This window comes from Proteus sp. MB838 (assembly GCF_054767435.1).
The window spans coordinates 1-115,343 of the sequence record NZ_BAABMO010000007.1; the positions used below are offsets into that span (position 1 = coordinate 1).

Annotated in this window: 99 protein-coding genes, 1 other RNA gene and 4 pseudogenes (1 of these 104 running past the window's edge); 71 read left to right on the forward strand and 33 right to left on the reverse strand. The window is 39.4% G+C overall.

All coding sequences use genetic code 11. From position 1 onward, the window contains the following. The first annotated feature begins 472 nt into the window (after positions 1-472). Positions 473-1,507: a hypothetical protein gene (locus ACYUCW_RS04515; RefSeq protein WP_460408238.1), complete on the forward strand. Its 1,035-nt coding sequence runs from the start codon at positions 473-475 to the stop codon at positions 1,505-1,507. Positions 1,508-1,711: 204 nt separating this feature from the next. Here ACYUCW_RS04515 and ACYUCW_RS04520 read toward each other — a convergent pair whose 3' ends face one another. Both ACYUCW_RS04520 and ACYUCW_RS04525 read right to left on the reverse strand, forming a co-directional pair. Then, the gene (locus ACYUCW_RS04520) at positions 1,712-2,407 is read right to left on the reverse strand and encodes a hypothetical protein (RefSeq protein ID WP_004250432.1); all 696 of its coding nucleotides are present in this window, start codon (positions 2,405-2,407) and stop codon (positions 1,712-1,714) included. A 612-nt stretch (positions 2,408-3,019) separates the two neighbouring features. Further along, positions 3,020-4,354, reverse strand: coding sequence for an aminotransferase-like domain-containing protein (locus tag ACYUCW_RS04525; protein ID WP_460408239.1), 1,335 nt, complete (start codon positions 4,352-4,354; stop codon positions 3,020-3,022). 104 nt (positions 4,355-4,458) lie between these two features. Here ACYUCW_RS04525 and ACYUCW_RS04530 point away from each other — a divergent pair. The 4 genes and pseudogenes from ACYUCW_RS04530 (at position 4,459) to ACYUCW_RS04545 (ending at position 6,759) form a co-directional block, all read left to right on the forward strand. After that, positions 4,459-5,351, forward strand: a pseudogene (locus ACYUCW_RS04530) (DMT family transporter). A gap of 342 nt (positions 5,352-5,693) precedes the next feature. Then, a complete protein-coding gene (locus ACYUCW_RS04535) occupies positions 5,694-6,002 on the forward strand; it encodes a nucleotidyltransferase domain-containing protein (RefSeq protein ID WP_226888986.1) in 309 nt (102 codons plus the stop codon). Between the two features lie 348 nt (positions 6,003-6,350). Continuing rightward, on the forward strand, positions 6,351-6,452 hold the full coding sequence (locus ACYUCW_RS04540) for a hypothetical protein (protein ID WP_323131668.1): 102 nt from the start codon (positions 6,351-6,353) through the stop codon (positions 6,450-6,452). Between the two features lie 184 nt (positions 6,453-6,636). Continuing rightward, positions 6,637-6,759: a bacteriocin immunity protein gene (locus tag ACYUCW_RS04545; protein ID WP_223304315.1), complete on the forward strand. Its 123-nt coding sequence runs from the start codon at positions 6,637-6,639 to the stop codon at positions 6,757-6,759. 209 nt (positions 6,760-6,968) lie between these two features. Here ACYUCW_RS04545 and ACYUCW_RS04550 read toward each other — a convergent pair whose 3' ends face one another. The 6 genes and pseudogenes from ACYUCW_RS04550 to ACYUCW_RS04575 form a co-directional block, all read right to left on the reverse strand. Beyond that, a complete protein-coding gene (locus tag ACYUCW_RS04550; RefSeq protein WP_460408251.1) occupies positions 6,969-7,682 on the reverse strand; it encodes a M48 family metallopeptidase in 714 nt (237 codons plus the stop codon). After that, positions 7,682-10,774, reverse strand: coding sequence for a type I restriction endonuclease subunit R (locus ACYUCW_RS04555; RefSeq protein ID WP_004250444.1), 3,093 nt, complete (start codon positions 10,772-10,774; stop codon positions 7,682-7,684). Before ACYUCW_RS04555 ends, ACYUCW_RS04550 begins: the two co-directional genes overlap by 1 nt. Continuing rightward, positions 10,767-12,806, reverse strand: coding sequence for a DUF262 domain-containing protein (locus ACYUCW_RS04560; protein ID WP_004250445.1), 2,040 nt, complete (start codon positions 12,804-12,806; stop codon positions 10,767-10,769). The genes ACYUCW_RS04555 and ACYUCW_RS04560 overlap by 8 nt, the downstream gene beginning before the upstream one ends. Then, positions 12,799-14,265, reverse strand: a complete 1,467-nt coding sequence (locus ACYUCW_RS04565) for a DUF262 domain-containing protein (RefSeq protein ID WP_004250447.1) — start codon at positions 14,263-14,265, stop codon at positions 12,799-12,801. The genes ACYUCW_RS04560 and ACYUCW_RS04565 overlap by 8 nt, the downstream gene beginning before the upstream one ends. Positions 14,266-14,277: 12 nt before the next feature. Next, a complete protein-coding gene (locus ACYUCW_RS04570) occupies positions 14,278-15,561 on the reverse strand; it encodes a restriction endonuclease subunit S (RefSeq protein ID WP_049203771.1) in 1,284 nt (427 codons plus the stop codon). Next, positions 15,558-17,980: pseudogene (locus ACYUCW_RS04575) on the reverse strand (type I restriction-modification system subunit M). The gene ACYUCW_RS04570 and the pseudogene ACYUCW_RS04575 overlap by 4 nt, the downstream one beginning before the upstream one ends. Before the next feature lie 543 nt (positions 17,981-18,523). On the opposite strand from ACYUCW_RS04575, the gene ACYUCW_RS04580 reads away from it, so the two are divergent. Further along, positions 18,524-18,673 (forward strand): colicin E3-like toxin immunity protein, encoded by a 150-nt coding sequence (locus tag ACYUCW_RS04580; RefSeq protein WP_228766821.1) that lies wholly within the window; start codon positions 18,524-18,526, stop codon positions 18,671-18,673. Positions 18,674-18,977: 304 nt separating this feature from the next. On the opposite strand, the gene ACYUCW_RS04585 is transcribed toward ACYUCW_RS04580, so the two are convergent. Beyond that, positions 18,978-20,390 (reverse strand): hypothetical protein, encoded by a 1,413-nt coding sequence (locus tag ACYUCW_RS04585; RefSeq protein ID WP_004250459.1) that lies wholly within the window; start codon positions 20,388-20,390, stop codon positions 18,978-18,980. 294 nt (positions 20,391-20,684) lie between these two features. Here ACYUCW_RS04585 and ACYUCW_RS04590 point away from each other — a divergent pair, with 294 nt between their 5' ends. After that, positions 20,685-21,137 carry an NUDIX hydrolase gene (locus ACYUCW_RS04590; protein WP_004248465.1) on the forward strand — a complete coding sequence of 151 codons (453 nt, stop codon included), beginning with the start codon at positions 20,685-20,687 and terminating at the stop codon, positions 21,135-21,137. 499 nt (positions 21,138-21,636) lie between these two features. Here ACYUCW_RS04590 and ACYUCW_RS04595 read toward each other — a convergent pair whose 3' ends face one another. From ACYUCW_RS04595 to smpB, 3 genes are all read right to left on the reverse strand, one after another. After that, positions 21,637-21,723: a P-loop nucleotide/nucleoside kinase family protein gene (locus ACYUCW_RS04595; RefSeq protein ID WP_306440717.1), complete on the reverse strand. Its 87-nt coding sequence runs from the start codon at positions 21,721-21,723 to the stop codon at positions 21,637-21,639. 539 nt (positions 21,724-22,262) lie between these two features. Then, positions 22,263-22,629: a transfer-messenger RNA gene (gene ssrA / locus ACYUCW_RS04600) on the reverse strand. Positions 22,630-22,688: 59 nt separating this feature from the next. Continuing rightward, complete coding sequence (gene smpB / locus ACYUCW_RS04605; protein WP_004243915.1) at positions 22,689-23,171, reverse strand: SsrA-binding protein SmpB; 483 nt, start codon at positions 23,169-23,171, stop codon at positions 22,689-22,691. 156 nt (positions 23,172-23,327) lie between these two features. On the opposite strand from smpB, the gene ACYUCW_RS04610 reads away from it, so the two are divergent. Together ACYUCW_RS04610 and ACYUCW_RS04615 are read left to right on the forward strand one after the other, a co-directional pair. Then, the gene (locus tag ACYUCW_RS04610; RefSeq protein WP_004243914.1) at positions 23,328-23,762 is read left to right on the forward strand and encodes a type II toxin-antitoxin system RatA family toxin; all 435 of its coding nucleotides are present in this window, start codon (positions 23,328-23,330) and stop codon (positions 23,760-23,762) included. Continuing rightward, positions 23,755-24,048, forward strand: coding sequence for an RnfH family protein (locus ACYUCW_RS04615; RefSeq protein ID WP_074561500.1), 294 nt, complete (start codon positions 23,755-23,757; stop codon positions 24,046-24,048). The genes ACYUCW_RS04610 and ACYUCW_RS04615 overlap by 8 nt, the downstream gene beginning before the upstream one ends. 132 nt (positions 24,049-24,180) lie before the next feature. On the opposite strand, the gene bamE is transcribed toward ACYUCW_RS04615, so the two are convergent. The 3 genes from bamE to nadK form a co-directional block, all read right to left on the reverse strand. Next, positions 24,181-24,543, reverse strand: coding sequence for an outer membrane protein assembly factor BamE (bamE, locus tag ACYUCW_RS04620; protein WP_004243912.1), 363 nt, complete (start codon positions 24,541-24,543; stop codon positions 24,181-24,183). A gap of 113 nt (positions 24,544-24,656) precedes the next feature. Further along, a complete protein-coding gene (gene recN, locus ACYUCW_RS04625; protein ID WP_004248462.1) occupies positions 24,657-26,318 on the reverse strand; it encodes a DNA repair protein RecN in 1,662 nt (553 codons plus the stop codon). A gap of 85 nt (positions 26,319-26,403) precedes the next feature. Further along, on the reverse strand, positions 26,404-27,303 hold the full coding sequence (nadK, locus tag ACYUCW_RS04630; RefSeq protein WP_004243910.1) for an NAD(+) kinase: 900 nt from the start codon (positions 27,301-27,303) through the stop codon (positions 26,404-26,406). Between the two features lie 101 nt (positions 27,304-27,404). Between nadK and grpE the strand changes: the two genes are divergently transcribed. After that, positions 27,405-28,016 carry a nucleotide exchange factor GrpE gene (gene grpE / locus ACYUCW_RS04635; protein WP_004243909.1) on the forward strand — a complete coding sequence of 204 codons (612 nt, stop codon included), beginning with the start codon at positions 27,405-27,407 and terminating at the stop codon, positions 28,014-28,016. A 91-nt stretch (positions 28,017-28,107) separates the two neighbouring features. On the opposite strand, the gene ung is transcribed toward grpE, so the two are convergent. Next, positions 28,108-28,788, reverse strand: coding sequence for a uracil-DNA glycosylase (ung, locus tag ACYUCW_RS04640; protein WP_004248460.1), 681 nt, complete (start codon positions 28,786-28,788; stop codon positions 28,108-28,110). Positions 28,789-29,122: 334 nt separating this feature from the next. On the opposite strand from ung, the gene grcA reads away from it, so the two are divergent. Next, entirely contained in the window at positions 29,123-29,506 is a 384-nt protein-coding gene (gene grcA / locus ACYUCW_RS04645; RefSeq protein ID WP_004248459.1) for an autonomous glycyl radical cofactor GrcA, read from the forward strand. A 150-nt stretch (positions 29,507-29,656) separates the two neighbouring features. On the opposite strand, the gene srmB is transcribed toward grcA, so the two are convergent. Then, complete coding sequence (srmB, locus tag ACYUCW_RS04650; protein WP_460408241.1) at positions 29,657-31,012, reverse strand: ATP-dependent RNA helicase SrmB; 1,356 nt, start codon at positions 31,010-31,012, stop codon at positions 29,657-29,659. Between the two features lie 268 nt (positions 31,013-31,280). Here srmB and trmN point away from each other — a divergent pair, with 268 nt between their 5' ends. From trmN to acpS, 12 genes are all read left to right on the forward strand, one after another. Beyond that, on the forward strand, positions 31,281-32,039 hold the full coding sequence (gene trmN / locus ACYUCW_RS04655; protein ID WP_004243900.1) for a tRNA(1)(Val) (adenine(37)-N(6))-methyltransferase TrmN: 759 nt from the start codon (positions 31,281-31,283) through the stop codon (positions 32,037-32,039). 300 nt (positions 32,040-32,339) lie between these two features. Continuing rightward, entirely contained in the window at positions 32,340-32,918 is a 579-nt protein-coding gene (gene rpoE, locus ACYUCW_RS04660) for an RNA polymerase sigma factor RpoE (protein ID WP_004243899.1), read from the forward strand. Positions 32,919-32,955: 37 nt separating this feature from the next. After that, entirely contained in the window at positions 32,956-33,579 is a 624-nt protein-coding gene (gene rseA, locus ACYUCW_RS04665; protein ID WP_012368140.1) for an anti-sigma-E factor RseA, read from the forward strand. 48 nt (positions 33,580-33,627) lie between these two features. Beyond that, positions 33,628-34,599, forward strand: coding sequence for a sigma-E factor regulatory protein RseB (gene rseB / locus ACYUCW_RS04670; protein WP_004243896.1), 972 nt, complete (start codon positions 33,628-33,630; stop codon positions 34,597-34,599). Between the two features lie 12 nt (positions 34,600-34,611). Further along, positions 34,612-35,076, forward strand: a complete 465-nt coding sequence (rseC, locus tag ACYUCW_RS04675) for a SoxR-reducing system protein RseC (protein ID WP_004243895.1) — start codon at positions 34,612-34,614, stop codon at positions 35,074-35,076. Positions 35,077-35,396: 320 nt separating this feature from the next. Continuing rightward, complete coding sequence (lepA, locus tag ACYUCW_RS04680; RefSeq protein WP_004243894.1) at positions 35,397-37,193, forward strand: translation elongation factor 4; 1,797 nt, start codon at positions 35,397-35,399, stop codon at positions 37,191-37,193. Between the two features lie 14 nt (positions 37,194-37,207). Continuing rightward, complete coding sequence (lepB, locus tag ACYUCW_RS04685) at positions 37,208-38,179, forward strand: signal peptidase I (protein WP_004248458.1); 972 nt, start codon at positions 37,208-37,210, stop codon at positions 38,177-38,179. A gap of 195 nt (positions 38,180-38,374) precedes the next feature. Beyond that, positions 38,375-39,055: a ribonuclease III gene (rnc, locus tag ACYUCW_RS04690; RefSeq protein ID WP_004248457.1), complete on the forward strand. Its 681-nt coding sequence runs from the start codon at positions 38,375-38,377 to the stop codon at positions 39,053-39,055. Further along, a complete protein-coding gene (gene era / locus ACYUCW_RS04695; protein WP_004243892.1) occupies positions 39,052-39,960 on the forward strand; it encodes a GTPase Era in 909 nt (302 codons plus the stop codon). The genes rnc and era overlap by 4 nt, the downstream gene beginning before the upstream one ends. A gap of 12 nt (positions 39,961-39,972) precedes the next feature. After that, entirely contained in the window at positions 39,973-40,713 is a 741-nt protein-coding gene (recO, locus tag ACYUCW_RS04700) for a DNA repair protein RecO (protein ID WP_004248456.1), read from the forward strand. A gap of 69 nt (positions 40,714-40,782) precedes the next feature. After that, positions 40,783-41,514, forward strand: a complete 732-nt coding sequence (gene pdxJ, locus ACYUCW_RS04705; protein WP_004243888.1) for a pyridoxine 5'-phosphate synthase — start codon at positions 40,783-40,785, stop codon at positions 41,512-41,514. Continuing rightward, on the forward strand, positions 41,514-41,894 hold the full coding sequence (gene acpS, locus ACYUCW_RS04710; protein WP_004243887.1) for a holo-ACP synthase: 381 nt from the start codon (positions 41,514-41,516) through the stop codon (positions 41,892-41,894). The genes pdxJ and acpS overlap by 1 nt, the downstream gene beginning before the upstream one ends. Positions 41,895-41,923: 29 nt before the next feature. On the opposite strand, the gene ACYUCW_RS04715 is transcribed toward acpS, so the two are convergent. Then, positions 41,924-42,184 (reverse strand): YfhL family 4Fe-4S dicluster ferredoxin, encoded by a 261-nt coding sequence (locus ACYUCW_RS04715; protein ID WP_004243886.1) that lies wholly within the window; start codon positions 42,182-42,184, stop codon positions 41,924-41,926. 312 nt (positions 42,185-42,496) lie between these two features. Between ACYUCW_RS04715 and tadA the strand changes: the two genes are divergently transcribed. Beyond that, on the forward strand, positions 42,497-43,027 hold the full coding sequence (tadA, locus tag ACYUCW_RS04720) for a tRNA adenosine(34) deaminase TadA (RefSeq protein ID WP_004243882.1): 531 nt from the start codon (positions 42,497-42,499) through the stop codon (positions 43,025-43,027). 19 nt (positions 43,028-43,046) lie between these two features. Here tadA and ACYUCW_RS04725 read toward each other — a convergent pair whose 3' ends face one another. From ACYUCW_RS04725 to mltF, 6 genes and pseudogenes are all read right to left on the reverse strand, one after another. Continuing rightward, the gene (locus ACYUCW_RS04725; protein ID WP_004243880.1) at positions 43,047-43,595 is read right to left on the reverse strand and encodes a fimbrial protein; all 549 of its coding nucleotides are present in this window, start codon (positions 43,593-43,595) and stop codon (positions 43,047-43,049) included. Then, positions 43,595-44,668: a fimbrial protein gene (locus tag ACYUCW_RS04730; RefSeq protein WP_036905319.1), complete on the reverse strand. Its 1,074-nt coding sequence runs from the start codon at positions 44,666-44,668 to the stop codon at positions 43,595-43,597. Before ACYUCW_RS04730 ends, ACYUCW_RS04725 begins: the two co-directional genes overlap by 1 nt. 25 nt (positions 44,669-44,693) lie before the next feature. Then, positions 44,694-45,458: a fimbrial biogenesis chaperone gene (locus ACYUCW_RS04735; RefSeq protein ID WP_036970969.1), complete on the reverse strand. Its 765-nt coding sequence runs from the start codon at positions 45,456-45,458 to the stop codon at positions 44,694-44,696. A gap of 31 nt (positions 45,459-45,489) precedes the next feature. Then, positions 45,490-47,975, reverse strand: a pseudogene (locus ACYUCW_RS04740) (fimbria/pilus outer membrane usher protein). 174 nt (positions 47,976-48,149) lie between these two features. Beyond that, positions 48,150-48,704 carry a fimbrial protein gene (locus ACYUCW_RS04745; protein ID WP_004248449.1) on the reverse strand — a complete coding sequence of 185 codons (555 nt, stop codon included), beginning with the start codon at positions 48,702-48,704 and terminating at the stop codon, positions 48,150-48,152. An 832-nt stretch (positions 48,705-49,536) separates the two neighbouring features. Beyond that, a complete protein-coding gene (gene mltF / locus ACYUCW_RS04750; RefSeq protein ID WP_049207644.1) occupies positions 49,537-51,006 on the reverse strand; it encodes a membrane-bound lytic murein transglycosylase MltF in 1,470 nt (489 codons plus the stop codon). Positions 51,007-51,270: 264 nt separating this feature from the next. Between mltF and purL the strand changes: the two genes are divergently transcribed. The 8 genes from purL (at position 51,271) to ACYUCW_RS04790 (ending at position 62,726) form a co-directional block, all read left to right on the forward strand. Beyond that, positions 51,271-55,161 (forward strand): phosphoribosylformylglycinamidine synthase, encoded by a 3,891-nt coding sequence (gene purL, locus ACYUCW_RS04755; protein WP_163748148.1) that lies wholly within the window; start codon positions 51,271-51,273, stop codon positions 55,159-55,161. Positions 55,162-55,848: 687 nt separating this feature from the next. After that, positions 55,849-57,297, forward strand: coding sequence for a sensor histidine kinase (locus tag ACYUCW_RS04760; RefSeq protein WP_004248446.1), 1,449 nt, complete (start codon positions 55,849-55,851; stop codon positions 57,295-57,297). Positions 57,298-57,380: 83 nt separating this feature from the next. Beyond that, positions 57,381-58,307 (forward strand): two-component system QseEF-associated lipoprotein QseG, encoded by a 927-nt coding sequence (qseG, locus tag ACYUCW_RS04765; RefSeq protein WP_134940096.1) that lies wholly within the window; start codon positions 57,381-57,383, stop codon positions 58,305-58,307. A gap of 11 nt (positions 58,308-58,318) precedes the next feature. Next, positions 58,319-59,656, forward strand: a complete 1,338-nt coding sequence (gene glrR / locus ACYUCW_RS04770; RefSeq protein ID WP_004243867.1) for a two-component system response regulator GlrR — start codon at positions 58,319-58,321, stop codon at positions 59,654-59,656. 74 nt (positions 59,657-59,730) lie between these two features. Next, positions 59,731-61,347, forward strand: coding sequence for an NAD+ synthase (locus ACYUCW_RS04775; protein ID WP_004248444.1), 1,617 nt, complete (start codon positions 59,731-59,733; stop codon positions 61,345-61,347). Between the two features lie 15 nt (positions 61,348-61,362). Then, positions 61,363-61,701: a nitrogen regulatory protein P-II gene (gene glnB / locus ACYUCW_RS04780; protein WP_004243865.1), complete on the forward strand. Its 339-nt coding sequence runs from the start codon at positions 61,363-61,365 to the stop codon at positions 61,699-61,701. A 396-nt stretch (positions 61,702-62,097) separates the two neighbouring features. After that, the gene (locus ACYUCW_RS04785) at positions 62,098-62,472 is read left to right on the forward strand and encodes a hypothetical protein (protein WP_460408243.1); all 375 of its coding nucleotides are present in this window, start codon (positions 62,098-62,100) and stop codon (positions 62,470-62,472) included. A gap of 35 nt (positions 62,473-62,507) precedes the next feature. Continuing rightward, positions 62,508-62,726, forward strand: coding sequence for a hypothetical protein (locus tag ACYUCW_RS04790; protein WP_460408244.1), 219 nt, complete (start codon positions 62,508-62,510; stop codon positions 62,724-62,726). 91 nt (positions 62,727-62,817) lie between these two features. Here the strand turns inward: ACYUCW_RS04790 and hmpA are convergent, their stop codons facing one another. After that, complete coding sequence (gene hmpA / locus ACYUCW_RS04795) at positions 62,818-64,008, reverse strand: NO-inducible flavohemoprotein (protein WP_004248443.1); 1,191 nt, start codon at positions 64,006-64,008, stop codon at positions 62,818-62,820. A gap of 366 nt (positions 64,009-64,374) precedes the next feature. Between hmpA and glyA the strand changes: the two genes are divergently transcribed. From glyA to ACYUCW_RS04815, 4 genes are all read left to right on the forward strand, one after another. Continuing rightward, a complete protein-coding gene (gene glyA / locus ACYUCW_RS04800) occupies positions 64,375-65,628 on the forward strand; it encodes a serine hydroxymethyltransferase (protein WP_004243862.1) in 1,254 nt (417 codons plus the stop codon). A 71-nt stretch (positions 65,629-65,699) separates the two neighbouring features. After that, a complete protein-coding gene (locus ACYUCW_RS04805) occupies positions 65,700-66,875 on the forward strand; it encodes a 3-phenylpropionate MFS transporter (protein ID WP_017627964.1) in 1,176 nt (391 codons plus the stop codon). Positions 66,876-67,050: 175 nt separating this feature from the next. Beyond that, a complete protein-coding gene (locus tag ACYUCW_RS04810; RefSeq protein ID WP_163748146.1) occupies positions 67,051-68,319 on the forward strand; it encodes a M24 family metallopeptidase in 1,269 nt (422 codons plus the stop codon). A gap of 25 nt (positions 68,320-68,344) precedes the next feature. Beyond that, positions 68,345-69,019, forward strand: coding sequence for a CerR family C-terminal domain-containing protein (locus ACYUCW_RS04815; RefSeq protein WP_049207648.1), 675 nt, complete (start codon positions 68,345-68,347; stop codon positions 69,017-69,019). A 91-nt stretch (positions 69,020-69,110) separates the two neighbouring features. Here ACYUCW_RS04815 and suhB read toward each other — a convergent pair whose 3' ends face one another. After that, positions 69,111-69,914: an inositol-1-monophosphatase gene (gene suhB, locus ACYUCW_RS04820; protein WP_004243855.1), complete on the reverse strand. Its 804-nt coding sequence runs from the start codon at positions 69,912-69,914 to the stop codon at positions 69,111-69,113. A gap of 124 nt (positions 69,915-70,038) precedes the next feature. Here suhB and trmJ point away from each other — a divergent pair, with 124 nt between their 5' ends. From trmJ to ACYUCW_RS04935, 23 genes and pseudogenes are all read left to right on the forward strand, one after another. Beyond that, a complete protein-coding gene (trmJ, locus tag ACYUCW_RS04825; RefSeq protein WP_004243854.1) occupies positions 70,039-70,767 on the forward strand; it encodes a tRNA (cytosine(32)/uridine(32)-2'-O)-methyltransferase TrmJ in 729 nt (242 codons plus the stop codon). Positions 70,768-70,896: 129 nt separating this feature from the next. After that, complete coding sequence (gene iscR / locus ACYUCW_RS04830; protein WP_004248437.1) at positions 70,897-71,391, forward strand: Fe-S cluster assembly transcriptional regulator IscR; 495 nt, start codon at positions 70,897-70,899, stop codon at positions 71,389-71,391. Positions 71,392-71,458: 67 nt separating this feature from the next. Beyond that, positions 71,459-72,673: an IscS subfamily cysteine desulfurase gene (locus ACYUCW_RS04835; protein WP_004243849.1), complete on the forward strand. Its 1,215-nt coding sequence runs from the start codon at positions 71,459-71,461 to the stop codon at positions 72,671-72,673. A 24-nt stretch (positions 72,674-72,697) separates the two neighbouring features. Then, positions 72,698-73,084 carry a Fe-S cluster assembly scaffold IscU gene (gene iscU / locus ACYUCW_RS04840; protein ID WP_004243847.1) on the forward strand — a complete coding sequence of 129 codons (387 nt, stop codon included), beginning with the start codon at positions 72,698-72,700 and terminating at the stop codon, positions 73,082-73,084. 90 nt (positions 73,085-73,174) lie between these two features. Then, on the forward strand, positions 73,175-73,498 hold the full coding sequence (gene iscA / locus ACYUCW_RS04845) for an iron-sulfur cluster assembly protein IscA (RefSeq protein ID WP_004243846.1): 324 nt from the start codon (positions 73,175-73,177) through the stop codon (positions 73,496-73,498). A gap of 48 nt (positions 73,499-73,546) precedes the next feature. Then, entirely contained in the window at positions 73,547-74,068 is a 522-nt protein-coding gene (hscB, locus tag ACYUCW_RS04850) for a co-chaperone HscB (protein WP_036905329.1), read from the forward strand. Positions 74,069-74,079: 11 nt separating this feature from the next. Next, positions 74,080-75,930 (forward strand): Fe-S protein assembly chaperone HscA, encoded by a 1,851-nt coding sequence (hscA, locus tag ACYUCW_RS04855; protein WP_004243843.1) that lies wholly within the window; start codon positions 74,080-74,082, stop codon positions 75,928-75,930. 2 nt (positions 75,931-75,932) lie between these two features. Further along, complete coding sequence (gene fdx / locus ACYUCW_RS04860; protein ID WP_460408246.1) at positions 75,933-76,268, forward strand: ISC system 2Fe-2S type ferredoxin; 336 nt, start codon at positions 75,933-75,935, stop codon at positions 76,266-76,268. A gap of 15 nt (positions 76,269-76,283) precedes the next feature. Beyond that, complete coding sequence (gene iscX, locus ACYUCW_RS04865) at positions 76,284-76,478, forward strand: Fe-S cluster assembly protein IscX (RefSeq protein ID WP_004243841.1); 195 nt, start codon at positions 76,284-76,286, stop codon at positions 76,476-76,478. Positions 76,479-76,758: 280 nt separating this feature from the next. Continuing rightward, on the forward strand, positions 76,759-78,054 hold the full coding sequence (gene pepB / locus ACYUCW_RS04870) for an aminopeptidase PepB (RefSeq protein ID WP_004243837.1): 1,296 nt from the start codon (positions 76,759-76,761) through the stop codon (positions 78,052-78,054). Between the two features lie 27 nt (positions 78,055-78,081). Then, positions 78,082-78,507, forward strand: a complete 426-nt coding sequence (locus tag ACYUCW_RS04875; protein ID WP_004248435.1) for an enhanced serine sensitivity protein SseB C-terminal domain-containing protein — start codon at positions 78,082-78,084, stop codon at positions 78,505-78,507. 267 nt (positions 78,508-78,774) lie between these two features. Next, a pseudogene (locus ACYUCW_RS04880) lies at positions 78,775-83,859 on the forward strand (alpha-2-macroglobulin family protein). Between the two features lie 48 nt (positions 83,860-83,907). Next, positions 83,908-86,229, forward strand: a complete 2,322-nt coding sequence (pbpC, locus tag ACYUCW_RS04885; protein WP_017827096.1) for a peptidoglycan glycosyltransferase PbpC — start codon at positions 83,908-83,910, stop codon at positions 86,227-86,229. Between the two features lie 234 nt (positions 86,230-86,463). Beyond that, on the forward strand, positions 86,464-86,889 hold the full coding sequence (ndk, locus tag ACYUCW_RS04890; RefSeq protein ID WP_004243827.1) for a nucleoside-diphosphate kinase: 426 nt from the start codon (positions 86,464-86,466) through the stop codon (positions 86,887-86,889). Positions 86,890-87,030: 141 nt separating this feature from the next. Then, the gene (gene rlmN, locus ACYUCW_RS04895; protein ID WP_163748141.1) at positions 87,031-88,212 is read left to right on the forward strand and encodes a dual-specificity RNA methyltransferase RlmN; all 1,182 of its coding nucleotides are present in this window, start codon (positions 87,031-87,033) and stop codon (positions 88,210-88,212) included. Positions 88,213-88,297: 85 nt separating this feature from the next. Further along, positions 88,298-88,732, forward strand: coding sequence for a hypothetical protein (locus ACYUCW_RS04900; RefSeq protein ID WP_004243824.1), 435 nt, complete (start codon positions 88,298-88,300; stop codon positions 88,730-88,732). Positions 88,733-88,804: 72 nt separating this feature from the next. Continuing rightward, positions 88,805-89,767 carry a cytoskeleton protein RodZ gene (gene rodZ / locus ACYUCW_RS04905; protein WP_004243822.1) on the forward strand — a complete coding sequence of 321 codons (963 nt, stop codon included), beginning with the start codon at positions 88,805-88,807 and terminating at the stop codon, positions 89,765-89,767. 47 nt (positions 89,768-89,814) lie between these two features. After that, the gene (ispG, locus tag ACYUCW_RS04910; RefSeq protein WP_049197548.1) at positions 89,815-90,936 is read left to right on the forward strand and encodes a flavodoxin-dependent (E)-4-hydroxy-3-methylbut-2-enyl-diphosphate synthase; all 1,122 of its coding nucleotides are present in this window, start codon (positions 89,815-89,817) and stop codon (positions 90,934-90,936) included. 122 nt (positions 90,937-91,058) lie between these two features. After that, positions 91,059-92,342: a histidine--tRNA ligase gene (hisS, locus tag ACYUCW_RS04915; protein WP_004243819.1), complete on the forward strand. Its 1,284-nt coding sequence runs from the start codon at positions 91,059-91,061 to the stop codon at positions 92,340-92,342. A 10-nt stretch (positions 92,343-92,352) separates the two neighbouring features. After that, positions 92,353-92,973, forward strand: a complete 621-nt coding sequence (locus ACYUCW_RS04920) for a YfgM family protein (RefSeq protein ID WP_004243818.1) — start codon at positions 92,353-92,355, stop codon at positions 92,971-92,973. Between the two features lie 14 nt (positions 92,974-92,987). Further along, positions 92,988-94,160, forward strand: a complete 1,173-nt coding sequence (gene bamB / locus ACYUCW_RS04925) for an outer membrane protein assembly factor BamB (protein ID WP_004243816.1) — start codon at positions 92,988-92,990, stop codon at positions 94,158-94,160. A 119-nt stretch (positions 94,161-94,279) separates the two neighbouring features. Further along, on the forward strand, positions 94,280-95,770 hold the full coding sequence (der, locus tag ACYUCW_RS04930) for a ribosome biogenesis GTPase Der (protein WP_004248431.1): 1,491 nt from the start codon (positions 94,280-94,282) through the stop codon (positions 95,768-95,770). A 199-nt stretch (positions 95,771-95,969) separates the two neighbouring features. Beyond that, positions 95,970-96,329 carry a hypothetical protein gene (locus tag ACYUCW_RS04935; RefSeq protein WP_004248430.1) on the forward strand — a complete coding sequence of 120 codons (360 nt, stop codon included), beginning with the start codon at positions 95,970-95,972 and terminating at the stop codon, positions 96,327-96,329. A 79-nt stretch (positions 96,330-96,408) separates the two neighbouring features. Here ACYUCW_RS04935 and hemF read toward each other — a convergent pair whose 3' ends face one another. Continuing rightward, the gene (gene hemF, locus ACYUCW_RS04940) at positions 96,409-97,317 is read right to left on the reverse strand and encodes an oxygen-dependent coproporphyrinogen oxidase (protein ID WP_163748139.1); all 909 of its coding nucleotides are present in this window, start codon (positions 97,315-97,317) and stop codon (positions 96,409-96,411) included. 133 nt (positions 97,318-97,450) lie between these two features. On the opposite strand from hemF, the gene ACYUCW_RS04945 reads away from it, so the two are divergent. The 8 genes from ACYUCW_RS04945 to cysM all read left to right on the forward strand — a co-directional run bounded on the left by ACYUCW_RS04945 (position 97,451) and on the right by cysM (position 104,971). Then, on the forward strand, positions 97,451-97,888 hold the full coding sequence (locus tag ACYUCW_RS04945) for a GNAT family acetyltransferase (RefSeq protein ID WP_004243811.1): 438 nt from the start codon (positions 97,451-97,453) through the stop codon (positions 97,886-97,888). A gap of 293 nt (positions 97,889-98,181) precedes the next feature. After that, the gene (locus ACYUCW_RS04950) at positions 98,182-98,772 is read left to right on the forward strand and encodes an RpoE-regulated lipoprotein (protein WP_004248428.1); all 591 of its coding nucleotides are present in this window, start codon (positions 98,182-98,184) and stop codon (positions 98,770-98,772) included. 148 nt (positions 98,773-98,920) lie between these two features. Beyond that, positions 98,921-99,817: a Dyp-type peroxidase gene (locus tag ACYUCW_RS04955; protein ID WP_460408247.1), complete on the forward strand. Its 897-nt coding sequence runs from the start codon at positions 98,921-98,923 to the stop codon at positions 99,815-99,817. A gap of 251 nt (positions 99,818-100,068) precedes the next feature. Next, the gene (cysP, locus tag ACYUCW_RS04960) at positions 100,069-101,100 is read left to right on the forward strand and encodes a thiosulfate ABC transporter substrate-binding protein CysP (RefSeq protein ID WP_004248426.1); all 1,032 of its coding nucleotides are present in this window, start codon (positions 100,069-100,071) and stop codon (positions 101,098-101,100) included. After that, on the forward strand, positions 101,100-101,933 hold the full coding sequence (gene cysT / locus ACYUCW_RS04965; protein WP_460408248.1) for a sulfate/thiosulfate ABC transporter permease CysT: 834 nt from the start codon (positions 101,100-101,102) through the stop codon (positions 101,931-101,933). The genes cysP and cysT overlap by 1 nt, the downstream gene beginning before the upstream one ends. After that, complete coding sequence (gene cysW / locus ACYUCW_RS04970) at positions 101,933-102,775, forward strand: sulfate/thiosulfate ABC transporter permease CysW (RefSeq protein ID WP_004243804.1); 843 nt, start codon at positions 101,933-101,935, stop codon at positions 102,773-102,775. Before cysT ends, cysW begins: the two co-directional genes overlap by 1 nt. 19 nt (positions 102,776-102,794) lie before the next feature. Then, positions 102,795-103,883, forward strand: a complete 1,089-nt coding sequence (gene cysA / locus ACYUCW_RS04975) for a sulfate/thiosulfate ABC transporter ATP-binding protein CysA (protein ID WP_004248424.1) — start codon at positions 102,795-102,797, stop codon at positions 103,881-103,883. 206 nt (positions 103,884-104,089) lie between these two features. Continuing rightward, positions 104,090-104,971, forward strand: a complete 882-nt coding sequence (gene cysM, locus ACYUCW_RS04980; RefSeq protein WP_017827101.1) for a cysteine synthase CysM — start codon at positions 104,090-104,092, stop codon at positions 104,969-104,971. A gap of 90 nt (positions 104,972-105,061) precedes the next feature. Here cysM and crr read toward each other — a convergent pair whose 3' ends face one another. The 5 genes from crr to cysZ form a co-directional block, all read right to left on the reverse strand. Further along, a complete protein-coding gene (gene crr / locus ACYUCW_RS04985; protein WP_004243800.1) occupies positions 105,062-105,571 on the reverse strand; it encodes a PTS glucose transporter subunit IIA in 510 nt (169 codons plus the stop codon). A 49-nt stretch (positions 105,572-105,620) separates the two neighbouring features. After that, positions 105,621-107,348, reverse strand: coding sequence for a phosphoenolpyruvate-protein phosphotransferase PtsI (gene ptsI / locus ACYUCW_RS04990; protein WP_004243799.1), 1,728 nt, complete (start codon positions 107,346-107,348; stop codon positions 105,621-105,623). A 143-nt stretch (positions 107,349-107,491) separates the two neighbouring features. After that, entirely contained in the window at positions 107,492-107,749 is a 258-nt protein-coding gene (ptsH, locus tag ACYUCW_RS04995; protein ID WP_004243798.1) for a phosphocarrier protein Hpr, read from the reverse strand. Positions 107,750-108,079: 330 nt separating this feature from the next. After that, positions 108,080-109,033, reverse strand: coding sequence for a cysteine synthase A (gene cysK / locus ACYUCW_RS05000; protein WP_460408249.1), 954 nt, complete (start codon positions 109,031-109,033; stop codon positions 108,080-108,082). A gap of 148 nt (positions 109,034-109,181) precedes the next feature. Then, a complete protein-coding gene (gene cysZ / locus ACYUCW_RS05005; protein WP_460408250.1) occupies positions 109,182-109,952 on the reverse strand; it encodes a sulfate transporter CysZ in 771 nt (256 codons plus the stop codon). Between the two features lie 225 nt (positions 109,953-110,177). Here cysZ and zipA point away from each other — a divergent pair, with 225 nt between their 5' ends. The 4 genes from zipA to ACYUCW_RS05025 all read left to right on the forward strand — a co-directional run bounded on the left by zipA (position 110,178) and on the right by ACYUCW_RS05025 (position 115,230). Further along, positions 110,178-111,230 (forward strand): cell division protein ZipA, encoded by a 1,053-nt coding sequence (gene zipA, locus ACYUCW_RS05010; RefSeq protein WP_460408252.1) that lies wholly within the window; start codon positions 110,178-110,180, stop codon positions 111,228-111,230. A 174-nt stretch (positions 111,231-111,404) separates the two neighbouring features. Continuing rightward, positions 111,405-113,432 (forward strand): NAD-dependent DNA ligase LigA, encoded by a 2,028-nt coding sequence (ligA, locus tag ACYUCW_RS05015; RefSeq protein ID WP_004248419.1) that lies wholly within the window; start codon positions 111,405-111,407, stop codon positions 113,430-113,432. 228 nt (positions 113,433-113,660) lie between these two features. Then, positions 113,661-114,845, forward strand: coding sequence for a NupC/NupG family nucleoside CNT transporter (locus ACYUCW_RS05020; protein WP_004250649.1), 1,185 nt, complete (start codon positions 113,661-113,663; stop codon positions 114,843-114,845). A gap of 163 nt (positions 114,846-115,008) precedes the next feature. After that, positions 115,009-115,230, forward strand: a complete 222-nt coding sequence (locus ACYUCW_RS05025; RefSeq protein ID WP_004243788.1) for a DUF3820 family protein — start codon at positions 115,009-115,011, stop codon at positions 115,228-115,230. Here ACYUCW_RS05025 and ACYUCW_RS05030 read toward each other — a convergent pair. After that, positions 115,227-115,343 carry the 3' end of a MarR family winged helix-turn-helix transcriptional regulator gene (locus tag ACYUCW_RS05030; RefSeq protein ID WP_004248417.1) on the reverse strand. The gene runs 324 nt beyond the window's last position, so 117 of the gene's 441 nt are visible here — the last part of the coding sequence; its start codon lies off the right edge, out of view — the gene reads right to left on this strand; the stop codon is at positions 115,227-115,229. The genes ACYUCW_RS05025 and ACYUCW_RS05030 overlap by 4 nt on opposite strands.

The window sequence follows — 115,343 nt, forward strand, 5'->3', positions numbered from 1 at the left end:
GCAATATTATATAATACACCTTTTGTTTATTTATTTAATGATATCTGAATATATTTTTAATATATCTAATTTAGACTTTCTTAAACTGAGTTATTTTAATATCTAATATTATCTAAAAGAGATAATTAAAAATAGACCTTTTATATTGCTAATAGCTGCTTTATTTTTTGTTCTAAGCGCATTTGTGTACAAGTTTTTTCAGAGCAATCAATCTATAAGGTGAGAATGCGTGAAATGGAAGAAGCACAGAAAGTGAAAAAAGAACGTAGGATAAAAATCTTAAAATGATGTTTGTTAACAATTCTTAAGATATTATTTTGCTAAAAATAACGAGAGTGATTCTTTTTTGGAATGTTTTTCTTTACTTTATTTTTATTTTAATTCTTATGGTTAGAGATAAAAATCACTAATAGTCATATAATATATAGTATATATAGATGGTTCTATTTGTCATTATGGTCGGTGGTGAAAATTGAAAACGATAACTATTAAAATCAGTCTTTTTGTATTGTCACTGTTTTTCCCTCTCCTAACAAAAGCACTTGTTATTCCAGATAATGGAACGGGGTATATAGGTGAATTAACACCTCCTCAATCATATATGTCACTTAGTAGTAGTGGTAATACCTATGGAGCGGCTGTAGGTGTTAATAATGTTGTAGATTATTGTAGTAAAAACAGTGCACAATGGCAGAGTTTTTTATTCCCATTCCCAGGAAGTCAAGAGGGGGAGTACGGATTAAAATTATATAATAAAAATGCAAGTGAAGCGGAAAATAGGGAAAATTATTTAGTTGCAGCTATCAATGGAATAGTATCTATCGATGCGGTGTATTATCAGAATGGATTACCTTCCCCGACAAAAATTACTCTGCGTCGAGGAAAAGAGGTTTCTAGAACAGCTGAGTATGCGGATCAATTTGTCTATCGTCACCCAATGTGCTGGTATGGTTATATATCACGTGTAAACAATACTAGTTTGAGAATAAGCTCTTATTCTATTTATGCAGTAGGTCATGTTAAACCTGGTATTTACGATTTTGTAGCTCCGATATATTTTACTACAGCTCAAACTGCAACTGATGCTCCTCCAGATCTATCTTCAGTTCCTTTTTCATTTGGTAATGGTCCTATTCACGTCTTAAAAACATGTAATGTTTCTCCTGCTAGCTCAACAAACATACAATTTGCTATTCAACTAGCACAAAATTTTAAGTCAGCCAAGTTACTTGAGCAAAGTGTCGCTAGTATGCTTGTCTCTTGTTCTCATTCAGGAAATATGTATGTGACATTAAAACCCTATAATGAGCTAGTCAATGGGAGTAAAACTGGGATGACAATGTCTCCAAGTATCCCTTTGAAAAATAAAGAAGTTGCACCTTATATCACGGTATCTGATGCAACTAAAACAATAACTAATGCAGTATGTAATAACAATTCCTCCGAAGCTTTAGAGTTTTATGCAGGACAACCTTCAGGCAAATATAATGGGGGGATCTGTTTATAAGTCATTATCATTCAACCTTTGTGCCAATGGAAATATACCTACGAATACTTATAAAGGAAGTATTGATGTATCGTTCTTGATTGAATGATGTGCTAATTTGATATTCAGAACATTAATAGCGCGCCAAGCACTGTTAAACTTTTAACGTAAAGATAATCACAATATAAAAGTTAATGATATTGTGATTATCAGTTATTTTAAAAATTAGACACCAAAGTTAAAAGTGAGAACAGCTTCACCCATAAAATCTAAGCCATTAGATAAATCTATTCCTTTTTTATTTAATGCATCTTTGGATAAAAGAAAAGAAGGAATTTTATATACATCTTTAAAAACTGCTTGGAAAACTTCACCTGGAATTAGTGCCAGAGATTCTTTACTAACATTGCCTTTTTGTTGTTCTGATGTCCAACCATTGGTTGCGCCTTTGTATAGAACGTTATAGTAATTTGTTTCTGTGATAGTAACATCATTTGCTCGTGAAATGTACGCTGGTTTACTATCAACAGTCACATCCTCCCACAAAAAAGAGGCTGCTCCAACTGCGGTTTCAGGATTTTCTTTATCAACTAAATGAAACTGTGCTAGCGTATTATTAGCTAATTCCGCACTGTCATAAGTGTCAGATGCAACAAAGGTTAAATATGTTTTAGCATCACATTCAATCGTAACTGTATTTTGGACTATACCGTTAGGATATTCGTAGTTTTTCGATTGAGGGATAAGCGTTGGGCTTATGACTCCGTAATCAAAAATCATATCACTTTGTGTCGCCCCATTAATAGTACAAGTTGGTGGCTTAATATCACCATTGATTTTTAAGTTAGCTACAGGAGCTTTAGCCAATACCGGCGTTGATATTACACTCAGCATAGCAAGACTGAGTAATACTTTTTTCATATCATTATTCCTTTATTCTTTTTTAGAGGATAAATAATAAAGCAATATTATATATTACACCTTTTGTTTATTTATTTAATGATAATTGAATATATTTTTAATATATCTAATTTAGACTTTCTTAAACTGATTATATTTTAATATTAGATGTTATCTAAAAAAGATAATTTAAAATGGAGTTTTAATTTTAATTTTAATTTTAATTTTAATTTTAATTTTAATTTTTAATAGATATGTAATATTTATATTTAATGGTTGAAATTTATAATGTGATACTCTTATTTAGAGTGTTTTGTGTTTCAATATAAAAACGATAAGATAATAAACGCATTAAAACGCTTTAGTATTTAGGATACGTTTTATACTCTGGAATTAGGTTAGCTAAACCAAGCTTATTAGTCTTCAAAAAATTCTTTTTAATATTTTTAGTGACTCCATCATTCTTGTATTTGGAGTGAGGATACTCAGGCTGACAGCCGTATAGGGGATGGAGCAATCCACAGTAGGAGCTGTTGGTTTATAATTATCGTACCAAGTGTGAAGATCTCATTGCCGATTTTCGTACTGTCAGCCCAGAGCAAAAAACGCATATATCATTAAATGTATAACGGGTTAACGATACTGTTCATACTCCACAGCTTCTCGGACTTTTATCAACGCTTTTTGTAAGCTCTCTATTGTGACAGATCCAAGAGCAATTCTAAGAGCTTGTGGGACAACGAGTGAAGTACAGAAAGGTTCTGCTGTTGAAACGGAAATATTACAGTCCATCAGTTTCTTGGCGACTCGGTCGGCTCTTGTATCATCTGGTAAAGGGAACCAGGCAAAATAAGAGGTAGGATGCGTAATACAGGGCATATCCCCGAGTGTGGATCTTAATACCGCCTGTCGCTGGCGAGCGTCCCGCCGTTTCAGTGTTTCAAAACGGGCAACTGTGCCATCTTGTATCCAATTACATACCAGTGCTGTCATTACAGAGGGGGTATTCCAGGTGGTTGCTCTCACCGCCCTTTCTAGTGCAGGCCGGTATGATTCAGGGCAAACAACAGCCCCTACCCTCAAGCCAGTCGCCACGCTTTTTGAGAATCCAGTGATATAAATGGTACGTTCAGGTGCATAAAATGCAATAGGTGAGGGAGGTCTGTGGATCAGGTAGCTGTATGTGGTGTCTTCTATAACGAGAAGATCATAAGTTCTCGCAATTTCGGCTATTTTTTTTCGCTGACTGTGGCTGAGCACCCAGCCAAGGGGATTATGTAATGTTGGTATGGTATAGACAGCTTTGACATGTCTTTTCTGGCATAACTCTTCCAGCACAGATAAATCTGGGCCACTGGTTAAAGCGGGTATGGCGACGAGCTCCAGATGATATAGCTCTGCCAGTACTTTAAAACCCGAATAGGTGAATGCATCAACTGCCACTACATCTCCTGGGCGTAGCATACCCATCACAGTGATAGTTAGTCCGTGTTGTGCACCATTCACAATAACCACGTTTTCAGCGTCAGGTTGAAATCCCGGGGTCGCGATATGATCTGCAATAATCTTTCTCTCTGTCATCCTGCCTGCGTGTGGTTGGTAACGGAGGTGGGATTCTATATCCCCGGAGACCGCAATCTTTTGGAGGGCATCACGGAGTTGTTCCCCCTGACCAAGTAACGACGGATAGTTAAAATTCAGATCAAACACATCAGTGGCCACAGCATGTTGGTCAATTCCATGACCGTAGGGCAACGCTATTTCTCTGACAAATGTTCCTCTTCCGGTTTCACCACTGACCAGCCCCATAGCTTCTAGTTCGCTGTAAACCCGAGTTGCTGTAGCTAGAGAGATATGTTCCTGCGTGGAGAGTGCTCTGTGTGTTGGTAAACGTGTACCGGAAGGGATATCTCCGCTTCGGATCCTATTTGCGAACATATCCACGATGGATTTATAGCGTGCTTTCATCAAATGTATCCATGACAATAATTTGATTGTATTGAATTATTGAGTGTACCATCTGCCGTTCAAGTGCTCAAGCCTGCGGGCAACAATAGAAAGTGAGGTTGATAATGGTGAATACAGTGGTAAATAAAACAGATCCTAGAGCTGTTTCTGGATGGATCAACGGGCTGTTGGGGGTCATCATTTTTAGTGGTTCGCTACCTGCTACTCGCGTAGCCGTCCTTGATATGGATCCCTTTTTCCTGACATTTCTAAGGGCATCGATAGCGGGTGTGTTGGCCATTATGCTGATTTATGGTTTTCGTGAAAAATATCCGCAAGTTTCGCAGATAAAGTCACTCATAATTGTGTCACTGGGCGTCATTATCGGTTTTCCGTTGCTGACGGCTATGGCGTTACAACATGTGACCTCTGCTCATTCAATCGTTTTTCTTGGTTTTCTGCCGCTGACCACTGCGATTTTTGGCGTCCTACGTGGTGGCGAACGCCCCAGAATGGCCTTCTGGATTTTTTCTGTGCTTGGTAGTTTGCTCGTTATGGGGTTTGCTCTCTCACAAAGCACGATCGTCTCACCTACTGGTGATCTTCTCATGCTTGCAGCGGTGGTGGTTTGTGGTTTGGGTTATGCCGAAGGTGCAAAGTTAACCCGTATTCTGGGGGGATGGCAGGTCATCAGTTGGTCGTTGGTCCTCTCGTTACCATTCATGCTGATAGCGTCATTTATAACAATGCCAGCCTCATTTACCAGTATTGGATCATCTGTATGGATAGCACTAGGTTATGTCTCCCTATTTAGTATGCTAATTGGTTTTATTTTCTGGTATAAGGGGCTTGCAACGGGGGGGGGATTGCTGCTGTCGGTCAGTTGCAACTTCTTCAGCCTTTCTTCGGGCTGGGGTTGTCGGCTATACTGTTGCATGAGACCATAAGTCCTCTAATGGTATTCATTACGCTTGGCGTCGTCCTGTGCGTTATGGGCTCTCGTAAATTTTCTCGATAATTTTTCTGCCAGTCTACTACTAGCAATTGCGGTAACTTAAGCGGTGTAAATTAGAATTAATTTATGCGAAAGCTTACCATGTCAGGGACAATCCGTCGCAACTGTTAAACGTCACCAACCTTGAAGCGACTGTGGTTGACAAAACTTAGCCACAATTAGCCACTATATGTAAGGTTTCTAGAACCACTAAACTTCCACTTCTGGTACGAAGCTAGCCACCTAACGCGTAGGGGGCTACTGTAAGAGAGGAGTGGATATTAAGGCATAATAGTTTGGATACAACAATTTCAGGTTCAAAATGCCTGTTATCAGGAAAAATAACATTAGCAAACAAGAGAAAAGATGGCCGTCGATCATAATGATTTTATTTCCCAGCCAAGACGCGCGGAAATTCAACCTGAATTCTCACATATAATTGAATGTGTTGTGACAAATCTAACCCGTTGCTTTCCTAAGCTTATACACAGTCTATATGTATACGGAAGTGTAGCTGAAGGCAGGGCAGAAGTAGGTAAGTCTGATCTGGATATGACAGTTATTTTCAAATATGAACCTGATCAGACTATTAAAGAGCAATTTGCAACTGTTAGTCTGTTCTTGAAAAAAACAATCCCGTTATCAGTAAAATTGATTTTGATTGTGGTCTGTTAGAACAGGTTCTCGATCCAGATAATGTACTTAGTTGGGGATACTGGATTAAACATCACTGTCACTGCGTTTATGGCGAGGACTTAAGCCATCGCTTTCAAGCTTTCAAACCTTCAAAAGCTATTGCAGTGGCCGTGAATGGGCTATGGAATTTGCCCGCTGGCTTAGCTGCGAATTTAATAGCCAAAAAGTCTAACCAGATAGTCTTGTTAATAATTGTTCTTTGCAACTAAATCAAGCCACTTTTCTTAAGGAATTTTGTTCATATTCAATGGGGGGGGGCAGATCACCATTGGCAGTATGAAGCCTTTCTAAAAAGTTAGTTAAAGAAAACAAAGTAATAGAACTCGAATGCGAAATGGTTTGGCTCCTAGGGCTAGATATAAAGATAGTGTTGGAGGGAGACGTTCCTTTGAGTCTCACCATGATAAACCGCGGAGAGGTTTATTATAGATAATATTCGAGTTGTTACTCCGAAACGTCACATTGATATTCACAAAGGAAAATAATTATGAAACTGAAAAATAGCATTAATGATTATACAGAAGCTAAATTTAAACAATTTATTGAAGCTATAATTAATTATGAAAGTGACGAAAAAACACAAGATGATAATTTATAATATTTTATTAAAATCATTGATCATCCTGAAGGTTCAGATCTGATTTATTATCCAGAAGGTAATAATGATGGGAGCGCTACTGCTATTATTAAAGAAGTTAAAGAATGGCGGGCTAAAAACGGTAAGCCTGGATTTTAAAAAGGTTAATTATTACTCTTGTTTGACTAGCCTTGATATAAGTTGACAACTTTTCAGGTATAAAACGCTCGATGAACTTCATCGGGCGTTTTATAGTTTATCTTTAGTACCGCTCCAGTACTGTATCTACATGTTTTTTGTTTACCACCTATTTGCCACTAAAAAGTAGTTAAGATTGAGTTGAGCTCTCTATTCTATAAGGACAAAAGTTAGTATAACCAATGACTGTAAGCCAATGGTGCTTTATTCAGCAAGTCTTTGCGTTCTTGCCAATCAGGAAGTAGCTTATCCATGTGGGCTTTAAATCGTTCATTATGCTTACGTTCAAGTAGGTGAACTAACTCATGAACTAGGATGTATTCTAAACATTCTGGTGGCTTTTTGGCGAGTTCTAAGTTCAACCAAATGCGTTTTGCTTGCGTATTGCAACTGCCCCATTTGGTTTTCATTTTTCTTACGCCCCAAGCGTCGACAGTGACACCTATTTTGCTTTCCCAAATAGGCAATAAGTCAGCTATTCGCTGTTTAAGTGCTTCACGGTAGTATTCAGTGAGAACTAAAGCCTTTTGCTCAGCAGTTGCAGTATGGCTAACATACAAATGTAATCGTCCACGGCCTAATTTGGCTTCATGCTTTCCTACATGTGGCACAACATTGAGACGATAGCGTCGACCCCACAAGTAATGGCATTCGCCACTGACCATTTCTCGTTCTGATTGGCAGGGTTGTTTTATGAAATTATTCTGCTGCTGTTTAATCCAAGGGATACGACGGATCACCGCCATACGAATAGCCGTTTCCGTCATAGATACAGGCGCAGATACACGTACACGTCCATCAGGCGGCAACACGCTAATATGTAAGTTTTTGATGGCTTTACGATTCAATTGTATTGTCATTGAGCCAATTTCAATCATCGTCATCATTGATACTCTTTTTGAGCTTTAGCGAGTTCCATTACGTCCTGAATATCCACCTCATAGCCCGCCGTTTCTTCTCGTACTGCATTGGCAATTTCTCGTTCCTTAAAACGATCTCCTACCCAATCCGCTTTTTTGGTATAACGAATGGCACTATCAATTTTGGTGGCAAGCCATTCATCTTTGCCAAAGTTATCATAAAAAGCACGTTTGGGATTAGTATCCATTGATGCAGGGTAGCTAGATGATGTTCGCTCAGGACGTACGACTTTAGCAGCGAGTTCGCGGATTTTCTCGAGGTAATCTTGATATTCAATCGCCTTTTGTCGACGAAGTTCGATTAGTTCATTGAGTAACACTGACATCTGTTCATAGTATTTAGGGTTAACCGGATTTTCATCGACAATGATTTTGCGAACGTTATTTTCAATGGTCTCAGCCATTGCTCCCGGATTTTTACGGAGATCCTCGGGCAGGGTATCGATAGCACTGACGCCTTTTTCGACGATTAATTCAATCAAGCCAAGCTCTTCAAAGTCCATAAGGACTTCACTATCATCGGCACGAATATACATATCTAGCAGATGACGCATTGCAGGCTCAAAGCGCTTCATTTCGACGAGATCACCACTTGCAAGCTTCACTTCATCGCGAACTTTTTCATAGTGACAAACTTCAGATCTAATAGAGTTTATATCATGAGTAGAATAACCTGCATCTGGCATTTCGTTGGCGATATTTGCGAATGCTCGCAGTAACTTGGCAACACTCTGATATAAGGTTAAACGAAGTGCCTCTTTTTCGGTTAACTCATCTTGATTTAAGCCTGATTCGCCACAAAAATAATGGATATAATCCTCTGTATTTCGTGGTGCTTTTACTGGCTCACATAATGCTCGAACCATTTCCAGCGCACTATCTAAATTTAGTCTTGCTTGCTCTAATCGGTCTTTTAGTAAACCAACCACATCTTCCTTGTCATAACCTTCAAAAGCACCTTGAGTATAATCAGAAATTGCTTTATCTAATGAGCGGAATAAATCTTTATAGTCGATGATATAACCGTATTCTTTATCATCACCATCGAGACGGTTGACGCGACAAATTGCCTGAAACAGGCTGTGATCTGCCATTTGCTTATCAATATACAAATAAGTGGCAGAAGGCGCATCAAAGCCAGTTAACAATTTATCGACCACAATCAGCAGGCGCATTTGCCCAGGTTCATTAACGAAACGCTTTTTAACTTCCTTTTCAAAGTCCTCAACTTTATTAGCTGCTTTGTCTTCAGGTAGTTCAAAGTAGTCTGCTAACATTTTACGATAAATATCGTATTTAAAGAGTTTTTCCGTTAAACCTTCACCAGTCTCCTCACCTTTAATACTTGCAGGTGTTGGTTGAAAACTAGTAACTATAGCAACTTTACCTGCTAAATCGGTCTGACTAAACATTTCATAGGCTTTACAGGCCTGATAAACGCTGGAGCAGACTAACATCGCATTACCATGACCATCCATCAGACGTGGCCGAGTATCCATATCTAACAAGATATCATTCACAATCTGTTGCAAGCGTGATTTACTGGATAGCACCTTTTGCATGGTGCCCCATTTTAGTTTGAGCTGCGTTTTAGCTATTCGAGATAATCCGCGCGTTTTTGCCTCGAACCACTCATCAACTTTCTTTTGGGAGGTAATGTGTTGGTCTATATCTCTTGCTTCATAGCGTAAATCCAATACTACGCCATCAGCGACAGCCTCATCGAATTTATAGGTATGAATATAAGGACCAAAGACTTCAACTGATTTCTTTTTGTCTTTTTTCATTAGGGGAGTCCCTGTGAAACCGACAAACATGGCTTCAGGTAAAATGGTCTTCATTGCGTTGTGCAACTTACCAGATTGAGTACGATGGCACTCATCGACAAAGACAAACAATGTTCCTTTAGCTCTGAAATTCGATGACAGTGATTTTTTCAGTTCTTCAATAAATTCATCGGTTGCGGCATCATTTTCAGAATCAGACTGCCTTCCAAATTTATGCACTAATGAGCAGATCAACCAAGGGTTAGGCTGATTTAACGTGGCCACAAGATCTGCACCACTTTTGGTACGATAAATTTCTTCGTCAACACCTGTAAACACTTTTTCAATCTGTTCGTCAAGTTCAGTTCGGTCAGTCACTATCAGCACGCGAGCATCAGTAACATTTTCCCGTATCCATTTAGCTAGCCACACCATAGTTAAGCTTTTACCTGAACCTTGGGTATGCCAGATTATACCCCCCTCACGCTTTGTGATATGAGCCTTAGCCGCTTCAACACCGAAAAACTGGTTATGGCGACAGGTTTTCTTGGTTCCAGCATCAAAGACAATAAAATCATGGATGATTTGCAAAAAGCGAGACTTATTACATATACGGCTTAGGTGAAAATCGAGTTTATAGTCATAAGTATTTTCAAGCGGTTCCTTCCACTCAAGATAAAATTTTTCGGGTGTTTCAATTGTGCCGTAACGTAGTCCCTGAGTATCATTACCCGCCATCACCAATTGCATTGTGGTAAAGAAATTACGAATAAAATCTTTCTTTTGGTTATCCAGATTTTGGCGAATACCTTCAGAAACAGAGACAGATGAACGTTTAAGCTCTATCACACCCAGCGCAATACCGTTTACATACAACACGATGTCTGGGCGTTTTTTATTTTCACCTTTAATCGAGACTTCTTCTGCTATCGCAAAGTCATTGGCTTCGGGGTTATGCCAATCAATCAACCAAACGGTTTCATTTTGGTGGCCTGCACCTTCTTTATCTTTCACACCGTAACGTAGTAAGCGATAAACCTCTTTGTTAGCGTAATAGAGTTTTTTCCCTTCACCCAGCGCGGCTGCAGCATCTAGCTGGCGAATTGTACGATTGATCAGCGCTTCACTTACACCACGTTTTGTTAACCAATCAACAAGGATCTCAACTTCAATATTTTTATTATTGACGCGATCTTGCCAATCGCCTAAATAGCGATAGTCTAAGTCAGTTTGAAAAAACTGAACGATACGATTTTGGGTTATACGTTCGCGTTGACCGACATTACTCATAGCTAAAACCCTTATTCAAGTCCTTAGAAAACACCATTAACATGGCTTGTTCATGCGTAGCTATTTGAGTTTCTGTCCATTCTCCATCAGCATTCATCAACTTAATCATTTCATACAGTTTTAGGGTATCAATACTTTTATCTGCGATGGCCGCTTTAAAATGATCACGCTTAGCGGTGGGTTGTAAGTTACTTAATTTTGAATTTTTGCTATGGCTAATCAAGCACAAATTACCAAAGCGATGCAAATCAGCATCCGGCAGTACATAATGCCCATCAAGTGGGTGCTGCGGATAAAAGTGTTCAACAGAGCTTCGGAAGGTAAACTCAAACTGAGTAATCACATCATCCGTTTTGTTTAGTTTTCCCTCACACCACAACAAGTAATCGAGATAGTTAAACACTAAGTTATTTTCAATTACGCCATAACGCAGCTTTACTAATACTTGCTGATTATTTGGATCAAATGCTGAATATTCTTTGTTTTGAAAAATCATTTGGTAGTAATCAGCAGGAGATGCACTTAAAAAACGACCATATACAAATTGACGAGATAAATATTCAAGCTTCTGCAAATAAAGACGAGGCGTAATTTCATCCATAGCAAACAAATGGAACAATGCACCATTTAACCAGTGCTTATAAGCCAGTGTCGGTGTGGAAACATGCAAAGCACTTAACAGCATTAAAATCTGACGATTTATCCCTTCAAAGCCATCTTCATTATCCTGTTCTTCGCTGCCACCAAAAGTATTAATGTAGCTCTGACTCTTAGCGTTATAAAAATGCAGCTTTTTCAAGCTCCACCTATCTTTGCCATCACTAAATTCCCGCTTAATGATGTACTGGTCAAAAAGATATTTGCACTTGAGTAGCGCGAATACAAAGTCTTTAACTGCGTTAATTTTGTTACTGCCATTTTCTTTCAAGTAGGCGTCGAACTGCTCTAACAAACGCTTATCGTCCAACGCGATATCCTGTTTTGTTAACACTCGTAAAACATGCAGTAAGAAGTTAGAGAAATTAATGACGCTATTAAAGCGCTCTGGTGTAAACATTATATCAGCGCTAGAAGAGGACTGAGGTGGCTTTGCCAATATCTCATTGAGCGTCAGCGAAATGGTTTGAGTGTTTTCGCTCTTTTGAGTAGTTGCTTCGCAAATGCTTGTAGCTAAATCAGCGTAGCACGTTGGTTTAAATTGTCCCCAATCGTCTTTACCAAAAATATTATGCCTTTCATCGAGGTTAAAGCCGTATTGAACGTAACGTTCCATATTAGCTGTTGCGTCCCACACTTTTCCTAGCAGCTGTATACTCTGCTCACGCTCATAGGGGTCAGTGATTTCATTTAACACCGACATTAACCTTGCTTTAACGACTTCGTGCTTTTCTAGCTGCTCACCGCGATTATTCATTACCTCAAAATAATGATTTAAATCGGTATCTTTGGGCACAGATACTCGGGTTATTTCTACCTTTTCGTAAAGGTATTGGCAAAATCCTTCAAGCTTATCCCCCAAAGCTAATAAGCCCTTTTCTAGCAAAGAGAAACCATTCACCACATCGAGGTTGTAGTCATCGGTTTTTAAGTGTTCTAGTGCAACGCCTTGAATTAGGCAGGCAAAGGTATCCGATGATTTTTGGCGGCTTTCAAAATTGAGATTAGGAGTAGTGTACCAGCCCATATCGACAGTCACTTTGCCTGCAGCATATAAGCGTTTGAGAGCAAAGGTTAATAAGGTAAGTGTGGTAAAACGTTGTTGCCCATCAATCACTTCAAAGCTGCCATCGTTACGCTCAAACACGACCAACGTGCCAATGTAGTAGGTTTGATCTGGTTTACTATGTTGATAATCCAATACGTCTTGGATCAGTTGGTTGATTTCACCCTCACCCCACGCATAGTTCCGTTGATACATAGGGACGACATATTGGCTTGCATCACAAAGTAATTTTTTAACCTTAAAGCTGGCAATTGCTTTACCATCAGCCCCATCATTGTATTTCGTGTATGGCATCCGAACATTACTCATAGTACTTCATTTCCTTAAACAGCTCGGTAATTTCACTAAGATTGGTTCCCTTACAATCAGACTTTTTAAGTGTGGCTAACGGCCAATTTAAAACATCAGCTGGTTGCACCGCTTGCTTTATACGTTCAAAGACATTATGTGTCAGAGCGTGTTTATCCATGCGCTCTATACCGACGACTTGCATTTCTAATCGGCAGCTATATGCCCAAATAAACAGCTTCTCTATCGCTTGCGAAAGCTGATGTGCGCCAAACTTATCTAGATAAAAGATCACCGCACAATCAAACAGTGTGCGCACATAGCCATCCCCTGTGCGGGTTCGAGAGCGGTAGGTATTTATGGTATGTAAAATCTTACAAGCTAAGGGCTCTAGCTCATGGCCGAGTATGCGAATGCTCTGTTTTTCTTCACTAACCTTGGCCTTATCTTTTCCACTTCGTTCATCGCTTACGATCTCAGCTATTTTTTGTTGGTAATGGCTGGTCATTTCAAAAAAACGCCTACCATTTATGATCATCTGATCAAGGTGAAAAGGGAAACTCATGTGTTGGTGATCAATATGGCGCTGGTACTGGCCGTTATAGTCATCAACAAAATGGTGAGCGATTCGAAGCGGCTCCACATAAGGGTAAAGCCCTACCTGATCAAGATTGACTCCTTTAAATAAACCCACTTTTGATTTAGTAAAATACTGTGCCGATTTACCTTGTGCCCAGTTGCGAATACGAAACAAATAGTTGGAAAACAGTCGCGCCAACTGTTCACTTTCCAGGCTTTCCCAATGGCGCACCGAGTCAGCTTTAAGTTCAGTTTCACTTTCTGAAAACTCACGCAGATGAAACGCTTTTAACAAATCATGAGGATCTAAATCTCGGCCTCTGGCGTTTTGCGAGTCAAAAAACTGGAAAGCCTCTGACACATCATCAAGCACAAAGGTAACCACTTCACAGCGGTTTAGTAAAAAATCGATATCGGCCTCGGTAAAGTCACTGCGAGCAACAGCTCGTTTTGCCGCCATAAAGTTTTGATGCAAATTTCGGTGCGAAATATCACTATTAAAGGTTTGTCGATTTAAAAATGCATCAATCGGCACAGCAAGTGAGGCGAGTGTGTCTTTAACATCTTGCCGCTTTAGGTCATCCAAGCGCTCATCTAACAACGCCTTAACCAGAAGTACTAAGGTTAAAGTGCGCTGTTGTCCGTCAACAATATCGAGCGTTTTTAGTTTACTTTCTGAGTCTGAGTACCTATGAAACACCACAGAACCCAAGCGATAAGCCGATTTATCCCGATATACTTTTAAGTCGCTCAACAAGTCAACTAGATTTGCATGTGTCCATTTATAAGGCCGTTGATAGGCTGGAATAGAGATGTTCGGTAAAGAAACTAACGTCTTCACCTGTATTACTTGTTTATCCAGCGTATTTTTTTGTTTTAGTTGCTCCGCAACAAAGGCCATAGCAGCCACTCCTTATTCCTTGTCATAAGGCAGCCGAGTCTTGCCCGTCAGCAGCTCTTGCATCATGCCTTGTTTGATTTGGCGGGTTTTGCCAAGGCGTTGTTCCAGTGCCTGAATCTCGTCGTCCATATCAGAGAGAATGGTGGCGATGGCGGTTTGCTCTTCTTGAGAGTTGGATATAAGCAAGTTAAACCCTAATACATCATCAGTATTCACATAAATCTGAGTACCAGGCTTGGCCATCCCAACGATTCTCTTGTGCACCGAATCAGAATTGAGAAGAAAGTGTAAATATTTAGATTTCACACTACCTTTGGGTGCAAGCCTCATTGTTCGCTGATTCATGACATAAGTTTCATCCGCCTCAATTAGTAGTACTCTGCCGATAATCGTACCAATAGCAGTTTTATCGTTAAGAATCATTGCTAGATCGCCATGACTAAGTACAAATCGTCCAACCTCATTTTTAAATTTCTCGTCGATATAACTACCCGTGTCTATGTATCTACCGGATTCTGAATAATTACCTATTGAAACTACCTTGTAGCCGCCATTCGAATTGAAATACTGCTCTTGGGCCTTACCATTTTGGTAATTACACAGATCCCCTAGGGAATGAACCTCCCAATCCTCCGGTATTTCTCCCAACTCACTTGGCTTGGTGCCTTTTGGTGCGCCATCTTCACGCAATGCAAACTGCGGCAGGCGGGTGCGGCCTGTGAGGAGTTGTTGCATAGTGGCGGTTTTGATAGCTTGTTTTTTGGCGATCAGTTTTTCTAATTCACTAATCAGCGTATCAACATCAGATAGTGCATTGGCTATGGCGGTTTGTTCTTGCTGACTAGATGGGATTGCGATTTTGAAGCTATGAGCATCATTCCGATTTAAAGTTGGTACGCCTGAACCACTAGCAAATCGTTCAAAGTTAATATATGTAAAAATAAAATAAATAAACTTTGGATTTGTTTCATTAAATTTAGTTACCCACAACGATGTATTATGAGGCCAATAGTCAGCTTCAACATAATGCACTTTTCCCAAAGTACCGGATCTACCGGTTACAACTCCAGGGCCTTTAACTTTAAAATGACAATGAGTATTTACAATTCCGTTGGAATATACAACAGGATACTTGCCATTAACTCTGTTTGCTGATGGGAGATCGAATCCTCTTTGTAAAGGAGCAAAATCCCCAATATTCCGAATATCCCAATCCTCTGGGATCACCCCAACTTCCGTCTGCTTATAGCCAGCCGGAATAAGATTTAAACCCGTTTCTGTTACTTCAACGCTCATAGTGACCACTCCAAACCCATCGCTTTTAAATGGCCTGCGACTTTCTCACTCAGCTCTTCTACCGATTTAGTAATAGCCGGTAATGGCTCATTGTAGCGCTCTTCCAACTCTTTAACGCGATTAGCCAGCTGCTGAGTCACGCGCTCAATTTCTGCCTCGATATTACTTTGCAACGTCGCCAGCCATTTATCATCCACTATCAAATTTTTGATTTCGTCGATACTCAGTTTCGGGTATTGCTTAAACACCGCTAAATCGAGGGCATCTTGGGCTTTTTTCAGCGCTTTTTTAGCATTGGCTTCATTATCAAACAGCTTTTGGGCTTGTTTTAATGCCGATTTTTCATCGGGGTCAGTGGCAATTTTCAAACGTGCCGTGACTGTGGCTTTGGTGACTTTGTCTTTATCATTCAATGCCTCATTAAGTAGGCCGTCGTCACCGCTATTTTCCTCAAGATAGGTTTCTAACTCTTGACTGGCACTATCAAGTTTGCTTTGCAAGGTATCGATTTTGGTTTGTTCATCGGCAAAATAGCGTGCCACGATAAGAGCAGGGGGGATCAACTCAGCTTTATACTTTGTTTTACCAATCACTAAGTCAGGCGTTTCTCTCAGTTTTTCACCTTTTTTGACTTCTAACTCACGCAATACTTTACCTGTAGACCAACCATCTTGTACCAGTACGTACACATCGTCTTGCATCGTATCACTCCAGTAATCCATCAGGATCTGGTAGATATCGTATTTGCTCAGCAATGGTGTTTGTGAATAGCTTTGCAACAAACTTTCGCTGATTTCAGCGATTAACGCTTTAGGCTGATCACCTACACTGATCTCAGCTAAATTAGATGCGTGAGCCCAAACGTGATAATGCTGCAAGCTATTCGTCGCAAACTGTTTAAATTCATCATGGTTTAGAATGGTATTCTTCACTTCAGAGGCTTTAACTAAAGCTTCACTATAACCTTCACGTGCTGGTTTGAATAAGGCCGCACGAATACTCGGGAATATCTGCCAGTAGCGTTCTAAGGCATCGATATCACGATTGGGAATACCACCTTGTAGATGGGCACTGAGGTCGTGCAAGTCTTCTGGTTCACTGGAATCAATATAACGCGGTATATTTAGGTTGTAGTCATTAGCCACTATTTCGCTTAATGGCACCATTCGGCTAAAGTGAGGTTGTTCTAATTGCTTGGTAAATACCTCAACAATTTTATAAATATCCTGACTACGCAAACGGTTTTTATTGCCATCTTTGATAAAGCCTTTGCTGGCATCGACCATAAAAATACTTTCTCTCGCCTGCGCGTGTTCTTTGTCGATCACGATAATACAGGCAGGAATACCTGTGCCGTAGAACAGGTTGGCGGGTAAACCGATAATTCCTTTGATATAACCTTGTTTAATCAGGTTTTCACGAATACGCGCTTCAGCATTACCTCGGAATAATACACCGTGGGGGAGAATGATGGCACCTTTACCCGTGCTTTTTAAACTTTTGATAATATGCAACAAGAAGGTGTAGTCACCATTTTTTTCGGGGGGGAATACCCCAGCGAAAACGATCAAATTCATCTTCTTTAGGATTAATGCCGTTAGTCCAGTTTTTATTGGAGAAGGGGGGATTAGCGACAGCAAAGTCGAACGTTTTTAGTTGCCCGTTGGCTTCTTTCCATTGTGGATCCGAAATGGTGTTGCCTTTCCAGATCTTCGCGGTGGCGTTGTTGTGTAGGATCATATTCATACGAGCCAAGGCGCTGGTGGCGTTATCCATTTCTTGGCCAAAAATACTCAAGCCACGGGGGGGCTTCATCACTAGCTTTTAATAATAATGAACCTGAACCGCAAGTTGGGTCATAAACGGTAGCGTCTTGCGGGGTGTTTTTATTAATACCAATCACTTTCGAGAGAATGCGTGAAACTTCGGATGGGGTATAAAACTGGCCTTTGGATTTACCAGACTCAGTTGCAAAGTGACGCATTAGGTACTCATAAGCATCACCCAATAAATCGTCACCATCAGCACGGTTGGAAGAGAGATCAAGCCCTTCAAATATCCCTATCAGCTTGGAAAGACGGTCAATCATCTCTTTGCCTTTGCCGAGCTTATCTTCGTCGTTAAAATCGGCGACATCAATGACACTTTTTAGGTCATTTTCTTCAGCTAACGCACTGATAATTTTGTTTATTTTATCGCCTATTTCTTTATCGCCTTTAAGTGCAACCATATCATCAAAGCTGGCACCTTGGGGTATAACAATCATACCGTACGGATCACCTTTATACTTATCAGATACATACTTCATAAATAGCATGGTCAGTACATAATCTTTGTACTGGCTGGCATCCATCCCACCGCGTAACTCATCGCAACTGGCCCATAGTGAGGAGTATAGTTCGTTTTTCTTAATGGCCATTTGGGTTCCTTAATTTTTAGATACTAGATTGCAGCCTATATATTACAGTGATGAACTCAGAACAATAACTAAATACTTCGTCTCTCTTATTTATTTAGTTCTTCTAAATGGAAAACAACGACTAGGTGGAAGCCATTGGTGTTCTTACTCTGTGTTTTTTTATTATAAGAGGAAAACTTTTAATGATTTGATTTTCATTGGTTTTTTATTTTTTAATTTAATATATCAATATTGCTTATACTACCATTGCTAAGATGGTTTCTCAAAATATTCGAAGAGGAATTAAAGGCAGTTAAAGAGAAATTAACCCTATGCATTAGTTTCCTTTGAAGTCAGCCAATGCGTTCTATTAGATAGACATGATCCAAAAACAGAGAAACAGCGGAAGCCTGCTGACTTCAAACATAATACTAAAAAATATCTGTAAGTAGATAATAACATCATGAGATTGAAACTACATACCCAGTGGTTTAATAGAAAACGGAAGAAATTGAGGAATACTCTAAAGATTACGGTGACGATGACTTTATTATTGAAGAAACAATTGATCCAAAAAATGAGAATGTCATCAATAATGGTGAGTTTGATCTAAAAAAAGAATGGATTAATGCTATTCAAAAATATGTAACTTACAAAATTAATCCGGCTAAATATACTTATTTCATTGCGTTTGATTACCGAGATAAGTGGTAATTAAAATTTTTCAGAGATGAAATAAAAACGAATACCTGTTGTTTGCGGATGAATGGTGTGCATTCATTCACAACAAAATGAATGTGAAATGGAAAAAGAGCAGAAGGCGGAAGATGAGCGCAGACAAACAATTCGAGTTAGGTGAAATGACGTATTACCATAGTGAGTTATTCCGTCTTCATATTTTAGTTCTTTAGCTTCAGCAAGACAGATATCTAAAGCTTTAGCTAATATACTTAGTGTTAATGAATAGATAGGTAGTCATAAAAGGCTCACTAGATAAACCTGTGAGCCTGTTTGTTTATTAACGTATTACATTAACATGTTCCAGTTTGACTGGACTTTCAGGTTTATCGCCCACTTGCATAGCGACTGGGACAAAAATGTTGAAATCTTGCAACCAAGCGAGTTTAGTACCGCTATTCGGCTGCCCTTTAGTCGTCATACGACATTCAACTAATAAATATTTTCCGCTAAATTTGGCGGCAATACTTTGAGCATCTCCTTCTCCGGTAACATCACAGAATAATGATGACGCTGTTACCTTCTTATTAGTGTCAATATTTTCCCATTGCGCCTGATATCGTTGACCTATTGCTAACGGAAAATGCAGATCTGTCTGTAACTTGCTAAGCAGTGAGGTATCATTGCTGATAGACATGGCGAACTTCAATTGTAACTGATTTGCCAGTGTTAAACGTTGTACTGTCCAAATGTCATAATCTTCTAGCTTGCGTATATAGCCATCCGGTTGTGCATCAAGCTGTATATTGACCTTACCGAAATCGCTGACTTCCGTATAGTTAATCTGTTTAAAACGAGGAGGCATCAAAGGCTTGATCAATAACTGCGCTTGGCTCTCAATCGCAGAGGAAAGCGGAAATTTATTCAGCCACTGCGGATTATTATTACTCAGATTAGGCATTGAAGGCCCCATCAGTGTTGATGCAGGCTTATTCTTAGCAGGCACAAATAGCCCTTTTGCTGTGAACGATTTTCCTTCTGGTAACTCGCAAAGTTGATCGAAGAGCTGTGTCATTTGAGTATCAATTTTGAAACTGCTCTTGCGGCGAATAATATCCGCAGTGATCAGTGAGTCTGTCACGCGACCCTCGCTATCAAAATTCATTGCAGCCACAGCATTACCTTGATGTGTTTTACAGTTATATAAATAGTGCTCGACCTTTAATTCTAGTGGTGCATCGTAAGGTGGCTCCCAAGTAATCTCTGAGATATCATATCCCATTCGTACCGATAAAGTGTCACCAGTGACATGAACACTATTAATATCAACAAGATTAGTTATAATATCTTGAGAAGTCGTCGATAATTTTTCCCACCGCATCTCTTTTATAGGTAACTGGCAGACAGCACGGATTTCCTCTTCTGTCATCTGCTTATCAATTTGTGCGGGCGCATAGCGGGCATAACTTTTCCCATAATAACGAGCACTAGTTACTCCATCATCATTAAGAAAATCTTTGTATAGAAGCTCAGCCTTGCCTTGTTTACAATCAATTGATCGCCAGTGCTGAACTGTTTTTCCGTTATTATTGGTAACCGACAACATATAATTCAAACGGTCATCTATTCGGGTTACAGACAATGGATTAATCCCATTCTCTACCAATTCAGGCTTATCGGCAGCTTGAACGAAAGAAAAAGGTAAGAAAGATAGAAGCAACAACGAATTTATTAAAGAACGAGGGTAGGACATATATATTCCTTTATAAAGAATCAATAAAGAGATGACTATCTAAATATAAACCATTCATCTAACTTGATATGCACATTTATAAATAAATGTAGCATTAAGTCAACAATACTTACTTTTGGCATTTAACAGCTAAACGGAAATTAAAACAAGTCTGCAATGAGCGAGGAACGGACGAGATGATGAATATAGTTAACGTGGCAAGAAATAACATTTTCGATATTCGCTTACAGACAACAATATTATTTTTATGTGAAAATCCAAAATGAAGATTTAAATATATTAAAAAGGGAATATATGCGTAGTCGTCCAGCCTCTCGTTTGATAGTCCTTTCACCTGAAAGCCATGTACTACTCTTTAAGTTCTGCCATAAATATGATGCTTTAGAGGGAAAAACATATTGGGCTACACCAGGAGGACAACTTGAGTGCAACGAATCTTTTGAGCAGGCAGCGTTACGTGAATTATTTGAAGAAACGGGCCTGACAAGAAAAACTACGGGACCACAAATAGCCTCCAGAACCTTCCCTATGATACTGCCAAGTGGTGAGAATGTTATTGCTGAAGAACGTTTCTTTATAATTAATGCAGATAAATCAGATATCGACTGCTCTGGTTGGAGTCACAACGAAAAAGAAGTCATTCACGATCACTACTGGTGGACCTTAGAAGAGCTTAGACAAACCAATGAGATCATTTTCCCACTCGATTTGATCATTAATATACTTGAAGGTCTCCCCAGAACTTAACTTCTTGAAACAGCTGAGATGTCTGCTATTGGCACGAAGCGGATTTTAACTAATTTCCTCCGTTTGATGAGGTCTCAAGAGTTGAACATTGGGAAAGGACGTCAATGATCCGCGAGACACATTCATCACTGGATAAACTGTATGAGTCTAAAATAAGGTGTTCTCTGTTCCATGGTTCATAAACTAAGTCTGTAATTTGTTTCCTGTCAGGCAAGGTTAATCCCTCGACTTCAGACACTCTGGTTTCAACTCGTTTACGATGCTCAATTATATCGGAACATATGATCTCAATTTCTAAATAACCAGTTCTTGTGGATAAAGCTATTTCTCTATAGGCATCACGGGTTAATGCCAATGGATTCACTGAGTCAGCAATAACTGTCGCCCCTAATTGTAGATTCTCTCTGGCAAGCGAGTAAGCGACAAAATAACCAGCAGGCCCCATTTCATAGTTATCTTCATCGGCTTTGCGTATAGCTTGCTCAATCGTATCGATTCCCTAGTAAAGAGCATTTAACTGCTTTGCCAAAGCCTGAGCGATAGTACTTTTCCCACTTCCTGGTAAACCACTGAAGATGATTAGCATAATCTGTCCTTTAAATAATGAAATCTAACTGTATTGAAATGCTTTGAATTGTTGGGGTTCCTGAACCTATTATGACAAGCGATATGGTAAGAGTCGAAGAGTATTACTGTTTGGTGTCAGAAGTGGATCACTAGTTTGCATCAAGTAATAGAACACCTCAGAGATAGGAATATAGCCATCATAGTTTGTAGAAATTTTTAAAGCCTTATGGTGTATTTATTGCTAAAGCCAGATTAGATATAAATAATTAAAATTTTATATAATTACTAAATTAGTTAACTTCTATGAGAAGGTAATTATCTTAAATTAATACTAATTACTCTGTTTTCAAATACTGCATCGAGTTTCCATCCGGCAGTTTCAATCTCAAACTAAGATGGGTAATAAAAAAGCCCACCGAAGTGAGCCTTTTAAACTTTAAATGATCCGCGTGTCATTTGCGTGTCATTTATAGTTCTTTCGTTGTCAGTGTATAGTCTTAATGATTTCGCTAACTTCTTGTTTTTGAAACCGTTGTCCTATCACTGACCCACCAAATTTGGTGGAGCTGGCGGGAGTTGAACCCGCGTCCGAAATTTCTACATCCGCGGCACTACATGCTTAGTCTAGTCTTTAAATTCACTTACTTGCTGCGGACAGACACGCCACAAATAAGCTAGCTTGATTAAATTTAACGCTTCAACCCCAAGCTAGGCATCCACGCGATCTCTTTTGGGTTTGACTCCTCTTTATCCCCGTCTTAAGAGCGGAAGCTAGGGAGAGAAGGCTCTAGGCAGGTTATTAAGCTGCTAGTGCTTTATATTGATTGTCGTTTGCGACTATCTTTTTGCGGCTTTTTACGAGGCCAACCGCCCCTCGGCATGCACCTTGGGTTTCGCAAATCCCGTCGAATCCAGAATCAGCCCCAAGTTGTTGAAAGTGAGTATATCAGAAAAATACCTGCTATTGCTAGTAGTTAACGCAATTTAGCGGTTAGCATTTTTCATGATCCGTGCTTTGTCTAATTTCCACTCACGATCTTTTATGGTGTCACGCTTATCGTGATCTTTTTTACCTTTAGCTACGCCAATTTTGATTTTACACCATGCATTTTTCCAATATAAGGAAAGGGCAACCACGGTGTAACCATCACGGTTTATTTGGCCATAGAGATTAGCTAATTCACGTTGTTTTAATAACAGCTTACGCGTACGTGTCGGATCACAAACAACATGAGTAGAGGCAACGTTTAACGGTGTAATGGTGGCACCAAACAGGTACGCCTCACCATCACGCATGATTACATAGCTATCACTGATATTGGCTTTACCCGCACGCAGTGATTTAACTTCCCAGCCCTGTAACGACAGTCCCGCTTCGATTTCATCTTCAATGAAATATTCATGGCGAGCACGTTTATTGAGTGCAATAGTGGCAGAGCCGGGTTTGTGTGATTTTTTCTTTGTCATAATTTCCACATTATACTGTATGAGCAATAGAAAGAAATCATTTAAGCGTCTGTTTTCTTTTCAATTGCGTAAAACTTAAGCTATATTCCATTAGATTTTTATTTAATCACTGTTCAATGATATGATCGCACACAGTGTTGTCGTACAGGAATAACTATGCCTCAGATTAGTCGATCTGCTCTAGTTCCTTTTAGTGCAGAGCAAATGTTTAAACTAGTGAATGATGTTCTTACTTATCCTGATTTTCTACCAGGATGCGTTGGAAGTAAACTGATCAAAAGCACTCCAGAAGAAATGATTGCATCTGTTCAGGTTTCTAAAGCAGGGATCAGTAAAACATTCACTACCCATAATTTTTTAAAAACCAATGAACGTGTTGATATGCGTCTTGTGGATGGCCCTTTTCGTAAACTAACCGGAGGCTGGGTATTTACCGCATTAGATGATAATGCATGTAAGGTTGAGTTTCAGCTAGACTTTGAGTTCACCAATAAATTAATTGAGTTAGCTTTTGGCCGTATTTTTAAAGACTTAACAAATAATATGGTGCAGGCGTTTACTCAAAGAGCGAAAGAGATTTATCGTGACTAAAATATGGGTTGAGGTAGCCTACGCGTTACCAGATAAACAATATGTTATCCCTGTGGAGTTAACACTAGAGGATACTGTTGAACAAGCAATTATTGCCTCAAATATTTTAACGATTTGTAATGATATCGATTTAACTAAAAATAAAGTGGGTATCTATAGTCGGCCAGCAAAATTGAGTGATAATGTGCGTGATGGCGATCGCGTTGAAATCTATCGACCGTTAATCGCTGATCCTAAAGAGATGCGCCGTAAACGCGCTGAAAAAGCACGCCAGAAAACTGAATAGTTAACATTTTCACCACGTCATAATCAAATCATTGTATCTCATTGATTGCGCCGATATGTTGGTCATAAAACACACCCCATTGTTGAATTACAAATGGGGTGCAATTTCGTTTTTGCCAATCGTATAGTGAGATTAGTCTTTACTGGTTTGATTAGAAAAACTCGGCATATCACCTTGTTTGTCAATCTTAGTCAGTATGCCATTATTATCAAATGTCAGTGTCAGAGTTTCTTGACGCACTTTTTGATGGCCTGGCTGTTCACGGAAAACATAATACCAAGTTTGAGTTCCGAAAGGATCTTTCAGCATAGGTGTTCCGAGGGCAAATTGAACTTGCTGCTGTGTCATTCCTTGTTGAACTTTGGCGACTTCGGCTGGTGTTAAATAATTACCCTGATTGATATCTGGGTGATAAACCAGTCTTTCGAACATCGAGCAACCTGAAGTCATTACGACTAAAGATAAGGCGGCAACTTTTAACAGTTTAAAACGCATGGCTATTACATTCCTTTTAGGGTCATAGTGACGATGATAATCGACAATGCAGCAATTGAAAACCTTTCACGCTCTGCCTAAGACCCTAAATATCGATAAAAGTTTGTTAATCGTTAGGCTGCCAGCAGATCTTTTGCGTTAGCAAGGGTGTTTTTAGTCACTTCACTTCCCGCTAATAAGCGGGCTAACTCTTGTAAACGCTCTTTTTTAGTTAATAGCTTCATGGTGGTTTCTGTCTCTTCACCATTAGTCTCTTTATTAACAAAATAGTGTTGATGGCCACAACCTGCTACTTGCGGTAGGTGAGTAACACACATAACTTGTGTCGATTCGCCTAATTCACGCAATAACTTACCGACAATAGCTGCTGTTGGTCCACTAATACCAACATCCACTTCATCAAAAATCAGTGCGGGTGTATCCATTTTTTTTGCAGTGATCACTTGGATAGCAAGAGCGATACGTGATAGCTCACCGCCAGACGCAACTTTAGAGAGTGCTTGATGAGGTTGCCCCGGGTTGGTGGTGACATTGAACTCAACTTTTGTCGCACCATCAATTTGTAAGACATTTTCATCAAACAATGTATCTACAGTTAAATAGCCATGAGGCATTGATAATTGATGCATGCTATTGGTAATCAACTGGCTTAATTCGTGTGCATACTGTTGGCGAATTTGATGAAGTTGTTTTGCCACGTCCAATGCGGCTGCATGATCAATTTTAACTTGTTCCATTAATGCATCACAGTCATCATTTTGGCGTAATAGTGCCTCTTTTTCTTCAATTAATTGTTGATGCAATTCATATAGCTCTTCAGGGGTGACACGATGTTTACGAGATAGACTAATATATTTGGAAATACGTTTTTCTAATTCGAATAAACGGTTAGGATCCATTTCTAAACGATCACTGTAGTGGCGTAGTTCATCACTCACTTCGCTAATTTGAATACTTGCTTCTTCCAGCATATCTAACAGTGAATTAAATTGGCTCTCCATTGTGGAAAGTTCGCTGATCTCATGTTTGGCCACATTCAGCATACTTAAAATATTTTGTTCTTCGTTATCACTTAAGATCTGTAAACTATTTTGGCTCAAGGTCAGAAATTGACCACAATTAGATAACCTTTTATATTCTTGATCTAATTCAGGGTATTCCCCCGCAACAGGTTGGAACTCGTTAAGCTCTTTTAAGTGATAATCAATCAGTTGTTGCCTTGCTTCTCTTTCTAAAGATTGTTGTTGAAAAGTCGCTAAGGTTTGGCAACTCTGATGCCAGGTTTGATAAGCCGCTTTCATCTTTTTTAATAAAGCAGGTTCATTAGCATAGATATCAAGTAAATGTTTTTGGTAGCGAGGCTCTAACAGTTGTTGATGAGCATGTTGCCCATGAATTTGGATCAGCAATGAGCCAAGTTCTCTTAGTTGAGACAAAGGGACAGAAGTACCATTAATAAAACCACGAGAGCGGCCATCTGCTGCAATGGTTCTTCTTAATAGGCATTCGTTATGATCGTCAAGATGATGTTCTTCTAACCAACGCTGGGCGGAAGGGGTATCAGAGAGTGAAAATCGTGCGCATAAATCCGCTCTAGTGGCACCAGGGCGAACCATATTAGCATCACCACGGTTTCCTAAACACAAGCCTAATGCGTCAATCGCAATAGATTTACCTGCGCCCGTTTCACCGGTAATTGTGGTCATGCCACCAGAAAAGTCGATTTCAAGTTCACGGACTATGGCAAAATGACTAATAGTTAATTGAGTCAGCATAGTGCCTCTCCTGTATAAAAACATATCTGTAATTACATACAGTATAAACTGGTTTTTTATACAGTAAAGTAGCGAGGCACAAAAATCAGAACATTTTTTTTGACCAACCTAATTTTGAGCTGAGTGTATTAAAATAGTTGTAGTCAGTTGGGTGGACTAAGTTAAGTTTTTGTCGACTCCGCTTAATAATTACCTCATCCCCTTCTTTGATAGGTAATACAAGCTGACTATCACAACTGACTTCATAATCAATATTGGTTTGTGAGAATTTTAAGCGAATTTGACTGTCGCTACTAATGACTAAAGGGCGTGAAGAGAGCGTATGGGGAAACATCGGAACCAGCGCAATCGCATCAAGATTAGGTGTAAGAATAGGGCCACCTGCAGAGAGTGAATACGCCGTCGATCCGGTTGGTGTGGTAATAATTAGACCATCAGAACGTTGTGAAAATGCAAAACGATCATCAATATAGACTTCAAACTCAATCATATGCGCCACTTTGCCGGGGTGAAGTACGACTTCATTAATGGCGGTGCCAATCCGTGTTCTTTGTCCTTCAGCACAGACACGAGCTTCAAGTAAGAAGCGTTTTTCTTCACGATAATGGCCTGCTAATACATTAGTTAATTGTTGTAATGCGTTATCAGGATCAAGATCGGTCAGAAAACCTAAGTTACCGCGGTTTACACCAATCACTTTGATATTATAGCGCGATAAAACACGGGCGGCGCCTAGCATATTGCCATCACCCCCGACAACAATAACTAGATCAGCGAGTTTGCCGACTTGTGTTAAATCGCCCGTTTGTGCATCGGTGAGTTTTAATTCTTCAGCAACTTGGGTATCGATAATGACGTCATATCCTTTATCAAGGAGCCAATAATAGAGCATTTCATGTGTCGAAAGTGCTTCAGGATGGCGGGGATGACCGACGATGCCAATGCATTTAAATTGTTTTTCTTCCGTTACGGTATTATCTGGCATTTTTTTTACCCTCGTTTAGCGCCTATTCCTTGAAACCCGTTTATTGATCCCCATAATAAACTAAATATGAAGATGAATACTAAAACTACGCGGAGATATTCATGAGTAGTAAAGAACAAAACGTACATGAAGAGCAAGTCTCAAAAGAAAAAGAAGGAATGGAATCGGTAATGAATGAATCTCAAGAGCAAGTGAAAAGCGAAGACGCTCAGGCGGAGTTTGATGCACAAGCTGAGTTAGTTCAAGCGCTTGCACGCGTTGATGAGCTGGAAAAACAGTTGCAGCAATCACAAAAAACGGAACGTGAAGCGATGATCCGTGCTCAAGCCGAAATTGAGAATATTCGCCGTCGTACTCAACAGGATGTTGAAAAAGCACATAAATTTGCGCTTGAGAAATTTTCTAATGAGCTACTACCTGTATTGGATAATTTAGAGCGTGCTTTATCTGCCGCTGATCATGAAAATGAACAAATGAAACCGATGATTGAAGGTTTAGAGTTAACCCTGAAATCATTCTTAGATGCGGTGCGTAAGTTTGGTATTGAAGTCGTTGAAGAAAAAAATGTCGCCTTCAATCCTGAAGTACACCAAGCGATGACATTAATTGATAGCCCTGAGCATGAAGCAAACCATGTCGTTGATGTGATGCAAAAAGGCTATACCTTAAATGGTCGTCTATTACGTCCAGCAATGGTAGTGGTATCGAAATAAGAGCCATAATTCTTATATCAATGCGCCAATAAGTCAGGGCGTGGGATAAGTAAACCGCACTTTTGTGCGGTTTTGTGTTTTTATCACTAGCTTATTTAATAGGATCAAGCTGCCAATTAATGGGCGTGCGTCCTTGTTGCGCTAATAGATTATTGGTTTGTTTAAAATGACCACAGCCTAAAAAACCACGATGTGCAGAGAGTGGTGAAGGGTGAGGGGCTTTTAAGATAAAGTGTTTATTAGTATCAATAAAACGACCTTTTTTCTGAGCATGAGCGCCCCAAAGTAGGAAAATAACGCCTTCACGACGTTGATTAATTTGTTCGATAACCGCGTCAGTAAAAACTTCCCAACCATAGTTAGCATGAGAGTGAGCTTGGCCTTTCTCTACCGTAAGAACAGTATTAAGTAGTAATACCCCTTGTTGAGCCCAACTCTCAAGATAACCATGATTAGGTCGTTTGAAGTCAGGGTATTCTTGTTCAAGCTCTTTATACATATTAACTAATGAAGGGGGAGCCGGAACGCCGGGACGTACAGAAAAGGAAAGCCCATGGGCTTGATTGGGGCCGTGGTAAGGATCTTGACCTAAAATCACAACATTAACATTTTCAAAGGGAGTGAAGCGAAAAGCGTTAAATACATCTTCTTGTGGAGGATAAATTATTTTGCCTGCTTGTCTTTGTTGTGCGACTTGAGACAAAATTTGCTGAAAATAGGGTTTTTCTTTTTCAGCACCTATTACATCATGCCAAGTTAATGGTGTAGTCATAACATAAAATCCTTGTTGATATCTTATGGGGCTAAGCTTACCGATTTCACCCATGGAAAGAAAATGTTCCGTCTCGAAAAAATCGAATTAATTGTTATTTAAAAAAATTTTTGAAAATTTACAAAAAAAATTGCAATTATATGGGTTGTAATTATTGATTTAAAACAAGACTTTGCACCATTACCCGTTATGTCCTTATCAATTTTATTGATATTTATCAAAGAATGACGCCATTTATACTGGTATATAAGTAAACAGAAACATTGGTTAGACCAAATACCCAAATTCTGATATGCCATTAGAATTTGATTTTGTGCCCACATTGGAGGTCGAAATGATTACTGGTATCCAAATTACTAAAGCTGATAACGACGATTTATTACATTCTTTTTGGTTGTTAGATGATGAAAACGGCGAAGCACGTTGTATTTGTGCGAAAAAAGGCTTTGAAGAAGGCCAAGTTGTTAGCCGTGATGCATTAGGCAACATCGAATACCGTGAAGTACCGGTAGAATCTAAACCGGTAGTACGTGTAGAAGGTGGTCAACATCTAAACGTTAACGTATTAAGCCGTGAAACATTAGAAGATGCCGTTAACAATCCTGAGAAATATCCTCAATTGACTATTCGTGTATCCGGCTATGCAGTGCGTTTTAACTCACTGACACCAGAACAACAACGTGATGTAATTACTCGTACTTTCACTGAAAGCCTGTAATTTTCACTAAAAATCATTGCGTAATGATAGAACCTGGTATGTTTATATCAGGTTTTTTTGTTTATAAATAAAGAAGATAATATAAAAAACCGCCGTTATTAAATAACGACGGTTTTTTATTATGGTTCAAAGTAACGTAAAGAAGACAGATTATTGTTGCTCTGTTTTTATATGATTAGTTTTTTCCGCAGTGATGGTGGTTTTATCAGTAGCGGTTTTACGGCGTTTACCAATATTTTTACGATCGCGTGCGCGTACTTTCTCTTTAACGTTTTTTTTCTCTTCTACTTTTTTCGCTTTGCGTTTTGCTAATACTTTTTTAGAAGGCTTAAATGATGCTTTTTGACTAGGGGCTTTAGTCACTGGACGTAATTGGGCTACAACACGATATTTAATCGGCTCTTGGATATAACGGCTAATTTTACCAAGTAGCGGATAATCGTGTGCTTCAACTAATGAAATAGCAGTCCCTTTACGACCCGCTCGACCTGTACGGCCAATACGGTGCAAATAAACATCAGCTGTGCGCGGTAAGTCAAAGTTAAAGACGTGGGTGATATCTTCTAAATCAAGACCTCGAGACGCCACATCTGTCGCAATCAGCACATGCATTTTGCCAGACTCTACACGTTTAATCGCTTCGTTACGTTGTGTTTGAGCCATTTCGCCTTCAAGGTAGCTGGCTTTGATACCTTGTTTTTCTAATGCTGCGGCTAACTCTCTGACTCGCTCTCTTTTACGTACAAAAACAATCGATTTTTTAACTTCTTCTTGTTTGAGTAAATGTGCAAGTAAGGCAGTTTTATGGTCAAGATTATCTGCATGATAGTAAAATTGTTGAATTTTTTTACGCTCACGACGAGAAGGGTCAGCGTTCAGTTCAACCGGTTCATTAAGAATTCGCTGTGCAAAATCAATCACAGCATTGCCTTCTAATGTGGCTGAAAAGAGTAATGTTTGTTTACGCCAACGAGTTTCCCCAGCAATAGTTTCAATATCGTTAGCAAAACCCATATCTAACATACGATCTGCTTCATCGAGGATCAGCATTTCAACAGCACGACAGTCAAAGTTCTCTTCTTTGATGTACTGCAATAAGCGACCTGTTGTAGCAACAACAATATCTTGGTTCTCACTAAAAACTTCTGCGTGATTCATATAAGCAACACCGCCGGTGATAGTTGCGATGTCTAGATGGGTATGAGCACATAATTCTTTTGCTTGATCAGCGACTTGCATAGCAAGTTCACGGGTTGGAGTTAAGATCAGAACACGAGGTGGCCCTGATTTTTTTCGTGGATAATCAAGTAAATGTTGAATAGCAGGAAGTAAGAATGCCGCTGTTTTCCCTGTACCCGTTGGTGCAGGGCCTAATATATCACGTCCTTCCATTGCGGCAGGGATAGCTTCTGCTTGGATAGCAGTAGGACGTTGATATCCTTTTTCTTCTAATGCGGTCAATAAACTTTCATCAAGTTCAAGACTGGAAAATGTCGTGGCTGTCATTGTATACCTCTATTTAGGGCGCGGATTTTGACATTATCCTCTGTTAAAAGCCAGAGGATTTACCGCTATCACATTATATATCATCGATTGTTTCAGCTATGTGTTGTTTTTTAGGCTTAAAGTCAATAAGCAAGCATCGAATATAAAGCGTTTAATGTTAAGATAGAGGTAGCAAAAAAGTTATCTTACCATATATCGCTTTTTCTATTATATGGATTGCATTCATTCTAAGAATAGAAAGAGTTATACAAATCATTAGAGCGATTCAATGAAGCAAAAGAAAGTAAAGAAAGCAGGTTTACGCAAAGGCGGGTTTACATTTAAACAATTTTTTGTCGCTCATGATAAGTGTGAAATGAAAGTGGGTACTGATGGCGTTTTATTAGGTGCTTGGGCGCCTATCACTAAAGCAAAAACGGTGCTCGATATTGGTACAGGAAGTGGATTAATTGCCTTGATGTTAGCGCAACGTGCCCCGCAGGTTGAGCGTATTGATGGTATTGAACTTGATGAAGATGCCGCATTACAGGCGCGTGAAAATGCGCAACAATCACAGTGGAGTTCGTTAATCCATATTTATCATCATGATATTTATCAATATGCGCAACAAGCGCCAACTCGCTATGATCTTATTGTGAGTAATCCACCCTATTTTGAGCCAGCGGTTGCATGCCGTAACCAAGAGCGCGAGCAAGCCCGTTATACGAAAACATTGACCCATGAAGGTTTGCTTGATAATGCACAACAGCTTATTACAGATGAAGGCCTATTTTGTGTGGTGTTACCCTATTTAATCGGTGAACAGTTTATTGAAATCTCACAAAGAAAAGGGTGGAATGTCGTACAGCGAGTTAATATTAAAGATAGTGCAGATAAGCCTTACCATCGCATATTGCTAGCCTTTCAAAGACAGTATCAAGGCGAAACTAAACCATGTAATATTGAAGAGCTGATTATCCGCAATAATGACGGTCATTACACAACCCAGTTCCAATCTTGGGTCACTGATTTTTATTTATATTATTAAAGACTAATGTTGCCGTTAATATTACATTGTTTAAGATTGTATATATTGTTGTAAATAAAGGTATATATTTAAATTATCACATTGTGTTATCGCTTTTTTCTTGGCAAATTGCAGATTGGTTGGTGATTACAACGACAGTTTTTTGTGATTCATCTCTTATTATTATAATTGAATTGAACTTCATTCTATTTTAATGCTCTAACGTAAGTAGCTCATAAAAACGAGAAGGAATAACGAGAGTAATATGACGGAGTCATTGAAAAATAGTTTGAGGCTTGACTTCGGGAGAGTCCATCTCTAATGAGCGAGCAGTTAACGGACCAAATGTTGGTCGAGAAGGTACAACTGGGTGACCAGAAAGCGTTTAACTTGCTAGTTATCCGCTATCAGCACAAGGTAGCAAGTCTGATTTCCCGTTATGTACCTCAGGGTGATGTGCCAGATGTTGCACAAGAAGCCTTTATAAAAGCCTATCGAGCTATTGGATCATTCCGTGGTGATAGCGCATTTTATACATGGCTTTATCGCATCGCTGTGAATACAGCTAAAAATTATCTGGTAGCACAAGGGCGGCGTCCGCCTTCAAATGACTTAGATGCGAGTGATGTTGAAAATTTTGAAACATCAAATGCATTAAAAGAAATTTCGAACCCTGAGAATTTAATGTTGTCTGAAGAGTTACGGAGAGTAGTTTTTCAAACCATAGAGTCGTTACCCGAAGATTTAAGGGTTGCTATTACACTTCGGGAACTTGACGGCTTAAGCTATGAAGAGATAGCCGTTATTATGGATTGCCCTGTAGGTACAGTTCGTTCACGTATTTTTAGGGCGCGAGAAGCTATTGATAATAAGGTTCAACCATTAATACAAGAGTTATAAGATGGCTGAACCCTCATTTACTGAAGGGTACTTTTACATGCAAAAAGAGAAACTTTCTGCATTTATGGATGGCGAAGTTCTTGATAAAGAATTAATGGGATCGATTGCCCGTGATGAATCTATGAAAGAAACATGGCAACGTTACCACTTAGTTCGTGATGCAATGCGTGGTGATGTAGGAGAGGTTATCCACTTTGATATCGCAAGTCGCGTAGCACTCGCTTTAGAAAATGAGCCAGTCCGCATAAGTCCTGAACAACAGCAAGAGCAGCAACCTGCGCCTTCTCAATGGCGTCAGCACTCTTTCTTACAAAAATTACGTCCTTGGGCTAGCCAGTTAACACAAATTGGTGTTGCTGCCTGTGTGTCATTAGCTGTCATTGTGGGTGTTCAGCAATATAATGGCAACAATAGCGCTGAGGATTTCCAAGTTGATACGCCGGTGTTTAATACTCAACCTATTATGGGGAATGGAGCACCAGTCAGCTTAAATTTACAAAGTGATAATTTAGGCCAAAATCAACAAACACGTCTACAAGAGCGTAATCAACGCCTTGGACTTATGTTGCAACAGTATGAGTTAGATCGCCGTATCTACAATGCACCACAAGATGAAGTGCCTGTAGCATCGCAAAACACAACTCAGCAACAGGCTCAGTAATCATTGTGGTATCAATTTATAATTACGTGTAGGAACAATAGAGTCGTAATGAAAAAATCATGGTTATCCGCTTTACTTTTAGCGGGTTACCTATCAATACCAACACAAGCCTTGGCACAACCTCAAATAGGAAATGCCGAGGCTTTGTTGCAAAAGATGGGTAATACAACGCAAACCGCTACTTACGAATTATCTTTTATTAATATCAATTCTCAAGGTATTGTTCCTATTCGTTATCGTCATGCACTTGTCGATGGTAAACCTGTGGCACAATTAATGCAGATGGATAGCACTCGTCGAGAAATCGTGCAACGAGGGAATGAAATCAGTTATTTTGAACCAGGTTTAGATGCGTTTAGTTTGCGTAATGAACATATCGTTGATTATCTCCCTGCTATCATTTATCAAAATTTTGCTGAACTCGCTGAGTATTACAATTTTATTGATGCGGGAAGAACGCATATCGGCGACATTCCAAGTCGTGTTGTTCGTGTGCTATCAAAAAATAATGACCGTTATGAATATGTCTTATTTATTGATGAAGAGAGATATTTGCCATTAAGGGTTGATCTGCTTGATAAAAATAATGACGTTATTGAACAATTTCGGGTGATCACCGCTAATCAAAATAAAGAAATCATCAGTGAGTTAGATTCACTCAATAAAGTGAATATGCCCCCGCTATTGTTGATCCCCAAAGCCACTCAAGCACTGAATTACAATTGGCGTGTGACAACGTTACCAGAAGGATTTAAAGAGGTAAAACGTAGCAATCATCAAATTGCTGAAAATGAATTTAGTCAATCTATTTTATATAGTGACGGCTTATTCGATTTCTCCATTTATGTTAACAAAAGTGGTCAGCAATTAAATTCCCCCGAACGTGATAAAGCATTGAGATATGGTCGTAATACAATTTATACCTATGATAAAGATGGCAATGAAATTACCTTTATTGGACAATTGCCATTTATAACAGCACAGAAAATCGTCAACAGTGTGGTGTTTACCAAAAAGTAAAAGGTATAAGTTATGGTTAAAGAGTGGGCAACAGTCGTACATTGGCAACAAGGGAGGGCTTTACTACGTTATGGCTCATCGTCCGGTTGCGGGAGTTGCCAAGCTCGAGCAGCTTGTGGTTCTTATTTATTAAATAAAATAGGCCCTGAAACTGTTCATCAGTTAGAACTTCCTGTTGAACAACCTTTAGTGGTGGGGCAAAAAGTGGAAGTTGGTATACCAGAAAATAGTTTACTTCGTTCCGCTATGTTGGTTTATCTTACTCCTTTGCTGGGATTATTTATCGTTGCAGGGATAGCCAGTCTGTGGCTTTCTAGTGAGTTGGCTATTTTTTGTAGTGGTTTAGTGGGGGGAGTGTTAGGCTTCTTATTAGCTAAAAATATTGCCCGCTGGTGGAGTAAAGATGAAGGATTTGAACCTATTATTTTACAAATAGGACTTCCACCTAATGAATTGCAAGTACAATATCAAGAATAATAATAAAGAATGAATATGATAAAAAATGGGGCATAGGCTCCATTTTTTGTTATTAAACTTATTTTATGGTTCTGATCTTTTTTATTGATAGATAAAAATCAAATTTCTATCTAGTGAAAGTGCAGTTACGCTGCATAAATAAAGGTAAGCTTTATCATAAATGTTTGTGTTTGATGAACGTTTCTTTGAGTATAATGTCTCTAGTGTGTAGAATGCGTCATCAATCATAACTCCTGCAATATAGAGTTTTCGCTTTGTGTCCATGAACGACGCTAAAGCCAGATTTATAGAGCAAAGCAATAGAGAAAAATAATTTCAGAATGAAAAACATACGTAACTTTTCCATTATCGCACATATTGACCACGGTAAATCGACGCTATCAGATCGAATTATTCAAATTTGTGGTGGCTTAACAGATCGTGAAATGGCTGCGCAGGTTCTTGATTCTATGGATCTTGAGCGTGAGCGTGGTATCACCATCAAAGCACAAAGCGTAACACTCAATTATACCGCTGATGACGGTGAAGTTTATCAGCTTAACTTTATCGATACGCCAGGACACGTTGACTTCTCTTATGAAGTTTCTCGCTCTCTTGCCGCTTGTGAAGGTGCTTTACTGGTTGTCGATGCAGGGCAAGGGGTTGAAGCCCAAACATTAGCAAACTGTTATACGGCGATAGATATGGATCTTACTGTCGTTCCGGTATTGAATAAAATTGACTTACCTGCCGCAGAGCCTGAGCGTGTCGCTGAAGAGATTGAAGATATTGTCGGTATTGATGCGACCGATGCAGTGCGTTGTTCTGCTAAAACCGGCGTGGGTGTAAAAGAAGTGATTGAACGTCTGGTGAAAGAAATACCTGCGCCAGAAGGCGATCCTGACGCGCCTCTACAAGCACTTATTATTGACTCTTGGTTTGATAATTACCTTGGTGTTGTCTCACTTATCCGGATCAAAAACGGTAAAGTCAACAAAGGCGATAAAATCAAAGTGATGAGTACAGGGCAAGTTTATAATATCGACCGTATTGGTATTTTTACGCCTAAGCAAGTTGATACAACATCGCTAAGTTGTGGTGAAGTAGGCTGGGTAGTTTGCGGTATTAAAGATATTCTTGGTGCCCCTGTTGGGGATACATTAACAGCCGCACAGAAGCCTGCAGACAAACCATTACCGGGCTTTAAAAAAGTCAAACCACAGGTTTATGCGGGGTTATTCCCGGTCAGTTCTGACGATTATGAATCATTCCGTGATGCATTAGGAAAATTAAGCTTAAATGATGCGTCACTCTTTTATGAGCCGGAAAGTTCATCCGCATTAGGATTTGGTTTCCGTTGTGGTTTCTTAGGCCTTCTCCATATGGAGATTATCCAAGAGCGTTTAGAGCGTGAATATGATCTTGACCTGATCACCACAGCACCAACAGTAGTTTATGAAGTGGAAATGACCAATGGTGATATCATCATGGTTGATAGCCCATCAAAACTGCCGGCACTGAACAATATTGAAGAGATCAGAGAGCCTATTGCGGAATGTCATATGTTACTACCGCAAGAATACTTAGGTAATGTGATTACTTTATGTGTCGAAAAACGCGGCGTTCAAACTAATATGGTCTATCATGGTAATCAGGTTTCATTAACTTATGAAATTCCGATGGCTGAGGTGGTATTAGATTTCTTTGACCGTTTAAAATCAACCTCTCGCGGTTATGCTTCGTTAGATTATAACTTCCTGCGTTTCCAAGGCTCCAACATGGTACGTGTTGATGTCTTAATTAATGGTGAGAGAGTCGATGCACTTGCATTAATCACCCATAATGATAACGCACCGTATCGTGGACGTGAGTTGGTGGAAAAAATGAAAGAATTCATTCCACGTCAACAGTTTGATATTGCGATCCAAGCTGCAATTGGCAATCATATTATTGCTCGTTCAACTGTTAAACAGTTACGTAAAAACGTATTAGCTAAATGTTATGGTGGTGACGTTAGCCGTAAGAAAAAACTGTTGCAGAAACAGAAAGAAGGTAAAAAACGTATGAAGCAAATTGGTAATGTCGAGTTACCACAAGAAGCGTTTTTAGCCATACTGCATGTTGGTAAAGATAAATAATTTAAGGAGAAAATATGGCTAGCACGTTTGCCTTGATCCTAACGTTGGCAACGCTAATTACGGGTATTTTTTGGTGTATAGATCGTTTTAAATTAAAGCCAGCCCGCAAAGCGAAGTTAAAACGTTTACAAGAGTTAACGCAGGGAAGTGAGGATCAGCAAGAGTTAGCAAAATCGATTAATAAACCAAGCTGGGCAGAGACATTAGGCTCTCTGTTTCCTGTATTGGCGATTGTATTGATTTTGCGTTCCTTTGTGTATGAGCCGTTTCAGATCCCATCTCGTTCGATGATGCCGACTTTATTAGTCGGTGATTTCATCTTGGTTGAAAAATTTGCTTATGGATTAAAAGATCCTATTACACAAACAACCTTGATTAGTACGGGTAAACCTAAACGTGGTGATATTGCGGTATTTAAATACCCACGTGATCCATCAACTGACTTTATTAAACGGGTGATTGGTTTACCGGGGGATAAAATAGTGTATGACATGACGTCGAAGAAATTACACATTTACCCAAATTGTAATAAAGCAATATGTGATGATGAAATAGCGGTAACCTATGGTACAGCGTATCCTAGTGAATGGACATTACTGTTACAAAGTGTACCTGGTGGTCAACGTATTAGCGGTATGAAATCGATTCCGATTGAAGAGCCAATTTCTACAGCTACGCAATTTCGCCAAGAAGAGAGAATTGAAACGATTGGTGATGTCTCTCATCGTATTATGACTATTCCGGGAGATGTTACTGTACCTGAATTTATTCAACCGGGATTACCTCAAGGTACGTGGATTGTCCCTGAAGGTCAGTATTTTATGATGGGTGATAACCGTGATGGTAGTTCAGATAGTCGTTTCTGGGGCTTTGTGCCTGAGCAAAACTTAGTCGGTAAAGCGACAACGATTTGGATGAGCTTCGAGAAACAAGAAAATGAATGGCCTACAGGTGTTCGTTTCAGCCGTATTGGTGGCATTAAGTAATTTTTAACAAAATAGCTACAGCATTCCTTTCTATCTCAGTGTAGAATATGCCACTTCTTTAAACATGATTGGCTCCTGTATAAACAGGAGCCAGTGCAAACGCAACAGTTCTGTTATTCAACCCGATAATATCTCGTTGTTTTTAAACAGGTTTGTTGCGTGTGCTTCAAATTAAGTAATGGAAATTGATCGCACATGAATACTCTATTAGTTAACCAGTTACAAAAAAAACTGGGTTATACTTTTAAACAAAACGAATTACTTTTACAGGCACTTACTCACCGTAGTGCAAGTAGTAAACATAATGAACGCTTAGAATTTTTAGGTGATTCAATTCTAAGTTATGTCATTGCTAATGCGCTTTACCATCGTTTCCCTCGTGTCGATGAAGGGGATATGAGCCGGATGCGTGCAACCTTAGTGCGAGGTAATACCCTCGCTGAACTAGCACGTGAATTTGAACTCGGTGAATGTTTACGGTTAGGGCCGGGAGAATTAAAAAGCGGTGGTTTTCGTCGCGAATCTATTTTGGCCGACACAGTAGAAGCGTTAATTGGTGCTATTTTTCTTGATAGTGATATTCAAAATATCGAAAATATCATCTTAAAATGGTATGAGAATCGCTTGGCTGAAATCAGTCCGGGTGATAAGCAAAAAGATCCTAAAACTCGCTTGCAAGAATATTTGCAAGGACGTCATTTACCACTACCTTCTTATGTTGTTGTACAAGTACGTGGTGAAGCTCATGACCAAGAGTTTACGATCCATTGTCAGATAAGCGGTATCGACCAACCTGTTAAAGGGATGGGTACAAGCCGTCGTAAAGCCGAACAAGCCGCTGCTGAACAGGCATTAATACAATTGGAGCTTGAATGAGCGAAGAACAAACCTATTGCGGATTTATTGCGATAGTCGGTCGCCCTAATGTAGGGAAATCAACATTACTGAACCAATTATTGGGGCAGAAAGTTTCTATTACTTCACGTAAGCCACAAACCACCCGTCACCGTATCATGGGTATTGATACTGATGGTGCATATCAGGCTATTTACGTGGATACCCCAGGCTTGCATATTGAAGAAAAGCGAGCCATTAACCGTTTAATGAACCGTGCAGCAAGTAGCTCTATTGGTGATGTTGAACTGGTTATTTTCGTTGTCGAAGGAACCAATTGGACGCCTGATGACGAAATGGTATTAAACAAATTAAAATCACTACGTTGTCCTGTGCTATTAGCGATTAATAAAGTTGATAACGTTACAGATAAAACCAAGTTACTGCCACATATTGGTTTTTTAAGTCAACAAATGGATTTTCTAGATGTAGTGCCGATTAGTGCTGAAAAAGGCATGAATGTCGATACTATTGCTAAAATAGTGCGTAACTGTTTACCTGAAGCCATTCATCATTTCCCAGAAGATTATATTACTGATCGCTCTCAACGTTTTATGGCGTCAGAAATTATTCGTGAAAAATTGATGCGCTTTTTAGGTGAAGAATTACCTTATTCTGTGACGGTTGAAATTGAACAATTTGTTACTAACGATCGCGGTGGATATGATATTCACGGTTTGATTCTGGTTGAACGTGAAGGCCAGAAGAAAATGGTGATTGGTAATAAAGGCGCTAAAATCAAAAAAATCGGTACGGAAGCCCGCATGGATATGGAAGATTTATTTGAAAACAAAGTTCATCTTGAGCTTTGGGTGAAAGTAAAAGCGGGTTGGGCGGATGATGAACGTGCTTTACGTAGCCTTGGCTATGTGGACGATTTAAAATAGTAGGTTACTGAAGTGGAAGGCTGGCAACGTGCATTTGTTATCCATGCTCGGCCTTACAGTGAAACGAGTTTATTGCTCGATTTTTTCACTGAGAATGAAGGGCGAGTGCGCATATTGTCAAAAGGTGCGCGCGGCCGTCGCTCTCCTTTAAAAGGAGCACTTCAACCTTTTACTCCCTTGCTCATTCGTTGGAGTGGGCGAGGTGAGATAAAAACCCTCCGTGATGCTGAGCCTATCTCTTTAGCATTACCATTAACAGGCACAGTACTTTACAGTGGTCTGTATCTTAATGAATTACTTTCTCGTGTTTTGGAAAATGGCACATCATATAGCACGCTTTTTTTCGAATACTTATCTTGTTTGCAAATCCTTGCTGCCAGTGAAACCACGCCAGAAGCTGCTCTAAGGCGCTTTGAATTAGCGTTATTAACGCAATTGGGTTATGGCCTAGACTTTTTGCATTGTGCAGGAAGTGGTGAACCTGTTTCTGATACCATGACTTATCGATACCGAGAAGAAAAAGGCTTTATTGCCAGTTTGGTGGTTGATCACTATAGTTTTACTGGATTGGAATTAAAATCGCTGGCAAAACGAGAATTTCCTACGGCTGGCACATTGAAAGCAGCAAAAAGGTTTACACGAATGGCCTTGAAACCTTATTTAGGTGGAAAACCATTAAAAAGTAGAGAGCTGTTTCGGCAATTTGCTATTAAAAAGTGTGCGAAAAAAAGCGTATTGATAGAGGATAAATAATATTGTCTTTTTCTTCTCTATGGAATGTGTAAACTAAGGTAATACAACGTTATTTTTCAGGAGAAGAGCATGTCTGATATTCTACTTGGCGTTAATATTGACCATATTGCAACCCTACGTAATGCCCGTGGTACAACTTATCCCGATCCGGTTCAAGCGGCATTTATTGCGGAACAAGCGGGTGCTGATGGGATCACTATTCATTTACGTGAAGACAGACGTCATATTACCGATCGTGATTTAATGCTGATCAGCCAAACGGTTCAAACAAGATTAAATTTAGAAATGGCGGTAACAGAAGAGATGATTGAGATTGCTTGCCAAACTCAACCTGACTTTTGTTGTTTAGTGCCTGAAAAACGCCAAGAAGTGACCACAGAAGGTGGTTTAGACGTGGTGGGTAATGAAGAGAAAGTGGCTGATGCGATTAAACGTTTGTCATTAGCGGGGATTAAAGTCTCTTTATTTATTGATCCTGACCATGAGCAAATTAATGCAGCAGATCGTGTCGGCGCACCTTTTATTGAAATTCATACCGGTGCTTATGCTGACGCTGAAGATGAACAGGCTCAAGAGAAGGAGTTTGTTCGCATTCGTGATGCGGTAACCTATGCAGCGTCTAAAGGTTTAAAAGTCAATGCAGGTCATGGTTTGCATTATCATAATGTACAACGTATTGCTGCATTACCTGAACTTTATGAACTCAATATTGGTCATGCGATTATTGGTCGAGCGGTATTTAGTGGGCTTGCACCAGCCGTTGAAGAAATGAAACGCCTAATGAGAGAAGCGCGTCGCTAATGGCTATTGTTGGTATAGGTATGGATATCGTTGAGATATCACGTATTGAAGAGATAATAGGGCGTTCAGGAGAACGCCTCGCGCGACGTATTCTTACTGATAATGAATGGATTATATATCAATCACATAAACAACCCGTTCGTTTTTTAGCTAAACGATTTGCGGTAAAAGAAGCCGCAGCCAAAGCATTAGGTACAGGCATTCGCTTAGGATTGGCATTTAACCATTTTGAAGTCGCTAATGATGAATTAGGTAAACCAACATTGCACTTTTTAGCTGTGGCAAAAGAGATGGCGCAAAAAGCGGGAATAAATGCTATTCACGTGACACTGGCTGATGAGCAACGTTACGCCTGTGCAACCGTTATTTTAGAAAAATAACGCTTAAATTTATTCCCGATTGCGTTTGCTTAGATTTTGTCAGCGTGGTGGATCAGTACAAACTTTTCCCATAATTCATCTTGCGATTCAGTATGAGCAGGATCGATGATAATTGTATTCGTGATAGGGCATACCGACTGACAAGTCGGTTTATCATAATGTCCTACACATTCAGTGCAAAGATCAGGATTGATTTCATAAATATCATTCCCCATTGAAATGGCATCGTTAGGACATTCGGGTTCGCACATATCGCAGTTGATGCATTTCTTCGTAATTAGTAAAGCCATATCAGTCACTTAATATATAAATTATTAAATTACAGTAACTTATATCTTGCACTTATATGTTACTTTTAGTTTATTGGTTGTATTTTTACTGCAAATTGACAGTGTTACTACAAATAATAGAGCACTGCCACACAAAATAAATACACAATTATATACAAAAGAGTGTGAGATTATCATATACGTGAAAGATTCTAAATATATTGATGTTGCAGAGGGGAATATCTTTTACAACATTTCACACGCTAATATCTTTAGTTATCAATCTAAAACAGGCTACAATACCGCGCTGTATAATAATGAAGAGATGTTCTTGTGAATAAAATTAAAGATGATATTTATTGGATGCATAAAGCGATTGAGCAGGCACATAAAGCACAACAACTCGGTGAAATTCCTGTAGGAGCCGTGTTAGTCGCTGATAATAAAATCATTGCTAAAGGTTGGAATCACTCCATTATTGATAATGATCCTACTGCACATGCGGAAATTATGGCATTGCGTAAAGGTGGGAAACATCTACAGAATTATCGCCTACTTGACGCCACATTATATATCACGTTAGAGCCTTGCGTTATGTGCGCTGGAGCAATTGTACATAGTCGTGTAAAAAGAGTGGTCTATGGTGCATCTGATCTAAAAACAGGTGCCGCAGGCTCATTTATTGATATTTTGCAACATCCCGGAATGAACCATAAAGTTGAAATAACATCGGGTGTTTTAGGTGAGGAGTGCGCACAACTCTTGAGCCAGTTTTTTAAGATGAGAAGGGCTGAAAAAAAACTACTGAAACAACAGCAACGTTTAATTACTCAAGGTTTAATCATACAAGAGAAAGCCAAATAGCATCTATTTGGCTTAATTGTTATTGGTAATTGAGTGTATAGGTTGCTTGTGCTTGAAATGGTCCTGTGAGTATCGTTTGATTTTGAATAGCTGATGATGTTGCTTCAACATAGGCCATAAAATCAAATTGTACTCGTTTATTATTAAGCTGTTGAGGAGCACTTGGTTTTTTTAATTCAATAATATTATGTGCCTTGTCGGTAAAAGCGATGCCAATACTTTTCGGATCTTCTGAGCCACTCCCAGTAACGGCTATATGATTGGGCATTGTTGAATGCGCTTGACCATCTAATGTGATAGTGACACTTTTATAAATATCTTGGCTACAATTTTCTAAACTGATACTAAAAGCAACGGGGTTGCTTTTTTGTAGTGAATAGAGATCTTTTGCAGATATTTGTTTGAAATCAATAACTTTATTTTCATCTCCCGCAACAATCGTACAGCCATGTGCAACAACAACACCTTTAAATTCCATCTCTCCACCAATAATATCAGTGGCAGCAAAAGTGTTCGGAGAGAGCAATAACAAGCAAGTTATAGCTGACTTTATTATGCTGTTTTTCATTACATAAACTCCGCAATGAGTGTCGCATGAGCTGAAAACTCACCTTCAGTAATTTTACTGCCCGCTTTGGCGATGGGGGCTGCACTTACTTCCCAATTTCCGTTGAAATTATTGAGTTTGCCAACCGAGAAATATTGGTTAGGTGGGATAATCGTACCTGACTTATCTCTTAAGACGATACCTAAGTTACTTCTATCTACAGAGCCTGTTGTACCAAGGTAGTTAGAATCAAAACTCGCAATACCTGAGCTACCAGTCTGAACTTTAAACATTATTCTGCTATTAGGATCGGTAAAACTTCCCCCTTCGCATTTGATGGGGATGTTGCGAGTAATTTTGTAGTTTTGCCCATTGAGATAATCAGAGGTATTTCCCACATTACCAAAGTCAAAGGTAATTGGTGAACCATTATTAAAGATACATTTATCTTTAGTGGTAATGATCCCCGAGGTGATCACTAATTTAGAAATGGGCTCTGAACCATAGGTTTTTGGCGCACCGCTGTGACTTACCATGGCATACATTTGTGCAAGAGATTGCCCATTAAGACTGACACCATTAATAATGGGTTTTCTTAAACGGAAGGTGAGTTGTCCGCTACTTCCCGAGGAAATATGCGGTTTAGGTGAAGAGGGGACTCTGCAACCTTGTAGATTATTTCTATTATTAGGTATGTCAGAAAAGGGCACTGTGGGTAAAGGATTAGGCCCCCAAATTTCAAAATTAATTTTGATATCAACATACTCATTTAATTGATAAAAGTTATTACCAACAGGGGGTAAATCAGTGGTTGCTTTAAAATAGGTTAATGCACGATCATAGATACGTGAGTTAGGACAATATACTGTCCCATCATAGCGATCAGGCAACGAAAACTTTACTGTTGCTAATTCTCCCGCTTTGTTATTAGGAAAGGTGGTGTGATCTAATACTGCATAGAAAATATTAGGGCCACCATTGGTTCTCACTTCACCTTGTAAATAAGCAATTGCGTGCAATGGCATTAAAGAAACAATGCCGGCACAAAATAGCATTACTGATTTGGAATGAATGTTTTTTTTATTGAGGATCATTTTATTCCTACCGGCATCAAGTTTATTAATATTTAGGTTGTTGATCTTTAGGGGCTACTTTGCAGCTATCTTGCTGACATACAAATTTGAGCTCTGGGTGTCCACCGTAATCATTTACATACATCATATAAAACTGATTAACGTTACTGGTTTTTACTGGTATATCCAGTGAAGCTTTTGGCGCAACCATTAATCCTGGGAAGGTGGTTAATTTATCGCTATCCTCACCATTTAATTTATTAGAAAGTGAGATAATCGTGATGTAATAAGGGGTTGGATTATTAACAATAAATTTATTACCTTGTTTTTTAAACACCAGTTGATCTTGCCAAACCATTCCCGGTTTTTCAGGTACTATGGCACTAGGGCGATAGAATAATTTAATGCGTGACTGCATCGCCATCTGTAATACGTTGGCTTGTTTTGGTGCGGGTGGGATTTCACGCACATTTAAATAAAACAGTGATTCTCTATCTTGAGGTAATAGCCCAACTTCAGCTGTTTTTGTAATGCGAACTACGCCTTTTTGAGCACCATCAAGGCGTTGTAACGGTGGAAGTGCCACTAAGGGTGAAGAGATCTTCTGCCCATTTTCATTTTCAACCCAAGATTGCGCTAAAAAAGGAATATCAGGGCTGGTATTTTTTAAATTAACACTGGCTGAGTTTTCATTACCCGTTAATACAATACGAGTTCTATCTAGTGAAACACCCGCTTGTGTTGGATTCACTAGACTCAGTGCCAGCAAAGAGCCACAAAATAGTGTTTTTAGTGTGCTGAATGAGTTCATGTTAATTATCTCTCATTATTAATTTTATTTGTTAACGATCCTGACAAACGAGCGATTGATGTTTTAAGGGATCTGTTATTTCCGCGGGAATGGTAATTGAACATTGTGTTTTACCGTTCCAAATTACATTTAATGATTCATTAAGGTTAACACCCGCAATATAAACAAGGCCTTCTTCCATCACCATACCAATACTTTCCCCTTTTTGATTGGTGACTTCCGCACCAAAAGGAGGGTATTTATCATCAGTTGTCTGTAAGACAGCCATTAAGCGTTCACCTTGACGAACCGGAAATTGGTAATAACCAATGGCACCTTCTGTTAAGGTTGTTGAAGCAATGGCTTTACGTGTTTCAATATCTTGATCCATCTTATCGACGTCAATACGTGCATCAACATTGTTATAACTTGTTAAGTCGGTTAGTACGCCAATGCCGAAGCGGTTCGTAGTCGTGCTTTGCCATTAAAGGGCACCCCTGCAACACCATCAGTATCCACCATTATTCTTGCGGTGCTAGAGGTCATACTGCTACTGTGTAATGCAGCGCCATAACGAGTAGCAGTAAAACCGCCTTTTATCGTTGCGCCCACTGCTAAGTAATTATCTTGTTGATAGCTTGCATTGGCATTGATTTCTGCATACTGAGAACGATGTTGATAATAACCATCGGTATTGGCTTTCTTATCCGAACTTAAGCCTGCTCTTATGCGCCATAAATTATTATAATCGCGATTATCAGCATAAGAGGCCATTTGTGTCACTTTGCCATTGTTATCTTGCAAGTTATAACCAATATTGCGACCACTTCCTAATGGTAGTGAAATATTAAAAGAGAGCGTATCGTCAGTATTCCCTTTATATTGGGTACGAAATGCTGACAAGTTGGTATTGATTTGCTCAATCCCCATAATGGAAAAATTACGACTTACTGTGACACCATACTGCTCTTGAGTATTTTTATCCCAGTAATTTTGGTGGCGATAAGAGAGATAGAGGGTGGTCGATTTCTCTGCATCATCTGCCCAAAAAGTTTTATTACCGGTAATGGTGTACATTTCTTTTTCATAGCCATTATTATTGATGCCGTTATAACGCTCATCAATATACTGAGAAAAAGAGCGAAATGTTTTTTCTGAGAAACGATAACCTGCAAAAGTAATGGTACTGTGGTACTCATCAAAAGTTTTTGCATAGTTTAGTTTAAAAGACATCCCATTGATTTTTTCATTATCATAGGTTTTGCTATAAGACTGTGTAATATCACCAGAAAGGGTACCAAAACGTCCCATATCATGGCCGATACCTAAAGACCATGCGTTATAATCTTTAGCGGTAAGTAAAGCACCACCATAGAGAGACCATGTATTATTCATTCCCCATGAAAAATCCCCTTGATAGAAAATAGGGCCTTGCATTTTATGGTTGTTCACGGATGACTGTCCCAGTGAGGTATTAAAACGCACAGATCCTGGGCGAGTCATATAAGGCAAATTAGCGGTTTGCACTTGAAATTCGTTAATCTTACCATTTTGCTCTTCAACTCTAACATCGAGTTGACCCTGTACGGTATTTTGTAGATGGTTAATCACGAAAGGGCCAGCAGGTACGGTTGTCTCATAAATTAAACGTCCATTTTGAGTTACCGTCACTTTTGCATTGGTATTGGCGATGCCATGGATTTCAGGTGCATAGCCTTGGAGAGAAGGGGGTAACATTCTCTCATCGCTTTGTAAATTGGCTCCTGTAAAACGGAAACTATCAAAAATTTGAGAGTTTAAATAAGTTTCCCCCACCGTTAATTTAGCGGCGAGATCAGGTAATGGCTTATAGGCGTAAATTTGGTTCCAATCAAAACGATTGTTAGACGAATATTCAGAAGAATAATTGCCTTGATATTCAGCTCGTAAACGCCATTCACCCAAGTTTAATCCCGCTTGACCATAACCAGTTAACGTATTGTTATTATTGCCTTTATTAGGGCGAGTTGACGTTCCTGTTAGTGTATAATCAAAAATAAGCCCAGAGACCCCGCTATCCCAAAGCTCCGGAGGAGTCCAATCAGATTCTTCATATTTCATTAATGAGCGCGGTAACGTGATATCAAGTACACCACCATCATTTTTAATCGAGATACCGGGTAATTGGCTAATATCAAAACAATCTGGTGATATTTGTTTGATATATTTTTGGTTTTCTTGGTTGATTGTTAACTTTTTTAAAAGAGTAGGGTCGATACAAGCCACGGAATGATTATCTGCTACTTCAATATAATTAATATTTTGGCGAGGAAAGTCGCGACCATTTAGACGAATATCTAAATAGTACATACCCGGAATGATATAATTTGAGGTAGAAAAACGTGAAAGGTCGACATTATCGCGATCTTCCGCGTCTAGCATATGAATGTTAAATTCCACAGAATCGTCCTGCTCTGCTTGTGAGAAAAACGCCAAGCTTAATAGCAAAGTCGCACAAATGGTCTTCCATATTGTGTGGGGTGAATAAGGAATTAACATGAATAAACGCCTAATTATTATATTAAATAAAAAGTAATTAAATAATAAATATTTATTTAATTACTTTTCATTTTTATTAAATTGAAGTGTTTTATTGAATTTAACGCAGAGGAAATCCTCTGCGTTTTCGCAGTAATTACTTATTTATTAATTTAGATATTTAAATCAATATGATTACTGGTAATCAACTTGGAAGTTGATAACGGCTTGGAATTCACCTGGCGTTACTTTAGCGTCAGCTGATTCAGCTTGAACATAAGCAACGAATGGGATTTTAGATACACCGTTAATTAATTGTACTGGTGTAGTTGCAGTATTCCATTTAACTGCTTTACTACCCGCATCCATTAAGCCAATACCTGCGCCAGATGCGTTACCAGAAACAAAAGAGGCTAAATCTTTATTTACAGCGTTAACAACACTTGGTGTATAGCTAACTGTGGCAGTTTTCGCTACAGTTGTATCACAGTCTTGTAATTCAATATCTTTTTTGATATTTCCTGCTTTTTGCTGATTTGCTAATGCAGAAGTTGGAATTTCACTGAAATCAACAATTACAGGGCTTGAAGATGCTGCTAATCCACATGCTGAATTAACAATTTCACCTTTTAATTGAATTTCGCCTTTAGTTGAACTTACTTTTGGTGCAGGCGTTTCATTTTCAGCTGTAGCAACAGAATTAATACCAAATACTAAAGCCGCAGCCAAAGCAATTTTACTCAGTTTCATTATAGATGATCCCTTGAAGGTAGTACGTATTATTATTGACTAAAAATAAAAATAGTATTGATGTCCAAATGTAAAAATTGATGTACATTACATTTTTCATCAAGTCGGATAATGACTGGTTTATATGATATCAGTAAAAATACTATCAGTGATATAAGATTTTGTTAGTTTGTGCAATTTTCATATTTTAATCTATAAATTCCTTTTTAATAGTTTTTTATATAGAAATATTCTCTTTATTACTCCTAATACGGGTAAAAAAGTTTATATGGCAGAGAAATTTAATAGATATGATTATTAACATTATATTAACGTTATAAACTATGCTGTTATTAACATAACTTTAAAAAAATTAATAAAACTAATAATAAAATATAATAAAGTATATTTTTCAGTTATTTATAAGCTTTGCTTGTAACTATAAAGTTAATTTTCATAGATAAATAAGATTTTTGTAAGAAATTAATAACAAAATGAATAGTAAATAGTGAGATAATGATTAAGTATTTATATTAATATTTTCTTATATATAACCTATTCCAATGTACTAAAAATAGCCTTATTGGTTGTTTTTAAGTCAAATTACTCATTCTGTGAGTGGTTTTAGATTAATTTGTTATTTTTTTTAACATGAGTAATTTAACTATTTTTAATAAAAAAAGTATTAAAATAGTAACATTTTTTATCAAGTTCGCAGTAAAACCCGTCCTTCAAGAGGGGGAGGATACCAAGTTATAGCACGGCATAGAGAGGATTATGCTGCTAAAATTGTGGTTAGATGAATAAAAAACGAGGGTAGTAAGCCCCTAAAAAGAGGCTATATAATTGACAACTAAGATGAAGAGGGGGAGCCTACGGAGCGAGGCGGTAATAAAGCAGTATTGGCTGAATCGTCTTTTTCGTCTTTTGATAGGATCTTATTTTTACTCTCTTTTGCTTGTAGGTATCCCTCTAAACTGAGTTGATAGCGACGAATATTTTCAACATAACGATAAGCTTCATGTCCTCTCGCATAACCATAGGGAAGATCTAAATAGTATTTCTTTTGGCTGAGCAAAGGTAACCGCGCTTTTACATCTAACCAGCTATTAGGATTGGCGCCTTGCTGTTCGGTTAGCTTTCTTGCATCTAACATATGACCATATCCCATGTTATAAGCGGCAAGTGCAAACCAGATTTTTTCATCATCAGGGATAGTATCTGGTAGGCGAGAAAGAAGATGTTTTAAATATTGCGCACCTCCTTTGATACTTTCTTCGGGATCTAACCTATCTGTTATACCCATACTTGATGCAGTTGGACGTGTTAGCATCATTAAGCCTCTTACACCTGTCGGTGACGTGGCATGGGGATCCCAATGTGATTCTTGCCAAGCCATTGCTGCTAATAAACGCCAATCAAAAGTCTCGGCATATTTTTCAAACAGAGGTTGATAATTAGGTAATATTGAGTCAATGGCGGTAATAAAAGAGAGTGTATCAAAGTAGTCAAATGAACCAACATGACCAAAATACTTCTCTTCTAGTCTTGCGAGCACATCGTCTTGGGAAAGTTGATTGAAGTAATCCAACATGGCTGCATACAGACTATTATCATCTTGATTTGGTAAATACCACGTTAATGGACGACTTTCCGTCACCTCAAAAGCGACTGCAACATTAGGGTGAATGCGTTGTTGTACCGCGACGCTGATTGAATCGGCCAGTACATAAGTTATTTTACCTTCAGATAACTCTTCAAGTAGCTGTGACGTCGTTTTAGTCTCTGATTCTTCCCATTCGAGTTCAGGATATTGCGTTTCTTTTAATGTTTTTAATAAGCTGGCATGAGCTGAACCGGCTGCGACGACAAGGCGCCCATTAAGCTCATCAAAACGACGAGGCCTCAATGTGCCTTTACGATAGATCAGTTGTTGAGAAACTGAGAAATAGGCTGGCCCACTTCGTGTCGTATCTAGCCTTTCTTTATTATAAATTAATCCAGCGGCAATAAAGTCTGCTTTATTATTCTCCAGATCATCAAAGAGTTGGTTGATATTCGTCCGCATATTAACGACAAGTTTCACGCCAAGATAATCAGCAAAGCGTTTCACTAATTCATAATCGAAACCTACGGGGTCCTTTTTATCATTTATCGTTATCAGTGGTGAAGGGATAGTACTCACTCTAAGCTCACCACGAGATAAAATCTTATTTATCTGCGCTTTTTGCCTGTCAGGCCAAGTAATATTCAGTGCAATAATCGCAGCTGAAAATAGCGCTATGATAACGATAACGAAATAGTTAATCCTTATATTGTTCAATAGGTTGGTTCTCGTTAACGTTGTTTTTTATTGTGTGTAAAGTAGTCATTTAAACATGGATAAATTTCCAGTAATCGACCATTTTGCTCAACATTTTGCTAAGACGCAACTTGATTACACCAATTAATGATGAAAACACGCTAAGTTAAATGCTGTTATTTTGTTCACGCAAACGGTTTCGTCTGAGCAGTTATTCTATTATACTAGGCGCGTTTCCCCTGAATGATTGATCAGGTTAGCTGCTAAAAGAGAGAACTCAATATTATGGAAATCCTGCGTGGCTCCCCCGCTTTATCCGCTTTTCGTATTAATAAACTATTAACTTTATGTCAGGAAAACCAACTTCCTGTCCGTGGTATTTATGCGGAGTTTATCCATTTTGTAAAAGTGGATGGACAGCTATCTGAAGATGAACAAGCTAAATTAAGCAAGTTACTGCACTATGGCCCTTCATTAACAGAGCATGAGCTTGTTGGAGAGATGCGTATTGTTGTACCACGACCGGGAACCATTTCACCATGGTCGACTAAAGCGACAGATATTGCCCATAATTGTGGTTTAGCACAAGTGGTTAGAATTGAACGTGGTATTGCTTATTATATAGATAGCGATACGATGGCCGAAGAACAGTGGCAGTTGTTATACGGTTTTATTTATGATCGTATGATGGAAACAATTTTTACCGATTATCAACAAGTTAATGCGCTATTTGCTGAACAGACACCCACCCCATTAAAAACAATTGATGTTCTTGCTCACGGTAAAGATGCGCTAGTTGCTGCCAATATTGAAATGGGGTTAGCGCTGGCTGATGATGAAGTTGATTATCTAGTAGATGCTTTTAAACGTTTGCAACGTAATCCAACTGATGTAGAACTTTATATGTTCGCTCAAGCAAACTCAGAGCATTGCCGTCATAAAATTTTTAATGCAGATTGGATAATCGACGGTAAAGCGCAAGACAAATCATTATTTAAAATGATTAAAAATACTTTTGAGCAAACTCCTGATTATGTCTTGTCGGCTTATAAAGATAATGCTGCTGTAATGGAAGGCTCCGTTGCTGGGCGTTTTTATCCCGATACGGAAAAAGGGCATTACCGTTATCATCAAGAGCCTGTCCATATCTTAATGAAAGTGGAAACGCACAATCACCCAACGGCAATTTCCCCGTGGCCTGGTGCAGCAACTGGCTCTGGCGGCGAAATTCGTGATGAAGGGGCGACAGGCCGTGGGGCAAAACCTAAAGCGGGTTTAGTCGGTTTTTCCGTTTCTAACTTACGTATTCCGGGGTTTGAACAACCTTGGGAAGAAGATTTTGGCAGACCAGAACGTATTGTCAGTGCACTGGACATTATGACAGAAGGCCCTTTAGGTGGAGCCGCATTTAATAATGAATTTGGTCGCCCCGCCTTATTAGGTTATTTCAGAACCTATGAAGAGCAGGTTAATAGTCATAATGGTATTGAAATTCGAGGCTACCATAAACCTATTATGTTGGCTGGTGGTATTGGTAATATTCGCGAAGATCACGTGCAAAAAGGTGAGATCTCCGTGGGTGCTAAGTTAATTGTACTTGGTGGCCCATCAATGAATATCGGCCTAGGAGGTGGTGCGGCTTCTTCTATGACTTCCGGCCAGTCAGATGCTGATTTAGATTTTGCTTCTGTGCAACGAGATAACCCAGAAATGGAGCGTCGTTGCCAAGAGGTTATCGATCGCTGTTGGCAATTAGGTGATGATAACCCGATTTTATTTATTCATGATGTCGGAGCGGGGGGGCTTTCTAATGCCATGCCTGAGCTTGTCAATGATGGCGGGCGTGGAGGTCGTTTTGAGTTACGTAACGTTTTAAATGATGAACCGGGTATGAGTCCTCTAGAGATCTGGTGTAATGAGTCGCAAGAGCGTTATGTATTAGCGGTATCCCCAGAAAAAATGCCACTATTTGATGCGCTATGCCAACGAGAAAGAGCCCCTTATGCGGTCATTGGCGAGGCAACACAAGAGCGTGAATTAGTGTTAAATGATACACATTTTGATAATAAACCAATAGATATGCCTTTAGATATCTTGTTAGGTAAAGCGCCGAAAATGTTGCGTGATGTCACATCACATCAAACAGCAGGTGAATATCTCGATCGTAAAGATATCGATTTAAAAGAAGCGGTTTATCGCGTACTTCATTTACCCGCCGTTGCTGAGAAGACGTTCTTAATTACTATTGGTGATCGTAGTGTTACGGGAATGGTTGCGCGTGACCAAATGGTTGGACCTTGGCAAATTCCGGTGGCTAACTGTGCGGTAACAACGGCCACATTAGATAGTTATTACGGCGAGGCGATGTCAATAGGGGAAAGAGCCCCTATTGCACTATTAGATTTTGCCGCATCAGCGCGAATGGCGGTAGGTGAAGCCTTAACCAATATGGCGGGTTGCGATGTACAGTCACTTAATCGTATAAAACTTTCCGCAAACTGGATGGCTGCGGCGGGTCACCCTGGTGAAGATGCGGGATTATATGATGCAGTAAAAGCCATTGGTGAAGAGCTATGCCCACAATTAGGTATTACTATTCCGGTGGGTAAGGACTCAATGTCCATGAAAACGCGTTGGCAAGATGAACAAGGGAAAACGAAAGAAGTTATTTCCCCTCTCTCTTTAGTTATCACCGCATTTTCCCGTGTTGAAGATGTACGTAAAACTGTCACCCCTGAGCTTTCTACCCAAGAAGGAAACCGTTTATATCTAATCGATTTAGGTAATGGTCATAATGCATTAGGGGCAACAGCATTAGCTCAGGTTTATCGTCAGCTAGGACAAAAAGCGGCTGATTTACGTGATGTAGAGCAGTTAAAACAGTTTTTTAATGTCATTCAACAATTGGTGAGCGACGGTAAATTACTGGCTTATCATGACCGCTCTGATGGTGGCTTATTTGTGACTTTGGCCGAAATGGCGTTTGCGGGACATTGTGGCCTTAATGTTGATATCAGTGCTTATGACGAAGATATTTTAGCCGGTCTATTTAATGAAGAGCTAGGTGCGGTGTTCCAAATTAAAGGGGAGCATCAAGAAAGCGTTGAAACACTGTTTACTGAACATGGTTTAGCAGATTGTTTACATTACTTAGGGCAAGCAACACCAAGTGATGACATTATTATTCAAAGCCGTGAAACGGAAGTTTACCACGAAAAACGTAGTACATTACGTGTCTGGTGGGCTGAAACGACATGGCAAATGCAACGTTTACGTGATAATCCTGAATGTGCAGATGAAGAACATCGTGCCAAACAAGATAGTCACGATCCGGGATTAAATGTTCACTTAACCTTTGATCCCGCAGAGGATATTGCGGCGCCTTATATTGCTACAGGCAGTCGTCCTCGTATTGCGGTATTAAGAGAGCAAGGTGTTAACTCTCATGTGGAAATGGCAGCAGCTTTTGATCGCGCTGGATTTGATGCTATTGATGTTCATATGAGTGATTTACATACGGCACAACGCTCATTAAGTGATTTTGATGTACTGGTTGCTTGTGGTGGTTTCTCTTATGGTGATGTACTCGGTGCGGGTGAGGGATGGGCTAAATCTATTTTATTTAATCATCGTTTACGTGATGAGTTTGCCCAATTCTTTGCACGTCAAGATACGTTATCACTTGGGGTTTGTAATGGTTGCCAAATGATGTCAACGTTGGCCGAGCTTATTCCGGGGGCAGATTTATGGCCGCGCTTTGTACGCAATCGCTCAGAGCGTTTTGAAGCCCGCTTTAGCTTAGTAAAAGTGACTGATAGCCCGTCGCTATTATTACAAGGTATGGCGGGTTCACAGATGCCAATTGCGGTATCTCATGGTGAAGGTTTTGCTGAATTTCGTGACGCTGCACAATTAGCGCAGTTAGAAGCACAAAATTTAGTAGGACTGCGTTTTGTTGATCACTATGGTCAACCAACAGAGCAATACCCATTAAACCCTAACGGATCAGTAAAAGGGATCACCGCTGTTACCACAACAGATGGCCGCTCAACAATCATGATGCCTCACCCTGAGCGCGTTTTTAGAACTGTGAGCCATTCTTGGCATCCAGAAAATTGGGGAGAAGATAGCCCTTGGATGCGCTTATTCCGTAATGCCAGAAAGCAATTTGACTAATGATGTAATAAAAAAGAGTCAGTGTTATAACCCAAAGCCCCTCAAGTTAGAGGGGCTTTATTTTGTTGATATAAAAGGAAAAAATTATCAATGTATAAAATCGACGACACATCATTTTTTCATTGTCGCCAAAAGGTGACATTTAACTTGTTGAATTTTAATAATTTAATATTTTTTAATTAACGGTGTCTGGAAATGGAGACAGCTTGTTGATTTTTTCGCTATCAAAAATTGAGGCTGTTTTTTATTTTAGTAAGATAAAAATACTTTTTTGTTTAAAATTAATATCTTATGATTTTAATCGAAAAGTTGGCACGCCTTGTGCATTATATTAATCAGTTGCTCATTCAACTTTTTATGTCGGTCCACAATATGGGTGGGAACATACCACATAAGCCAAGAATGACGCCAGAGTAAGGTGCCTACCGTCCAACATCATGATACTCGCCTTCGGGCCTTATCAAACACAGGGCGACACGTGGAGTGAGGCACCACCTTCATTCTCTTTTAGAGAGAAAAGAGATGAATATTGACGAGCGGAATATCTCAGTAAGATATTCCGCTCTCCCATTTCTAGAGCCTGTTGCGTGTTCTCGCTTGTGTTCGTTTTCCTATCTGAATTTCAATGTCGGACTTTTTTCTTGTTATTAAGTCATGTAGCATCGCATTACTCTAATAGGTGTTGAGATGATTTCATTGAAAAAGTGGCGTATTTTCCCCCGATCTTTAAGACAATTGGTTATCATGGCATTTTGGATGGTGCTGTTACCGCTTCTCGTCCTTGCCTATCAGGCTTATCAAAGTTTGGATCAGCTTAGTAACCAAGCCGCTATTACCAATAAAAATGCGTTAGCGGATACCGAGCGTAGTGAGGTGATGCGTAATTTAGCTATTGAAATGGAAGGAAATTATCGACGATATTGTGTATTGCGTGATAAAACTGATGAAGAAATGTATCAACAGCGTTATCAACAATACAGCAAAATGTTCTCTACCTTGCAGCAGACCATCATCCCTCTTTCTGAGTCTAAAGAAGCACAAGCCTTGAATACTTCTTTGAAAACGCTCAAATCAATTCAATGCAAAAATAGTGAACCCACTTCTCAAATGCAACAAGCATTAGAGCAATTTTCTTATGCCAATAACCGCATTGTCGTGTTAACCAAAGAGATTATTTTTAGTCGTGGCGAGCAACTACAAATGGCTATTGCTGAAAAAGGGCGTTATTTTGGTTGGCAAAGTTTAATTGTTTTTGTTTTTAGCCTGATTTTAATTGCCTTATTTACCCGTATGATCATCGGTCCGGTTAAAGGTATAGAAAAAATGATTAACCGATTGGGGGAAGGGCGTACATTAAATAATAACTTGAATTCGTTTCAGGGGCCACGTGAATTACGCTCTTTAGCTCAACGTATTATTTGGTTAAGTGAACGTCTTGCATGGCTAGAATCGCAACGCCATGAGTTTTTACGTCATATTTCTCATGAGTTAAAAACACCGTTAGCCAGTATGCGCGAAGGAACAGAATTATTAGCGGATGAAGTAGCAGGGCCTTTAACCTTAGATCAAAAAGAAGTCGTAGCTATTCTTGATAATAGTAGTAAACAACTTCAATTATTAATTGAGCAACTACTTGATTATAATCGTAAACTTTCCGAAGTACCTCAGCAAATTGAGGAAGTTGATTTAACCACATTAGTGAATGATGTGGTGTTAGCGCATAGTTTACCCGCCCGAGCGAAAGGCATTAAGACGATAATTTCACTTGATCTGAAAAAATGTCGAGCAGAAACGACGTTATTATCAAGAGTTATTGATAATCTCTACTCGAATGCGGTGCACTATGGCGCTGAATCGGGTAATATCTGGATCTCTAGTTATCAAATTGAACAGAAAATAGTTATTGATATAGCCAATAAAGGCACTCCGATCCCTGAATCAGAACAAAAAATGATTTTTGAGCCCTTTTTTCAAGGTTCTCTATTACGTAAAGGGGCTGTCAAAGGGAGTGGTTTGGGGTTAAGTATTGCTCATGACTGTATCAAAAGAATGGATGGCGAGTTAAATATTGTTCATTCTGACTATGCTGATGTCTGTTTTCGTATTGAACTACCGCTACTTTCTGAGAATAAATAATGCATATCAGGTCACAAAAACAGGTGTCTTTTCATCAGTATAAAAAATTAAAGCGAAAGACACTGGCTAATGAGCAATTATCTATGGCCCCTGCATCAATTAAGAGGATCGCTTCACACTGGAAACAGTATATGTGTTGGATAATGTTGCCTATGTTTCTTGCTGGATGTGCACAAAAATCGCTGACCGAAACTGCTAATATTGAGCCTGAACCCCCCGTTGTTAAACAAAAAACTATCGATTATCGTTGGGCAGAATGTAAAACTTTAGCTGCTTTTTATCATGAAGGGCTCAATAATCCGCTATTTTGGTTACGTACCATTGAGTGCACACAGCGTATTATGTCTACAGAAGCACAACGTCAAGCCAGTAGTGTTATCGTTGCCGGATGGGACGGTGCCTTTTATAAAAGTATTTTATTAGAGCGAGCGGGAATGACGGTTGCAGAACGTCGTGCTCAGCTGGTTTTATTAGAAAGCTATCAATTGCAATTTCCAAGCTCTATGCGTGTTCTATTATCTACTTGGATTGAGAATCAAACGCTTACGCTTGCTCTCGCTGATGAGAAAAATCGTAATCGCCGTTTTGTTACAGAAACGGAAAATAAAATGGATTTACTGAAAAAACAAAATAATGCATTAGAGCATGAGTTAAATACCACACGTAAAAAACTCGAAAGCCTCACACAAATTGAACGTCAATTATCGAGCCGAAAACAAGGGGCTTCTGTGGATGCTATTTCTCAAGAAGAAGCGCTGTCTGATGTTCAATCTTCAGATGCGAGTAATACAGAAAAACCAGCCGATAAACCGATAGCGGAGCAATCCAATAAGTCAACGGCAAGCGAGCAATCGATAACCAAAGAAAATAATGAGGTTTCACAACCTTCGGTATCAGCAGTTAAACCTGAACCACCAAAAGCAGAGCAAGTAAAACCTGATGCGAAAAATACCTCGACAGAAAAAGAGAATAGCGCAACGGTTAAACCTACTGAAACAGGATCTAAATAAGGAGAATGTGCATGGCTGGCCATAAATCAGCGAATCTTTTACTTGTCGATGATGATCCGGGATTATTAAAGCTACTGGGTATGCGATTAACAAGTGAAGGGTTTCATATCGTTACCGCTGAAAGTGGGCAAGAAGCACTTAAACTATTATTAAAAGAAAAAATCGATCTGGTGATCAGCGATTTACGTATGGATGAAATGGATGGTATGGCGCTATTTGCAGAAATACAGCGCCAACAACCCGGTATGCCTGTGATTATTTTAACTGCACATGGCTCCATTCCTGATGCTGTCGCGGCAACTCAACAGGGGGTGTTTAGTTTCTTGACTAAACCTGTTGATAGAGATGCGCTTTATAAAGCTATCGATGAAGCATTAGAATTAGTGACGACGGTATCTGATGAAGAGTGGTCAAAAGATATCGTGACCCGTAGCCCCCAAATGTTACGTTTATTAGAGCAAGCCAAGTTAGTTGCACAATCCGATGTTAGCGTACTGATTAATGGGCAAAGCGGTACGGGTAAAGAAGTCCTTGCTCAAGCAATCCACCGCGCCAGCCCACGAGCTAAAAAACCCTTTATTGCTATTAACTGCGGTGCTTTACCTGAACAATTATTAGAATCTGAACTATTTGGACATGCTAAAGGTGCTTTTACTGGCGCGGTAAGTAGTCGTGAAGGACTTTTCCAAGCGGCAGAAGGAGGCACTCTATTTCTGGATGAAATTGGTGATATGCCAATGGCATTGCAAGTGAAATTATTGCGTGTATTACAAGAGCGTAAAGTGCGGCCATTAGGCAGTAATCGTGATATTGATATTGATGTGCGTATTCTTTCTGCAACCCACCGTGACTTGCCAAAAGCGATGGAGCGTAATGAATTTCGAGAAGATTTATACTATCGTTTAAATGTGGTGAATTTACGTATCCCCACGTTGAGCGAAAGAGCCGAGGATATCCCTGTTCTTGCTAACCATTTATTGCGTGAATCAGCAAAACGACATAAACCTTTTGTGCGTAGCTTCTCAACGGATGCGATGAAATGTCTAATGACAGCAAGTTGGCCGGGAAATGTGCGTCAGTTAGTTAACGTCATCGAGCAATGTGTCGCTTTAACGACTGCACCTGTGATTAGCGAAGCCCTTGTCACACAAGCATTGCAAGGGGAAAATACCGCATTACCTACTTTTGCTGAAGCAAGAGGCCATTTTGAGATGACCTATTTAAGGAAGTTATTGCAGATGACAAAGGGCAATGTCACTCAAGCTGCAAGGATGGCAGGGCGAAATCGAACAGAATTTTATAAATTGTTGTCACGTCATGGACTTGATGCCAATGATTTCAAAGAATGATCTTTGTAGATAACAAAAATTTTTTTAAACTTGCTTTCTTTAGATAGCAAAGATAGCTGGAGAGACTAATTTTTATGAGTCGTAAATTAAAACTCGCACTTGCTCAGTTAAACTGGGTTGTTGGCGATATTGAAGGCAACTGTGAACGCATGTTAGCCACCGTAAAAGCGCAAGAAGATGCCGATCTGGTTTTGTTTTCTGAGCTTGCGTTATGCGGTTACTCTCCTGAAGATCTACTATTTCGCCCTGATTTCCAACAACGTTGTGAAGAGCAACTGGTTCGTTTAGAACAAGCAAGTAAGAAAACGGCCATTGTGGTTGGGCATCCTTGGTGGCAAAACGGCACTATTTATAATGCACTGTCATTTTTCTATCAAGGTGAGTTACAGGCGCGTTACTTCAAACAACAGCTACCTAATTATGGTGTATTTGATGAAAAACGTTATTTCCAACAAGGAAATGAACGTTGTGTTGTGCCTTTTAAAGGCTATCATTTAGGATTATTAATTTGTGAAGATATTTGGATCAACGAGCCTATTGATGCACTAAAACAAGCGGGTGCTGATCTGGTTCTTTCTATTAATGCTTCACCTTATAGTCGTGAAAAGCCGCATATTCGTACCCAATTAATTAAAGAACATTGCCAAAGAACGCATCTGCCTGTGGTATATCTCAACCAAATTGGTGGTCAGGATGAATTGGTTTTTGATGGATGTTCTAAAGTCTTTGATGAACGAGGAACAATCACCCATCGTTTAGCGGCTTTTGATGAGCAAGTGGCTGTGGTGGAGTTTGATGAGTTAACTATCGTACCGATGCAAGATGCGGCACCAGAGCTTTCTCCTTTAGCGCAAGTTTATCAAGCACTAGTGCTGGCAACGCGTGATTATGTGACAAAAAATGGTTTTAAAGGCGCTATATTAGGATTATCAGGGGGCATCGACTCAGGCTTAACAGTTGCAATTGCCGTTGATGCGTTAGGTAAAGAGAGCGTTCAAGCGGTAATGATGCCATTTCGCTATACCTCAGAAATGAGTATTCACGATGCGAAAGAGCAAGCTGATTTATTAGGTGTTGAGTTTGATACTGTCTCTATTGAGCCGATGTTTGATGCTTTTATGGATCAACTTTCGCCTATGTTTAAAGGTAGCGCTGTCGATACCACAGAAGAAAACCTACAAGCGCGTTGTCGTGCGGTTATTTTAATGGCGATGTCCAATAAACGTCGTCGGTTAGTGCTCACCACGAGTAATAAAAGTGAATCTGCCGTAGGCTACTCGACCTTATATGGTGATATGGCGGGGGGCTTTGATGTTTTAAAAGATGTTCCTAAAACACTGGTATTTGAACTGGCTAAATATCGTAATACTCTTTCACCCGCTATTCCACAACGTGTGATTGATAGGCCTCCTTCAGCAGAATTAGCACCAGGACAAACAGATCAAGATAATCTGCCACCTTATGATATTTTAGATGCCCTTCTTGAAGGCTATGTTGAGCAAGATAAATCTGTTTCTGACTTGGTTGCGGCTGGATTTGATGAAGCCATTGTTCGTAAAGTGGTAAAATTAGTCGATATTAATGAATATAAGCGTCGTCAAGCACCGGTAGGACCGCGTATTACCAGTCGTAATTTTGGTAAAGATCGTCGCTATCCGATCACAAGCGGTTTTGGTCGCCATAACTGGTAATAGCAGGATAATCCGATGAAAAAAATTGAAGCGATAATTAAGCCGTTTAAATTAGATGATGTAAGAGAAGCACTAGCCGAAGTTGGTATCACGGGTATGACGGTAACAGAGGTAAAAGGCTTTGGTCGTCAGAAAGGGCATACCGAACTTTATCGTGGTGCAGAATATATGGTCGATTTTTTACCTAAAGTAAAAATTGAGATCGTTGTTGCTGATGAAATAGCTGAAACTTGTGTCGATACTATAATGACTACCGCTCAAACGGGGAAGATTGGCGACGGTAAAATTTTTGTTTTTGATGTGAATCGAGTTATCCGTATTCGTACTGGAGAGCAAGACGAAGAAGCTATTTAAAAAATAAATAAGCGTTGTTTATGAAACCTGATGATTATTAGTTTAATTATCGGGTTTTTTTTATCTTTATTAATTAATTCTTTTTTATATTATCTCAATAAGTTTATTTATTTGCTGATTATCTTTTATAAATTTATAAGTAATAATAAATGATTTGTATTGCTGATAATTATACTCATTAAATAAGTAATATTAATAATTACCTTTCTTTGTTCATAAAATGTTTTTTTATGTTTCACCTATTGTGCTATTTATATCTTATACAAGTCTATTGATGATAATAAACAATTTATTTTACTAAAATTCTCACCTTTTAAGGCACAAAATGTTATTCAATAACTTTTGTAGACAGTTATTATCATCAACTTAAATATTTATTATTCTATGGGTAATATCGTGCTTAGCTATTTATTAAAGCGTTTTGCTTTATTTTTGTTTTCCGCCATGATTGTGGCAATAACAACAGGGTTTATTTTCCTCGATATTTTGGTGCTGAATAATGGTATTTCTGAAACCTCAGCAACCGAACTGGGGCAAGAACTTATTGTGGCTATAATATGTCTTCTTTTCTTTATACCTGCTTATAAACAGCCAGAAATGAGAGGGGGATACACACTGATTATGGGCTTTTTCTTGTGTATCTTAATTCGTGAGTTAGATGGTGTTTTTGACCAATTAGCACATGGTTCATGGGTTTGGTTTGCATTAACGGTAACATTTGTCTGTATAGCGATCGCTATCAGAGAAGGGAAAAAACATTATATGGCTTAACCCATTTTATAACGCATTCTAGTCAAGGAATGCTTATGGCGGGTTTGCTCAGTGTTTTACTATTCTCTCGCTTATTTGGTATGGGGATTTTGTGGGAGAAATTGTTAGGTGAAGACTATAACCGCACAGTAAAAAATATGGTGGAAGAAGGTAGCGAGTTGTTCGGCTATACACTCTGTTTAATTAGTGTTATTTGGTATCGCTATTCGTCTAAATATCATGTTATACCGACATCAATAAAAGTTACTTATTAAATAGTTAGTTGTTTCCAATATAAAAAGCGCTGAATAGTAAAATAATCAGCGCTTTTTCCTTATTAATTTATTTTCTTACCTATTCTGGCTGTTATTGGCTAATAACAGCATGAGGGCCAAAGCACTCATAATGAAGTTTATCGCTTTCAATACCGAGAGCAATAAGTTGTTTAGCGACAGATTGCATAAAAGGTAATGGTCCACAGAAATAGAACTGCATATTAGGTATTGATAGCCATTCATGTATCTTGGTTAAATCCATCAACCCTTCAAATTGATAGTCTTTATTGATAATGTCTTCAGTACGAGGGAGACGATACCATACTGCTTGTTGATATTGTTCAATTTGCTTTCCTGCTTGTGCGATTTCTTCCTTAAAAGCATGCACGCCACCATGCTCTGCTGCATGTAACCAATTGACTTGTGCTTGGTGAGAAGAGAGAGTGTGCAACATCGCTAACATAGGAGTTAAGCCTACACCTGCTGAAATTAATGTGACAGGCGTTGTTGATGAGATATCTAAATAAAAATCGCCCCCTGGTGCGGCAACTTGTAAGATGTCTCCTTCTTGGATATGGTCATGAAGAAAATTAGATAAAATCCCCTTATCTTCACGTTTTACCGCAATACGATAGGTTTTATTGTTTGCCGATTGTGTTAAGGAATATTGACGAATTTCTTGATTTGCAAGTTTCTCATCACGAATATAAATACTTAAATATTGGCCTGCACGGTAAGGTGTAACCGCTTGTCCATCTTCAGGCTCTAATTCAAAGCTGGTAATAACCTCACTTTGTTTTACTTTATGCTTAACTTTAAAGTGACGTAATCCTCGCCAGCCTCCTGAAGCTTGTTCTTTTTGTTGATAAATTTGCTCTTCCCGATTAATAAAGACATCAGCCAAAACTTGGTAAGCGGCTCCCCAAGCATCAAGCACTTCTTTGCCCGGGTTAAACATTTCATCAATGGTGGCTAATAAGTTTTCTCCAACAATAGGATAATGTTCAGGAAGAATATTCAAACTGGCATGTTTTTGTGCAATTTTTTCTACCGCCGGCAAAATAGCAGGTAAATCCTCAAGGTGCGTTGCATAAGCACATATCGCATTAAATAACGCTTCACGTTGTGCGCCACTGCTTTGGTGGCTCATAGTAAAAATATCTTTTAACTCAGGATGGCGAGAGAACATTCTGTCGTAAAAATGCGCCGTTAACGCGGGGCCTGTTTTAGCAATAAGAGGAATAGTGGATTTAATTGTCGCGATAGTTTGTGCATCTAACATAATTGCTCCTGAAAAATATTCAGTTTAATATGATTTTTATAACATGTATTTTTAATACAACTTATATCTTTTTGCTTTATTTGTAAATCTGAGTTTTTATTTTTTTTTAGGAAAATGGGGAAATCTTAGAGAATGATGTTGAGGGTTTACATAAATTAGCGAGATGTGCCTCAAAAAGAACAAAAACAGCAGATAAAATGAGGTTATCAAAAAGTAATAGAACTGTGTTATAGTGGCTTAGCAAACGATTGCGTATTTTTTCTTTTGGGACTATCTCAATGAGGAAAAAGAGTTTACACTGTATGTCATTCTTACTCCCGTAAGGGAGTTCGCCTTTAGTGAAGTTAGCTGAGTCAGGAGATGTGAATGTTAAAACGTGAAATGAATATTGCTGATTACGATCCGGAATTATGGAATGCAATGGAAGGTGAAGTGACTCGTCAAGAAGAGCACATCGAATTAATTGCTTCTGAAAACTATACTAGTCCTCGTGTTATGCAGGCGCAGGGATCTCAGCTGACCAACAAATATGCAGAAGGTTATCCAGGTAAACGCTACTACGGTGGTTGTGAATACGTTGATGTTGTTGAACAATTAGCCATTGATCGTGCCAAAGCACTATTTGGTGCTGATTATGCAAACGTACAACCTCACTCTGGTTCACAAGCGAATGCGGCTGTGTATATGGCATTACTTAAACCGGGCGATACAGTATTAGGGATGAATTTGGCCCAAGGTGGTCACTTAACTCACGGCTCTCCGGTTAACTTCTCTGGTAAACTCTACAATATCGTTCCTTATGGTATTGATGAAGCAGGTAAAATTGATTACCAAGATATCGCTGAGCAAGCTAAAAAGCATAAACCAAAAATGATCATTGGTGGTTTTTCAGCTTATTCAGGTTTGGTTGATTGGGCTAAAATGCGTGAAATCGCAGATAGCGTAGGGGCTTACTTATTTGTCGATATGGCTCACGTTGCAGGTATGATTGCAGCGGGTGTCTATCCAAACCCAGTACCACATGCTCACGTTGTGACTACAACAACACACAAAACATTAGCGGGTCCTCGTGGTGGTCTTATCCTTGCTAAGGGTGGCGATGAAGAGTTTTATAAGAAATTAAACTCTGCCGTATTCCCTGGCTCTCAAGGTGGTCCTTTAATGCATGTGATCGCGGGTAAAGCCGTTGCATTAAAAGAAGCAATGGAACCTGAGTTTAAAGTTTACCAGCAACAAGTTGCAAAAAATGCGAAAGCAATGGTAGACGTTTTCTTAGCGCGCGGTTATAAAGTAGTATCTGGTGGCACAGAGAACCACCTGTTTTTATTAGACTTAGTTGATAAAGATATTACAGGTAAAGATGCTGATGCTGCACTGGGTCGTGCTAATATCACTGTGAACAAAAATAGTGTGCCAAATGATCCTCGCAGTCCATTTGTTACATCTGGTATTCGTATTGGTTCTCCAGCGATTACACGTCGTGGTTTTAAAGAAGCGGAAGCAAAAGATTTAGCCGGTTGGATGTGTGATGTCCTTGATAATATCAATGATGAAGCGAACATTGAAAAAGTGAAACAAAAAGTCTTGGATATCTGCGCTAAATTTCCAGTTTACGCATAAGTTTGTAACGATATAATAAAACCCGTTATACAAGCCCGCTTCGAGAACATGTTCTTGGCGGGTTTTTTTGCATGTTAAAAATGGGGGGTTGGATGGTTATTCCATCAACACTGTGGCTTGCCTTAGATTATTTTACGTATTTTTTCTCATATGGTATTTTCTTGCCTTTTTGGTCTATCTGGTTAAAAGGCGAGGGGGTTGATCCTGCGATGATAGGCTTACTACTTGGGGTGGGCTTAACCGCTCGTTTTGTAGGAAGCTTGATTTTAACGCCGGCTGTAAAAGATCCATCAAAGCTCATTACTGCACTACGACTTTTTGCTTTTTTATCTCTCCTATTTACCGTTGCATTTATGTTGGGCACTCATTGGGCTTGGCTCTTTTTGGTAATGACCGGATTTAACGTTTTTTTTGCACCCATGGTGCCTTTGGGAGATTCACTTGCGGGAACATGGCAAAAACAATTTCCTTTAGATTATGGAAAAATTCGGGTTTGGGGATCTATTGCATTTATTATTAGTTCCTCATTATTGGGGATATTGATTGATGCTTTTGGACACCCGATTATTCTTTATGGATTGATTGCCAGTACTCTTGCATTATTCCTTACCTCAATGTTACGTCCGAAAATCATGCCCCAAGGTAAGGTCAAAAAAGCGGAACACCATCATGTTTCATTTATGAAACTGATTTCAGATGGCCCAGTCTGGCGTTTTCTATTATGTGTTTCTTTACTACAAGGTGCTCATGCTGCTTATTACGGTTTTAGCGCACTCTATTGGGAAAAAGCAGGCTATGATACAGCAACGATTGGTTATCTTTGGTCCTTAGGCGTAGTTGCTGAAGTGGTTGTCTTTATGTTTAGCCGTCGTTTATTCCGCCGTTGGAGTGCTCGAAACTTATTATTACTTTCAGCATTTGCAGGGCTATTGCGCTGGGGGATGATGGGCAGTTTTACAGCATTACCGGCACTTATTATTGTACAAATTTTGCATAGTGGCACATTTACCGTATGCCATTTAGCGGCAATGCGTTTTATTACTGCACGTCAAGAGCATGAAATTATTCGTTTACAAGCGGTTTATTCTGCTCTAGCAATGGGGGGAAGTATCGCTATTATGACGATTGTATCGGGATGGTTATATGAAAAACTCCCTAACCAAGAATACCTCATTTTCTGGTTGATGGCGGCATTAACTATTCCTGCAATGTTTATTAGACCGAAAGTACAACCGCAAAATACTTAATCTTTTTATTTCCTATTTTTCATAAACGTCTAAGCCTGTAATACCTTTTGATATTACAGGTTTTTTTCTTTTTATTTTTTAAAGCGCATTTTTTGATCAACCAAACGATTGATCATTTTAAATATTAAAGCTAAATTTAATTCATTCAAATGAATGAATAGAAGAAGGTATTACTATGAAAAGTAAATCAGTGCTCCCAGCTAGTTTTTCTTTACAAGAAAGAGACCGACGCTGGCAGTTAGCTAGAGACATTATGAGAGATAACCAATTAGATACATTAATTATTTATGGTGATAGAGAATCGGCGGCACCTGCACCGTTTTGTATTGACCACTATTTTACAAATGACAGATTAGGATCGGTTGTTATTTTTCATGAAGATAAGAAACCATTGATAGTTACTTTTGCACCAATGATGATAGCTGATCATATGCAGGCAAAACTACGTGGTGATTTGCAGTGGATTGATGAAGATAATCTTGTTGTAGGAAAAACAGGGCGTAGTATTGCTCATTTTCTAAAAGAGATGGGAGTACAACAAAATGCACATATTGGTATTATTGGCTTAGAACCTTATCCCCCATTTTATTTTGATGGTGCAATGCCATTTAATACTCTAAATGGTATTAAGGAAGCATTTCCTTATGCAAAATTTAGCAGTGTGTATCGTGATTTCTTTAGACGGGCATCAGTTAAAAGTGAAGAAGAGCTCGCTCATGTAAGATATGCTGCCGCCATTGGTGAAGCAATGAGCGAGGCAATGCGAGTGACTGCAAGGCCTGGTGCAACAGAGGCGGAGCTTGCGGCCGCAATTACTGCCACTTGTTTATCAAGGGGTGGATTTACCGCTGAAATTTTAATGGGATCAGGATCTGAGTATATCGGTTGGGGGCCTCCTGTTTGGCAATATCGCTCACAAGCACCTCGTGAAATTCAAATGGGTGATATTATATTATCAGAGATTTTTGCTTTATATGGAATGTATGAAACGCAACATCAAGCGGCGGTTGCTGTAGGTAAAATTCACGAAAACTTAGAAAAAGCAGCATTAGTTGCACGTGAATGCTATGAAATTGGCGTTGAACATTTAAAAGCAGGGATAACCTTTGGTGAAGTCGTTGATTTAATGGAAAAACCACTATTAGAATCAGGGGGATGGCATGTTCATCCACTTATTCACAGTATTAATCCTTATGGTCCAATCGGCTTTGGCACAGCGCCAGGTATTGAATCATTACCTCTTGCTCATCGTTATAAACAAATTGAGCGATTACCTAATCCAGGGAGAGAATTGGTATTACAAGAAGGTATGACATTTGCTTTTGAGCCTAATTGTGGCTTCGGCCACCACTTATGTAATTTAGGTGGCACTGTTGTGGTTGGCAAAAGCAAAGGGATTGAGTTAAATTCTAACTCAACACAATTAATGCGGGCAGATATATAGTCCTAATAGTAACTAGTTGATTATAATGAAAAACACCAGTAAAACTGCAGTAAGTACAGAACAAACTCAAGAGAAATTAGTGCAAGAAGGTATTAGGCTTTTTGCACTACATGGGATCAGTGGATTGAGAACGCGACAACTTGCGCAAGATGCTGGTGTTAATCAATCAGCAATACCTTACCATTTTGGCGGAAAATTAGGGGTTTATACAGCAGTGATCCGATATATTGCTACAGAATTAGCCTCTGAAATTCAGTTTGACCAATTTGATAATAAGCTTCAGTTTTTATTGAAAGAAAACCGACCTTATAAAAATGAAAAAGTGGCTGAATTAGTTCTATTACTAGTTACAGGTTTAGCTCGTGCATTATTATCACCAAAACGCCATTATTACAGTCAGTTGATTCTACGTGAACAGTTAGAACCGACGGAAAATTACGATCTTATTTATAGTAATCTGATTGAGCCTTTTCATCTTCGTCTTTCTCGTTTAGTTGGATTAATGGATACAAAGAGTGATGAAGTAACAATCACTATTCGTGCTCATGCTCTTATTGGTCAGATATTAGGGTTTGTCATTGCAAGAAAAGCTTTTCTATTACGTGTTAATAAGCAAGAGATAACATCACAACTATTAGATAAGATTGCACAAGAAATTAGCCAACTTTCAGTAAATGCCCTTTTAATTGAAAACGCATAGGCAATAAAAAAGACCCCCAGTAATTGGCTGTCCAACTATTGGGGATCATTTATAAGATAGTTTTTTTATATTTTATTGTTATTCGTATCAATTAACGTTTTAAAGCATCAGTTAATTCGCTACGAATTTCTGCCAATAATGCTCGGACAACTCGAGGATTACCCGCAACAATATTACCAGTTTGTAGATAGCCGTGATTACCAGTAAAGTCAGATACAATTGCACCCGCTTCACGAGCAATAAGTTCACCTGCTAAGAAATCCCAAGGTTTTAAACCAATTTCAAAGAAGCCATCCACACGACCCGCGGCAACATAAGCTAAATCTAATGCTGCTGAACCTGTGCGACGAAAATCAGCGCATGGTACAAACAGTTTAGTCAGCATATTCATATAAGCTGCTGAATGTTGTTTTGCTTTGAATGGGAAACCAGTTGCTAAAACAGCACCATCTAAATCACGTGCATTAGAGCCACGGAGGCGGTAACCATTTAATTGTGCACCTTGACCACGAACAGCTGAGAAAAGTTCGTTACGCATAGGATCGTAAACCACAGCAACTTCTGTGCGACCTTTGATACGTACAGCGATAGAAACAGAAAAATGTGGTAGGCGTTTAATAAAGTTAGTGGTGCCATCAAGTGGATCTATAACCCATTGGATATCGTGATCTTCACCGAGTAACTCGCCACTTTCTTCCGTAATAATGGTGTGTTTTGGATAAGATTTACGAATGATTTCAATGATTGCCTGTTCCGCTTCGCGATCAACATTAGTGACAAAATCATTGCTACCTTTCTGGCTCGTTTCTACAGATTCAGGATTTTCGTAATTTTTGGCGATTAAATTACCAGCCTTACGTGCAGCACGTATGGCAATATTCAGCATCGGATGCATGGTTATCTTCCACAAGATGTTAAAGAACGGGGATAAAAAACGAGGCGAAGTATAACAGGCGTTCGCGTTTTTGGCTACATTTGTGATAAAATAGATGGATCATAAAACAATTAGTTAGAAATCAATGTTAGAAAATATTCGCATTATCCTTGTCGAAACTTCACATACAGGCAATATGGGCTCGACAGCTCGTGCTATGAAAACCATGGGATTAACGAATCTTTATTTTGTTAATCCTAAAGAAAAACCCGACTCTCACTCTATAGCCTTATCAGCAGGGGCAAGCGATGTTATTGGCAATGCTCATATTGTTGATACTATTGATGATGCCATTGAAGGCTGTGGGTTAGTGATTGGAACAAGTGCGCGTAATCGTACGCTCTCTTGGCCAATGCTAGCACCTCGTGAATGTGGTGAACGTTGCGTAAAAGAGGCAGCAAATAAGCCCGTTGCGGTGATCTTTGGCCGTGAACGCACAGGCTTAACTAATGAAGAATTACAAAAATGTGATTACCACCTCTATATTCCTACCAACCCTGAATATGGCTCTTTAAACTTAGCGATGGCGGTGCAACTTGTTTGTTATGAAATTCGCATGGCTGCACTTGCTCAACAGGAAAAACAAGAGGAAAATGCTTCATCAGAGATTGATTATCCACCCGCTGAAGATATTGAACGCTTTTATGTTCACTTAGAGCAGGTACTTAATGAGTCTGGTTTTATTCGTCCTAAACATCCAGGACAAGTGATGAGTCGTTTACGCCGTTTGTTTACACGCGCACGTCCAGAAACACAAGAGCTTCATATCTTACGTGGTATTTTAACATCCGTTGAAAAATGGGCTAAGAAATAAAGGATTAAGTTGATTAACATGCGTCATTGTTGCTGAGCTTAATACCTGACTAAAACACTCAGATAAATAGTTGACTAAATTACTCAGGAATGACACAATTTGACTATTGTTCACCACGGAGTATTTGTTATGAGACTGACATCAAAAGGGCGTTATGCAGTTACTGCTATGCTTGATGTTGCATTGCATTCGCAGCAAGGCCCTGTCCCCCTCGCTGATATTTCTGAGCGTCAAGGGATTTCCCTTTCTTACCTTGAGCAGCTTTTTTCACGTTTACGTAAAAATGAATTAGTCGCAAGTGTGCGTGGCCCGGGTGGTGGTTATTTACTCGGTCGTGAAGCGGGGCAAATTTTTGTTGCTCAAGTCATTTCAGCAGTTGATGAATCTGTTGATGCTACCCGTTGTCAGGGTAATAAAGAAGGATGTCAAGGTGGCGATCGTTGCCTGACTCATACTTTGTGGCGTGATTTAAGTGATCGTATTACCAGTTTCCTTAGCAGCATTAGCCTTGAAGAGTTAGTTAATAACGAAGAGGTTATGGATGTCGCTGATCGTCAAGACAATGAAAAACGTCATGCTATCAATGGTCGTTTACAAGAAACCATTGTTAATATGCGAGTTTAACGGCGATCTCTAGGCAAACAAAACAAAATTATTAAAGAAGATCTGTCGTCTTTGGAGTTAGTGAGCAATGAAATTACCCATTTATCTAGATTATTCAGCAACCACACCCGTTGATCCTCGAGTTGCTGAAAAAATGATGCAATGCCTGACTATTGACGGCATTTTTGGTAACCCAGCCTCTCGTTCGCACCGTTTTGGATGGCAAGCTGAAGAAGCGATCGATATCGCTCGTAATCAGATTGCTGATCTTATTGGTGCTGATCCTCGTGAAATTGTTTTCACCTCAGGGGCAACTGAAGCAGATAACTTGGCACTAAAAGGTGTTGCAAACTTTTATCAGAAAAAAGGTAAGCACATCATCACATCAAAAACTGAGCATAAAGCGATTTTAGATACTTGTCGTCAGCTTGAGCGTGAAGGTTTTGAAGTGACCTACTTAGCACCAAAAAGCGATGGCTTAATTGATTTGAAAGAACTCGAAGCCGCTATGCGTGATGACACTATTTTAGTTTCTATCATGCACGTGAATAATGAAATTGGTGTGGTGCAAGATATTGCTGCTATTGGTGAATTATGCCGTAGCAAAGGCATTATTTACCACGTTGACGCAACGCAAAGCGTCGGTAAATTACCAATCGATCTCTCCAAATTAAAAGTCGATTTACTTTCTCTTTCTGCACATAAAGTTTACGGACCTATGGGTATTGGTGCGCTTTATGTTCGCCGTAAACCACGCATTCGCTTAGAGGCACAAATGCATGGTGGTGGGCATGAGCGTGGTATGCGTTCAGGTACATTAGCCGTTCACCAAATTGTGGGTATGGGTGAAGCTTACCGTATATTGAAAGAAGAAATGGCTGATGAAACTAAACGTTTAAATGAATTACGTTTACGTTTATGGAATGGCATCAAAGATATTGAAGAAGTGTATATCAATGGTTCTTTAGAACATACAGCGCCAAATATTCTTAATGTCAGCTTCAACTATGTTGAAGGTGAATCATTAATGATGGCACTGAAAGATCTTGCTGTATCTTCAGGTTCAGCCTGTACATCAGCAAGTTTAGAGCCTTCTTATGTACTACGTGCTTTAGGATTAACCGATGAATTAGCACATAGTTCTATTCGTTTCTCTTTAGGTCGTTTCACCACTGAAGAAGAAATCGATTATGCAATTGAACAAATTCACAGTGCAATTGGTCGCTTACGTGATCTTTCTCCACTTTGGGAAATGCATAAACAAGGCGTTGATATCAACAGTATCGAATGGTCTCACCATTAATCAGACGTTTTCAGGAGTTAAATCATGGCTTATAGCGATAAAGTAATTGATCATTATGAAAATCCTCGTAATGTGGGTTCATTTGATAACAACGACCCTACAGTGGGGAGCGGTATGGTAGGCGCACCAGCTTGTGGTGACGTCATGAAGCTACAAATCAAAGTTGATGATAACGGTGTAATTGAAGATGCACGTTTTAAAACTTATGGTTGTGGCTCAGCGATTGCATCAAGCTCTTTGGTTACCGAATGGATGAAAGGTAAAACCTTAGATGAAGCAGAAGCGATTAAAAATACCGCAATTGCTGAAGAGTTAGAATTACCACCAGTGAAAATTCACTGTTCAATTCTGGCTGAAGATGCAATAAAAGCCGCGATTGCAGACTATAAAAGCAAACGCCAAGGCAAATAATTGCCTGTTATAATAAAAAAATAAAATATTGGCGGATGCTGAAGGTTATGTTTCAGTGTCCGCTTTCGTTCTTTATGAGTGAGGTGTGCCATGTCAATTTCCCTTACAGAAGCCGCTGCTAACCGTGTTCGCTCTTTTCTTGCTAATCGTGGCAAAGGTGAAGGTTTGCGTTTAGGCGTAAGAACATCAGGCTGTTCTGGGATGGCTTATGTTCTTGAGTTTGCTGATGTCATCAATGACGAAGATACCGTTTTTGAAGATAAAGGTGTGAAAGTTATTATTGACGGTAAAAGCATGGTCTATTTAGATGGAACAGAGCTTGATTTCGTTAAAGAAGGATTAAACGAGGGCTTTAAGTTTAACAACCCAAACGTGGCTAACGAATGTGGTTGTGGAGAAAGCTTTACCGTGTAATCAATATTTATACACGGTATTAATATCAATTAATCCAAGAGCAGAAGTATGGACTATTTCACCCTATTAGGCATGCCTAATCGTTTTGATATTGATAAACAACAGCTTGCTTCTCGTTATCAAGAGATGCAACGTCAATATCACCCCGATCGTTTTGCGGGTAAATCTGACAAAGAGCAAGTACAAGCATTATCGTTTGCTTCGACTATCAATCAGGCTTATCAAACCTTAAAAAATCCACTTTCAAGAGCTGAATATATGCTCTCTTTACAGGGCATCGATATTGCTAATGAGCAACAAACGATGCACGATACGGCTTTTCTTATGGAGCAGCTTACGCTTCGTGAAGAGCTGGATGATATAGAGCATAGTACTGATGCTGAAAATTTACTGGCTGATTTTTCTGCGCGCTTAGAGAAAATGTACACTGTACGCTATGATGAAATGGTGAAAACACTGGACAGTCAGACTTGGGACATTGCCGCAGACAATGTGAGAAAATTACGTTTTCTCGCGAAATTAAAAGAGCAAGTCGAGCATCTTGAAGAACGCTTGTTTGATGGTTTTTAAGGAAAATTGTTATGTCATTATTACAAATTAGCGAGCCAGGACAAACACCTGCGCCACATCAGCGTCGATTAGCTGCGGGTATTGACTTAGGAACAACACACTCACTTGTTGCCACTGTACGTAGTGGGCAAGCTGAAGCGCTTTCTGATAGTGAAGGTCGCTATTTATTGCCATCTGTTGTGCAGTATCAAGTTGATAATATTAATGTTGGCTGGCAGGCGAAACAAGAAGCCGAAAAAGATCCCGCCAATACTATCAGCTCAATAAAACGAATGCTGGGGCGCTCGCTAAATGATATAACCAGTCGTTATCCTAACCTCCCTTACCATTTTCATGACAATGATAGTGGACTGCCATTAATTAAAACACCTGCTGGCATTGTCGATCCTATTCAAGTTTCTGCGGATATTTTAAAAGCCTTAGCAGAGCGTGCAATACAATCATTAGGTGGTGAACTTGATGGTGTGGTTGTCACTGTACCTGCTTATTTTGATGATGCACAGCGTCAAGGCACTAAAGAAGCAGCACGTCGTGCAGGTTTACATGTATTACGTTTATTAAATGAACCTACTGCTGCCGCGATTGCTTATGGATTAGATTCCGGAAAAGAAGGCACTATTGTCGTTTACGACTTAGGGGGCGGAACTTTTGATATCTCTGTCTTACGTTTAACTAAAGGGGTGTTTGAAGTCTTAGCAACTGGTGGTGATACTGCGTTAGGCGGTGATGACTTTGATATGATGTTAGCCGACTGGATCAGAGAGCGTGCGGGATTTGGCTATCAAAATGATGTTATTTTACAACGTCAATTACTTGATATTGCCTCAGAAACTAAAATCGCTTTAAGTGATAATGATGTGGCTGATATCAATATCAATGGTTGGAAAGGGGAAATTACCCGCGCTGAATTTGAATCATTAATTCAACCTTTAGTTAAACGTACGTTGTTATCCGTTCGTCGAGCATTAAAAGATGCTGATGTTGACGTGGATGAGGTGCTCGAAGTGGTTATGGTGGGCGGATCAACACGCGTGCCACTGGTGCGCCAAATGGTAGGCGATTATTTTAAACGTGAACCATTAACTTCGATTGACCCTGATAAAGTTGTCGCTATTGGTGCCTCTATTCAAGCAGATATTCTGGTGGGTAATAAACCTGATAGCGAAATGCTCTTGTTGGATGTTATTCCGCTTTCATTAGGTTTAGAAACCATGGGCGGGCTGGTTGAAAAAGTGATCCCACGAAATACCACTATCCCTGTTGCGAGAGCACAAGAATTTACCACTTTTAAAGATGGTCAAACTGCCATGAGTGTTCATGTGGTACAGGGTGAACGTGAAATGGTGAGTGATTGTCGCTCATTAGCCCGTTTTACTTTGCGGGGCATTCCACCAATGGCGGCGGGGGGAGCACATATACGTGTTACCTTCCAAGTGGATGCTGATGGTTTATTAAGCGTTAGTGCGATGGAAAAATCCACTGGTGTTGAAGCCTCAGTACAGGTAAAACCTTCTTATGGTCTTAGTGATACAGAAATCGCTAATATGATCCAATCTTCAATGGAAAATGCCAAAGAAGATTTACAAGCTCGTCGTCTTGCCGAGCAAAAAGTCGAAGCCGCTCGCGTGTTAGAAAGTTTAACCGCAGCATTACAAGAAGATGCTCATCTCTTAACTGAAGATGAGAAAACGGCTATCGATAATGTTGTAGATACTTTAATAGAAAGCGTTGAGGGAACAGATCCTGTTGCCATTGAAAACGCCATTAAACAACTGGATAAGCAAACTCAGGAATTTGCTGCGCGTCGTATGGATACTTCCATTCGTCAAGCGTTGGCAGGTCATTCTGTGGATGAGATATAACTATGCCTAAAATTGTATTTTTACCCCATAGCACACTTTGCCCGGAAGGTGCTGTTGTTGATGCCACTGAAGGTGAGTCTATTCTTGATGTTGCATTACGTAATGGCATTGAGATTGAACATGCGTGTGAAATGTCGTGTGCGTGTACCACTTGTCACTGTATCGTTCGTGAAGGTTTTGACTCTCTTGGTGAAAGTACAGAGCTGGAAGACGATATGTTAGATAAAGCGTGGGGATTAGAGCCAGAAAGTCGTTTAAGTTGCCAAGCGAAGGTAACTGATGAAGATTTAGTCGTTGAAATACCTAAATATTCTATCAACCATGCGAGAGAACACTGATTTTAGGAGTTTAAAATGAAATGGAGTGATACACGTGAAATAGGGGAAGCGCTTTATGATCTCTACCCCGATACAGATCCAAAAACCGTTCGTTTTACCGATATGCATCAGTGGATTTGCCAATTAGACGATTTTGATGATGATCCACAAAAATCGAATGAAAAAATTCTTGAAGCAATTTTATTAGTTTGGCTTGATGAATTTGAATAATCGAGTAAATGATTAATGCGAAAGACTGGTTAATTGCCAGTCTTTTTGTTTTTATTGCTCAGTATGATTTAACCTTAAAAGAGGAATAAATACCTCAAAAGACTGAGTAACCAGCGTTTGTTTATGGGATATTGCTCGTAAAGTAACATGCAATTAGCTAAAAGGCTTTAATGAGAATGGTGGTGACTGATTTTTTGCAGTAAATTGATCACGCTAAAAGGTAAATATCTGGTAGTCTGAATAGGTTAACTGCCATCAGTAATAATAAGTGAGATAATAAATGAATAAACAAATTATGCCTATCATGCTGTCTAATGAACCTGCAGCAGCATGTTGGGGAGAAAAAGCACTAATTAGCACTAACGAAACTGGCATGACCGTTCACTTAACGGAAGAAAACCGCTTAGGGGCCATTCAGCGTGGTGGACGCAAAATTGATGGTCAAGGTATTCGTAATGTTGCTCTAGTTGGTGACGGCTGGGATTTAGAACGTAGTTGGGCGTTTTGGTTAGGTTTTAGAGCACCTAAAGGCGCACGTTCAATCGAATGGCCACAATTAAGTGAAGCGGACAAAAAAGAATTAGAGTCGCGTATCCGCATTGTTGATTGGGTGCGTGACACAATAAATACCCCAGCAGAAGAGTTAGGGCCAGAACAACTGGCACAGCGTACTGTTGATCTGTTTTGTGGTTTAGATAAAGAAGATATCAGCTATAAAATCACCAAAGGGGCTGATCTCCGAGATCAGAACTATGCGGGAATTTATACTGTAGGTCGAGGCTCTTCACGTGATCCCGTCTATTTAGCATTAGATTTTAATCCAACTAAAGATGCCGAAGCCCCTATCTTTGCCTGCCTTGTTGGTAAAGGGATCACCTTTGATTCAGGCGGATATAGCATCAAACCTTCTTCTTCCATGAATTCTATGAAAGCGGATATGGGCGGTGCTGCAACCTTAGCTGGTGCTTTGGCTTTAGCTATTACACGAGGTTTAAATAAACGCGTAAAACTATTGCTATGTATTGCTGATAATATGGTTAGCGGTAATGCCTTTAAGTTAGGAGACATTATCCGTTATCGTAATGGTAAATCCGTTGAAATCATGAATACGGATGCAGAAGGTCGTTTAGTTTTAGCAGATGGTTTAATTGATGCTAGCAACTTTGCCCCTGAATTGATTATCGATGCGGCAACATTGACAGGTGCAGCTAAAGTGGCCGTAGGTAATGATTATCACTCTGTATTAAGTTTTGATGATAAATTAGCGAATGAATTATTAGCAAGTGCAGATCAAGAAAATGAACTGTTCTGGCGCTTACCATTAGCTGATTTCCATCGTAGCCAGTTACCATCAAGTTTTGCTGATCTCAACAATATTGCCGCACCTTCACATACCGCAGGCGCAAGTACAGCAGCCGCTTTCCTTTCTCACTTTGTGAAAGATTATAAAAAAGGCTGGGTACATATCGACTGTTCAGCAACTTACAGAAAATCATCTGTAGAGCAATGGGCTGCTGGGGCAACAGGATATGGTGTTCGTTCTATCGCTAATTTATTATTAACAAAAGCAAAATAATAAACATTATGTGATTTGGAGTTTGTAATGGATGTATCTGAACAATTTGAAGTACAAGAAATTGTTGCTGTTGAAGGTTCTTCTCTACAACTGAGTGTGCTTGAGCCACAGCCTGAAAAATTAACACAAGCATTGAGCGAATTTTTTGGTCAACATAAGCCTATTCGTCGTGCATTTATTGTTAATGCTTTGGAGCAAGGTGATGATGAGTCATTTTATTTGATTGGGCTAGAAATCACTGGAGAAGAAAATATTATTGCTCAGATACTCCCACAAGCTGCTGAAGCCGCTTTTGAGCATCTAGAAGAAGGACAATCTCTGGATTTCTGTTTTGTGAATAAAGATGAGCAAGGTGTAAGTCATTTTATGACTCACCATGTAACCCCTTTTTATCAACGCAAATTAGGGGGCTTTCTTCGTAAGGGTATTCCAATCGTTAATTTGAATACCTAACCTAATTTTTTGCTGTTTAGGCGATATCTCATCAGATATCGCTTTTTTTTACCCTATAATAAGAAAATGATTAAAATAGCAAATGGTTTGCATTTATATGTAACTCTTTGTTTTACTATTATTTTGCTTAAAAACGCACAAACAAATAATTAGTAAAGCCTAAATAAGGCTGTAGTATTAGATAATTAATTTACTTAATACGTTGTATATTATTATAGCCTGCATAAAACATCATATAATTCAGGGGTTGAATTAAAGGAAATGGATATGAATCGAGATCAATTTAGACAGTACACGGAAAAAAGAGGGTACCGTTGGTGTACACTTGCAGTGGTACTGGCTTCAGCATTAGCTTTAACAGGCTGTGATGATAACAAAACAGAAGATGAGCAATCTTCGACGAGTGATAACTCACAACCAACACAAGTTGCGGAACAAAAAAGCACATCGCAACAAACGACAACACAACTTGGTGATAAAACCGCAGTTACAACCAAAACGAATAATCAAACTGCATTAACTAGCCAAGAAGTGCGCAATGAACTTGCTCGTCGTTATGCAGGTAAAGAGGTGACTGTACTAGATGCCTCTGAATTACAACGCGATGGCGCAAGTACTATGGTAGTGACTTTTTCAGTACCACTCGATCCTGATCAGAAATTTGATGATGTTATCCGTCTTGTTGATACTAAAAAAGGTAAATTAGAGGGGGCTTGGGAGCTATCTGATAATCTGATGGAGTTACGATTCCGCCATTTGCCACCTTCAACAGAGTTAAACCTGACTATTGATGCTCAAATTAAAGGAATTAACGAACGTAAATTAGTAGAGCCATTTAGCCAAAAATTTACTACAGAAGAGATTTTTCCATCGGTTGGCTTTACCAGTAAAGGCTCATTATTACCGTTAGAAGCAACGGAAGGTTTGCCAATTAGCGCATTAAATGTCGAACAAGTCGATGTTAACTTTTTTCGAGTTAAAGATGATCGGTTAACACAATTTTTAACTCAATGGGAAAGCCGCTCTAATATTAACTATTGGGAATCAGACGATTTTCTGTCACAAGCGGATTTGGTGTATAGCGGGCGCTTTGAACTTGATACAGAAAAAAACACCCGTGAAAATGTCTTATTACCACTCAAATCTATTGAAGCCCTGAAAAAAGAGGGCGTCTATATCGCTGTAATGCAGCAGGCAGGTAAATACTCCTATACCATGCCGGCAACGGTATTTACTTTTAGTGATATCGGTTTATCAGTACATAGCTACCTTAATACGCTAGATATTTTTACTCAATCCCTGAAAAATGGCGCAGCATTAGACAATATTGAAATTCGTCTTTTAGATGAAAAAGGTAATTTAATATCTAAAACAAAAACTGATAATCAAGGGCATGCCACATTAGAAAAGAGTGATAAAGCACGTTTATTACTCGCTATTCGTAATGGGCAAACCAGTATGATTGATTTGCGTAAACCAGCTCTTGATTTATCCGAGTTTGATATCGGCGGGCCACAAGGTTATAGCAAACAATTTTTTGTCTTTGGTCCACGCGATCTGTACCGCCCCGGCGAAACCTTAATCATTAATGGTTTATTGCGAGATGGTGATGGAAACCCGATTAAAGAGCAACCTGTTAAAGTTGACTTATTAAAAACGGATGGTCAGGTTTCCCGTAGTTTTGTTTGGCAACCTGAAAATGGTTTTTATCAGTTGAAACTGATGATCCCTGAAAATGAGAGTACAGGTATTCGGAAATTACGTTTTGATTTAGGCGATGGCACTCCACGCTTCTACCAATTCCAAGTTGAAGATTTTATGCCTGAGCGTATGGCATTAGAGATCACCGGTAAAAAAGGCATTTTACTCAGTGGTAATAATGCTTATTTTGATATTAAAGGTCGTTATCTTTATGGTGCACCGGCAGCAGATAATCGCTTGCAAGGGCAGGTTTTCTTAAAAGCTTCGCGAGAAGCAGTCAGTCAACTGCCGGGTTATGAATTTGGTGCCGTAAAAGATGAAAATTTAAGTCGTTTATTAGATGAATTTGAACTTACTCTTGATACGGATGGTGAAGGGGCATTAACGGTTGATAAAGACCGTTATGCTGAAGTGAAATCACCGATTAATATTATCTTACAAGCAAGCTTACTTGAAGCCGGAGGGCGTCCTGTTACTCGCCGTTATCAACAAGCGGTATGGCCAGCGACACATCTTGCGGGAATTCGCCCTGTTTTTGCTAAAAAAGAGGTGTATGACTACCGTAATGATAAATATAAATCAGGCTATAGTGTTGATGAAAACTCAATGGCGGAGTTTGAAATCGTTTATACCGATCAAGAGGGTAAAAAATTACCTGCTGATGACCTAAAAGTAAGATTTATTTACGAACGTTATGATTATTATTGGCGTTGGTCTAATTCAAATGGTTGGGAGTCTGGCTACAATCAAAAAGATCTGCAAATGGATGAGCAGACTATCAAAATAGCTAAAGATGGTACCGCAAAAGTGGCTTTCCCTGTTGAATGGGGCTCTTATCGTATAGAAGTGGTCGATCCTAAAACAGAACTTGTCAGTAGCTTACGTTTTTGGGCGGGCTATTCTTGGATGGATAATACTGGCGGAACCGGGGCGGTAAGACCTGATCAAGTTAAATTAAAATTAGATAAAGAGAGTTACTTACCGGGTGAAAAAGTCAAACTCAATATTGCAGCCCCTCATCCTGGCAAAGGTTATGTGTTATTAGAATCGAGTGATGGGCCACTATGGTGGCAAGAGGTTGATGTACCTGAAAAAGGGCTTGATGTTGAAGTACCTATTAATAAAGAGTGGGCAAGACACGATTTATATTTGACTTCGGTGGTGGTAAGACCGGGGGATACATCCAAACAAGCGACGGTAAAACGTGCAGTAGGTATTTTGCATTTACCACTACAAGATAACAATCGCCGTATAGATATTGCACTGGATGCACCTGAAAAAATTCGTCCAAATCAAGATCTAAAAATTCGGATTAAAGCTAAGCCCGTTGCAGGCCAGCCATTGCCGGAAAACATCAATGTATTAGTGTCTGCAGTTGATACAGGTGTCTTAAATATTACCGACTATAAAACGCCTGATCCGTACGAAGCTTTCTTTGGTCGTAAGCGTTATAGCGTTGATCAATACGATGTTTATGGTCAGTTAATTGAAGGTGAAGGGCGTTTAGCCAACCTACGTTTTGGTGGTGATGGAAGCGAAGAAAGCGCATTATCTCGTGGTGGTAAAAAACCATTAACAGATGTGCAAATCATTGCTCAACAAGCAACACCTGTAAAATTAAATGCACAAGGTGAAGGTGAGGTTTCTTTACCTATACCTGAGTTTAATGGTGAAGTCCGCCTTATGGCTCAAGCATGGACTGCCGATAAATTTGGTAGCCAAGAAGGTAAAGTTGTTGTTGCCGCGCCATTAGTTACTCAACTCTCATTACCACGCTTTATGGCTGGGGGAGATGATGCGTTACTGTCATTAGATTTAACTAACTTAACGGATGCACCACAATCTATTACGTTAAATTATACGGCATCAGGATTAGTTGATTTAGCGGGTGTCGATAGTAAAACCGTTTCATTATCGAAAGGTGAACGAACTCAAGTTCAAATCCCTATTACGGCAAAACATGGATTTGGCTAAGGAGAATTTTCCCTGTCTATTTATGGTATTAAAGTACCTAATGAAGAGATAAAACCTTATCAAAATACTTGGAAAATAGGTGTACGCCCTGCGTATCCTGCTGAGACAATACATTACGCCAATACATTAGCAGATGGTGAGTCTTGGCGCCTACCAAACGAAGCATTAAATCAATTTAATCGCTCAACGCTTGAGGGGGAATTATTACTTACCAGTCGCCCTCCGTTACAGGTAGCGCGTTATGTTAGAGAGTTATTTGCATATCCTTATGGATGTCTTGAGCAAACTGTTAGTGGATTATATCCATCCTTGTATTCAACAGAGAAAGAGTTGAAACAATTGGGGATCAAAACACAAACAGATATGCAAAGAAAAGAAGCCATAGAAAAAGGGATTGCTCATATCTTAACAATGCAAAAATCCGAAGGAGGATTTGCCTTGTGGGCTCAAGGTGGGCGTGAAGAGTTTTGGTTAACGGCGTATGCAACAGATTTCTTATTTAGAGCGTCTCAACAAGGTTACGAAGTTCCTACTGAGGCATTAAAACGGGCAAATGATCGTCTACTACGTTATTTACAAGATAAAAGCATTGTTAATGAAGAGTATGTGGTTAACCAAGATGCGGCTCGATTCTCAGCAAGAGCATATGCAGCTTTAGTTCTGGCTAATCAGCAAAAAGCCCCTTTGGGAGAATTGCGCCGTTTATATCTAGAACGTAATCAAGCGGGTAGTGGTTTAGCGCTTGTTCAGTTAGGTGTTGCTTTGAAATTGATGGGGGATAACTCTCGTGCTGAAAGCCTGATTGCTGAAGGTGTCACCATGCCACGTAAATATAATTACGGTTTAGGTGATTACGGCAGTACTATTCGTGACCAAGCGTTGATTATTGCGCTACTCAGTGAAAACAATTTGGAAACTCAAACTCGTGATGCCAGTGTTATTACATTATCTGATAACTTAACAGGGCGTGAATGGTTCTCTACACAGGAGAGTAACTCACTATACCTTGCTGGTCGTTTCTTTATTGATATGGCAGAGAAGCCTTGGGAAGTAACCATTAATCGTCAAGTGCCAGCAATGAGTAGTGATCGCGCAGTTAATGAAGCATTGACAGCAACACAATTGCAAGAAGGTTTAGAACTAAACAACCAAGGTGGTACAACCATTTACTCTCGAATGAATGTTGTCGGATATCCAAAAGTTGCCCCAGCGCCTTATAGCAATGTATTGAAGATCAATCGTAGTTATTACGATCTAAAAGGCAATCGAGTCGATCCTAATCGCTTACAAAGTGGTGAAATGCTGGTGGTAAAATTAGAGGTTTCAGCTAATAGAGATGTACCTGATGCCTTAGTGGTTGATCTATTACCTGCGGGGCTTGAAATTGAAAATCAAAACTTAGCATCAAGTAGCGCAAGCTTAAGCGATAGCGCTGCTGATTTGCAGGAGTTTATTGATGATATGGGACAAGCCAATATAAAACATCTTGAATATCGTGATGATCGTTTTGTTGCTGCAATAGCGGTTGATAAATATCGTCCTACGACATTACTTTACTTAGCAAGAGCGGTAACTCCGGGGAGTTATCAAGTACCGCCACCGCAAGTTGAGTCAATGTATGTGCCTTATTGGCGTGCCGTAGGGGCAACAAAAAATAAAATTGATGTTGTGCCTTAAGCTAGACAGCCCTTTCTTCGGAAAGGGCTTTTTCCTTTGAGTGATTGAATGAAACTAGGATATAAGCGGTTAATCGCCGCGAGCGTTATTTTTCTATTAGTAACACCATTATTGCTATGGATAGCAGATAAGATCTGGCCACTGCCAGATCCCGAGCCTCAAATCGCCACCATAGTAACGGCTGAAGATGGAACACCACTTTGGCGTTTTGCTGATAAAGAAGGAATATGGCGTTATCACGTTACCCTTTCTGATGTTTCCCCTGAATATTTGCAGGCGTTGATAGCTTATGAAGATCGCTGGTTTTATCAGCACCCCGGTGTTAACCCTATAGCTATTTTACGTGCCGCATGGCAAGACTTAAGCTCGGGAAAAATTGTTTCTGGAGGCAGTACGCTTTCAATGCAAGTTGCACGTTTGATTGACCCCCACTCACGGACTTTAGGGGGAAAATTAAAACAATTATGGCGGACATTACAGCTCGAATGGTATTACTCAAAAGATGAGATTTTAGAAATTTATCTTAACCGTGCACCTTTTGGTGGCACTTTAGAAGGGATTGGCGCTGCAAGTTGGGCCTATTTAGGTAAATCTCCCGCTGATTTATCAGCAGGTGAAGCAACATTAATGGCGGTATTACCTCAAGCACCCAGTCGTTTAAGGCCAGACCGGTATCCAGAGCGTGCTCAAGCTGCACGGGATAAAGTATTAGATAGATTAGCGGAATATCAAATTTGGCCCAAAGAGAAAGTGGCTGAAATAAAGCAAGAGCAAGTGCTACTTGCACCAAGACAAACGCCACAACTCGCGCCATTATTGGCTCGGCGTATGTATAACGAGCAAAAAGCGCCGGTGATCACAACCACGATTGATATTAATCTTCAACGACAACTAGAAGAGCTAGCCAAACAGTGGAAATATCAGCTAGCCGATAAAACTTCTCTGGCAATACTTGTGGTCGATCACACGGATATGAGTGTTAAAGGCTATGTTGGATCGGCAGACTTTAATGATAATCAACGCTTTGGGCATGTTGATATGATAAGTGCATGGCGTTCGCCGGGATCAACTTTAAAGCCTTTTATTTATGGTCTTGCTTTGGATGAAGGATTGATCCATGCAGAATCACTATTACAAGATGTTCCGCGCCGTTTTGAAGATTACCGTCCTGGTAATTTTGATACTGGATTTAACGGTGCCGTGAGTGCCAGTGAAGCCCTTAGTCGTTCATTAAATTTACCAGCCGTTCAATTAATAGAAGCTTATGGCGCAAAAAAATTTGCAGCTAAGTTGCGACATAATCACCTTGAAATGCGTTTTCCTTATGGCTCTGAACCTAATTTAGCGCTTATTTTAGGAGGAACAGCAACACGAATGGATCAATTAGTGGCGACTTTTAGTGCGTTTGCAAGGCATGGAAAGACCGCGCCGTTACGTTTTACGCCAGAGCAAACCATCAATGAACGTATGTTAATGTCACCCGGTGCTGCGTGGATCATTCGGCGAATTTTAGCGGGAGAGGCACGGCCTCGTCCTGATAGTGCTATTTCAGCGGTTGTTCCCTTGGCTTGGAAAACAGGAACAAGTTATGGTTATCGTGATGCATGGTCGATAGGCGTTAATGCGCGTTATACCATTGGTGTTTGGGTGGGGAGACCTGATGGCACACCTGTTGCGGGGCAGTTTGGATTTGCAACCGCTGTACCGATAATGAATCAAGTTAATAATTTATTGACGAGTTATTTTTATCAAAATAAACAGCGGCCTCCTGTTGATCCTAGGCCAAATAGTGTCTCAGCCGCAGCTATTTGTTGGCCAACGGGAAAAGCTTTGCCTAAAGAAGATAGTAACTGCCGAGTTAGTCGACGAAGCTGGATCCTTGATAATACTATTCCCCCAACACTATTGAATGAAAGCCAAGAGGGCATTTTAGGCATCAATGAAAAAGTATGGATAGATAAAGAAGGAAAACGTACAGGGCCTAATTGTCCTGGTGCTCAATTAAAGGATATTGCTTTATGGCCGATAGCATTAGATGCTTGGTTGCCTGAAAAAGAGCGTAGAGCAAAACGATTACCACCAATTTCATTAACATGTCCACCGATTAAAGAAGATATGATCCCATTGTATATCTCTGGGATAAGAAAAGGGGATTTATTGCGTCCATTGCCTGGTGAAACTCAGCTTGAAATAACGGTTTCTACACAAGGGGGAAGTGGTATGCAGTGGTGGTTTTTAAATGGTGAACAAATCGGTAAAACTGAAAATGGGGCAACGTTCTCTTATTTATTAGAAAAACGTGGCAAATACCAACTTTCGGTGCTTGACCTTAGCGGGCAAACGGATATGGTGAATTTCAGTTTTCGTTAAATAAGTGCAGAGTTTAATCAAATGAAGGCAAAAAATGTGATTAAATCGATAAATTATAACTTTTTTGCCACAGTTTTTTAAAAAAAGCGGGATTTCATCTGTGCAATTTATTGTTATCCCCCTATAATCAATCCCTTATTTTTGCAGGGGATACGGTTTTGAGCTGTTTTTCCATGATCTGCGATAAAAACAGGCAACATAAGTTGTTATTAATACAATATTTTGAGGTAATACATGGCTATTCAGCGCACTTTTTCTATTATCAAACCAAACGCAGTGAAAAAAAATGTTATTGGTGCAATCTATAACCGCTTTGAAAGTGCGGGTTTCAGCATCGTAGCAGCCAAAATGTTGCATTTAACTCGTGAACAAGCAGAAGGTTTTTATGAAGAGCATAAAGGCCGTCCTTTCTTTGATGGTTTAGTTGAGTTTATGACTTCTGGCCCTATCATGGTACAAGTATTAGAAGGCGAAAATGCTATCCAACGTCATCGTGACTTAATGGGTGCAACTAATCCTGATAACGCTTTAGCGGGTACTTTACGTGCTGATTACGCGGATAGCTTTACAGAAAATGCAGTGCATGGTTCAGATTCAGAAGCTTCAGCTGCGCGTGAAATTGCTTATTTCTTTACTGAAAACGAAATTTGCCCACGCTAATTTATTAGCATCTGTATACGAAAAAATGTACAATGCGACGCCCTGTTAATCTTTAATGGGGCGTCTTTTTATTAATTAATAAGTATCCCGTTAATAGATTTTATTAACGTAGGCCGCATAGTGTAACAACGAGGCAATGTCATGACCCAATCTACCACTCCAGCGCCAAGCGCTTCTGTCGCTGTTTCTAAAGAAAATACTGTGAATCAAAAAACAAAAATCAATCTGTTAGATTTAAATCGTAAACAGATGCGTGAGCTTTTTGTCTCTATGGGCGAAAAGCCTTTCCGCGCTGATCAAATCATGAAATGGATATACCATTATTGCTATGATGATTTTGATCAGATGACAGATATCAACAAAGTGCTGCGTGCGAAGTTAAAAGAGATTGCCGAAATCAAGGCACCTGAAGTGTCTGAAGAACAACGCTCTGCGGATGGCACTATTAAGTGGGCGATTAAAGTAGGCTCTCAACAAGTTGAAACAGTCTATATTCCTGAAGATGATCGTGCGACGTTATGTGTTTCGTCACAAGTGGGTTGCGCGTTAGAGTGTAAATTCTGTTCAACGGCACAACAAGGTTTTAACCGTAACCTTAAAGTTTCTGAAATTATCGGCCAAGTGTGGCGTGCTGCTAAAATTATTGGTGCTTTAAAAGAGACTGGCCGTCGTCCAATCACTAATGTTGTTATGATGGGAATGGGTGAACCATTACTTAACCTTAACAATGTTATTCCGGCTCTTGAAATTATGATGGATGACTTTGGCTTTGGGTTATCTAAACGTCGAGTCACTGTGTCTACATCCGGTGTCGTCCCTGCATTAGATAAATTAGCTGATGCGGTTGATGTTGCTTTAGCGATTTCATTACATGCACCAACAGATGATATTCGTGATGAAATTGTTCCTATTAACAAGAAATATAATATTGAAATGTTTCTTGATGGCGTGCGTCGTTATATTGCTAAATCTAATGCAAACCAAGGTCGAGTTACTGTTGAGTATGTCATGCTTGATCATATTAATGACAGCACTGAACAAGCACATCAATTAGCAGAGCGCTTAAAAGATACACCTTGTAAAATCAACTTAATTCCATGGAACCCGTTCCCAGGCGCACCTTATGGACGTAGTTCTAATAGTCGCATTGATCGTTTCTCTAAAGTGTTAATGGAGTATGGTTTCACCACTATTGTACGTAAAACTCGTGGTGATGATATTGACGCTGCCTGTGGTCAACTTGCTGGTGATGTGATTGACCGAACTAAGCGTACTCTGAAAAAACGTTTGCAAGGTGAACCAATTTCAGTAAAAGCAGTCTGATAGAGGTGGATAACTCTCGCTTTGTGCTGTGGTTTTAAAACAAAGTAGAGAGTTGCAAGAATGGATTAATTTAAGGAAGATAACGATGATAAGGATGTCATCAAAGGTTGTTGCTATCTGCTTGGTGTTATTGACAATAGGCTGCCAATCAACAGCAAATAAAAAACATGTTGCAGTGCCTCTTCGTCTTCAATTAGGGGAAGCTTATCTGGCTGAGCAACAATATCAGATAGCCCAATATCATTTTCAAAAAGTGCTGTCAGTGATGCCTGAGCATCCTGAAGCAAATTTAGGAATGGCATTAACATCCCAGTTATTGGGAAATCCTATTCAGGCGCTAGATTATTACAAATTAGCGATGAAGTCGAAGCCAGTAAATGTTAATGTATTAAGGTTTTATGGTAATTTCCTTTGTGAACAAAATTTATTAAACAACAATAATGTGTTAATTGAGGATATACCGTCAGATTATTTGGTTTGTCAGCATGCTGAATACCAAAAATCACCAAATTCGCGATGAGGACGTTAAAAACTGTATTTTCTCGTGTTCATCAATGTTAAACATCCAATAGCCACAGTGCCTAGATTGCTAATGAATACTGAAAACAAAACCGAAGAAGTGAAATTAACAGCGGGTCAACTTTTACGTCAGGCACGTGAAAAAGCGGGGCTAACTCAGCAGACTGTTGCTGATCGACTTTGTTTGAAGTTAACAACAGTATGTGAAATTGAAGCTGATACTATCTCTTCTGGTATTGCACCGACATTTTTACGTGGTTATATGCGCTCTTATGCAAAACTTGTCGGTGTTCCTGAAAGCGCAATTCTAGGTCTAATTGATCAACAAGCCCCAATAAAACAAGTCAAAGTCACAACAACACAAAATTACTCATTGGGTAAGCGCCATAAAAAGCGTGAAGGCTGGTTGATGAAATTGACTTGGGTTATTGTAATAGCAATGATAGCTTTAGTCGGTTTATGGTGGTGGCAGGGGCATCAAGCCGATCAACAAGAATTAGTCTCTATGGCTTCGCAAGACATAGGACAAAATAGTCCGCAAGAAAACACCAATACGATAGAATCTCCTTTATCAACCTTAGATAATAATAGCCCATCATCTGAGGGTGAAAATGTACAAGTGCCTGCTTCTCCATTAGTAGATAATCAGGCTAATAAGGTTGCCGAGCCATCAGTAACAGATGCCACACCTGAGGCAGAAGTTAAAACAGTTCCATTACCGGTGTCACCATTAACCACATCAACGACTTCTCGTGCTGATTCTGCTGAAGGCAATTCAACACCCGCACCAATTGTGGAAAATCAACTGGTCTTGATGTTTGATGGTGAATGCTGGTTAGAAATTCGTAATGCTCAAAATAAAGTTTTATTTAATGGTATTAAGAAAGCCGGTGACCGTTTGGAATTTAATGGTGAGCAACCTTATAAACTAAAAATAGGCGCACCTTCTGTTACTCGTTTACAGTTTAATGGTGAAGCTGTTGACTTAAGCCGTTTTACTGGAAAAATAGCAAAAATAACAGTACCGAGCGCTTAATCTGACTATACATTTGAGCAAGCATGGAAGCATGGGAGAATTAATCAATGCATAAAGAATCACCTATTATTCGTCGTAAATCGACGCGAATTTATGTTGGTAATGTACCTATTGGCGATGGGGCTCCTATCGCGGTACAGTCGATGACGAACACACGAACAACAGACGTTGAAGCGACTGTAAACCAGATTAAGTCTCTGGAACGTGTTGGGGTGGATATTGTACGTGTTTCTGTACCAACTATGGATGCGGCTGAAGCATTCAAACTGATTAAGCAACAAGTGAAAGTGCCTTTGGTCGCTGATATTCATTTTGATTATCGTATTGCACTTAAAGTTGCTGAATATGGTGTCGATTGTTTACGTATTAATCCTGGTAATATTGGTAATGAAGAGCGTATTCGTCAAGTTGTCGATTGTGCCCGGGATCGTAATATTCCCATTCGTATTGGTGTGAATGGGGGGTCACTAGAGAAAGATATTCAAGAAAAGTATGGTGAGCCAACCCCTGAAGCGCTAGTTGAATCGGCTATGCGCCACGTTGATATCTTAGATAAATTGAACTTTGATCAGTTTAAAATCAGTGTAAAAGCTTCTGACGTTTTCCTTGCTGTTGATTCTTATCGTTTATTAGCGAAAAAAATTGATCAGCCTTTACATTTAGGGATCACAGAAGCTGGTGGTGCAAGAGCTGGATCAGTGAAATCAGCTATTGGCCTTGGGATACTTCTATCAGAAGGTATCGGTGATACTTTACGTATCTCTTTAGCCGCAGATCCGGTTGAAGAAGTAAAAGTTGGCTTTGATATCTTAAAATCATTACGTATTCGCTCTCGTGGTATCAATTTTATTGCTTGTCCAACATGCTCTCGTCAAGAGTTTGATGTTATTGGTACAGTTAATGAATTAGAACAACGTCTTGAAGATATCATTACACCAATGGATGTTTCTATTATTGGCTGTGTGGTTAATGGTCCTGGTGAAGCGGAGGTTTCTACACTAGGTGTAACCGGAGCTAAAACACGCAGTGGTTTTTATGAAGACGGTGTAAGACAGAAAGAGCGTCTTGATAATAGTAATATGATTGATTTATTAGAGGCGAAAATCCGTACAAAAGCGGCAATGCTTGACGGCAACCTCCGAATTAATATAAATCAATTGGATAAATAACACGCAATTAACAGGCTCATTAACTAATGAGCCTGTATTACTATTGATTTCACATTGAATACTGATTGTTTTCGCTTCTATAATCAGTTTATTGATCAATTAATAACTATTAGAGAAAAAAAGTGGCACAAAAAATCCAAGCCATTCGTGGTATGAATGACTACCTACCTGCTGATACGCGGGTATGGCAGAAAATCGAAAATACGCTAAAACAAATTTTAGCCGGTTATGGTTTTAGTGAAATTAGAACACCTATCGTAGAGCATACCCCTCTATTTCAGCGAGCAATTGGTGAAGTGACCGATGTTGTTGAAAAAGAAATGTATACTTTTACCGATCGAGGTGAAGACGCACAAAGCTTAACCTTACGTCCTGAAAATACCGCAGGTTGTGTCCGCGCAGGAATTGAACATGGTTTACTTTATAACCAAGAGCAACGCTTATGGTATTTAGGGCCAATGTTCCGTTATGAACGCCCTCAAAAAGGTCGTTATCGCCAATTTCACCAATTAGGTGCAGAAGTATTTGGCCTACAAGGGCCTGATATTGATGCTGAACTGATTATGTTAACGGCACGCTGGTGGAAGGCTTTAGGTATTGCAGAGCACGTGACTTTAGAACTGAACTCTATTGGTTCACTCGAAGCGCGGGCAAAATACCGTGAAGCATTAGTCGCATTTTTAGAGCAACACGTTGATCAATTAGATGAAGATTGCAAACGTCGTATGTATTCTAACCCATTACGTGTTTTAGACTCTAAAAATCCTGAAATTCAGACTTTATTGAATGATGCGCCTGAACTTTTCGATTATCTTGATGACGAATCAAGAGAACACTTTGATGGTTTATGTGCATTACTTGATGCTGTAGGTATTACTTATCGTGTTAATCAGCGTTTAGTCCGAGGCTTAGATTATTATAACCGTACTGTTTTTGAATGGGTAACCAGTGCATTAGGTTCACAAGGAACGGTATGTGCGGGTGGTCGCTATGATGGATTAGTGAAACAATTAGGTGGACACCCAACGCCTGCGGTCGGTTTTGCCATGGGGATGGAGCGCATGATCTTATTAGTTCAAGCGGTTAATCCTGAGTTTGTTGCTGATACTCATGTCGCTGATGTTTACCTTGCGTCTTTTGGTGATAATAGCCAAAGTGCAGCATTAATGCTGGCAGAAGAAATCCGTGATCAATTACCTACATTGCGCTTAATGACCAATCACGGTAAAGGCAATTTTAAAAAGCAATTAGGACGTGCTGATAAACATGGTGCTAAAATCGCGTTAATTTTAGGTGAAGATGAAATTAACGCTGGCACAGTAGCCGTGAAAGATTTACGTTCAGGTGAACAGACCATTGTATCGCGTAGCGAACTGGCCCAACAATTGACGCTGTTATTAGGTTAAGGAGAGACTTGTGGAAGTTTATAGCACCGAAAACGAACAAGTTGATGCAATTAAACAGTTTTTAAAAAATTATGGTTTAACGATCATTCTCGCTATTGTCATTGGCGTGGGTGGAATTTGGGGTTGGAAATATTGGCAATCACATCAAGCCAACCGTCTACAAGAAAGTGCGGGTGAATTTGCAACAATAAATGAAGCATTAACGAAACCAACGCCTGAAAATATCGCATTAGCCGAAAAATTTGTTTCTGAAACTAACGATATTTATGGTGCTTTAGCCTCTTTAGAGTTAGCTCAATTAGCGATTGATGCCAACGATTTAGCCAAAGGTGAAACACACCTTACTAAAGCAATATCTATGGTAAAGAATGAAGCATTTGCAGATATGCTTAACCTTCGCTTAGCACGTGTGCAACTGGCATTAGATAAAACTGATGCTGCGTTAATTTCATTAGAGCAAGTGAAAAGTAAAGCATGGGATGGAATGAAAAATTATATCCGTGGTGATGTATTAGCGAAAAAAGGCGATAACGCAGGTGCAGCCGCCGCTTATCGTAATGCATTGAATGATGAAAATGCAGGCGCTATTCGTTCATTGGTTGAACTTAAACTCAATAATTTATCCAATTAAAGGGATCTTCAGACATGCAACTGCGTAAAACTCTCCTGATCGGTCTACTAGCATCAGCATTATTAGCTGGGTGTTCTAGTGAGCAGGATAATGTGACAATGTCTCCATTGCCTGAGGTGCAGAGCCAATTTACCCCTTATGTGGTGTGGGACAAATCGGTTGGCAATGGTATTGGAAAATACTATTCCCACTTGTCACCAGCATGGGATGGTTCAGTTGTGTATGTCGCTGATCGCCATGGGGTAGTTAAAGCATTAGAATTAGAAACGGGTAAAGAGATTTGGTCTCAAGATCTCTCAACTAAAAAAGGTTTCTTCTCCTCTAATGAATCAGCATTACTTTCCGGTGGTTTAACCGTCTCTGGTACTCGTGTTTTTGTCGGCACAGAAAAAGCAAAAGTGTATGCTTTAAATACAGATGATGGCTCTATTGATTGGGAGACAGATGTTGCCGGAGAAGCGATTTCCAAACCTGTTGTTAGTGATGGTTTAGTGCTTATTCATACCAGTAACGGTATGTTGCAAGGGCTTGATTTGCTGACAGGTGAAGTATCATGGACTGTCAACTTAGATACACCATCATTATCCGTACGTGGTGAATCAGCACCTGCTGTTGCTTATGGTGCAGCGATTGTGGGCGCTGATAATGGCCGTGTTAGTGCGGTGGTGTTATCTCAAGGGCAATTAGTTTGGCAGCAAAATATTTCACAAGTGAAAGGCTCTACTGAGATCAGTCGCTTAAATGATGTCGATATTACGCCAATTATTGATGAAAATACTGTTTATGCCATGGCTTACAACGGTAATTTAGTCAGTCTAGATATGCGTTCAGGGCAGATCATCTGGAAACGTGATTTAGGTTCAGTTAATGACATGGTACTTTTGGGTGACAATCTATACCTTGTTGACCAAAATGACCGAGTTTTAGCTGTGCGCAAATCTGATGGTGTGACATTATGGACACAAGAAGACCTACTGCACCGTAATTTAACCGCACCGGCTATCGTTGATGGTTATTTAGTGGTGGGAGATGCAGAAGGCTATCTCCATTGGATTGATACCAGTACAGGCAAATTTATTGCTCAAAATAAAGTAAATAGCTCAGGTTTATTAAGCCGTCCACAGGCTGTTCAAGATAAACTGATGATCCAAGCACGTGACGGTAAACTTTATCTATATCGTCGGTAATTAAGCACTGACAAATATAATTATTTTACGGCTCCTTTAAAGGAGCCGTTTCGTCTTTTTAGTATTTACATGTAAAATACCATCAGATTTATGATTGTATTTTTATGAGGCATCAAAAAATGATACCCGTTATTGCCTTAGTAGGGCGCCCTAATGTGGGAAAATCCACATTATTTAACCGACTAACACGCACAAGAGACGCATTAGTTGCGGATTTTCCTGGACTTACCCGTGACCGTAAATATGGTCGTGCAGAATTAGACGGTGAAGAGTTTATTATCATTGATACTGGTGGTATTGATGGTGCAGAAGAGGGTGTAGAAACCCATATGGCATCACAATCACTGCAAGCCATTCAAGAAGCCGATATTGTGCTATTTTTAGTCGATGCGCGAGCAGGATTAATGCCAGCCGACCAAGGTATTGCTAAACACTTGCGTGGTGTTGAGAAAAAAACCTATTTAGTGGCGAATAAAACAGATGGTATCGATATTGATACCGCTTTGGCTGATTTCTACTCTTTAGGATTAGGGGAAATATTCCCTATTGCTGCCTCACATGGTCGTGGTGTTTCTCAACTGATTGAGCAAGCGTTGTTACCTATTGTGGGTAAAGTCGTCGAAGAAGAGAAAGAATTAACAGAAGAAGAAGAGAATGCCGCTTATTGGGCTGCTTTAGAAGCAGAGCAGAAAGAGCAAGAAGAAGAGGAAGAAGAGGATGATTTCGATCCGACAACACTTCCTGTTAAATTAGCTATTGTAGGCCGCCCTAATGTAGGTAAATCAACTCTGACTAACCGTATGTTAGGTGAAGAGCGTGTTGTAGTTTACGATATGCCAGGCACTACTCGTGATAGTATTTACATACCGATGGAGCGTGATGGTAAGGAGTATATCCTTATTGATACCGCTGGCGTTCGTAAACGCGGAAAAGTAAAAGAAACGGTAGAAAAATTCTCAGTGATCAAAACATTACAAGCGATTGAAGATTGTAATGTTGCACTACTTGTTATTGATGCTCGTGAGGGTATTTCAGATCAAGATCTCTCTTTATTAGGTTATATTCTTAATTCTGGACGCTCTTTAGTTATTGCTGTCAATAAATGGGATGGTATGACCCAAGAAGATCGCGAACAAGTTAAAGATATGCTTGATCTCAAATTAGGTTTTGTTGATTTTGCCCGCGTTCATTTTATCTCGGCATTACATGGTAGTGGTGTTGGTAATCTGTTTGAGTCGATTCAAGAAGCCTATACTTGCGCGACACGTCGTGTTGGTACATCAATGTTGACGCGTATAATGAAGATGGCAGAGGATGATCACCAACCCCCTCTTATTCGTGGACGCCGTGTAAAAATGAAATATGCCCATGCTGGGGGATATAATCCACCTGTCGTGGTTATTCATGGTAACCAAGTGTCTGATCTACCTGATAGCTATAAACGCTATTTAATGAATTATTTCCGTCGCACACTACAAGTGATGGGAACTCCTATCCGTATTCAATTTAAAGAAGGGGAAAACCCTTATGCGGATAAGAAAAATAAATTAACAGCTTCGCAAATACGTAAACGTAAGCGTTTAATGGCTCATTTAAAGAAATCAAAATAAATTAAATAGCCAGTTAAATGTAGAATAAAAACTGAGTTCGTTTCACCGGACTCAGTTTTTTATTAATTATTGATGAATTCTTCATACTTTCATAAAAGAAACCGAAACAATTTAAGCAAAAATTAAGTATTTTTTTCAAAAAACAGTTAAATTGTAACTGATTACTATTCGTATTAATGAGTTTTTTACTTTGAAAAAAATGACTATGGGTTTTGCTATTTTTTTACTTTCTGGCTGTGCTACGCCAGAAAAATGGCAAGTAAATATGAAAAATCCCACACCTTTAGATATCGCTAAAAATCTATGCATGCAAGAAGCAAAACAACGCTACCCCGAGCATTATTTGAGTTCAACGCCAAATTATAGCTATCCTTCTTCTTCAACGATAACAATAGATGGTAAAGAAGTTACTATTCCTAATTCAAATTATCATTCCTATTCTCGTTATGATGCCAATGAATCAGAGCGTAAACAGTATTTTGATATTTGTATGAGAGGAGAGGGGTGGGAAAATAAAAATAAAGTGACTGGATTACTCGCCTTTTTATTTAATGACTAATTAATAAAGCAGTAATTTTTACCAAACTAAAGCCAATTATAATAAATAAATGGCTTTAGTTTTAATACATCAGTAACTGCTATACCCACTCTTTGTGAATTAAAAAATCAGTATACAGCTTAGCTTCGGGAGTATTAGGTTCAGGGCGATAATCATATGCAAAGCGAACTAATGGTGGCATTGACATTAAAATGGATTCAGTACGTCCGCCACTTTGTAAACCAAATAGCGTGCCTCTATCCCAAACCAAATTAAACTCGACATAACGGCCACGGCGATAAAGTTGGAATTGGCGTTCACGTTCTCCCCAGGGTATAGATTTGCGTTTTCCGACAATCGGCAAGTAGGCATCCAGATAACCCTGCCCGACACGTTGTACAAATTCAAAACAGTGATCGAAATCAGGAGTATTTAAGTCATCAAAAAATAGACCACCAACACCACGCGGTTCGTTACGATGTTTTAAATAAAAATAGTCATCACACCATTTTTTATATCGAGCATAATAATCTTGGCTAAAGGGATCACACACAGATTTAGCCACTTTATGCCAATGGATAACATCTTCTTCAAATCCATAATAAGGTGTTAAGTCAAAGCCTCCACCAAACCACCATGCAGGATCTTCTCCCTCTTTTTCAGCAATAAAAAAACGAACATTTGCATGTGAAGTAGGAATATAGGGATTAAGAGGGTGAATAACTAATGAAACGCCCATTGCTTGAAAACGACGACCGCTTAATTCAGGGCGATGAGCCGTGGCTGATGCAGGTAAGGCATCTCCATAAACATGGGAAAAATTAACACCCGCTTGTTCAAAAATAGCACCTTGGGTGAGCACTCGAGTACGACCACCACCGCCAGCTTCTCTTTGCCAATTATCTTGCTGAAAGGTTGCTTTTTGGTCTATATTTTCAATAGCATGGCAAATACTATCTTGCAACGACAAAAAAAATGATTGCACACGATGAATATCAGGTAAACTCATAATAACCTACAGTTTTTATCATATTTATTAAAAATGGAACGCGATATGACCTATGCTCTCATTTTGAAGTTGATTGATAAAGTAAACAAGGGATAATAAATTTAGTAACTTGTGAAAGATAACAGGCAAAACAATGGAAATACGTGTATTCCGTCAAGATGATTTTGAGGCAATCATTACACTTTGGGAACGTTGCGACTTGATCTCACCAGAAAATGATCCTGAAATTGATATTGAACGAAAGATTAACCACTCCCCCGATCTCTTTTTAATCGCAGAGGTTGCTGGCGAAATAGTCGGTAGTGTAATGGGAGGCTATGATGGTCATCGTGGCTCGCTTTACTATTTGGGCGTTCATCCTGAGTTTCGCGGTAGAGGAATTGCCAATGCACTAATCTCTCGGCTAGAGAAAAAACTCATTGCAAAAGGGTGTCCACAAATTACTTTAATGATCCCCGAAGAGAACGATGCCACTATTTGTATGTTTGAAAAGCTTCTCTATGAAGATCAAAATCAAGAAAATACGGCTTACACTAAACGCCTAATTATCGATCAGGACTTCGATCTTTAATTCTTCGCTAAATCCTCTTTTATTGACTGTTAAGATAATTTTAATCGGTTAATAGAGAGGATTTCTTTTTTTGTACTTTCTTTCCTATCATGATGTTGCCTCGATAAAAAAGAACTTAACCTTGCTTATTTACTGGATAAAATCTGATATTGTCGATTTAAGGGAACAAACTTGGCTGAGTTATGGTCGTAACTAGTCTGAAGTATTCAGTTATTTTAGTTTAACGCGAGTAAAAACTTGTTGCCTTAGCATCAATTGAATTTATAACGAAAAAGTGAAATGGAGTATTTATAATGCCTAAATTTTGGTTACCCTTGTGTTTAAGCACAAGTGTCTTGCTATTAAGTGGCTGTTCATCCATGGGGGGGATGTCTTTTTCTGCACTTAATCCAATGAATTGGTTCTCAAATGAGACGTTAACGGTTTCTGCAAATGGATTAGGTAATATCACTGCTTCAACGGCAGTGACAGAGCAAGCGATCGAAAAAGAGCTGGGTAGCCGTTTCCATTACCGACAAGGAATGGAAATGCAACAAGGCAATATTATGGTTATTGTGCAAGCACTTGAAGATGAAAAAGTACAAGTGGCTTTTTATGGCCAAGAAAAGAGCACAGTAGATAAAATCACGGTATCTGATCCTAATGCGAAAACAGCGTGGGGAACGACAATAGGTACACCATTTAAAGATATTTATAAAAAAGCATTTGGTATGTGCAGTAACGGGCCGAAAGTCGATAAACAAAAAACCATTCAATGCCAATCAGAACAAGCAAAATCAGTGAGCTATGTTTTTGCTGGGCAATGGGATGGCCCTGATGGTCTAATGCCACCCGATGAAACATTAGCAAATTGGCAGGTAACACAAATTGTTTGGCAAAAATAGGTTATTTTTAAGTGTTATTAATAAAATAATTTTATATTTACCTTTTCTGCTAACAAAAATTTGTTAAATAGCAAAGCCTAAAAATAAATGTTGGATATAATAAACCACATTAATTTATATGTTTTTTATTATTTATTAGGGAAGCAATATGTCTCATGCACAAAGCGGTATTTTAGTCGCACATAGTAAATTCGGTCTATTTATTGAAGCAATGGCGGTGGGGGAAATTGATCAACTACGTCAAGGCTGCCAACAATTTATGCAATCCCTTAGCGAATTACAAAAACAGTATCCTGATGCTTCATTAGGTGCCGTAGTAGCTTTTGGTTCAGATCTTTGGAAAAAATTATCAGATAATAATAGTGCGCCAGAGTTAAAGCCATTTCGTCCATTAGGTAAAGGGTTAGCTCCTGCGACTCAGCGCGATATGCTTATCCATATCCAATCCATGCGTCATGATGTGAATTTCTCATTAGCGCAAGCTGCAATAGCTGCTTTTGGTAACGTGCTCCAAATAGAAGAAGAGATCCACGGTTTCCGCTGGATTGAAGAGCGTGATCTTAGTGGTTTTATTGACGGCTCAGAAAATCCAGTTGGTGACGAGCGCTATGGTGTTGCTTTAATTAATGAAGGTATTGATGCTGGTGGTAGCTATGTTTTAGTTCAACGCTATGAGCATAACCTAAAAAAATGGGCGCGTTTTAGTGAATCAGATCAAGAAAAAATGATTGGTCGTACTAAAAAAGAGAGCATTGAGTTGGATGAATCAGAACGCAATATTACCTCTCATGTATCCCGTGTTGCTATTGAAGAAAATGGTGAAGAGTTAGCGATTTTGCGTCATAGCTTACCTTATGGAACTGCTAGTGGTAAACATGGTCTCTATTTCTTAGCTTACTGTGGTCGTTTATATAATATTGAACAGCAATTACTCAGTATGTTTGGTGAAGTTGATGGTAAATACGATGATTTACTGCGTATGAGTAAACCTGTGACAGGTAGCTACTATTTCGCTCCTTCTTATGAAGTATTAGCCGCTCTGTAAGTCTTAGCGTTACACTACTATTTTGCCACGCCAGTATCATTTACTATGCTGGCGTTTTTATTTTGACGAGGTCGTTTCTCGATATCTCAATGTTGAATTATTTTCAGTTAAATCATTATGATGCTTATTTATTTGGGCAATCTCACTCTTTATCCATTTATAATAGCTATTAGTTATATCAAATAACAAAAGCTAACTACACTGTTATAAATAAAGCCGATAGAGTAACCATTAGAATAAGACTTACGCTGATGGGTACTATAATGAAGAACAAAACGATCCGAACTTTTGCATTACAGGCAACCGTTGCATTGTCTTTGGTTGCGAGTAGTTATGCAAATGCAGCTCAATTACTTAATAGCTCTTACGATATTGCTCGCGAGTTATTTACACAGCTTAATAGTGATTTTAAAACCCAATGGGATGCTCAACATCCTGATGACAAAGTCACTATCAAACAGTCCCATGCTGGCTCTTCTAAACAAGCATTAGCCATATTACAAGGTTTACCTGCGGATGTTGTCACTTATAACCAGGTGACGGATGTACAAATTTTGCATGATAAAGGCAAGCTTATTCCTGCTGATTGGCAACAACGTCTACCTAATAATAGCTCACCTTATTATTCCACAATGGCCTATTTGGTTCGTAAAGGAAATCCTAAAAATATCACTTCTTGGCAAGATTTGACCCGTGAAGATGTCAAAGTGGTTTTCCCTAACCCAAAAACATCAGGTAACGGTCGTTATACCTATTTAGCCGCATGGGGAGCGTTTGAAAAAGCTTATGGAAATGAAGCGCAAACCCGTGATGCTATGACAAAGTTACTTAAAAATGTTGCGGTATTTGATACCGGGGGACGGGGGGCAACGACCTCATTTATTGAACGTGGACTTGGTGATGTTTTAATTAGTTTTGAGTCTGAAGTAAATAATATTCGCCAGCAATATGGTGAAGATGATTATCAAGTTATTGTCCCTCCTGTAGATATTTTAGCGGAGTTTCCTGTGGCATGGATTGATAAAAATGTGCAACGCAATAAAACAGAAAACCTCGCCAAAGCTTACCTAAATTATTTATATAGCCCGAGAGCGCAGGAGATCATCACACAATTTAACTATCGCGTAAATGATAAAGCGGTGATGGCCAAAAAAGCAGATCAATTTCCAGCGACTTCATTATTTACCATTGAAGATGTGTTTGGTGATTGGAACCAAGTGATGAAAACGCATTTTGCTACAGATGGCACGCTAGATAAATTATTATTAGAAGGACGCCAATAATGTTTGCCACAGCCAGCAAGCGAGTATTACCCGGATTTGGGCTTAGTTTAGGTAGTACGCTTTTTTATACTTGTTTGATCTTATTACTACCTATGAGTGCGCTGGTTGTGCAGTTATCTGAAATGAGTTGGGCACAATATTGGGCGGTGATAACCCACCCTCAAATTGTGGCAGCGTATAAAGTCACTTTGTTGTCAGCCGGTGTTGCAAGTATTTTTAATGCTATTTTTGGCATGTTATTAGCGTGGATCATTACGCGCTATCGTTTCCCCGGCAGAAAATTTCTTGATGGATTAATGGATTTACCTTTTGCCTTACCTACAGCGGTAGCGGGATTGACCTTAGCAACGTTGTTTTCTACACAAGGATGGTATGGCTTGGTGTTAGATACGTTTGATATCAAGGTGATCAATACATGGATTGGTATTGCTGTGGCGATGTCTTTTACTAGTTTGCCGTTTGTGGTCAGAACGGTGCAACCTGTTTTAGAAGAGTTAGGCCCTGAATATGAAGAAGCGGCTGAAACATTAGGGGCAAACCGTTGGCAAACGTTCCGTAAAGTTGTGTTACCTGAATTGTCTCCGGCGTTATTAGCCGGTACTGCGCTCTCTTTTACGCGTAGTTTAGGGGAATTTGGTGCTGTTATTTTTATTGCTGGCAATATTGCATGGCAGACCGAAGTGGTTTCTTTGATGATATTTATTCGATTACAGGAGTTTGATTATCCTGCAGCCAGCGCGGTCGCTTCTGTTATTTTATTGGTTTCATTAGTCTTACTGTTTTCAATTAATGGATTACAAAGCCGCTTTGGCAAGCGATTAAGGGGGCGCTAATGTCGGATATAGCGCAACAACGCTCTCTTTATCGTCGCCAAATTGATTGGGTAAAATGGGGATTGATCCTTACAGGCGTTGTGTTATCCATTTTATTTTTAGTGGTGCCTATTGCGTGGATCTTTATGACTGCGTTTTCAAAAGGCATAGAAATATTTACCGACAACTTGCTAGATAGCGATATGTTACATGCTGTTTGGCTTACGCTACTTATCGCTTTAATTACTGTACCGATAAATATGTTGTTTGGTATTAGTATGGCATGGCTTGTTACGCGTTTTCGTTTTCCGGGGCGTCAGTGGTTAATGACGCTGATTGATATCCCATTTGCGGTATCCCCTGTCGTTGCGGGACTGCTCTATCTACTTTTTTATGGTAGCAATGGTTGGGCAGGGCAGTGGTTGGAACAATTCGATATTCAGTTAATGTTCTCTTGGCCCGGTATGGTATTAGTGACGGTATTTGTCACTTGTCCTTTTGTCGTGAGAGAGCTTGTCCCAGTGATGATGAGCCAAGGAAGCCAAGAGGATGAAGCTGCTGTGTTATTAGGTGCCAGTAGTTGGAAAATGTTTTGGCGAGTGACATTACCTAATATTCGTTGGGCATTGCTCTACGGTGTGGTTTTAACAAATGCACGTGCTATAGGGGAATTTGGTGCCGTCTCTGTTGTCTCGGGGGCTATTCGTGGTGAAACCTATTCACTGCCTTTACAGGTCGAACTTTTGCACCAAGACTACAACACTGTGGGGGCTTTTACGGCAGCAGCATTACTTGCCATGATGGCAATTATTACATTAATGGTTAAAAGTGCGTTGCAATGGCATTTAGAACGTCAGCAATAACGCAAAACAGGGGCAAAATATGAGTATTGAAATTAATCATGTCACAAAATATTTTGATCGCACTGAAGTGTTGCATGACGTGAATTTAACGGTCAATTCCGGTGAGATGATGGCGCTATTGGGGCCATCAGGCTCAGGTAAAACTACTCTATTACGTATCATTGCAGGACTTGAGCATCAAACGGAAGGTAAAATCTGTTTTGCAGGGCAAGATGTCAGTCGTTTACATGCCCGCGAGCGCAAAGTTGGGTTTGTTTTCCAACACTATGCACTGTTTCGCCATATGACGGTATTTGAAAATATTGCCTTTGGCTTAAGCGTATTACCACGTCGCGAACGTCCTAACAAAGCCGCGATTGATAAAAAAGTCACGCAATTATTAGAGATGATCCAACTGCCTCATTTAGCACAGCGTTATCCTGCACAACTTTCAGGAGGGCAAAAACAGCGCGTAGCTTTAGCGAGAGCATTGGCTGTAGAGCCGCAAATTTTATTACTCGATGAGCCTTTCGGTGCGTTAGATGCCAAAGTGAGAACTGAATTACGCAGTTGGTTACGGGAATTACATAGTGAGCTTAAATTTACCAGTGTTTTTGTCACCCATGATCAACAAGAAGCAATGGAAGTCGCTGATCGCATCGTTATTATGGGAAATGGCAAAATCGAACAAGTGGGTACACCGCAACAAGTTTGGCATACGCCTGAAAGTCGCTTTGTTTTAGAATTTCTCGGAGATGTTAATCATCTCCAAGGTGAAATTAATGGTGCGCAATTACAAATTGCTGGCTATCACTTACCTTTATCGGTTACGCCGCTCTATCAAGGCAAAGTTGATGTTTTTTTGCGTCCTTGGGAAATTTCACTTAGCCCGCATAGTGATAGCTTATGTAAACTTCCCGTCAAAGTAATAGAAGTGACTCCTAAAGGACACTATTGGCAATTGGTTTTACAGCCTATTGAGTGGGGAAATACGCCAATTAGCGCAGTATGGAATGATATGACATCAATACCCCATAAAGGTGATATTTACTATATGGGCGGTGCAAAAGCGCGGTTATATGCACAAGATCGTCCCTTAACAACAGTTTCACTGGCATACACAGCTTAAAAAAATAGCATTATTCTTTTATTACAGTTAATGACTGCCCATGCAGATTTTTTTGCATGGGTATTTTGGCTATTGAGTAAAACTAACTATACAGGCTATAACACGAAAAAGAATAAAATCTATTAAAAAATGTTAATTTTATTGCGTTAATAAGTTAAATATGATTTCTTCATTAATACAAACAAATAAATGATCAGGGATTTATTGTGGCAGGCTTAGAACAATTTATTGGTAATACACCATTGGTCAAATTACAACGACTTTCACAAGGATTAGATGCAGAAATATGGGTTAAGCTTGAAGGCAATAATCCGGCGGGTTCTGTGAAAGATAGAGCCGCGTTATCGATGATTGAGCAAGCTGAATTACGCGGTGAAATTAAACCTGGCGATACATTAATTGAGGCAACCAGTGGTAATACAGGGATTGCTTTAGCGATGATAGCGGCAGTAAAAGGTTATCGACTAAAATTATTAATGCCAGAAAATATGAGTAAAGAGCGTCAAGCATCCATGCAAGCGTATGGCGCCGAGCTTATTTTGGTTAGCCGCGAAATTGGTATGGAAGGGGCGAGAGATTTAGCGCAAGAAATGGAGCGTAAAGGTGAAGGCAAGGTATTAGATCAGTTTAATAACCCCGATAACCCTCGAGCGCATTTTACTTCAACTGGCCCTGAAATTTGGCAACAGACTCAAGGGCGTATTACCCATTTTGTTTCTAGCATGGGAACAACAGGTACGATAACTGGGGTGGGGAGTTACCTAAAAACACAATCGGACACAGTAAAAATTGTCGGTTTACAACCGGAAGAAAAAAGTCAAATTCCGGGTATTCGTCGTTGGTCTCCAGCCTATTTACCCGGTATTTTTCGAAAAGAGTTGGTTGATAGTGTTATAGATATGTTCCAAACAGAAGCAGAACAAACCATGCGCCTATTAGCGAGTAAAGAAGGTATATTCTGTGGCGTTAGTTCTGGGGGAGCCGTAGCTGGTGCAATACGCGTTGCTAAAGAGAACCCAGGGGCTGTGATTGTGGCGATTATTTGTGATAGAGGCGATCGCTATTTATCAACTGGGGTGTTTGGTTGAGTTTTCTGCCCTCGTTAAAGCTCATTCGCTTGCATATAAAAACCGCCACAGAGGAAATGTGGCGGTTTAAAAGTGAGAACAGATTAAAAATTATTTTTTGATCTGCATTACAACGGTTTCACCAACAGTTACTGGGCCTGTCATTTTAGTTAAACCTTGGATTTCATCCATATTAGAAATCACAACCGGTGTTAATACCGATTTTGCTTTTTCTTCTAAAACAGCTAAATCAAATTCTAAAACAGTATCACCGACTTTAACTTGTTGACCTTCTTCAGCGATACGTTTAAATCCTTCACCTTTTAGTTCAACTGTGTCGATACCGAAGTGGACAAATAATTCGATACCGTTGTCAGACTCAATAGAGAAAGCATGGTTAGTCTCGAAAATTTTACCGATAGTACCATCAACTGGTGCAACAATTTTATGACCAGCAGGTTTGATAGCAATACCGTCACCTACAATTTTTTCAGCGAAAACAACATCAGGAACATCTTCGATATTGACGATTTCACCAGAAAGTGGTGCAACAATATCAATCGTGCCACTGCCTTTCTTTTCCTCTGAAACCAGTGATTTTAATTTATCAAACAGACCCATGAATCTTCTCCTAATTATTTTAGTTGGGACCGGGCTCTGGCTAACGTTATTAGCACAGTGTTTTTTCTTTAGTAAAAGTTTCTACTAAGTCCATTAATTCCTTTGCAGTCGGCTGAGCAAGTGCTTGCTCTGCCAGTGCTTTTGCATCATCAAAATTGGCGTTACGAATAATTTTTTTGATGCGAGGAATTGATATAGCACTCATACTAAACTCATCTAATCCCATGCCCAGAAGCAACATTGTTGCCCGTTCATCCCCGGCAAGCTCACCACACATTCCAGTCCATTTACCTTCAGCGTGTGATGCATCAATCACCTGTTTAATCAGATTAAGTACAGCAGGTGACATTGGATTATATAGATGAGATATCAGCTCATTTCCACGGTCTACAGCCAGAGTATATTGTGTTAGATCGTTAGTCCCAATACTGAAAAAGTCAACTTCTTTTGCCATATGGCGAGCCATAACAGCCGCTGCTGGCGTTTCAACCATAACACCGACTTCGATAGATTCATCAAAAGGCTTATTTTCTTCACGAAGCTGGCTTTTCAGTATTTCAAGTTCCGCTTTCAATGCTCGGATCTCTTCAACAGAGATAATCATTGGAAACATAATACGTAGTTTACCAAAAGCAGACGCTCTTAAGATAGCACGTAATTGTGGATGAAGGATCTCTTTGCGGTCAAGACAAATACGAATTGCGCGCCAACCTAAGAATGGATTCTCTTCTTTCGGTAAATTCATGTAAGGTAAGTCTTTATCGCCACCAATATCCATAGTACGGATAATGACCGCAGGACTGCCTACCGCTTCAGCCACTGCTTTATAAGCTTGGAATTGCTCTTCTTCTGTTGGTAAGGAATCTCTATCCATAAATAGGAATTCAGTACGATAGAGTCCAACACCTTCCGCACCATTACGCTCAGCACCTGCGACATCACGTACAGTACCTATATTAGCGCAAACTTCAACTTGATGCCCATCAAGGGTAATTGCTGGTAAATCTTTTAGTTTTGCCAGCTCTTCTTTTTCATGTAGGTACTCTTCTTTGATAGCCTTTAATGCTTCGAGCTCTTCATCAGAAGGATTAATAATGATTTTATTGTTAATCGCATCAAGAACCAGATAATCTTCTTTTTTAATGGTTTCTGTTGCATTAGATGTGCCAACAATCGCTGGGATCTCTAAAGAGCGTGCCATGATAGAGGTGTGCGATGTTCTGCCCCCTAAGTCAGTGATAAAGCCTAACACATTGTCTAAGCTAAGCTGCGCTGTTTCTGATGGCGTTAAATCTGTAGCAACTAAAATCACTTTTTCAGAAATAGCACTTAAATCGATAATTGGCATCTCTAAGATATTACGCATTAAGCGCTTACCAATATCACGAACGTCAGCCGCACGCTCTTTTAAGTACTCATCATCTAAGGCTTCTAATGCGGTTGCCTGATCTTCAATAACAGATTGAACCGCTGCTTCTGCGGTTTTCTTGTCACTTTTGATGAGGGATATGATCTCTTGTTCGAGTTCCTCATCTTCTAATAACATAATATGGCCTTCAAAAATCTCAGCTTTATCGGCACCAAGATTTTTTTCAGCACGGGCTTTAATGATTTCTAGTTGTTGCGCTGATTTATTACGACCATCTTTAAAACGTTCGATTTGGGTGTCAACTTCGTCACTTTGGATTTTACGTTGGCTAATAATAATAGGTTCTTCTTTAAGTAGAAGAGCTTGACCAAATGCGATACCCGGTGAAGCTAAAATTCCTGAAATCATAATTTATCCTACGACTTGCTGGTGATAATTTTAAAAAAATAGGATCAAGAGACACTGCTGTTTTAAAATCATCGAGTTATAAATTCCCCTGAGCGATTTTCAGGGGAAAATAGGACGTTAATGAATAGCGAAAGGTAACTGGATTACTCTAACTCAGCCATTAACTTAACTAAATGTTCTACTGCTTGTTTTTCATCTTCGCCTTCAGCAGAAATAGTGACTACAGTACCTTGGGTTAATCCTAAAGTTTGTAATTTGAATAAGCTCTTCGCGCTGGCTGATTTACCACCAGAAATAAGACTAATATCAGAAGAGAAAGTTTTAGCCTCTTTTACTAACTGTGCTGCAGGACGAGTATGTAAGCCGTTTGGTGCTGTAATAGTAACTTCTTGCTGGTACATAGGATTTTTTCCTTTTATAACTCAATTATTCACATTAAGTCAGGACTTAGTAAGTGTAGATGAAATTGTCCTGCTTTGCGTAGCAATATCAGATAATATAAGCCATGTTACGTTATCCGATAAAAATAGTCCCCAGAAATTGAAAGCAGTGCTGTTTTTATCACTTGCCTATTTTCTGATTAATTTCGACCTTCGAAATAATTACTTGATTAAATACTAAACTCGACAGAATAAATCACCTATCTGGATAACAAAGTTTGATCTCTACCACAAAAAAAGCACCCTGAAGGTGCTTTTTTAATAAATATTTTACATTTTAGGTGACGCGATTTAGCTGTCAGAGATATCAGCAAAAAGTGGGGTGCTGAGATAACGTTCACCTGAAGAAGGTAAAATCACTACGATTTCCTTATTAGCAAATTCTGGCTCTTTAGCTAATTTCACTGCAGCCGCAATTGCCGCACCGGATGAAATACCCGCTAAAATACCTTCTTTGGTCATAACGTCACGAGCTGTTTCAAATGCTTCTTCGTTAGTAATTTGGATCACGCGATCTAATAGTGATAACTCTAAGTTTTCAGGGATAAAACCTGCACCAATACCTTGGATTTTATGTGGACCAGGCTTAATTTCTTCACCTGCTAATGCTTGGCTAATAACAGGAGAATCTTTAGGTTCTACCGCAACCATGGTGACAGCTTTACCTTGAGTATTTTTCAAATAGTGACCAATACCCGTGATGGTACCACCCGTTCCGACACCTGCGATAACTACATCAACTTTGCCATCAGTGTCATTCCAAATTTCAGGGCCTGTGGTTTTCTCATGAATTTCTGGGTTTGCTGGATTACTAAATTGTTGTAGTAGAAGGTAACGGCTAGGATCGCTATCACGAATTTCGTTCGCTTTATCAATCGCTCCCTTCATACCTTTAGCGCCCTCAGTTAACACAAGGTTAGCACCTAATGCTTTTAATAATTTACGGCGCTCAATACTCATGGTATCAGGCATAGTCAGTGTCAGCTTATAGCCACGTGCAGCAGCTACATAAGCCAAGGCAATCCCAGTATTACCACTGGTTGGCTCAACTAGCTCTACGCCGGGTTTCAGGATACCTTTTTTTTCTGCATCCCAAATCATATTTGCACCGATACGGCATTTTACACTAAAGCTTGGATTACGAGATTCTACTTTAGCTAAGATATTGCCATTACCGAAATGTTTTAAACGAACTAGGGGGGTATGGCCAATAGTTTGCGAGTTATCTTCGAAAATTTTGCTCATTTTTATCCTCGGTACATGATTTTTTATAAGGTCAGATGAAATTACCATACGCCATCAAGCAAAAGATGGAAATAAGCTTTATGAATATCCTTATAACTTTTTTTACTTTTTATTCCAAAAGATTCTAATCACAATGAAACCAGTGGTATTACCACTGGCCTGCTTGTACATGTTGATGACGATATCGATCACACCACATGGCAGTGGCACCACAAATTGCAACCGGCATAATGACTAGGTTTAAGATTGGGATTATAGTGAAGATATTAATTACCATACCAAATTGTAAATTGTTCCATTTGTCTTTTTTCAGCGTTGATTTCATATTGGCGAAAGAGACTTTATGGTTATCGAATGGAAAGTCGTTATATTGGATTGCCATCATCCAAGCACCAAATATAAACCAAAGAATTGGGGCGATAGTTTGTCCAACAACGGGAACAAAATAGAGCAATAACAATACAATGGCTCTTGGCAAATAATAAACGACCTTGATGATTTCTCGTTTTAAAATACGTGGAATATCTTTTGTAATACCTAATAAGCCGGTATCCGGAGGATTAATACCCGTTATTTGGCCTTCTAATTTTTCCGCTAATAATCCATTAAAAGGCGAAGCGATAATATTGGCTATGGTGCTAAAGAAATAGGTAAAGACCAGCAAAATAAAAATAACTGACAGTGGCCAGATAACATAGCTTAACCACTGTAGCCAATCAGGGACTTTTTCCATCATCCAATTGACCATTTCACCAATCTGGCCATATAACCACCAAAAGGCACTACCGAGAATAATAATATTGGCAAGTAAGGGTAAAATAACAAAACGTTTTAGACCCGGGCGAGTAATTAATCGCCACCCAAGTGCAAAATAGTGAAATCCATTTAAATTTTTGGTCGATTCTGTCAAATTTGTCATACTTCCTATTCTCTCCTATAAGGGCAAGCTAGTATCATATAGAGAGATAATCAGCCTTACTAGTGATAAATTGTCTAAAAAATGCGCATAAGGTATTGAAGAGTGTATCTTTGTGACAAGAAAATTAAGTATTGGCTTGCACTTATAAGCATTGGCAAATACTCTTAGTAAAAGTAATATTCGCCATTGTGGCTATTAAACCTCAAGACAACAGAGATAGAAATGATGCAGCAAAATTTGCGTCTGATATTAATCGTTGTTGGTGCGATTTTAATCATAGCTTTGTTATTACACGGCTTATGGATTGGTCGAAAAGAGCGTTCTAAGCTTTTCCGTAATCGCCCAGTAAAACGTCAGAAACAGAATTATCAGTCAGATGAGAACGATGATGAACCCCAGTATACTGAGGCAAATCATCAGATGTCGTCTTTAACTTCAACGCAGGAGGCTCAAAGTGTGCCACCGGTTAAATCGGAGCCAACACTTGCGCCACAATCCTCAGTTGCAGATAAAGATCCACTTATGTCTGGAACACCAGCACAGGGACATTCTAACGATACTTCATTACAACGAGAGCCTAGTCTTGGTGTTTTTGATGTTATTGAACAAAATAATGACTCTGCGCCTCAGCAAAAACAACCGATACCCGAGGTAGAGGTAAACCATGCTGATGTAAAAGAAGGTGATATTAGTGAGACAAAACTTGCCGATGTAGAGCCGATACCAGAATCGTCGAACTCTGTTGCTAGTGATGAAATACATACCACTGATACAGATAGGCCATTGGATGCTGAAACCTCATCTGATGTGAAACAAGCTGAGCAAGCTTTATCTGGATCAGAAGAGCCAAAAGCAGAGGAAGAGCTGGTATTAGTATTAAATGTCAGCGCTCATCATGGTCAAATGCTTGACGGTGAGGTGTTAATGCAGAGCATTATTCAAGCGGGTTTCCAGTTTGGTGCGATGAATATTTTCCATCGACATCTTAACCCGACGGGTAATGGCCCTGTATTGTTTAGTCTTGCCAATATGGTAAAACCGGGTACTTTCAATATTGATACGATGGCTGAATTAACCACGCCTGGCGTATCCATGTTTATGATGGTGCCATCTTATGGTGATGCTAATCAAAACTTTAAATTGATGTTGCAAGCAGCTCAGCGTATTGCCTCTAATGTGGGCGGTGTTGTGCTTGATGAAGAGCGCAAACTGTTAACACCACAAAAAATTGAACTTTATAAATCTAGAATTCGTAGAACACTAGATTTACATCAATAGTCTTTTTATCAAAAGCTCGCTTGCGGTGCTAGGTTGGATAGATTTAAAGAAATCAGGAAAATTAATGACTTGATTTTCGGCTGATAATACAAAGTGGGGAAACTTGGTTTTTCTCACATTGCCAACAACCTCAGCCCCCGCTTGCGGGGGCTTTTCTTTCTTTGGTGATACCTCATGAATCAAAATATTCAACAACAAATTGATGAACTTCGCGTTACACTACGTCACCATGAATATCTCTATCATGTCATGGACGCACCTGAAATTCCTGATGCTGAATACGATCGCTTAATGAATAAGCTAAAAGCATTAGAAGCCGAACATCCTGAACTCATTACCCCAGATTCTCCTACTCAACGGGTAGGGGCATTACCTTTAACGGCTTTTGAGCAAGTTAGGCATGAAATTCCAATGCTCTCTTTAGATAATGCTTTTGATGAAACAACCTATTTAGCATTTGATAAACGTTTACGTGAACGTCTGAAAAATAATGAAGAGATCACTTTTTGTTGTGAATTAAAATTAGATGGACTTGCGGTAAGTCTACTGTATGAAAATGGTCGCTTAGTACAAGCTGCAACCCGTGGTGATGGTACCACTGGAGAAAATATTACTGAGAATGTCAGAACCATTAAAGCCATTCCTTTGCGTTTATATGGCGATAATATCCCTGCACGAATTGAAATTCGTGGAGAAGTCTTTATGACTGAAAAAGGGTTTGAGCATTTAAATGAAGAAGCTCGACGCACGGGAGGAAAAGTATTTGCTAATCCTCGTAATGCAGCAGCGGGTTCATTACGTCAGTTAGATCCTCGTATTACAGCCAAGCGCCCTTTGACTTTCTTCTGTTATGGTGTTGGCGTGCTTGAAGGCGGTGAATTACCGACAAGCCATTATGCACGTTTACAGCAATTTAAAAAATGGGGATTACCTGTTAGTGATGCTATTAAATTATGTACCGGAACTAAAGCTGTACTTGATTTTTACCATCATGTAGCAGAAATTCGCCCTAATCTAGGCTTTGATATTGATGGTGTGGTTATCAAAGTAGATGATATAGCTCTACAAGAAGAGTTGGGATTTGTGTCTCGTGCTCCCCGTTGGGCGATTGCTTACAAATTCCAAGCCCAAGAGCAGATGACGGTGATTAAAGATGTTGAATTTCAAGTGGGGCGTACAGGGGCGATTACACCTGTCGCTCGTTTAGATCCCGTACAAGTGGCAGGGGTAATAGTCAGTAATGCCACACTTCATAATGCTGATGAAATTGAACGTTTAGGATTACGTATTGGTGATACGGTGGTTATTCGCCGTGCAGGCGATGTTATTCCTCAGGTTGTGAGTGTGATTGAAGAAAAACGCCCTGAGAATGCACAAGAAATTGTTTTTCCAACCCAATGCCCTATTTGTCAATCTGATATTGAGCGTATAGAAGGTGAGGCTGTTGCCCGCTGCACGGGGGGATTAATTTGTGCAGCGCAACGTAAAGAGGCGCTTAAACATTTCGTTTCTCGTCGTGCGATGGATGTTGACGGCATGGGAGATAAAATTATCGACCAATTGGTTGAAAAAGAGTATGTCAAAACACCGGCTGATTTATTCCGTTTAGATGAAAAGATCTTATCTGGTTTAGAACGTATGGGGGAGAAATCAGCCAAAAAACTGCTTAATGCATTAGAAAAAGCAAAATCAACCACTTTTGCCCGTTTTATCTATGCCCTTGGTATTCGTGAAGTAGGAGAAGCAACGGCCAATGGATTAACTGCTCATTTTGTTTCATTAGAGGCATTACGTGAAGCAAATATTGAAGCCTTAAAGGCAGTTCCTGATGTGGGTGATATTGTTGCAAAGCATGTGGTTAATTTTTTCCAAGAAGAACATAATAAAAATGTGATTGATCAACTTGTTAATGACATTGGCATTACTTGGCCGGCACCGGTTGTGGCTACTCATGAAGCAGGTGATAATCCTTTTGCTGGTAAAACAGTCGTGCTGACAGGCTCTCTTTCTCAATTAACGCGAGATGAAGCAAAAGATAGATTAGTTGCACTTGGTGCAAAAGTGAGTGGTAGCGTTTCGAAAAAGACAGATATGGTCATTGCTGGTGAAGCGGCGGGTTCTAAATTAGCCAAAGCAAATGAATTAGGTATTACTGTTATTGATGAAGACGAAATGATCCGCTTGCTTGATCAATCTAAATAATCGTTTACAATAAACTTAGATGCTATTGAGAGCAGTTCTCAGTAGCATCTTTAACTTAAGCTAAATTCACATTTCGTGTTACTTAAGTTACTCCTAAAGTGTGATCAACCTATCTTATTTAATAAATAGTGTGTATATGGTTTCACTGTATTGTGACAATAATCACATCGTAATGTTACGCGTTACATAAAATGCTCTCCAAGATTTATTTTTATTTTTGGAGCATGCATGTCTTCTATCATTCACTTTGTTTTGGCTCTCGCAGTTATTGGTGCATTAGCATTTATTGCAAGTAATAACCGCAAAGGGATCCGTCTGCGTTATATTGTGCAGTTATTAATTATTGAAATCGCATTGGCATGGTTCTTCCTCAATTCTGATATTGGTGAAGGCTTTGTCCGTGGTTTCGCTGGGCTATTTGATCACTTATTAGGTTATGCCGCACAAGGTACTGAGTTTGTCTTCGGTGGTATGATGAAAGGTGGTCTAGCATTCTTCTTCTTGAATGTATTATGTCCTATCATCTTTATTTCTGCATTAATTGGTATTTTGCAACATATCAAAGTATTGCCTTTCGTGATCCGCATTATCGGTACGGTGCTGTCCAAAGTGAACGGTATGGGGAAACTAGAATCGTTTAATGCGGTTAGCTCCTTAGTACTTGGCCAATCTGAGAACTTTATCGCTTATAAAGATGTATTGGGCAAAATGTCTCAGCGCCGTATGTACACTATGGCGGCGACAGCGATGTCTACGGTATCAATGTCAATTGTTGGTGCTTATATGACTATGCTTGATCCTAAATACGTTGTTGCTGCACTGGTTCTGAATATGTTCAGTACTTTCGTTATCCTATCAGTGATTAACCCATATTCTGTTGAAAATGAAGAAGATATCCAGATGGGGAATCTGCATGAAGGTCAAAGCTTCTTCGAAATGTTAGGTGAATATATCTTAGCTGGTTTCAAAGTTGCTTTAATCGTTGCGGCAATGTTGATTGGTTTTATCGCATTAATTGCTGCGGTAAACGCTATCTTTAGTATGATTTTCGGTATTAGTTTCCAAGATTGCTTAGGTTATGTTTTCTATCCATTAGCATGGGTGATTGGTGTGCCTGAGCAAGATGCATTACGTGTAGGTAGTGTGATGGCAACTAAATTAGTCTCTAATGAATTCGTCGCGATGGGAAGCTTGCAAGATCTGGCTGCTGAATTAACACCACGCTCTGTTGGGATCTTATCTGTCTTCTTAGTCTCATTTGCTAACTTCTCTTCTATCGGTATTGTTGCAGGGGCTATTAAAGGTCTGAACGAAATGCAAGGTAATGTGGTTTCTCGTTTTGGTCTTAAATTACTATTTGGTTCTACGCTAGTTAGCTTCTTATCTGCTGCTATCACAGGCCTGTTTGTTTAATCATTGAGATAAGACAGATAGCATGTGAAATAAATAACAATGTAAGATGGATAACTTAGTTATCATGTAACATAAATCAAGCAGTACCCGTCGGTACTGCTTTTTTTATCGTTAAATTACCTTATAATCCTTATCATTCCTTCTCGATAAAGCGATAGAGATCATGCTAGAAAAACAGCATCTTATTGATATAGCCAACACACAAATGCCATTTGGTAAATATAAAGGGCGAATGCTGGTGGATTTGCCTGAAGAGTATTTATTGTGGTTTGCCAAGAAAGGCACCTTCCCTGAAGGAAAGCTAGGGCAACTAATGGAAATGACCCTAGCAATTAAAATTGATGGCTTAGAAGGGTTACTAAAACCATTAAAGCAGTCGCGTTAATCAGGCTCTGTAGGTAACTTATCCGCTATTAGTGCGTTAATAACTTTATGACTCAATTCAATAAACATAGCTTGTTCTGCAGGTGTTAATTGCGCTTGTAGCTTCTGTGCGTT

Coding starts and splice junctions, on each gene's coding strand:
- ACYUCW_RS04520 (WP_004250432.1), bottom strand. CDS start 2,407: ATGAAAAAAGTATTACTCAGTCTTGCTATGCTGAGTGTAATATCAACG.
- ACYUCW_RS04525 (WP_460408239.1), bottom strand. CDS start 4,354: ATGAAAGCACGCTATAAATCCATCGTGGATATGTTCGCAAATAGGATC.
- ACYUCW_RS04535 (WP_226888986.1), top strand. CDS start 5,694: ATGGCCGTCGATCATAATGATTTTATTTCCCAGCCAAGACGCGCGGAA.
- ACYUCW_RS04540 (WP_323131668.1), top strand. CDS start 6,351: ATGCGAAATGGTTTGGCTCCTAGGGCTAGATATAAAGATAGTGTTGGA.
- ACYUCW_RS04550 (WP_460408251.1), bottom strand. CDS start 7,682: ATGACGATGATTGAAATTGGCTCAATGACAATACAATTGAATCGTAAA.
- ACYUCW_RS04555 (WP_004250444.1), bottom strand. CDS start 10,774: ATGAGTAATGTCGGTCAACGCGAACGTATAACCCAAAATCGTATCGTT.
- ACYUCW_RS04560 (WP_004250445.1), bottom strand. CDS start 12,806: ATGAGTAATGTTCGGATGCCATACACGAAATACAATGATGGGGCTGAT.
- ACYUCW_RS04565 (WP_004250447.1), bottom strand. CDS start 14,265: ATGGCCTTTGTTGCGGAGCAACTAAAACAAAAAAATACGCTGGATAAA.
- ACYUCW_RS04570 (WP_049203771.1), bottom strand. CDS start 15,561: ATGAGCGTTGAAGTAACAGAAACGGGTTTAAATCTTATTCCGGCTGGC.
- ACYUCW_RS04585 (WP_004250459.1), bottom strand. CDS start 20,390: ATGTCCTACCCTCGTTCTTTAATAAATTCGTTGTTGCTTCTATCTTTC.
- ACYUCW_RS04590 (WP_004248465.1), top strand. CDS start 20,685: ATGCGTAGTCGTCCAGCCTCTCGTTTGATAGTCCTTTCACCTGAAAGC.
- ACYUCW_RS04595 (WP_306440717.1), bottom strand. CDS start 21,723: ATGCTAATCATCTTCAGTGGTTTACCAGGAAGTGGGAAAAGTACTATC.
- smpB (WP_004243915.1), bottom strand. CDS start 23,171: ATGACAAAGAAAAAATCACACAAACCCGGCTCTGCCACTATTGCACTC.
- ACYUCW_RS04610 (WP_004243914.1), top strand. CDS start 23,328: ATGCCTCAGATTAGTCGATCTGCTCTAGTTCCTTTTAGTGCAGAGCAA.
- bamE (WP_004243912.1), bottom strand. CDS start 24,543: ATGCGTTTTAAACTGTTAAAAGTTGCCGCCTTATCTTTAGTCGTAATG.
- recN (WP_004248462.1), bottom strand. CDS start 26,318: ATGCTGACTCAATTAACTATTAGTCATTTTGCCATAGTCCGTGAACTT.
- nadK (WP_004243910.1), bottom strand. CDS start 27,303: ATGCCAGATAATACCGTAACGGAAGAAAAACAATTTAAATGCATTGGC.
- grpE (WP_004243909.1), top strand. CDS start 27,405: ATGAGTAGTAAAGAACAAAACGTACATGAAGAGCAAGTCTCAAAAGAA.
- ung (WP_004248460.1), bottom strand. CDS start 28,788: ATGACTACACCATTAACTTGGCATGATGTAATAGGTGCTGAAAAAGAA.
- grcA (WP_004248459.1), top strand. CDS start 29,123: ATGATTACTGGTATCCAAATTACTAAAGCTGATAACGACGATTTATTA.
- srmB (WP_460408241.1), bottom strand. CDS start 31,012: ATGACAGCCACGACATTTTCCAGTCTTGAACTTGATGAAAGTTTATTG.
- trmN (WP_004243900.1), top strand. CDS start 31,281: ATGAAGCAAAAGAAAGTAAAGAAAGCAGGTTTACGCAAAGGCGGGTTT.
- rpoE (WP_004243899.1), top strand. CDS start 32,340: ATGAGCGAGCAGTTAACGGACCAAATGTTGGTCGAGAAGGTACAACTG.
- rseA (WP_012368140.1), top strand. CDS start 32,956: ATGCAAAAAGAGAAACTTTCTGCATTTATGGATGGCGAAGTTCTTGAT.
- rseB (WP_004243896.1), top strand. CDS start 33,628: ATGAAAAAATCATGGTTATCCGCTTTACTTTTAGCGGGTTACCTATCA.
- rseC (WP_004243895.1), top strand. CDS start 34,612: ATGGTTAAAGAGTGGGCAACAGTCGTACATTGGCAACAAGGGAGGGCT.
- lepA (WP_004243894.1), top strand. CDS start 35,397: ATGAAAAACATACGTAACTTTTCCATTATCGCACATATTGACCACGGT.
- lepB (WP_004248458.1), top strand. CDS start 37,208: ATGGCTAGCACGTTTGCCTTGATCCTAACGTTGGCAACGCTAATTACG.
- rnc (WP_004248457.1), top strand. CDS start 38,375: ATGAATACTCTATTAGTTAACCAGTTACAAAAAAAACTGGGTTATACT.
- era (WP_004243892.1), top strand. CDS start 39,052: ATGAGCGAAGAACAAACCTATTGCGGATTTATTGCGATAGTCGGTCGC.
- pdxJ (WP_004243888.1), top strand. CDS start 40,783: ATGTCTGATATTCTACTTGGCGTTAATATTGACCATATTGCAACCCTA.
- acpS (WP_004243887.1), top strand. CDS start 41,514: ATGGCTATTGTTGGTATAGGTATGGATATCGTTGAGATATCACGTATT.
- ACYUCW_RS04715 (WP_004243886.1), bottom strand. CDS start 42,184: ATGGCTTTACTAATTACGAAGAAATGCATCAACTGCGATATGTGCGAA.
- ACYUCW_RS04725 (WP_004243880.1), bottom strand. CDS start 43,595: ATGAAAAACAGCATAATAAAGTCAGCTATAACTTGCTTGTTATTGCTC.
- ACYUCW_RS04730 (WP_036905319.1), bottom strand. CDS start 44,668: ATGATCCTCAATAAAAAAAACATTCATTCCAAATCAGTAATGCTATTT.
- ACYUCW_RS04735 (WP_036970969.1), bottom strand. CDS start 45,458: ATGAACTCATTCAGCACACTAAAAACACTATTTTGTGGCTCTTTGCTG.
- ACYUCW_RS04745 (WP_004248449.1), bottom strand. CDS start 48,704: ATGAAACTGAGTAAAATTGCTTTGGCTGCGGCTTTAGTATTTGGTATT.
- purL (WP_163748148.1), top strand. CDS start 51,271: ATGGAAATCCTGCGTGGCTCCCCCGCTTTATCCGCTTTTCGTATTAAT.
- ACYUCW_RS04760 (WP_004248446.1), top strand. CDS start 55,849: ATGATTTCATTGAAAAAGTGGCGTATTTTCCCCCGATCTTTAAGACAA.
- qseG (WP_134940096.1), top strand. CDS start 57,381: ATGGCCCCTGCATCAATTAAGAGGATCGCTTCACACTGGAAACAGTAT.
- glrR (WP_004243867.1), top strand. CDS start 58,319: ATGGCTGGCCATAAATCAGCGAATCTTTTACTTGTCGATGATGATCCG.
- ACYUCW_RS04775 (WP_004248444.1), top strand. CDS start 59,731: ATGAGTCGTAAATTAAAACTCGCACTTGCTCAGTTAAACTGGGTTGTT.
- glnB (WP_004243865.1), top strand. CDS start 61,363: ATGAAAAAAATTGAAGCGATAATTAAGCCGTTTAAATTAGATGATGTA.
- ACYUCW_RS04790 (WP_460408244.1), top strand. CDS start 62,508: ATGGCGGGTTTGCTCAGTGTTTTACTATTCTCTCGCTTATTTGGTATG.
- hmpA (WP_004248443.1), bottom strand. CDS start 64,008: ATGTTAGATGCACAAACTATCGCGACAATTAAATCCACTATTCCTCTT.
- glyA (WP_004243862.1), top strand. CDS start 64,375: ATGTTAAAACGTGAAATGAATATTGCTGATTACGATCCGGAATTATGG.
- ACYUCW_RS04805 (WP_017627964.1), top strand. CDS start 65,700: ATGTTAAAAATGGGGGGTTGGATGGTTATTCCATCAACACTGTGGCTT.
- ACYUCW_RS04810 (WP_163748146.1), top strand. CDS start 67,051: ATGAAAAGTAAATCAGTGCTCCCAGCTAGTTTTTCTTTACAAGAAAGA.
- ACYUCW_RS04815 (WP_049207648.1), top strand. CDS start 68,345: ATGAAAAACACCAGTAAAACTGCAGTAAGTACAGAACAAACTCAAGAG.
- suhB (WP_004243855.1), bottom strand. CDS start 69,914: ATGCATCCGATGCTGAATATTGCCATACGTGCTGCACGTAAGGCTGGT.
- trmJ (WP_004243854.1), top strand. CDS start 70,039: ATGTTAGAAAATATTCGCATTATCCTTGTCGAAACTTCACATACAGGC.
- iscR (WP_004248437.1), top strand. CDS start 70,897: ATGAGACTGACATCAAAAGGGCGTTATGCAGTTACTGCTATGCTTGAT.
- ACYUCW_RS04835 (WP_004243849.1), top strand. CDS start 71,459: ATGAAATTACCCATTTATCTAGATTATTCAGCAACCACACCCGTTGAT.
- iscU (WP_004243847.1), top strand. CDS start 72,698: ATGGCTTATAGCGATAAAGTAATTGATCATTATGAAAATCCTCGTAAT.
- iscA (WP_004243846.1), top strand. CDS start 73,175: ATGTCAATTTCCCTTACAGAAGCCGCTGCTAACCGTGTTCGCTCTTTT.
- hscB (WP_036905329.1), top strand. CDS start 73,547: ATGGACTATTTCACCCTATTAGGCATGCCTAATCGTTTTGATATTGAT.
- hscA (WP_004243843.1), top strand. CDS start 74,080: ATGTCATTATTACAAATTAGCGAGCCAGGACAAACACCTGCGCCACAT.
- fdx (WP_460408246.1), top strand. CDS start 75,933: ATGCCTAAAATTGTATTTTTACCCCATAGCACACTTTGCCCGGAAGGT.
- iscX (WP_004243841.1), top strand. CDS start 76,284: ATGAAATGGAGTGATACACGTGAAATAGGGGAAGCGCTTTATGATCTC.
- pepB (WP_004243837.1), top strand. CDS start 76,759: ATGAATAAACAAATTATGCCTATCATGCTGTCTAATGAACCTGCAGCA.
- ACYUCW_RS04875 (WP_004248435.1), top strand. CDS start 78,082: ATGGATGTATCTGAACAATTTGAAGTACAAGAAATTGTTGCTGTTGAA.
- pbpC (WP_017827096.1), top strand. CDS start 83,908: ATGAAACTAGGATATAAGCGGTTAATCGCCGCGAGCGTTATTTTTCTA.
- ndk (WP_004243827.1), top strand. CDS start 86,464: ATGGCTATTCAGCGCACTTTTTCTATTATCAAACCAAACGCAGTGAAA.
- rlmN (WP_163748141.1), top strand. CDS start 87,031: ATGACCCAATCTACCACTCCAGCGCCAAGCGCTTCTGTCGCTGTTTCT.
- ACYUCW_RS04900 (WP_004243824.1), top strand. CDS start 88,298: ATGATAAGGATGTCATCAAAGGTTGTTGCTATCTGCTTGGTGTTATTG.
- rodZ (WP_004243822.1), top strand. CDS start 88,805: ATGAATACTGAAAACAAAACCGAAGAAGTGAAATTAACAGCGGGTCAA.
- ispG (WP_049197548.1), top strand. CDS start 89,815: ATGCATAAAGAATCACCTATTATTCGTCGTAAATCGACGCGAATTTAT.
- bamB (WP_004243816.1), top strand. CDS start 92,988: ATGCAACTGCGTAAAACTCTCCTGATCGGTCTACTAGCATCAGCATTA.
- der (WP_004248431.1), top strand. CDS start 94,280: ATGATACCCGTTATTGCCTTAGTAGGGCGCCCTAATGTGGGAAAATCC.
- ACYUCW_RS04935 (WP_004248430.1), top strand. CDS start 95,970: ATGACTATGGGTTTTGCTATTTTTTTACTTTCTGGCTGTGCTACGCCA.
- hemF (WP_163748139.1), bottom strand. CDS start 97,317: ATGAGTTTACCTGATATTCATCGTGTGCAATCATTTTTTTTGTCGTTG.
- ACYUCW_RS04945 (WP_004243811.1), top strand. CDS start 97,451: ATGGAAATACGTGTATTCCGTCAAGATGATTTTGAGGCAATCATTACA.
- ACYUCW_RS04950 (WP_004248428.1), top strand. CDS start 98,182: ATGCCTAAATTTTGGTTACCCTTGTGTTTAAGCACAAGTGTCTTGCTA.
- ACYUCW_RS04955 (WP_460408247.1), top strand. CDS start 98,921: ATGTCTCATGCACAAAGCGGTATTTTAGTCGCACATAGTAAATTCGGT.
- cysP (WP_004248426.1), top strand. CDS start 100,069: ATGGGTACTATAATGAAGAACAAAACGATCCGAACTTTTGCATTACAG.
- cysT (WP_460408248.1), top strand. CDS start 101,100: ATGTTTGCCACAGCCAGCAAGCGAGTATTACCCGGATTTGGGCTTAGT.
- cysW (WP_004243804.1), top strand. CDS start 101,933: ATGTCGGATATAGCGCAACAACGCTCTCTTTATCGTCGCCAAATTGAT.
- cysA (WP_004248424.1), top strand. CDS start 102,795: ATGAGTATTGAAATTAATCATGTCACAAAATATTTTGATCGCACTGAA.
- crr (WP_004243800.1), bottom strand. CDS start 105,571: ATGGGTCTGTTTGATAAATTAAAATCACTGGTTTCAGAGGAAAAGAAA.
- ptsI (WP_004243799.1), bottom strand. CDS start 107,348: ATGATTTCAGGAATTTTAGCTTCACCGGGTATCGCATTTGGTCAAGCT.
- ptsH (WP_004243798.1), bottom strand. CDS start 107,749: ATGTACCAGCAAGAAGTTACTATTACAGCACCAAACGGCTTACATACT.
- cysK (WP_460408249.1), bottom strand. CDS start 109,033: ATGAGCAAAATTTTCGAAGATAACTCGCAAACTATTGGCCATACCCCC.
- cysZ (WP_460408250.1), bottom strand. CDS start 109,952: ATGACAAATTTGACAGAATCGACCAAAAATTTAAATGGATTTCACTAT.
- zipA (WP_460408252.1), top strand. CDS start 110,178: ATGCAGCAAAATTTGCGTCTGATATTAATCGTTGTTGGTGCGATTTTA.
- ligA (WP_004248419.1), top strand. CDS start 111,405: ATGAATCAAAATATTCAACAACAAATTGATGAACTTCGCGTTACACTA.
- ACYUCW_RS05020 (WP_004250649.1), top strand. CDS start 113,661: ATGTCTTCTATCATTCACTTTGTTTTGGCTCTCGCAGTTATTGGTGCA.
- ACYUCW_RS05025 (WP_004243788.1), top strand. CDS start 115,009: ATGCTAGAAAAACAGCATCTTATTGATATAGCCAACACACAAATGCCA.